The sequence below is a fragment of the Bacillus sp. 3a genome (assembly GCF_017161885.1).
Classification (GTDB): Bacteria; Bacillota; Bacilli; order Bacillales; family Bacillaceae; genus Bacillus; species Bacillus safensis.
On record NZ_CP067376.1, the window covers coordinates 3,222,210 to 3,337,552 of the forward strand.

Consider the following 115,343-nt stretch of genomic DNA (forward strand, 5'->3'; position numbering starts at 1 on the left):
ATGACTTGATCTGCTTCAAATGGAGGCAGCTGCCCGCCATCTTCACCATACACTTTATAGCCATTATATTCTGGTGGATTATGACTTGCTGTCACGACGATTCCAGCAAATGCATGCAGTTCACGAACCGCAAAGGAGAGCTCTGGTGTCGGACGCAATTCATCAAATACGTACGTTTGAATGCCTTGTGAAGCAAGTGTTTTGGCTGCTTCCATCGCAAATTCAGGCGATTTATGGCGTGAATCATATGCAATCGCGACGCCTCTATTTTTTGCATCCTCTCCATGTTTCGCAATATACGCAGCAAGACCTGCTGATGCTTTACGAACAGTGTACACATTCATTCGGTTCGTGCCTGCACCAATCTCACCGCGCATTCCTCCAGTGCCGAACTCAAGGTTTTTGTAGAAACAGTCTTCAAGTGCCTGGTGGTCATCTTGATGCGTCTCCAGCCATTCCTTTAGTTCAGTATCCAGGTGCTTCTCATTGATCCATCGCTCATAATTCGTCTTCCAACTCATGGTCGTCCTCCCCAGCTCTTATCATCAATAAAATAACATCTACTGTTATTTTATATGGAATCATCCTTTATGTCATGCTATATCATTAGCAGTTGGAAAAAATGTTGCACAAATAAAAAAAGCCGATGCATGATCGGCTTTTCTTTTTATTCAGCATCAAGCGGTACGACTGCTTCATGGAATAGTTGATCTAATTCTGTTTGATGTTTCTGTTTTGCTGCTTCATCCCAGCCAAAACGCTCTGCCATGTAGTCAACAACAGGCTGTGCGTATTTTTTTGCCCAATTGATATTAAATAATAGGCTTCCTGTTCTTCTTAAGAAGAAATCGACAGGTGTTACAGCTAGTTCTTCTTCGATCGCATAGACAAGCTCTGCCAGCACATATGCTGGAATGTTTCGTTTGTCTGCTTCCCCTTGAAGCTGCTCTACTCGTTTGTAGACACTGCTGACGTTTGAACCATATTTTTCAGCTAGTTTTTGTGCAATCGGTTCTGTTAAACCAACAGATGCGCCTTCTGCTGTTTTCGCTTGAACAAAGGCTGCCATGTTTTTAGATCCGCCTACATGGCCGCCTGAGATTGGCATATGCTTTGTTTTACATGGTCCGTAATCTTTGCCCGTTTCCTGTTTCAATCCATCACGTACTAGATCGACAATATGCTCAGCCATTTTACGGTAGCCTGTTAATTTACCGCCAGCAATGGTGATTAAGCCTGAAGATGATGTCCACACTTCATCTTTACGAGAAATTTCTGAAGGATCTTTGCCCTCTTCATGAATGAGCGGACGAAGACCGGCCCAGTTGGATTCTACATCTTTTTCTGTAATATTGAGGTCAGGGAACATGTACTGAATCGCTTGGATGACATAGTCACGATCGGCTTTTGTCATACGCGGGTGCTCCAGCTGTTTTTTGTACACTGTATCTGTTGTTCCAACGTACGTTTTGCCTTCTCTTGGAATGGCAAAGACCATACGTTTATCAGGCGTGTCAAAGTAAATCGCTTGTTTTAATGGGAAGACCGATTGGTCAAATACTAAGTGAATTCCTTTTGTATGCTGTAAGTGTTTTCCTTCTTTTGAATGGTCCTTGTCTCTCAGCTGATCTACCCATGGACCTGTCGCGTTGACGATCTTCTTCGCATACACATCGTATGTTTTCTGCGTCATGACATCTTCAATGACAACACCAACCACTTTGCCTTTATCATAAATAAATTCTTTTACTTTCGCATAGTTGACCGCTTCCGCTCCGAATTTCACAGCCTCTTTCATGACTTCAATTGTGAGGCGTGCATCATCTGTACGGTATTCAACATAGTAGCCGCCGCCTTTTAAGCCGTCCTTTTTGACAAGCGGTTCTTTTTCAAGTGTTTCTTTCGCACTTAGCATGCTTCTGCGTTCGCTATGCTTTACGCCAGCTAAAAAGTCATACACTCTCAGTCCAATAGAGGTTGAAAACTTACCAAATGTCCCGCCTTTATGCATCGGAAGAAGCATCCATTCTGGCGTTGTCACATGAGGACCATTTTCGTATACAATGGCACGCTCTTTACCGACCTCTGCGACCATTTTCACTTCAAATTGTTTTAAATAACGAAGTCCGCCGTGCACTAGTTTCGTTGAGCGGCTGGACGTACCTGCTGCGAAATCCTGCATTTCTGCAAGACCGACACGCATTCCGCGTGAAGCCGCGTCAAGTGCTGTACCAGCGCCTGTTATACCCCCACCAATGATAAACACATCATATGGTTTTTTTGTCATTTCCTGCAGCATTTGTTCTCTTTCTAAGCTAGAAAAAGTCATCTCTTGTTCCTCCCATGTTGTACGGTAAAGAAAAAGAGACCGCAAACACCCAAAGCGTATTTCTACACTTCGGTGCCTGCGGTCTCTCCAGTTCTCCAACCGTTCTATTAACTTACTTGAAGTATACCATACTTTTGGTTTATTTGAAAGCTTGAGCTGCTTTTACAGCCTTTTTCCACCCGCTGTATAACGAGTCACGGCTGTCCTCTTCCATTTTAGGGTCAAAGCGCTTGTCAAGGTTCCATTGTTTTGCAATGTCTGAACGGTCGTTCCAGAAGCCAACTGCTATTCCCGCAAGATAGGCCGCACCGAGTGCCGTCGTTTCATTAATTTCTGGACGCTCTACTGGTACATCCAGCAAATCACTTTGGAAGCCCATTAAGAAATCATTCTTTACAGCTCCGCCATCCACACGCAAAGTTTTTAATGAGATGTTTGAATCCTTTTCCATCGCATCTAAAACATCCTTCGTTTGATATGCAAGTGATTCTAACGTTGCACGGACAAAGTGCTCTTTAGAAGTACCGCGTGTTAATCCGAATACAGCGCCTCTGACATCACTGTCCCAGTATGGTGTGCCTAGACCAACGAATGCTGGAACGACATATACGCCATCTGTTGACTCAACGCGCTCCGCATAGGCTTCGCTGTCTTTTGAGTCTTTAAACATTCTCAGTCCGTCGCGCAGCCACTGAATCGCTGAACCAGCTACGAAAATACTTCCTTCTAAAGCATATTCAACTTTACCGTCAATGCCCCATGCAATCGTCGTTAATAAACCATGATCCGACTTAATTGCTTTTTCCCCTGTATTCATCAACATGAAACATCCTGTGCCATACGTGTTCTTCGCCATTCCTTCTTCAAAGCAAGCCTGACCGAATAGTGCAGACTGCTGGTCTCCCGCCGCTCCTGCAATCGGGATATTTCTGCCGAAGAAGTGATAGTCTGTTGTTTCACCATAGATGTGTGAAGATGGTTTCACCTCTGGAAGCATAGAAGCAGGTACGCCAAGGATATCAAGTAGTTCTTCATCCCATTTCAGATCGTAAATGTTGAACATTAACGTTCTTGACGCGTTGGAGTAATCTGTGACGTGTGATTGACCACCTGTCATCTTCCAAATGAGCCATGTATCAATTGTGCCAAACAGCAAGTCGCCATTTTCTGCTTTCTCACGAGCACCTTCTACATTGTCTAAAATCCATTTTACTTTTGTCCCTGAGAAATAAGCATCAATGAGAAGACCTGTTTTATTTCTAAACGTTTCATTGTGTCCTTGCGCTTTTAACTCTTCACAAATGCCAGACGTTTGTCTAGACTGCCAAACAATTGCATTATAAACGGGTGCGCCTGTATGTTTATCCCAAACAACAGCTGTCTCACGCTGGTTCGTAATTCCGATACCGGCGATTTGATCTGCTTCAATGCCTGATTCAATTAAAGCAGTTGAAATGACGGATAGAACAGAGCTCCAAATTTCATTTGCATTGTGTTCTACCCAGCCTGGGTTCGGAAAATATTGATTAAATTCCTTCTGAGCTGTATGTGCAATTTTGCCTTCTTGATCAAATAAGATCGCTCTTGAGCTTGTTGTCCCTTGATCTAAAGCGAGAATATATTTTTCTTTTGCCATGGTGTTTTCCTCCCCTTACATACTTTCATTTACAGCATTTGTTTGATTTTTCGTAGAGACATAGAGTCCTAACAATACCACAACTAAAATAACGCTTACAATCCAAAAGGCTGGTGTGATGTTCGCTTTAAAAGCTGCATTGTAGAAAACACCGCCAAATGCGCCGCCTAAAATTGGACCAACGACTGGCACCCAAGCATACTTCCAATTCGATGGACCTTTACCTGGAATCGGCAGAATCGCATGTGCAATTCTCGGACCTAAATCACGTGCAGGATTAATTGCATAACCAGTGGTTCCACCTAAAGAAAGACCAATTGCGACAATTAAGAATCCAACAATCAGCGGATTGATTCCGTCTGCGAATTTATTTGCACCAATCGCTAAGATTCCTAGAACCAATACAAATGTACCGATGACTTCACTAAGTACGTTTGCAAAAGTATGCGGAATCGCAGGACCAGTTGAGAATACACCCAGCTTTGCACCTGGATCGTCTGTTGCTTTCCAGTGCGGTAAGTAATGTAAAAAGACAATAATAGCTCCTATTAATGCGCCAAGCATTTGGCCGGCAATATACATTGGTACATCAGCCCACGGAAAACTTCCTTCTAGCGCAAGCCCAATTGTTAGTGCTGGATTCAAATGTGCTCCGCTGATTCCACCTGTTGCATAAGCTGCTATGGCTACTGCAAATCCCCATCCGAAAGCGATTACAATCCAGCCGGACTGATATGCGAGCGATTTCTTCAAATTGACTGCCGCACATACACCGCCTCCAAAAATAATGAGAAGCATTGTACCTACGACTTCACCCCAAAATGGTGTCATGAAAATTCCTCCTCTGGTTCAGTTGCCATCCCCTATGAATGTGTAAAAAAAGATAAAGAAAAAAGATCCACAACAAACATACTTTACATCAGGGTCATTTGTCACCTAGTAAAGCGCTGTTGTGGATCTCCGTTTCTCCATCACATGATATTAACTTAGTGCTATAGTATCAGAGGATGAAAACGTTGTCAATCAATTTTCACATTTTATCTTTTTCACTTTTGGAACGCTTTCCAAAGGGCTGTATTCGATGTTGTCACAGCTGTAGCTCCTGCTTCAAGCGCTCTTTCTACATCTTCTTTTGTACGGATAAACCCGCCTGCAAATATTGGAATCCCAGCTCGCTCGCGCACTTCTGTAATTAAATCCGGTACGACCCCTGGCAATACTTCAATAAAATCTGGGCGGTGTTTTCCTACGAACTCCATACTTTTTTCCATCGCACTTGTATCAAGTAAAAACATTCGCTGAATGGCATACACCTTTTTTTGCTTGGCTTTTACTATGACAGAAGACCTAGTAGAAATAATTCCTGCCGGCTTCATTTCCTGACAAATAAATTCCGTTCCATACTCATCATGTTTGATCCCATGAATGAGATCGACATGGACAAACATTTTTTTATGATGGGCATTTGCCTCATTCATGATGCCCTTTAGCCGGCCTAAATGCACATCAAGTAAGACCCCATATGTAAATGGACTTTTTAAAAATTCCTCAAATTGCTTCATATTGCGAACAGCAGGTAGAATGGGTTGATCATGAAAACTCATATGCCGTCTCCTTCTAAAGTGTATTGGTTCAGTCTTCTCCTAACAGTAATAGAATCTCTTCTATTTTTCAATACACCTAGTGTATCCAATGCTGATTTTACCTAGCAGCATCTTAACGTATGTGCTCTTCCCATAGAAAAAAGCAGAGAAAGCTCTCTGCTATAACTGTGCCATGCTTTCTTTTAGCGTGTTGATAATAAATGAAGCGTCTTCAGCTGTTATATTTAGCGGCGGTGCAAGCTGGGCAACGTTATTATAGCCGGCAACCGTATCACCATTTTTCCCGATGATCAGTCCGCGTTTTTTACATTCTGCAATCAATTGACCGACAACCTGTGGATCAGCCGGTTTTTTAGACTGTTGATCCTGAACAAGTTCAATACCAAACAGCAGGCCCTTCCCTCTGACATCGCCGACAAATGGATGCTCTTTTAACTCTTGCAAACGTTCAAGCATGTCTTGCCCCAGCGTGTCAGACCGTTCTACTAATTTCTCGTTTTCCATGATCTCTAGGTTGGCAAGGGCAACCGCACAGGAAGCAGGATGACCGCCAAATGTATTTACATGGCGCAGCCTGTCATACGTATCTTCCCCTGCGTACGCTTCATAAATTTCTCGTTTCACGCACGTTGCAGAAAGAGGTAAATAGCCGCTTGTGATCCCTTTTGCCATTGTGATGATGTCCGGCTTTACATCTTCATGCATAAAACCAAACCGCTTCCCTGTCCGGCCAAAGCCGCAGATGACTTCATCCACAATGAGAAGCGCTCCATGATCCTCACAGATGTCTTTGACCTTCTTCAAATACCCTTTTGGCGGCATTAAGATACCGCCGCCTGTAATAATCGGTTCCATAATGACCCCAGCAATGGTCTCACTTAGTTCCCACGTCATGGCTTGATCGATTGCCGCTGCACTTGCCAAAGTCTCTTGATCCTCAGGATGACGATACATATCAGGCGGTGCGACATGGATAAAGCCTTGACCTAATGGTTCATATTTATATTTACGCTGCGCCTGCCCCGTTGCAGCAAGAGCTGCTGCGGTATTACCGTGATACGACCGATACCTGGAGATGAACTTTGTTCTTGTGCTCTCTCCTTTTTGCGCATGATATTGTTTGGCGATCTTAAATGCGGCTTCATTGGCTTCAGAACCGCTGTTAGAAAAGAAGATGACATAGTCCCCGCCAAGCCATTCATTTAGCTTTTCAGCCAGCTGAATCGCTGGCACATGGCTTTGCGTCAGCGGATAGTAAGGCATTGTATTTAGCTGCTCATATGCCGCTTCTGCAAGCTCTTTTCTGCCATAACCGGCATTTACACACCAAAGACCTGACATCCCGTCTAAATAGCGATTCCCATGAATATCAGTCACCCATGCGCCTTCTGCCTTGTGAATGACCATGCTTTTATTTTCCTTGTTTGTCCCTTTCATATGATGCCAGATCAACTGATCATCTTTCGCCTGAAGATTTTGAGCCTGCTCATGTATTTTCATCTTCCCGACCCCCATGTATCCGTTTTCATCATTAAAGAAGCTTAAACCGGTTCAGCAGCACATTGCCCCTCTATTCATTATATGGCTGAAAAGGGAGGCATATGAAACTGAAACTAGGCCGCCCGTAAGAGAGAACCAACCATTACTTTCATTATAAAAAAGGGGCCGGGCCCATTACATTAGACAGATCGTCAACTGATTGAAAAGAACGGTAAGACACTCTACTCGGATGCTTAGCAAATCTAACATACTTCGTTAACGGTCATTTCCTTGCAGGAATTCATATGCAAGAATCGCAAATTCAAGCGCCTGTCGTTTCGGTGCCTGCATCATATCCTCGCCAAGCAATGCTTGCAGTTTATCTAGTCTATGATAAAGCGTCTGCCTGACAATATAGAGCTGGCTTGCAGTTTCCTTTTTAGAACCGTTTGTCTGTAAAAAGATATTCAGCGTTTGATAAAGTCTTCCGCTATTTTGCTTATCATATAAAATGACAGGCTCCAAATACTCTTTCACCATACATTCAAGCAGTCCGCTTTCCTTCATGACAGGCATGAGACGGAGCATATGCAAATCTTGATAAAATGGGCTTTCCACACGCTGGGGCATCACTTTCTTTAAATGCAGCACTTCTTTGGCTGCTTGAAAGCTTTTTCTCATATGCTGAAACTGTTCACAATATGGACCGATGCCAAAATTGATCACAGTTCCGCGGGGCTGCTCGCGCTCATACAATTGTTTGATATCACTCGCAGCCCTCTCTGCACGCTCTTTCCAATCCTCCTTCTTTCTCGTGTTCAATAAAATAAACAAGGTTTGTCCTTGATGCTCATAAGGAATCAAATGGAAACCCGCTCGCTGAAAGATAGAGCGGCACGATACGAGAAAATATAGATTTCCTGCGATTTCTTCGATTTGATGATGCTTTTGAAAGAGCATCACCACACAGCCGGTTGGCTTTTTCAATCCTTCTGTTTCTTCAAGATGCTCTAAAATATCTCTTTCTGTATGCTCTTCTTGGAACCATTTTTGCAGCCATTCGTTCTCTTTTGTCTTCTTCAGCTCTTCTGTATAAAGCTCTCTTAGCGTTTGCTGGGCCAGAGCATTTGCCCCTTTATCCATTACGAGCAGTTCGAATTCTGAGAGTGTGTTTGTTTGATGAATGAGCACAAGGTCTGCAAATGTCTGCTTGAGTGCAAGCACTTCTTTTTTGGTCACTTCGTATCCTTTTGGCAAGGAAGCAAACTGTAAATAATTCATGACCATCTCTTCGGTTTGTTTGGAGGAATCACATAAAATAATCGGCTCCCCCTGAACAGGAATGAGTAAAAGAATGCCCCTTACGTGCTGATACACTTGATCCAAAATATCCATCTGCGGATGGGGAGTCAGCAAAAGCTCATTCAGCTTTGATGATAGTGCTTCTAGATCAGCCATCATTTGATACTGGCGTTCAATCATCATCGTATGGAGATGCTGTGTGATGTTGACGAATTTCACTTCTTTTGTAAACAAAATCAGCGGAAAATCTCTTTCTTCTGCATACGCAATCAGTTCTTCCGGCACATCGAATCTGAGCGGAACAAATTCAATACATAAGCCTGCCGCACCAGAATCGATCAGCTGTTTTAAAAATGCTTGAAACACATCCAATTGATCATGAAAGCCTGCGGCTGTTGTTAGGATAAGCTCTCCCCCATTTAACAAATCTTCTACAGCAGGCACTTCTAGCACATGGACCCATTTGACCTGCCGAAACAATCCCTTTTCTCCTGCTAACACTTTTGCATGGGCAAAATACTTTGTTTTCAACACATCACTCACTTGAAAATGAACATCTGCATTCATTGATATGTCCCCCTTTGTTTTGCCGCCTATCCCCTATCCCAGAGGGTGCATAGATAAAATCCATAATAAAACTGGTAATGTCACGATGCTTAAAACGGTACTGAGAAATGTCGTGCTTGAGACAAACTCAGGCTTCGTTCGAAATTGTACAGCCATGAGCGTGGTATTTGCTGCTGTCGGCATGGCTGCAACTAAGATCATAATTTGTTTCACTAGATCATCTACCGGTAAAATGAGTGTAAAGCCAAATGCGATGAGTGGTGAAATAAACAGCTTCAGCAATACAGCATAAGAAATATTGCGATAATCCACTTGCTTAAAAGAAATGACGGCGAGCTGCATGCCTAAAATAAGCATAATCGTCGGTATGGCGGCATCTCCCACAAGCTGGACACCCGTCATTACCTCTTTAGGTAGTGTAAGATCCATCAGCTGAAATAATAGACCGAGGAGTGCCCCATATGCAACCGGCATACGCAGCACTTTTTTCAGCACGACCTTCCCATCCCCTGCATCCTCTCCGCCCTTTGCTGCATAATACATACCGATCGTACTCATAACAAGCTGCTGCAGCACCATTAAGACGATGGCAATATCTAAACCTGCTGCTCCGAAGACAAGCAGGACAACAGGCGTGCCGTAATTCCCATTGTTCATAAATGCTGACGACAGAATCATGGCACAATACATTTCCTTCGAATAACCATAAATACGAGATAAAATAAAGACACATAAAACAAGTGAAAGACAAAGTCCGACGACAAAAATAGATAGGTACACATAGTCCATCGACACTTTGTTTTGATAAAAGGTTTCAAACGCAAGAAATGGTGACATTAAATATAAAGACATTGATGAGAGCGTATGTATGTCAAAACCAATGGCCTTCTGCCCAATATACCCGATAAGGAAAATACCGAACACTGGCAGTAAGACAAGTAAAAACTCCATGCTGCACCTACTTTTCTCTAGATGAATTCCTATTCTTCCTCATAATCATACCACTGTTAAACAATAAAAAAGAAGCACCCTATGAAAGGCCGCTTCTCTCCTCATCCAAATAGAACACTTCCCACAAATGACCATCAAGATCCTGAAAGCTCCAACCGTACATGAACCCATGATCCTGCTTTTCCTTAAACGGTGATCCGCCTGCTGCCATCGCCTGCTCCACCAGCTCATCGACCTCTTTTCGTGAATCAACCCGCATAGAGACAATAACCTCTGATCCCTGCCTTGCATCCACCAATTGTTTTTCTGAGATGGTTTGAAAATGCTTATGGGTTAACAGCATAACCGTAATGGTGTCACCAATGACCAAACAAGCTGCCTGATCATTCGTCAGCTGCTCTTGAAAGTCAAAACCCAGCTGCTCAAAAAAAGCCTTTGATTCCTTGACATGCTTTACCGGTAAATTGATATACAAATGTTTAGCTTGTCGTCCCATGTTCCTCTCCTTTTTGAACACATGATCTCGTTTCAGTATATTCAGATTTTGCTCAGGCATCCCTTTATCGCATGAAAAAATAAGCTCTCCATCTTATTTAAGCAAAAAATGATGATGAATCTTGAACAGGTAGCAGCGCTCGTGCTGCTACTATGTCTCTTAATCAAAAAAAGCGCCTTGTGATAGGCGCTTCCTTTCATTATTTCTTATATTCAATATGGTACACGTCTCTTCTTCGGTCTTTGAGCTGACGTACCGTTCCATCTTGCCGCTGTCTTCTTAAAATTTCTAAATCGACATCGCCAACGACAACCATTTCTATATTCGGATTACATTCTCCTACAATCCCATCTCTTGCAAATTCAAAGTCAGATGGGGCAAAAATTGCTGACTGTGCATATTGGACATCCATATTTTCGGTTTGCGGAAGGTTTCCGACAGTTCCTGAGATTACGGTATAAATCTGGTTTTCAACCGCTCTAGCCTGAGCACAGTAACGCACTCTTAAATAGCCTTGGCGGTCTTCTGTACAGAACGGAGTAAAAATAATTTTCGCTCCTTTATCAGCTGCAATCCGAGCAAGCTCAGGAAATTCAATATCGTAGCAAATTTGGATCGCAATTTTACCACAGTCTGTATCAAATACCCGAACCTGATCACCTGCTGAAATCCCCCACCATTTTCTTTCATTCGGTGTGATATGGAGCTTATATTGCTTTTCAATTGTTCCATCACGTCTAAATAAATAAGCGATATTGTAGATTTTCCCTTCCTCTTCAACGAAATGGGATCCGCCAATGATGTTAATGTTGTACTTCACAGAAAGGTCTGTGAACAAATTAATGTAGTCCTCGGTATATTCTGTGATCCTTTGCACTGCAAGACTTGGGGAGCGCTCCTCTAAGTAAGACATGAGCTGCGTTGTAAAAATTTCTGGGAATACGGCAAAGTCAGCTGACGCATCTGATGCGACATCAACATAATACTCCACCTGATTCATGAATTCCTCGAAGGAATGAATTTGTTTCATCGCATATTGAATGACGCAAATACGAACTGGGAATGCCGATTTATAATATCTCTTCGATTGCGGACGATAATCGACGTTGTTCCATTCCATTAACGTGGCATATGTGCTCGATGCTTTATCATCCGGCAAGTAATTCGGATTGATCCGCATGAGGCTGAATTCATTTAACAGCTGAAAAGATAAAACAGGATCATAAATTTGGTGAAGCATGACCTGCTCCACATATTGACGAGGCGTCATTTCCTCTTGGTATTTATGATAATTCGGGATGCGTCCGCCAATGATGATGCTTTTTAAATTTAATCTTCTCGCTAAGTCTTTTCTTGCTTCATATAAACGATGGCCAATTTTCATGCGGCGGTATTCAGGACTAACCATCACTTCAATTCCATACATATTCATCCCATCTGGATTATGGTTAGTGATGTACCCATCATCTGTGATGTCCTGCCAAGTATGACGGTCATCGTATTCATCAAAGTTAATTAATAAACTTGAACAAGAGCCAATGATTTCTCCCTCAAATTCAGCACAAAACTGACCTTCTGGGAAATGCTCAAGATGGCTTTCAAGGTGCTCTCGTTTCCAAGGGTCCATGCCCGGAAAGCATACCTCCTGCAAGGCGATGATTCGGTCAATATCTTCTTCCCGGATATTACGAATCACCATTCTTTTTTCAAATCGCGTTAAATCGAGTTTTTCTGCCATGATGTTTTTGCCCCCTTACTGATCCTCTTTTTCAAGCTGATGGAATAGCTGGAGCAATTCGATTTCAGCCATGGATTCTAATCTGACATCATATTCTTCAAACTGCAGCGTGCTCGTCACTTTGTTTGGGACGATGACGCATTTCATGCCTGCGCGTTTGGCAGCAATTGATCCATTCACTGAATCCTCAAATGCCACACAATCCTTTGGCTCTACACCTAAGCAGCTTGCGGTTTGCAAATAAAGCTCTGGATTTGGTTTGACTTCTTCCACATCATCTGACGTGCGAATACATTCAAAGTAATCGAAAAGACCAATTTGCTTCAGGTGATCAGACACCCATTTATAGTCTGAGCTGGAAGCAAGTCCAATCTTAATTCCAAGCTCCTTCGCTGCCTGTAAATAAGCTTCTACACCAGGTCGTGCTGATTCATCCTTCATTCTCTTTTGAAAACGAGAACGCCGGTCCGCTGTGAGTGCCTCATGATCGAGCGTCTTTCCTAGCTGCTTTTCTAAGTATTCAAAAGGCTTAAAGCCTGCCTGCGTCCCGATGACGTTGCCCCATACAGAAAGAGGCAGCTCCGACTCATGCTCTGCAAACATTTCTTGTAAAACTTCATATTCATGTGTTTCTGTATCTAAAATTAATCCGTCAAAATCAAATATAATCGCCTTTACCAACGAGGCCACTCCTTTTTTTACGAAAGTCTTTAATATGATACTCAATGCTATCATATCGTGAATAAAATTGACTTTCAAAGATGAATGTCTGCTAAAATAATTATGTATAAAAGGAGCCTGTACCATTTTGTCAGGCTCCTACCCGTGTTCGGTTTATTCTGCAAGAGATCCAAGCGCTCCGATTCGTGGAGAAATAGGCAATGTTGAAAAAGAGCGGGTTTGGTATTACAGATCTAAAGGTTTCTCCGTTCCCTTAAAAATAGTATGTGCGGCAGCCTTGTAAGTTAACAAGGAAGTTCACACCAACTTTTACGCATTTTGAAGACGGCGGCTGGCAAAATCGTCTAAATCAAACGGAAAAGAAAAGCCGCATGCATTGACCTGCTCACGGTTTCGCTCGAATAGCTCACGATCACGCTTTGTAATATGGCGTTTAGGTTTGACAATAATGGTATGTAATAGCTGAAGTCCCGATAAAATACGAAAAGCATCGTCCATCGTTCCGTTATAAACCCCTTCAACAAAGGTCAGCGGGCGTTCTTGTTGACGCGCAGCTGGGTTTTCACCGACAGCATGGGATAGAAGATCTTCAACATCCTTTGATATTTCTTCAATTGCCTGCTCTTGCAGGTCTGTAGCAGCTTTCATTATTCTCACGTGACATCTACCTCTCTGTCGTTATTTCTCCATTCAGAATAGCACAGAAAAAAAGGCGTTCGCCAAGGTAAGTGTTTCCTATATATACCCAAAGAGAGGAACGAATATCATGAACATTAACGGACACACGCTCTCGCTAAAAGCAGGTGAGCAGGATCATGACACTTCACTGAGTCAGTTTTTAAAAACAGCCGTGTCGGCCTCAAAACCGATTATCCATTTTTGGATGGAGCATCAAAAAATACGTTTAAATCAAAAGCCTGCCCATCACGCGGCAAAAGTCAGTACAGGCGATCACATCCTGATCGATTTATTTGAAACGGAAGAAAGTGATGTGACGCCTGAATATGGTGAATTAGAGGTGCTCTTTGAGGACGAGCACTTATTGATTGTGCAAAAGCCCGCTGGACGACCAACGCACCCGAATGAAAAGGGACAAACGGGCACACTGGCAAACCTTGTGGCCTTTCATTTTCAAGCAAATGGCGAGGAAAAGCGAGTGAGACATATTCACAGACTAGATCAAGACACAAGCGGCACGGTCATTTTTGCCAAACACAGATTAGCTCATGCTGTGCTTGATCAAATGCTTTCTAAAAAAACGATCAGCCGAACCTACATCGCTATCGCAGAAGGACTTTTCAAGAAAAAGAAAGGCACTATCGAGGCAGCGATCGGCCGTGACAAGCATCATGCCGTCAGACGAAGAATCTCTCCTACTGGTCAAAGTGCTGTCACTCACTTTCAGGTCATGGACATCAATAAACGCCTGCAAATGACAGCCGTCAAGCTGCAACTTGAGACGGGAAGAACACATCAAATTCGAGTCCATCTTAGCAGTCTTGGGCACCCTTTAGCCGGAGATACACTTTATGGCGGAGCTCGCCATCATATCAACAGATGCGCTCTCCATGCCAAACAAGTAGACATGACACATCCTTTTACAGGTGAGCAACTGAGCATAGAAGCACCGCTTCCATTAGATATGGCTCAGCTCATGGACGAGATCATCCATTAAAAAAAGAGCCTGCTGTTTGATGCAGGCTCTTTTTCTTTATACAGATGCTCTTTTTGCATAAATAATGTACCGCTCTGGTGCATTGCCGACGAAATGAAATGGATAGCATGTCGTTAACACGAGCTCTTCCTTTTTATTCTGCAAAGTAATAATGGATGTATCATGCTGATCCACGATTTTCGTATGTGTGATTTCATAAACAAACTCACCATACGGCACAGTGATTTTCAGCTGATCGCCAATATTCAATTCACCTGTTCGGCGAAATACCGTGTCACGATGGCCAGATAGGACGATTTGTCCCTTTTGATCAGGGTAATAACTGCCTTTGTAATGCCCGACTCCTTTGGCAAGATCATCCGCATCTGTCCCTTCGACAATGGGAAGGTCTGCTTTTAATTTCGGAATCGTCAGGATGCCAGAGGCTTTCCCCACTTCAGGAGAAAACTGCTTTTTTGACATCCTTTGATCGTCCGCTACCGCTTTCTTCGCGTCTTCTAATGATTGTGCTGTTTGAAGGTGCGTAGAGGCGATTTGCCAAATTCCCCAGCCTAGCAAGACAATTCCTGCTGTCATCACAGTAAGTGCAAGCCACTTTTTCATGCTTAAACTCCTTTACCTGTTACATTTCTCTTAGATGATACGCTCTTTAGCTTGCTGCTTTTTCTTCTTGTTTTGCTTTTTGAATGCGTCCCTCTTTTTGATACACAATGGAAGCCCCTTCAAAGCTCTTCACAAAAGCGACAGTGGCTTCTAAATCCTCTGGACCTGTTTCAGGATTTTTCCCAAGCCTTCCTATCGGTGCATATTTACTGCCAGTGGCAGTTGCCATAAAGTTATTCACGGTGAGTGTATATGTTTGATCGAGCGCAACGGCTGATCCATCTGGCAGCTTTAAGTCGACTACTTTATATGTTACCGGATCATAGGAATATGAAAAGCCCGAAATGCTATAATCTGGTCCAAATTGAGGAGAAATTTGCGCTTCAATGATCTCAGCCAAGTCTTTCCCCTTAATCTCAAGTTTAACTAATACGTTGCCGAAAGGCTGAATATTAAACAGATCTCCCCACGTAATCGGCCCTTTTTCAAGGTTTTGTCTGATGCCGCCGCCATTCATCATGGCAAAATCACTTTTCATAGAATACCTCATGCCATCAGCAATCAAATTACCGAGCGGCGTGTCTCCATCATTTGAATAGCCGCCTTCCATTTTGATACCAGCTTCTCCAACTACCTCACTAATAATCGGCTCAACTTCTTTCCCGTAATGAGCTAGGATGCCGGCTGCTTCCTTGTCCTTTTCAATACCAGATTGGTCTACGTACTGGATATTTGCACTCTTTTTGACAATATCTTTCGTTTTGCGGTCAAGTGTTACATTGACCTCACCAATGGCCTTCCCATATTCAAAGGCTTGAACAATTAATTTCCCATTGACCTCTCCGTTTACCACTTCGTGATTATGCCCTGCAAAGATGACATCAATTTCATCATCGCCTTCTTTGGCAAGTTTCGCACTTTCTCCAGTGATGGTATCTCCATTTTGCGAGGCCGTCATATGAGCTAAGACCGCAATGGCTTTGATCCCTTTTTGTTTTAGTTCCTTAGCAGCTTCATTTACGGCTTTAACTTCATCTGTAAACTGAATGTCTTTAATCCCTTCTGGCATGACCATTCCTGCGGCTGACTTTGTTACAACACCGATAAATGCTACAGGGATTCCTTCGACATCCATGATTTCATAAGCAGGTAAAAGTGGTTTGCCTGTATCCTTGTATTCACAGTTTGCACAAACGAGCGGAAAATTCTGCCCGTCATATCCCTTTGTGCCTTTAGGATGATCTCCGCCATTTATGATACGTAATAGCTCGTCCACCCCTTCATCAAATTCATGGTTGCCGACCGTACCAACATCAAAGCCAATGTTCTCCATAAGTTCAACTGTTGGTTCATCTTGCAGAAGAGACGATATTGGAGAGCTGCCGCCAATCATATCTCCAGCATGGACTGTAATCGTATTTTTGTTTGCTGCTTGTTTTTGTTTCATATAAGCCGCCACATAATCCATCCGTCCGTACGTCCCTTTATTGCCATCACCTTTTAGATCCAGTTCGTATTGTTGATCAATTTTTCCGTGTAAATCATTCATGCTTAAAATGGTTAACGGGACTTCCACAGCTTCCTCTGCCGGCTGATAGCCAGCCTGTTCTGCTTCTTCTTTTGAAGCAAAAAAGATGCGTTTATCTACAGCGATTTCTTTCCAGCTGTCAGGCGATACGTACGTTTTCGCTGATGAATCACCGACGTAGCGTGTCAGTCCTTTTTTCTGTTCACGTGCCCTAAATTCAAACGGCTGTTCCAGCAGCGGGTCCGCTTCGTTCCATATGCCCAGCCCTTTTTCTTTTGCCTCTTTGACAGCTTTTTGGAACATCTGATAGTCCTTTTCATCTCCAACCGGCCAGATGAAATACGTAGGGGCATATCCTTTTTTCACAAGCTCTAAATTCGTATTAACCCCTTTTTTGGTTTTCACTTGAGCTAAAAGACGTCCATAGGCGTCCTTCGCTTCAGGACCAATCTTTAATGTGACTTTATCTCCGCTTGAAAGAAGCGTATTTAAATAGTCCGCCGCCTTTTGTCCAAAACGCAGCTGGTTTTGATCTAATTCATTTTTTGGCTTATGGTACGTTTCCGGCGTGTCCATATTCACAAAACGCACCTTTGTTGTACCAAGCACAGGCTTCTTTAAATGAATCGTATCTCCATCTACCACCCGGTCAACCGTTGCCTCGTATTCTTTCTTCATTTTTGGCGGCTTTGGCTGGCGTTTCAGCAGACTGATATCACCTTTGTGTCTTGGAAGCACCTGCAGCGTATCATATCTGCTTAACACTCCTGTAAACTCATACCATTTCCCTGTCTTTACTTCATCAATGGCACTTGTATCCACCATCACTCTAAGGATGGTGCTGTGATATTTTTTATCAATGATCACTACATTGTATCCACCACCAGCCGGCTGCTCTGGTTTTGATTCAACATAGCCTTTGACCTTCACAAGTTTTCCTTCATGTTTACGTGCCTGATCCGTTTCTAGTTGTTTCACGGAGACTCGCTTCGGTTTTGGCAAAGTTTGATTCACACCATCGATCTTCAGACGGTCTCGATCCGGCACAATTTCAATCAGTCCTTTATAAGACGTGATCTTCCCCGTTACTGTCACCTTCATGCCTGCTTTTAGTTCTGGGAAATTGCTTTGCTGTGCTGAATAAATATTGATTCCAGCTGATTTGTCTTGAATGTACGTTGACAGTTTCCCATTGCCTATAGCCGATTGGTCTGCTGTCACAATTCCACTCACTGTCACCGTCTCTCCAATCAGCTGACGGGCTTTTTTGATTTTCATTGGCTTCTTTTGGTTCCAAACCGTTTCCTTCTTTTCAGACGCAATGGCTTGTTCTGCTGTGATCATGCCAGGCATTAAGGATTGCAGACTAAAGATCACTAAAACCAGACAGCAGATCATTCGAATGGATCGAACACGTTTCATTAGACCCTCCCCTTCCGAGCTTTATCTCTCATAGTGTACTAAGTAATTATTGATGGTAGATGGATTTCTTGTAAATCTTATGTCTGTCAGCTCATTGGAAACGTAATAATCACTCGTGTCCCCTCAAAGCTTTTGCTTTCAAAACGAATGCTGCCGCCATGGCTTTCAATGATTTTAATCGTCATCATTAAACCAAGGCCAGTCCCTTTTTCTTTCGTTGTATAAAAAGGTTCACCTAGTTTCCCTATTTCGTCTTCTGGTATGCCCTTTCCCTGGTCTTCAAAAATCAGCATCATCTGATTATGTTCCAATACGGATGTGACTTGAATGACACCTGTCACACCATCCATCGCTTCAATACCGTTTTTAAGAATGTTTAAGAAAACTTGTTTCAGCTCATTCGGTATACCTTGAATGTTTGGCAGCGACGGAGATAAATTCTTCTGAATAGACACGCCTTTTAAAACCGCCTGTGATTCAACGACCATGATCACTTCTTCGAGCAGAAGATTGACATGTACCGGCTCAAATTTCACCGATTTGCTTCTAGAGAGCACAAGGAATTCATTAATAATCGCTTCAAGCCGATTAAATTCAGACATCATGACATCTGCATAATCCTTCTGATATTTCTTACTTTGAATCATCAGCTGTAAAAATCCCTTTAACGACGTCAGCGGGTTCCGTATCTCATGGGCGATGCCGGCTGCAAGCTGACCAACTGCGGACAGCATCTCTGACTTCATCAGCATTTTCTCTGACTGCTTTTGATTGGTAATGTCCTCTGAAATCCGCATCACGGTTGACTGCATTTTGTCAGGATCATCAATTCGGTGTAAAGAGACCCTCTCCCATCGTTCACGGCCTGATAAATCCTGAAAGAACAGCTCACCAGTCCAGCTGCCTTCTTTTAAACAAACGTCCCATTGCTTTTCTAAATCATCACATTGACACAGCGAATGATAGACAGAAAAAATATCTTTGCCGATCAGGTCATATTCATGCTGTTGTACAAACTGGCAAAAGCGCTGATTCACGCATTGGATGACCCCTTCCTCAGTTGCAACAACAATATGGATATGGCTATTATCCAGTGCTGTTACCGCTAGATGGAGTGACTGTTTGATTTTTGTCATTTCCGTCATTTTAATCCACGTCATCACCGCTCCCTCATGATCTTGATCAAAGATAGGTGTGATGTGAACAGTGAATTGTTCTCCTTCATTCGTCTCAATTTCTCGTTCGATGACGCGCCTGTCCAAGATAACCGATTGTATGTCATGATAGAGCGTTTCCTGCGTAAGCTTCTTAGCCATCGCCTGAAAGGATTGCTGTTGCCTTATTTGAGCTGAAGTAAATAAAGAGGCGGCTGTAGGAGTGTAATAGCGAATATTCATGTCCCGGTCCACAAACAACGTCGCAAGCTGAGGCTTAACAGAAGGTCTATACAGTTCTTCCCTTGTTACCCTTAAGTTGTTTATGATATTAATAAAATGTTCATGTTTTTTCTCAAGCTCCGCTATTTGCGTGTTTTTCACTTTTAATTGAGCCCTTGCCTCCTGCTCTTTTTGTTTAATTTCATTGAGTTCATTTTCTAAATCGACAATACGCTGTTGATAAACTGAATTCTGATCTGGCATCCCTTTTTCCCTGCTGTTCTCTTGAATTTTCCCTCTCTCATTCATTCGAATGAGAATGACGTATACCCCTTTAAAACGGTGATCAAAACTCTTTACAATAAAATCCGCATACTGCTTTTTTCCTTTTTCCGAAATGAGAACATGCTGAAACACAACCTCTGTCTCGTCCGTCCATACCTTTTGAAAGGTTTGACTCAACATCTCTTTCAAATAATCAGGTGTGACATATTCACATGATTGATCTGACACTTCTGTACGGTCTAAGAAGGAATAGGCCCCATTTGACATCGCCAGAATTTTGTCACAATCATTGATCACCATGCATGCGTCATATTCTTCGCTCACTTCTTCCATATATTGAGCAGCTCGCTTTTTTAACTCGGCATTACGAGCGTCATATACCCAAGGGACACGAGATGCAGGAACATTTGAATAGGTGTAAATGTTCCACTTCTCATTGAATAATTGAAACAATCGAGGAATATTGGGAACAGTTTCATTTGGCCCTAAGATTAACACCCCTTGATCTTTTAAAGCATATTGGAATCGGGATAATACTCGTTTTTGTACTTCTGACTCAAAGTACATCAGAACATTTCGGCAACTGATAAAATCGAGGTGGATAAAAGGTGAATCAATCAATAAATTGTGAGGAGCAAAAACAATATGTTTTCTAAGCGACTGCTTCACAATAAAAGCGTCACCTTTTGTTTCGAAATATTGCGCCCGCCATTTTTCCGGTATGCTTGCCATAGACTCTCTCGAGTAAAGACCTTTACTAGCTATTTGAATGGCTTTTCGGTTGATATCTGTCGCAAAGACTTGAAGTTCAATGGACACATTTCTTCGCTTCATTTCTTCTAAAAATAAAATCGTAAAAGAATAGGCTTCTTCCCCTGTGGAACATCCCGCAATCCAAATTCGGCAGCGAGATTTCCCGTTGTTCATCGAATGGTCAATGATTGACGGGATCACCTTCTGTTCACATACTCGAAAAGCCTCCATATCTCTAAAGAAAGCAGTCGTGCCGCTTAGGAGCTGGGCATGCAGGCGGTCAAGCTCATCTGGTTCTCTTTCTAATAGACGATCGTACTCTGTTAATAATGACATCGGTTCGTTTGCAGTGCGCATGCGTTTTTGAATAACAGAAAGCAGCCTTTTCTTTTCATAGGTTGAAAAGGCAATCCCTTTATACATTTCAAGACGTTCAATGATTCTTAGTAAAGCTGGATCCGCCTCATCCACATGCGGGACATTGATGATATTGGCCATATAAGCTGCAAGGGTGGATGGATTTTTGAATGTGTGATGATACATGCTGTCAAAACCACTCTCTACCTCACTGCATGATAAGGCTGTACCGCCTTGCTCAACCAACCGAAGCAATCCACTCCCCACGCAATGACCTTTTTGAAAAAAGATCGCAAACGCCTCTTCCTTTTGAACACTGGCAAGTGACTTAAAAAGCGAGTCGACAGAACATGCCTTGTTTGTTGGCAGCTGCTCTGATACATGAAGCCGATGATCTTCTGTTAACGTCACAGCCGCATGCTGCGGACAAAAATAGATGGTCTTCTTCATGACTTTCTCACCATGTTTAATCGTTTTTGCCCGGTAGCCAATCGGTAAAACAAGTGCTTCTAAATCTGTTATACAATCGCCTGTCACATGATTTTGCACAACAATAAAAGAGGCATTTAATTCAGGTGGCAACGATTGAAAAAAAGCCTCAAGATGATGCTGTTCAAACGGCGAAACACCGATGCCGATCACTGGTGCCTGCACATGTTCGTCTTCTATCAAACGATTAATGATTTTGTCCTGCATCTGGTACCCCCATGTTCATTCGTCTGATACTTTTTTTCGACAAAAAGAAAGAAAACCCTCTAATTGTAAATAATGTTTTTTGCATGAAAACGAGAAAACATCCTCACATTAAAACAGATTGTATAAACAAAAGGAGGAATCTCAATGCAAAACGATCAGCAGCCAATGTTTCAAGGAAACGCTCAGCAGCCTGAACTCAACCATGGCGGGCATGAATTATTCGATTTACATGAAATTTTAGCCGGCACGATTAATATTTTGGATCAATATATGATCCTGCGGCAATTTATTCAAGATCCTGCATTATCCGACATCCTGGATCGACAATATCAATTCGTTTTATCCCAGTACAATGTCACTGTAGATTGTTTTTCTACAGGCCAAAAGCCTAGTGAAGAAACCGCTACTTATATGATGAAAGAACACACACAAGTGACATACGGAATCAAACCTTCTCAACCGAAGAAGCCGAATCAGTCCTTACAGGATGTAAAAGACTTAGGCATCACAGGACATATGCTCAGCCTAGTCAAATCACACGCTGGATTACTTTCTATGTCCGCATTAGAAGTTACAAACCCTGTTGTCAGACGTGTGCTAGCTGCGCAGATTCCAAACTTTATCGAAATGGCCTATGAAATTTTCTTGTATCAAAACAAGCATGGCTACTATCAAGTTCCTCAGCTTTCCAAACAAGACATGACAGCCATGACATCAGCTTTTGCACCGCTTCAGGGGCAGGTTCAAATGCCTCCTAGCAAGGCTGATCAACAAAAACCGCTTCATTAAAAAAACGGCTGACCCCTTCTCTGGTCAGCCGTTTTTTCTTTGGTACATCACTTTAAATTGTTCTTCAAAATCTGTGAGCCTCTCCCCCGTCGCCTGTTCAAAGCCGCTAGCAAATTGGCCCGTTTTCGCAGTTTCCTCCATGATCTCATGTATGACATCTCGTCCGTAAAGCTGCACCAGCTCATAGATCATATAATAGCTTTGTAAATAGACATCTGTCTCATACGTTACCCGGGAGTTCTGCCAGTCTTGATCAGAATGAAGAGATTGAAATGGAATCACGTCGAAGCGTTCAGACGTAGCATTTAACACGTCATAGGCCGTCCACTCTGCTGTTCCTTCGTGGAACCAAAGCGGAAAAATGCCTGGAGATACTTCATATGAATGGACCTTTTCATAGAAAACAAAATGAGCATACTCATGAATAAAAAGCGTATTGAAAAAGTATAAAGGCAGAGTCTCTTTCTTCAATAATGCTTCCCGTTTATCTGGATATAACCCAATCATTTGATCATGATCAGAGTAAAATCCGGTTATATGCTTAATTCCAGCCATTTGTTCGATCGTCTCTTTATCATCAAAATAAATAACGTCTAAAGGTCTGTCAGCTTCAAACTGAAACACTGACGCTGTTCTCTTCTCTGCCTGTTTCATGGCCTCTATGGTCAGATCAACAAAAGCATCCTCTTCCTCTGCATAGTAGATTCGAATATGTTCATAGACTTGCTTATTGAGTCCCTCCGTGATAACCGTTTTAGGAGAAGACTGCTCCAAATATTGTCCTGTCAGCTGAAACGCAACATAAATCAAGTACGCGGTGAAAGCATAAAAAATCAGACCTGCTGCAATCATCCCGCTTACAAGTTTTTTATGAATCAATGACGGCCTTGCTTTCATTTGCTCCCCACCTGAATTCATCCTGCACCCTCTTTCTCTCTCTATGAAGAAACAAAGATCAACAAGAGGTGATATATTTTTTACTTTATGCAGTCAGGTGCGCGAGGTGCGGTTCCAAACAAAAAAGCCGCATATGACATACGGCTTTTGTCGTAGCTATTTTGATTCAGGGAAGACACGTCTAACCGTTTCAGTAAATTCATCGAAAAATCCTGAAATTGGCTCTCCGCTTTTAATACGTTTTCCATAACCTTGCATACGATCGACAAAGTCTGGATTAGCAGATACATACACGTTGTCGATTTGTTGATCCGTTGATTTGACTTTGTCTGAAATTTTCTTTTTCAGATCGTCCGTCACATCACCGCTTTTATTGCCTTCAAGTACAACGGCAACAAATGCATTTTTTCCTGTGACAAGTACGTTCGCTGTTTTCACTTCAGACATATTGGCTACGAGCTCTGACGCCTTATCTGACACTTTGACCTTCTGAGGTGTTTGAACATCTGGCTGATCCTGCCTCATGTTGTCATTCTTATATGTGACATTTTCATACTGCCGTTTCATTGTTCCTCTACGCTCATCGCCTTGGTTGTTCATTCCACACCCAGCGGTGATTAATGTTGGCACGAGCAGTAAAGATAGCATCCATTTCTTATTCATCAATTATTCCCTCCTTTTGCTCATAGGTTTTTCATTCAGACGGCTTTTTATGCACATATCCTCTCTTTCCGCAAAATGAATTCATAATTCAGCTGTGATTGGTCATCCTAAACTTGATGAAAGATCATCACGATCAAATGGAGGGATTCGTTTGTTTAAAAAAAGAAAAGGTATGAGCACTGGCGCAATGATCGCAGTATCAACAGCTATCATTGCATTATTCTCCCCGGTTTTACGAAGAAGGCTGAAAAGCATGACACAAATGAATATGTCTTCAATGATGAAAGGCGCAAACCATCAGCACCAAGATTCATCTCGTCATGAGTCCCGCTCACATAAGGAATCAAAAGGAACAGGTGAAGTTGGCCAAATGATCAAACAGGCATTCACAGCTGTCCAGCCAAATCAAACGAACCAGCACCAATCACCATCAAGAACTCATCAGCCAAGAGAGTCTTATGCGCAATCTCTACACATTGATGAAAGTGTGATGAATGTGATGGATGATGAATCGATCCAGCAAGTCATCAATGACATCGAGCACAAATAATAAAACAGGAGCCTTCATAAAAAGAGGCTCCTGTTTATTCTCCTAAAAAATGTTCTTTGACCATAAGACAAAAGGAAGGTAGAAATGTGATTTCGATTGTTGTGATGAAGTCGTCATGATGCTCTAATATCAGCAACAGCTCCTTTTCTTCCTTCCGATCTTTTTTAATCTCTACATGCTGCACTGTTTTAAAATCATATATTCCTAAAACGGATTCGGTCTTTTTTCGAACGACGTTTAAGCTAAACTCCTTCATAGCAAGCGACATGTTCACAACAAATCGCTCCTCTTGATTCTCGAACCGAAAAGTCAATTCTTGATATTCAACCGGCATTTCTTTTTCAAATCCGGCATCTGGCATTTTTTCAAAAAAAGAAAGCCAGTCCGTTTGATCTGGAAAGCGTTTTCCTCGCATTTTCTTCAATTCCTCATCATTAAAATTTTTATTAATTATCTGTTTTCCCCTTTTCTTTTGCAACAAATTTTAGTAATTTTAAAAAGGTGATTCTATTTGCTAAGAGACCTCTTTATTAATTTAACAATTCTTGTTACTTTCCATTACTTATTTATACTTGTGTTTAAAGAGAATTTTCTAAAGAAAGAAGATACCTTGCTCAGACAAATATGCAAAGGCATGCTTTCTGGGTTACTCGGTGTCCTTTTAATGTTCTTCTCTATTAAAACAGGACCAGCGATCATCGATTTAAGACATATTCCCCTTATTTTAACGGCCTTTTATGGAGGCATCGCCCAAACAATGATTGCAGCTTTTGTTGTGATCATTGGCCGATTATTAATTGAAGCCAATATCGCTTCTTCCATCAATATTTTTTCCATGATGTTTATCGCAGCCGCTTCCTTTTTGATTGCAGAGCGTCATATGAATCATGTTGTGAAAATGCTGTTATCCATTACGATTGGTAATGTGGTTGCCACAAGCCTGTTCATCTTGATCGTGCATGAGACATCATTTCAGCTGCATTCTACTTATTGGATTTTCTCATATATTGCTGGATTGTTTAACTTTTATGTCATTGAGCATCAAACAAAAGCATATCAGCTGTTAAATTTGTATAAATTCCAAGCTCATTATGACTTTTTAACAGGTGTTTTAAATAAACGGAAGTTCGATGAGGTATTAAGTGATGCTTTTACTAAGAAGTTGAAGCAGCCTATCCATCAAATGTCCCTTATTTACCTAGACATCGATTACTTCAAAACCATCAATGATCAATATGGGCATCATGAGGGAGATATTGTTTTAAAAGAAATCGGTACAAGACTGATTAAAAACACAAGAAGCTCTGATTATATTGGTCGGATTGGCGGTGAAGAATTCGCTGTCCTTCTACCAAATTGTACAATTGAAAAAACATGGCAGATTGCAGAACGCTTGCGAAAAAAAATAGCCGATCAGCCGATTTATTTAAAAAACGGTCTGTCCATTCACACTACGGTATCAATTGGATGTGCTTATTCTCATGGAACTGGTGCAGACATCAAGCAATTACCGATTATAGCTGATCAGGAGCTCTATAAAGCGAAGGAGTCCGGCCGAAATCAAGTGAGCTTTTCAGAGAGAAAAAAAGACCTTTTGACATAGGCATTTTCCTCAATTTGTTAGCACTAATTATTTTTAAAAAAGTTTTCGTATAACAGTTGTTTTTTCCCGCAAACACTGGTAAAGTAAAGGTAATTATTTTTGTTCGTATCATCTTTAAGAAGAAAGTTTTGAAAGAGTTTTCGTCTTTGAAGTTTGTGTAAGAGCAAGAATAGTGAATTTAAGCGTTAAGATCGCTTTAGGAGGAAATTTCATGTTAGAAGGTAAAGTAAAATGGTTCAACTCTGAAAAAGGTTTCGGATTCATCGAAGTAGAAGGTCAAGACGATGTATTCGTTCACTTCTCTGCTATCCAAGGCGAAGGCTTCAAAACTTTAGAAGAAGGTCAATCAGTTTCTTTCGAAATCGTTGAAGGTAACCGTGGACCACAAGCTGCTAACGTTAACAAAGCGTAATTTAAGAGCATCTGCTCTTTTAGCACTTTATAGAGTGAAGGAAAACCGCTCGGCTTCTGCCGGCGGTTTTTTTGTGCCATAAAAAAAGAGAACCTGATGAGAGGTTCTCTTTTTTATTTGTCCTTCTGCTTTAGCTTCTGCAAAGCAGAACGATACATATCATCATTCATTTTTGTCTCTGGTTCTTCTTCTTTGACAGGTGGTTCTGGCTGCTTAAACTTTTGAAGCGCCTGTCTATAGAAATCGTCGCCAGACGCAGCATCATCCGTTTGAGAAGGCTCTGACGCTTTTTTTTCAACTTCAGGCTCTACATGTCTCGCCACAGCTTCTGGCTCGCTATGCGGCACGTCAGGCTGATTGGAGACATCTTCTTTGATCTCTTCCTTATCGGCTGATGCGTGTCTGACATTGAACGCTACTAATCCAATAATGACTAGAACAGCAGCTACTAACGCTACAATAATCGTCGCCAAAAGAACCCTCTCCTTATCGCTTAAATGATGCAGTGACTGATGCTACACGTCTTCCTAGTGCTTTTCCAAGTTCAATGCCTTCAGTCGAAATCAATTCATCTGAATCGATCGGACATGTCACACCAGCTCCATAGTAAGAGCCGTATAAAGCATTCTCTGGAACATTTCCAGGAAGGCCGACAACAAGCATTCCTTGGTGGAACATTGGTGTGATCAAATTATGCATTGTCATTTCTAAACCGCCGTGTGTTGTAGCAGTTGTACAGAAAACAGCACCGACTTTATCGATTAGTTTTCCTTCTGCCCATAAGTAGCCGAGACGGTCAATCCATGTCTTTAACCCAGAACTAATGGTACCAAAGTGACCAGGGCAGCCCCAAATGATCGCATCCATTTGATCAAGCTTGCGAATATCCGCATCTTTCACGTGATCAATGAATACTTCAGCTTGCTCTGTTTCACCCGCGCCTGCTGCAATCGCTTCTGCAAGTGCTTTTGTATGGTCACCTTCACTATCGTATACAACATAAATTTTCATGTACGGTCCCTCCACACTTATCTTGCATCTTGGTTTGCTTCCTTAGGTGCTGGAAGCAGTGATATTTCTTGTTTCTTATGCTGCTGTTCTTTTCGCTTTTTATCCTTACGAACATCTCGCAGGAACAAGCTGAGAATGACACCAGCCGCACAGAATAATGTCACCCACATATAAGCATCATTGATACCCATCACGTTTGAATCGATCTGTGCTTTCGTAAAGAGCTGGGTGGATACATATTTTTGAGCAGCTTCTGCTGTCATACCCATATGATGCATCACATTCGATACAGCCGCCTGGAATGAATTCATAAAGAACGGGTCCGCTGTATTTGTTTGATCCGCCATATTGGAATAATGGAATGTCGTCCGATTCGTATAAATCGTTGTGATCAAACTCGTACCGATGGAACCGCTAATTTGTCTTAATGTATTAGACATCGCTGTACCATGGCTGTTTAAGTGCTGCGGTAATTGGTTCATCCCTGCTGTCATAACTGGCATCATCAAGAGTGACATACCAAATGCACGTACTGCATACATGAGCACTATGTGACTATAGGAAGTATCAATGGTCAGCTTTGTAAACTCATATGTCGTGACAACGGTAATGAGCATCCCCACAATGGCAAGCGGACGAGGTCCAAATTTATCAAACAAGATTCCTGAAATCGGGGACATAATGAGCATCGCAAGTGCCCCTGGAAGCATTAATAGCCCAGATTGCAATGCCGTAAACCCAACGAGGTTTTGCAGATAAATCGGAAGTAAGAACATCCCCGTATATAAGGCAACCGTAATAATGACGTTAATGACACTTGATAATGAGAAAATGCTGTATTTAAATACGCGGAAATCAAGCATCGGATTATCAACTTTCAACTGTTGGAAAATAAAGAGAATGATCGCAATCGCACCAATAATAATCGTAGATAAGACGATCGGATCTGTCCAACCATCACTTCCTGCTTCACTCACTCCGTATAGAAGGGAAGCAAAACCGACGATTGAAAGAATTGCACCAAGACTGTCCAGCTTGATTTTTTTAGGCTCTACAATATTTTTAAACATAAAGAAAGCCGCGATAATGACAATCGCACCGATTGGCACAAGTCCATAAAACATAATACGCCAAGAATAATGTTCAATAATGTAACCAGATAATGTTGGTCCTACTGCAGGAGCAAACATCATCGCAAGACCGAAAATCCCCATTCCTTTCCCTCTGTTTTCCGGAGGGAAAATAAAAAGGATTGTTGTCATGACGAGCGGCTGTAAAATACCGCCGCCGACAGCCTGAATCAAACGGCCGATGAGCATCGTTGAAAAGTTTGGCGCAATGCCGCAAATAAATGTACCTAGTGTAAACGAGATCATAGCCACTAGGAATAAGCTGCGCTGTCCAAAACGTGTGATTAAAAACGCAGACAACGGAATCAGCACACCGTTGACAAGCATGTAGCCTGTTGTCAGCCACTGAATCGTCGTTGCACTCACATTAAATTCTGTCATTAAATGAGGCATGGCTACGTTCAAAAGCGTTTGGTTTAAAATCGCTACGAACAAACCGGCCATTAAAATGATCAGTAAAGACAAGGAGCCTGTTCCCTGTTTTGTCGCTGCAGGTTGATTTGCCATCTCAGACAACCTCCTTTCATTTTTTGATATCAATCATCATTAAGATGAAATTTTGACAGAAGCATTCATACCTGGAAGTACTTTGTCTGATGGGTTTTTAATTGAAATTTTCACTGCTACTTTTTGCGTTACTTTTGTATAGTTGCCACTTGAATTAGTTGCTGGCAGCATATTGAATGTTGAGTTTGTCGCATAACCAATTTGTTCAACAGTTCCTTCAAATGTTGTATCAGGATCTCCATCTACAACGATGTCGACTTTGTCGCCTTTTTCAATGTTTTTAATATCTGTTTCTTTAATATTTGCTGTAATGTAAAGCTTGCTTAAATCAATTGTTTCACCAAGAACTGTACCAGGCTGCACTTGTTGATTGTTTTGTACTTCTTTTTTGACTAATGTGCCATCAGCCACTGCTTTAATGTTTGTTTTTGTTTGTCCTTCAACTTTTGCAACTGTGCTGTCTTTTTCTACTTCGTCACCTTCGTTGATATCCCAGCCTTTGATTTGTCCAGCTGCTGGTGCTGTAATTTGGTACATGTCACCTGTCACTTTTGCCTCGTCTGTTTTAACAAAGTTTGTGCTTTCGTAGTAGTAATAAGCACCTCCGGCAATAATGGCAAGAATCACAATAAGGCCAATAATGTTCGTTAGCAATAAACGCCCTCTGTTCATGTTTTGTTTCTCCTTTCATGTATAAAAATATAGTGTCATCTGCTTTAGCAAACTTAGAATGCCCATCATCTGACAGAATATGAAACAAGCTCAACAATCTGTCCTTTTCCCTTCATCTACTCCCGCCCCTATCATGGTGTGCAGCCCATTTATACTTATTGTTCACTTATGAGCAAAGAGCAGAAAAAGAAGAAAAGACGATCGGCATCTTTTTTGAAAAACTTATATTTAACAAGATTAAATATTAATAAATGAAAATTGAAATGTCAAAGAGAAAGTTTTACTTTTTTTTTTGGCGATCCTTTCCTTCTCCACACAAAAAACCTTTCAGCCCTTATGCTGAAAGGTTTTTTCAAATGTGCTGGTTATGAAAGAACTTCTTCCTGCTGAAAAAATTTTTTTAGTGCGAGAAAAACGTCTGATTTTTGCTTCAAAATATAATGCTTAAATTTCTCATCCTGAATGTGCTTATATGCTGACATTAACGTAGAATGCCGGTTGTATTGATTGACTTCACCATAGCAGAATAAATTGGCTTTTTTCATGATTTCAGAAACAAGTTTCACACACCGGGCGTTGTCTGAGGTCAAATTGTCACCATCAGAAAAATGAAAAGGATAAATATTATATCGCGACGGCGGGTATCGTTCGTCTATGAGCTCTAGTGCCTTTCGATAGACAGACGAGCAAATGGTCCCCCCGCTCTCACCCCGTGAGAAGAAATGTTCTTCGTCTACCACCTTCGCCTCTGTATGGTGGGCAATAAATTCAATATCGACTGTCTCATACTTTGTCCGTAAGAATCGTGTCATCCAAAAGAAAAAACTTCTCGCCATATATTTTTCCCAAAGTCCCATACTTCCGCTCGTATCCATCATCGCCAAAACGACGGCTTTCGACTCTGGTTTGGTCACTTCATTCCACGTTTTATACTTGATATCCTCTGGGTAGATTGGATAAAAGGAAGGACTGCCTGTCATCGCATTTCGTTTAAATGCCGACAGCATTGTTCGTTTTTTGTGGATATTTCCTGTTAACCCGGTTTTGCGAATATCGTTAAACTCAATTTGTTCAACAATGATGTCGTCAAGCTCCTTTTGCTTGAGGTTTGGCAGTTCTAGTTCACGAAACAGTGCTTCCTCGAGATCCATTAATGAGACTTCTGCTTCGTAATAATCCTCACCAGCTTGATCTCCAGCGCCCTGCCCCTTTCCTTGGCCCTGCTTACTGTCTGAGCCGTCGCGTGCAACAACATCGCCAATCTCACTGTCTCCATCGCCTTGACCCACATGCTTATTTTTGTCGTAGTTATACCGAATTTTATATTCATCTAATGAGCGAATCGGAATTTTGACAACATCTTTTCCATTCGACATGATGATGCTTTCTTCTGTGACAAGATCCGGCAAATTGTTTTTAATCGCCTCTTTGACTTTTTTCTGATGACGCTGCTGGTCGTCATAGCCTTTTCGATGGAGGGACCAGTCTTCCTGAGACACAATAAACTGACTTTTTTCTTGCCGGGACATCCATCCCCCTCCTCACCTATTTGCACAATTCTTCTAACCATCGATTCCTTTATCGTATGCTACTCGTCATCCAAGTTGACGTTCATTTTTAAAAAAGACATTACCGGTGCTGATGCGCCAATAATGCCTCCTTCATTTATTAACGATTCAGAAGACTGCCTACATATTTTAAAAGTTCATTTGCACTTGTTGAATTATAGCCATGCTCATCAATCAATCTAGCCACTACTTCATTGACCTTCTTCAGCTGCTGTTCATCCGGTGTCTTCGTCGATGTCGTGATTTTCACCACATCTTTTAGATCAGCAAACAGCTTCTTCTGAATGGCCTCCCGCAATCTCTCATGCGAATTATAATCAAAGCGTTTTCCCTTTCTCGCATAGGCCGAAATACGAATCAGAATTTCTTCTCTAAATGCTTTTTTGGCGTTTTCAGAAATACCGATCTGCTCTTCAATTGAACGCATGAGCTTTTCATCAGGATTCATTTCTTCACCCGTTAACGGATCACGCAGCTTGTTTTTATTGCAGTATGCCTCGACATTATCTAAGTAATTATCCATCAGCGTTTTCGCAGACTCCTCATAGGAATACACAAAGGCCTTTTGCACTTCCTTCTTCGCAATATCATCATACTCTTTTCGCGCGACTGAAATGAAATTCAAATAACGCTCCCGGTCCTCGCTGGAGATAGACGGATGCTGATCAAGCCCTTCTTTTAAGGAGCGAAGAACATCCAGTGCATTGATCGATTCCATATTCTTTCGAATAATGGTAGATGAAATTCGGTTAATCACATACCGCGGATCAATTCCGCTCATCCCTTCGTCATGAAATTCCTTTTTCATCTCATCAATGTCGACTGATTGGAAGCCTTCGACACTTTCTCCGTCATACAGACGCATTTTTTTCACCAAATCAATATCAGAACGCTTCGGCTCTTTCAATCTCGTCAAAATGGAGAACATTGCTGCTACCTTCAGCGTATGCGGGGCAATATGCACATCTGAGACATCACTTTCTGAAATCATTTTATGATAAATGCGTTCTTCTTCTGTAACCTTTAAGTTATAAGGAATTGGCATCACAATAATTCTTGAATGCAAAGCCTCGTTCTTTTTATTTGAAATAAACGACCGGTACTCGGTTTCATTTGTATGGGCGACGATCAATTCATCTGCACTAATTAAGGCGAATCTTCCTGCCTTAAAGTTCCCTTCCTGCGTTAATGACAGGAGGTGCCAGAGAAATTTCTCATCACACTTTAACATCTCCTGAAACTCCATCATCCCTCGGTTTGCTTTATTGAGTTCTCCATCAAAGCGGTAGGCGCGGGGGTCTGACTCTGATCCAAATTCAGCAATGGTTGAAAAATCGATGCTGCCTGTTAAATCGGCAATGTCCTGAGATTTCGGATCAGACGGACTAAAGGTACCAATGCCGGTCCGTTTATCTTCAGAGAAGAAGATCCGCTCGACCCTTACATCCTCAATTCTGCCGCCATATTCCTCTTCCAGTCTCATCATGTTCAGAGGCGACAAATTCCCCTGCACACGAATCCCATATTCTCTATAGAAATCCTCCCGCAGATTTTGCGGAATGAGATGAAGCGGATCTTCATGCATAGGGCAGCCTTTGATCGCATAAACTGCGCCATGATCTGTTAATGAATATTCTTCAAGTCCTCTTTTCAATCTAGTGACAAGCGTCGATTTCCCCCCGCTTACTGGTCCCATCAGTAATAAAATACGCTTCCTGACGTCTAGCCGCTTTGCAGCAGGGTGAAAATATTCCTCTACTAATCTTTCGAGTGATTCCTCTAAGCCAAACAGCTCCTGATCAAAAAATTTGTAGGTTCTGACCCCATTCTCCTCTTCAATCCCGCTGTCTTTAATCATATGATAAACGCGAGAATGAGCAGATTGAGCGACAAGTGGATTTTCCTTAATAATGTCTAAATAATCGCTGAATGTGCCTTCCCATTTGAGACGCTGCTCTTCTTCTCTGTGCTGTTCGATTTTCTTTAAAATATCCATATGAACCTCCTCTTTCAAGATTGAAGCTAGAAATCAGATACTGTTTTACAATCTATGCGGAGGCGTCCTATTACATGCTTTCGTTCTTCAAAATGACGAATTGGCAAACTGAATTGACAACCATCCGCAAGACCCTTCATAATAAAGGAAAAATAGGAGAAAAATGATTTTCTTCTCCTGCTTTTCAAGGTGAACTTCACATCATATGAAACAGGCAGCGAACGGAACAAAGGGATAAGGGGGAGCTTATATGAGAACGGTCATTATGATGGGCGTCATCATTACGTTTTTAGTATCCATTTTCACTGCTGGCTACGAAGGCAAGCCTGGTAAATGAAAAAAAGGATGTTCCATTTGCGGAACATCCTTTTCATTTTCAACATGTCAAAAAAAGTGATTTCACATAAAAAAGCCGAGTTCAGTATCTCGGCTTTTATCATGATCTTATGTGAGATCGCGATATTGCTGCTGGCGAAGTGCCTCATATACAAGAATGGCTGCCGTATTCGACAGATTCAGAGAACGAACATGCTCTGTCATCGGTAAACGAAGACAACGGTCCATATTTTGTTCAATCAAATCTTTCGGCAATCCACTTGTCTCTCTTCCAAACACAAAGAAATAGTCTTCATCCAGCTGAGAGTAATCAAATGTTGTGTGCGGCTTTTGGCCAAATTTAGTGATATAGAAAAATTGCCCCTTCGGATGTGCCTCAAACAATTCATCAAGTGAATCATGATAGACCACATTGGCATATTTCCAATAATCGAGTCCTGCACGCTTCAGCATTTTGTCATCTGTCGAAAAACCAAGCGGACGAATCAGATGAAGGGTTGTATTTGTTGCTGCACATGTACGCGCAATATTTCCAGTATTAGCTGGAATCTCTGGTTGATATAAAACGACATGAAGTCCCAAAAAAGTTCACCTCTAATTTTCTTTTCCGCTCAACATTATACCACTAACTATCCTTCGCGGCATCGTCCAAAATGTGAAAAAACATATATCGAATAGCAGGTGTATAGGCAGTCGAATCCTCATATGACCAATAGCGCATGCGGGAGTCATACGTCTGTGCATTCACAAGAGGCATTCCGCCTTTGTCATGATCAACGACAATGGTTGTATGATTATACCTTCCATCACCTTCAAAATCATAGCAAATGACATCACCAATTTGAAGCTCGTGCGCTTCTTTGAGTTTCTTTGCTCTCAAACCCGCTTTTGAATTCGCTAAATAATTTTTCATCGAATGAGCCACCGTCCAGCTATAGCTCCACGTATGCGGACGCACCCACCAGCCAGACCCGCGGTTCGGATACCCTCTCGTTGGCGCATTCCCTGCTTTCAAACATTGTGAAATAAAATTTGTACAGTTATCTTCAAAGTTTTTATAGGCTGGATTCCGTTTATTCCAATATGTCTCCGCATACTTCACGGCAGCCCGCCGGTCATAATGAAAGGCTCTCCCAAATTGATCTTCGGTCTGAAAGCGCTCATCCATATGCTCTTCGCTTTGCCGCTCTTCTAACATCATCCGATCTTTAACAAGCATGTTGTTATAAAGAAATGCTTCTCTTTTTTCCACCTGTTCCTCTAAATAAAAAGAATCGTCTACATCCTTGCATACATATGTGAGATGAGCAAGGTACTGCACATGCTGAGCCCCATCATCTTGAATGGCTGAATCGAGAAGTTTTGTTTTTGCTTTTGCCTTCACAATCTCAACCTGTCTTCTAGCAAAAAGCTCTTTTTTCCGCTCTACTGCTTCCACATCAGACATAAGCTGCGGCTGTTTGATTGCACGGTCATTGATTAAATACGCCAGCCTGTCTTCTAAAGTTTTCTCTAATAATTGTTTCACACAGACACCACCAAACATTTTTTAAAATCTTTGTTTGGTTCATTCTATGTTCACAGGGATGTTATTTAGTATTTAAAGGTGTCTGCAGGAGCTCAATCCCTTTCACAATCTCCTCTTTCGCTTCTTCATCACTTTCCCGCTCAAGGGCCTTTTCCAGCTCTGGGAGCTGCTGATCATCGCCAATTTTGCCAATTGCCCAAGCAGCCGTTCCCCGAATGACCGGTCTTGGATCCTTGTGCATCAACTCAACTAACACTGGTAAGGCAGATGTATCTTTAAAATGAGCGAGTGCCAAAATTGCATTCCGCTGAATGGGCTTTTTCCCCCGCCATGAACCTGAAACATGACCGTATTTTTCCTTAAACTCACGATTGCTGATCGTCAGAAGCGGCTTTAACAGCGGCTTCGCAATTTCAGGGTCCGGCTCCATTTCAGGATGCAGATGAAAGTCTTTTCCTTTATTGATCGGGCAGACAGTTTGACATGTATCACACCCGTACAATCGATTCCCTATTTTCGAACGAAATTCGTCAGGTAAAAAGCCTTTTGTCTGCGTTAAAAATGAAATACACCGCTGAGAATTCAGCTGCCCTGGATTCACCAGCGCACCCGTTGGACACGAATCCACACATTTATTACAAGTTCCGCACTGATCTTCAATTTTCTCATCCGGTTCAAATGGGACATTTGTGATCATTTCAGCCAAATAAACATAAGATCCAAACTCTGGCGTGATAATCATACAGTTTTTTGCACTAAAACCAATGCCAGCACGTTCCGCTACAGCACGATCAGACAATTCTCCTGTATCCACCATTGATTTTGTCCGTATATCAACATGTTTGCTTCGCAAAAATTCTTCGAGCATATCAAGCTTTTTTTTCAGCACAACATGATAATCCGTTCCCCATGAAGCCCGGCAAAAAATCCCCCTTCTCGCATCCTTTGTACTTCGAGGAGCATCTTTCATTTTGGAAGGATACGCGAGCGCTATTGCAACAATTGATTTGGCCTTCGGAAGCAGCAAAGAAGGGTTTGTCCTTTTTTCAATATCAGGCTCTTCAAAGCCTGACAAATACCCTAACGATTCATGTAAGATGAGGCGGTCCTTTAATGAATCAAATGTGTCGGCACTTGCAAATCGAATTTTATCGACACCAATTTCTTTCGCATATTGAATCAATTCTTCTTTTAATTCTCCAACATGAATCACCTTGCAAACCTCCTTTCTTTGTTTCTTCTGTTGTTTTCAGTATAATACGAGTGTATCATGACCGATTGGAGTGAGTCACTGTGAAGATACATATGGAAATTTCTCATCCTCAAAACCCGTCTATCCATGTTGGACAGATTAAATATTCGCATATCGAAGTGGGTACATCACCTCAAATGTTAAAAGGCCGCTTACGCCTGTTTCAAGAATCTTTATTTTTTGAATATGAAGATAAAGTTTTAGAAGAAGTACCAGCCATCAAAGAATGGACGGATATTTTAAAAGACGTTCCTTTCCTTCCACTTCTTTCTGACATCCAAAAGGAACAATTTATTGACTCGACCAATTCCGTACAGGATTTGTCGATATTTTTCTCACTAAAATATTTCTTACCTATCCTGACTTTAGATGCCGATCGCATCAAAGGACCGCTTTCACTGGCAAAACATGAGGCTGGTCACATCGAATGGCAGGACAGCGCAGGACTGAATGGATTATTTTCTCAAGCAAGTAAAGCACAAATTTCTCAAGACACAAAGAACATTCTTCAAATCATCCTTTTCCCGCCATCTATTTCCCGGGAAAAGAGTGAAGCTCTTATTCAATCCTTGACGAAGATGTTTGTACAAATACATGGCGGAGAAAGCAAATATGAACTCATTGAAAAAGCACTGTAGCTTGACAGTGCTTTTTCACATTATACTGACATAATAAAAAACGCAACACTTCGTTTATCTAAGAAACGAAATACTGCGTTATAAACAAAATTATGTATTGGAGCGGGTGATGAGAATCGAACTCACGACATCAGCTTGGAAGGCTGAGGTTTTACCACTAAACTACACCCGCATCAATCTTTTAAAAGCAACGTCATCGCGTTGACTTTTATTATGTTACAACTTTCTTAACAATTCGTCAAGAGAATATGAAGATTTTTCGTCAAAAAACTTCATATTCTCCGTATATATTACGATAGTTATTTATCTAGCTGGATATAAAATAAGTATGCATGTGACTTATTTTTCAGCGCTTGCTTTGGATTCTTCTGAATTTCCTCAAGCATTGGTGAATTTCCATCCTTCCCCATTGCCGCTGTATACGCAATCAGTGCCTTTCCTCCAGAAGCAACTTTGACAGTTTCAGATTGTGCAGAAAATACATAGTCACTTACTTTGAACGGAAAGCTTGATGTCGCTTTCGTCATTCCATCATTCTTTTTATTTGACCAAATACTAAATTGTGATTCATATGTATCTTTCTCATGATGTAATTGAAGAAGTACGTTCACCGTTTGGTCAGTTCCATCCTGGTGTAAAGTAAAGGTAGCAGATGATGCTTCCTTATTCACTAATCGTCCATTTTTGTAATGACTCCTGATAAACGTAATACTCTTATTATTCTTCGTTAATCCTTTCAGTGTCAGAGCCACCTTTTCATTAGTCGTTGCTGCTTCTAGTAAGTTTTTTTCTTTTTTTGAGAGTTTCATTTGTTCGATGGTTACTTGGTTTTTAGTGGCAGGCTCTGTTTTTATTGTCGAAACCGTCTTTTCGGTTGTCGTGGTTTCTTCGGCTTTCTCGCCGCATCCTGCTAATAGAAAAACTGTGAATAAAAGAATGCTCCATTTTTTAACCATTGTGATCCCCTTTGATGTTTTTTATTTCTTATTATACTAAAATTTGGTCGTAACACAAAAAAAGGTTAGGAGAATCCTCCTAACCTTTTGCTTTTTTCTGTTTCATGGCTGATAGGAATGCCACAATGAGAAAACTCACAGCAAAAATCACCATCATATAAATAAAAAAGTTTGGCTTGATCTGAAAAGTAAATGCGGAAGAGCCTTCCATCTCAAAAGCGAGACTGTTAAATAATAAAGCATCATTCGTTTTTGATTGAAATAAATGATAGAACAGTACACCGATTGTCAGCATCGGAAAGCCTAAGAATCCTAGAAAACTACCAACTATCGCGCCTTGTTTTATCGCCTGTACGTTCATGATCGTTGCCCTCCCATTCCCCCAAGCAATAGCTGCTTCATAATGGACTTACCATCCCCCATAAACGGAAGAAGATAGAGTAATTGAATAAAATACGTGATTGAAAAGATGAAAAAAGCTGTCGAAACCGGGTTTTCTTTTAGAAATAAAATGGTGACAATAATGCCTGCTGCGCCAATCACACCGGGAACAAGCGGTCCAAGCAGCGTAATCCATACCTGCTTTTTCTGAAATGGATCTAATACGGGCCTTACAAACTTCACTGACATCATGTCACTCGCAAAAAAGCCTTGAGGACCATCCCGTCCTGCAAATTTTCGATGCGCATAGCCATGTGCCGCCTCATGTAAGGCGGTTCCGGTAATTAACCCGAAGTAAATAATCGTAAAATAAATCGCAATGGCTGCAATCGACGGATCAGGAATGAATAAAAAAGCGATCCCTGCCATGACCATGAAAAGCATCCAGAAAAAGATGATTTTACGTGTCACCATGAGCAAAGCCGTCCCAAAAATGTGAAGGAACGAGTGACCAGTACAATCAAATCGTTCCTTCATTTTGACTTGATACTGCTTGAAAAATTGGCAGCACGCTGTCACAATCCGATATGGTGAATGATAATGAATAGACAGCAAGTGATGCTGATTCAATCCCGTCATCAGCTGATAAAAATCACGAGCAATCACCGACTCATCGACCTGAAACAAATCGGCGAGCTCTGCGGTAATACTCGCTTCTGTTCTTTTACCGTCCACTTTCGTTAACATATGATAGGCACTTTCATTGATCGGGAGGGTGCTTCCATACTGCGTATCCGTGAGATGCCTCTTTTGTAAGGTCACATACGGCGCTAGTGCCGGTACCCGCTCAATCTTTAGCTTATTGTTAAGAAGTTGAATCATGTGAATACCTCCATGAAAAACCTTTGTATATGGCAAAGATGAGCAGACCCTCAAATGCAGCCACAAGCAGCCATTGAAGCGTTTGACTCGACGCCCCTACAACATAGTTTCCAATAAAAACAATCGGAATCATGAGTAAAATAAGCGCTCCAAATGAAAAAATGCCTGTATAGGGATTGTTTCGATCAAGAGGAAGTAAAATACCTACCACATAAAAGAGCGCAGTCGCATTGCATAACACAGCGGCACCAATCAATGCGTGCCAAATCTGATCAGGAAGCGTCAGCGTTGTCAGCATGAATAAAACAATTTGCAGTACACCTACGAGCAGAAGGCCGATAAACTTATACAAAGCCACTTCCCACGATCTCAGACCAAATGTTTTATACATGCCCAGCATTCGTTTATCATTGCCAAATGAATTGAAGGCTGTTAATCCAGCAAGAGCGCAAAGAACAAAAAATGCTTCCTCTTCAAAGCGGAATCCAAACTGATAACGAACGAATGAGATCACAATAAGAAGAATAAGAAAGTTTAAAATGTTTTCTTCATTCCGTACCTGTGACTTCATTTCCTTCACAATAAGCGACCACTTCTTTGAAGAAGAGAATGGCAGCTTGTGTAAAAAGGTTAACGCTTTTTTCTCTGCCATAATCGGCATCATCGCAAGAGAAAGAAATGCGCCGCCTGCCGATAAGAGGATGAGCAGAATCAAGATGGCATAATTTACCCCTTCAGGAGGCATTCCTTGTGTGGCTAAGAAAAACGGTGCTGTCAAATACATCAAATGATAATCAAACTGAATATATGATTGCTGAATTCGGCTAATATCAAAGTGCGTCAATCCATACGTGACAACCAGTGCCAATAAAACAAAGATCGCTGCAAATTTTTGCAACGGTAATCTTAATTTCAAAACGAGCAAATAAGTGATATTGTAAATAAACTGCAGCAGCATTAAGACAAAAAGCGACTGCAAAAGCACCATCAAAAAGAAAGTGAAAATAAAGAAAATACCTATTCCCTGGGCAATAAAATTAGGTAAAAGCAGGATGCCGATAAAAAATAAAACAAGCCCTGCCACCACTATCACCATCGGAATGAAGTATCCAAAACTTTTCTGAAAGGTAGAGAGCGGGAACCAGCTCAGCTGCATAGAAAACCGGTCTTGTTCAGGTGTTCTGACCTTGATCAAAACGAATAACAAGCTTGTAAAAATAGAAGCATTGATCGCCATTGACACGACAAGTAATCCAAGTGAACGTTCATCTCCATTTAAGAAAGCCTTCATAAAGACACCTGTAAAGCTGTATCCGATAATGGCTCCCATTGTGACGGCAAACAAAAAGAATAAGACCACAATGATTCGCTTCGTTTGAGTATCAAAGAGCTTATACATCTCCTGCTGCCACATTTTAAGCATCATTTTAGAAATGATTAATGATTTCATCAAAATGTGCACCCCTATCACTTAACATTGAAGCTTTCAGAAACACCTGTTCCAGTGTGCTTGATTGATACTTCTCCTTTAAGGCTGAGACCGTCCCTTCATCCATTTTATTTCCTTTAGAAATAATGGCGATTTTGTGGCACAGCTCTTCCGCTGAAAGCATATCATGCGTTGAAAGCAAGATCGCACCATGGTGCTCGGCATACCGCTTCATCAGTTTCTTTGTGTTTATAACCGCTTCAATATCAAGTCCTCTAAAGGGCTCATCCATGATCACCAATTGACTATCAAGCATAAATGCAGCAATCAGCTGTGTCTTTTTTTTCATCCCATGTGAATAGGTTTCAATCGGTCTTGATAAAGCCGAGTCCATATCAAACAGTTCAATTAGTTGATTTCTTCTGTGAATTGTTTTACATTCATACATAGAAGAAACAAACTCTAAATATTCAGCACCAGTCAATGCTTCAGGGAGCAGCAGGTCATCTGGAACATAGGCTACTTGTTTTTTAAAGGATGGTTCATCATTAGTGACGTCCTGCAAATGAATCCTTCCTTCTGTATGCTTAATAATGCCGAGTATACAGTTAATCATCGTTGTTTTACCCGAACCATTCGGTCCAGCAACAGCAACGATTTGATGAGGGTCGATCTTTAAATGAAAATCATTGACAGCAGTCACGTTATTTTTATACGTCTTGGTTAAATTCTCGATCGTAAACATATAACCTCCAAGTGTCTGCATATTCTTTAAAAACAGATCAGGCTAAACCGCCCGCCACAGACGGTTTAGCCCTGGTGTCTTATCTAAGAAGTAAAAAGATGAATCCTAAGTATAGCTACTTACATTCAATTTTGACTTTTAAGCCACTTTCCCACTGAACGGCTCCTGTAAAGCTACCCTTGCCGTTTGCGATACACCAAACTGCTGCTCCTAGAACGACTGTTGCTCCCAATCCAAGAAGAACAGCAACAAATACTAAGAACCAAGCTTGGTCCATAATAGCAGGTTCCATAGTGGAATAGTCAACTTGCGGCGCTGCATAAGTCATACTTTTCACCTCCCAGCTTATGATGATCGTATCATAGGCGTCACACTCCAAACATCTACAGAACATCCCATTTTTGACCGAACATACATTTGATTAAAATGTGACTTTTTATTCAATTATTCCCTTTCATCTGTTTAAACCCTCTCTTATTTACTAGATTTTGACACCCCATAAGAACCACAAAACCCATTTAATGTCATTTGCACCATCTTTTTTCTTCTTTTTTTCAAATAGTCCATATTTATCATCAATCATATTTATTCTTTCTTTTTTGTGAGATAGAAAGAATTCCCCCAATATATCAGATAAAAAAGTCCTGATTATATGTCGTAATAACGCCAATTATGAAAAATTTACTGATCATTCTGATAAAAGAGTGGGCATATTTCCCTTCTTTTCTTGACTCTATAAATGTGTATATACAAGAAAAGCGATTGGGAAAAAAGCCCTTACTTTGTTCAGCAGTACACAACATAAGACTCCCGCTATTCTATGAAAAAAAGCAAAGCAGCCCATCGCAGACTGCTTTGCTTTTTCATATTTAAGAGGAACTAGCAGCAGAGGCTGCATCTGGGAAATGATTGTTCCCAATGATTTCACCAGCTGGCACAGAGAGTCCTGTAGCCCCTGATCTCTTGAATGGAAGGAGTGGGAAAACAAGCTCTGCTAAATAATAAGCTTCTTCTAGATGCGGGTAGCCAGAAAAGATAAATGTATCAATGCCTAGAGACTCATATTCTAGGATACGTTCTGCTACTGTTTGCGGGTCTCCGACGAGTGCTGTTCCTGCACCGCCGCGTACTAAACCAATGCCTGCCCAAAGATTTGGGCTGATTTCAAGTTGGTCTTTCCTCCCTTGGTGCAATTCCACCATTCGTCTTTGACCTACTGAGTCCATCCTCTGTAACACTTTTTGCGCCTCATCAATTGTTTTTTGATCCAAATGACGAATCAGATGTTCCGCTGCCTGCCATGCCTCCTCTTCGGTATCTCTCACAATCACATGAAGACGAATGCCAAACTTCACCGTTCTTCCTTCCTTTTCAGCCTGTTTCTTCACTTGTGCAATTTTCTCTTTTACTTGTGCAGGCGGTTCGCCCCAAGTTAAATAGACATCTGTATGCTTGGCGGCTGCTTGAATTCCTGCTGATGATGATCCGCCAAAAAAGACTGGTGGATGGGGTGTTTGAGCTGGTGGGAATAACAGATGGCCATTCTCCGCTTGTAGATGTTTGCCATGAAATTGTACATTTTCTCCTTTCAATAACCGCTTCCAAATTGTCAAAAATTCTTCTGTTGCCTCATAGCGTTCATCATGAGAAATGAACAGCCCATCCCCTTCAAGCTCCTCTTTACTTCCCCCTGCTACCACATTAATCAGCAGTCTCCCGCCTGAAAGACGATCTAATGTAGAAGTCATTCTAGCAGCAACAGACGGCTGCATCAGCCCTGGTCTAAGAGCCACGAGGAACTTTAAATGAGTGGTTTCTGCAGCTAAAGCAGCTGCCGTCAGCCATGGATCTTCACATGATCTCCCAGTAGGCAGTAAGACCCCTGTATAACCAAGCTGATCAGCTGCTTGAGCAATCTGTTTAAAATATGGATAGTCTGCCTGTCTTGCCCCTTTTGCTGATCCTAAATAACGGCCGTCTCCATGCGTTGGAATAAACCATAAAATATTCATACCATCGCCCCCTCTTATTATTCACCTTGATAACTAGTGCGCCACTTGAGCAGACGCTTTTCTAACAGACGTACAAATGAATCTGTCAGCTTACCAACTACTGCAAAGATGATAATTCCTACAAACACTTTATCCGTTTGAGAGAATTGCCTTGCATCCATAATCATATAGCCTACGCCGCTGCTTGAACCCATCAACTCAGCTACCACTAAACCAAGCCAAGCAATTCCTAATGACAGTCTCACACCCAGAAGAATATGAGGAAGAGCAGCCGGTAAAATCAGCTTTGTGATGCTTTGATACACATTAAACTCTAAGGCGCGAGCCACATCAAACAGCTTATTGTCTACACTGCGAATACCTAGAAAAGTATTAATATAAATCGGAAAAAAAGCCCCAAGTGCAATCAATAAAATTTTCGCCGTTTCATCAAAGCCAAACCAGAGGATGAATAAAGGAGTGACCGCTAAATGTGGAACGGTTCTCAGCATTTGCAACGTCGGATCTACATACTGCTCTGTTTTTTTAGAAAACCCTACGCATACGCCCAGCAAAAGACCTAAACCTCCCCCAAGTAAAAATCCACATATCGCTCGATAAAGACTGATGTAAAGATGACCAAACAGTTCACCAGAACGAAATAAATCTCGAAAAGATTCTGCAATCAAGACAGGCGCAGGAAGTACAGTGGAAGAAACGATTTGAGAACCAGCTATGATCTGCCAAACTGCAATAAGTAGGAGAGGTAATACCAATCCCTTTAACTTATATAAAGAAGAAGCTTTTCTCCTTTTTTTCTTTGACCGCTCAATTTTAGATGCTAAAGCCGGGTTCGAAATAGCTTTCATTTATTCATCTCCTCTTTTAGCATTTTTTCAATAAACGAATTATCTACAACCTGATTGACATCAATTTTCCGCTGGATCGCTTTTGTTTGATATTGAAAATCAGCGGTATGCTGCTGAGCATTAATGATCTTCTTCGAAATGGGCTTATTAAGTGGTTCCGTATTGTTTAATACTTGTGTGACGACCTTCTTATCTAAATTTTTTAAACGCGCATATAGCGTAACAGCCCCTTCTGGATGTGCTTTTTGCCACTTCACTGCATGGTCATATACCTTTAAGAATTTCACTACTAGTTCAGGATGCTGATCAGCAAACTGAGTTCGAACAAGTGTGAAACCTGGAGAATATAAATCGGTCGCTTCCCCATTCACCAGCAGCTTTGCTCCTTTCTTTATCGTTTCAAGTGATAAGAACGGCTCCCAGATCGACCAAGCATCAACGGACCCATTTTCAAATGCTGATATCGCTTCATCTGGCTGAAGCTGAATAATCTGAACATCCTTCGCAGATAAACCTGCCTGATCTAATACTTTGTATAAAAAGTCAAAGCCACTGCTCCCTTTAGCGACAGCGATTTTTTTCCCTTTTAAGTCTTCTACTTTTTGAATCTCACTGTTCTTATTCACTAAAATACCGTTCGCTTTCAGCCCATCCTGAGATAAACCAATTTCCTTAAAATCAATACCGGCTGCCTGACCTGCTATGACAGGTGAGTTTCCAACTTGCGAGAAATCTAATTGATTTGCAGCAAGTCCTTCAAATTGGGGAGGACCACTTTGAAACTCCACCCACTTTACCTTCACTCCTTCTTTTTCAAATGATTGTTCAAACCAACCTTTTTCCTTTGCTAAAAGCAGCGGACTCAAACTTTGCTGAATCCCAATCCGAATTTCTTTCACCTTGTTTTCCGATCCGTCTGCTGCTTGATCACACCCTGCTAAAACAAGGAGAAGACTCAAAAAGATAACGATCATTTGTTTCTTTTTCATGCAATTTGCCCTCCCTAAATCCCTGATCCATCGGTTAGTAACAATTCATCTGTTTTCTCAAATTCTGAAAGCACCTTTTGTCTTAAATGTTGAAAAGCGGTTGACGTTCTATCACGCGGAAACGGTAGATTTACAGGAAGAATCTTATGGATTCGGCCAGGTCTCGCTTGCATTAGCACAATTTCATTTCCTAAATAAATCGATTCATCAATATCATGAGTTACGAGCATCATCGTTGTTTTTTTCTCCTGCCAAATGTCCAGCAGCACATCCTGCAAGTGTTTTCGTGTGAATGCATCCAGCGCACCAAATGGTTCATCAAGCAATAAGATCTCCGGATCACGAAGAAGTGCTCTCGCAATGGCAACCCGTTGCGACATTCCTCCGGAGAGCTCATGTGGATAAGCGTGTGCAAATCCTTTTAAACGAACAATTTCAATCAGTTCATCCACTTTGCGGCGGACATCCTGTTGTTTTAAATTGAAATTGGCCGCTATGTTTTCTTCGACCGTCAGCCATGGAAACAGGCGGTGTTCCTGAAAGATAAAGCCCTGTTTCATTCCAGGTTCTGTGATCCGTCTGTCTCCTATCAAAATTTGCCCATGATACGCTGTGTCGAGCCCGCTTATGATTTTTAGCAATGTACTTTTCCCGCATCCACTTGGACCTATCACTGTTACAATTTCCCCGGGAATGATGTTCAATCTTAAGTCTTCAAGTACCCGAATGGACTGTTTGTCTTTCCAAAAGGATTTATCCACAATATCAATTGAAATCGTCATTGAAACCTTCACTCCTCTTGCGATCAGATAAATACACAGAAAGGCCCTTATCCCAAAAAAGAGATAAGAGCCTTCGCGTTGTCCGATCAGCTAATCATATTGATTTGTTAGCACCATCCTAAATCATATTAATCCCATAAATCAACTCAAATTTATAAAATGGTTATTTTGTCCTTGTATGCTTTTCATCGATCCGATCGTAAATCGCTTCTATTCGTTCCTTGCTGCTGTAAATCTCATATTTGTTCCGCTCAATCAAGATGTCTAGTGTGAGATCCATGTGTTTTCTGTACTTTTTTCGTTTTTTCTTTTTTTCCATCTTCATCATCCTTTCTTATTCAAATAAAAAAAGGCTCTTCACTCATGCTTGAGTGATAGAGCCTTCGGTTGACCGATCAGCCATTCTTGTTTGTGTTTTCAGTATGCTCATGTTAATACATACTATTCCTACCTGTCAACTATATTTATTGTTTTTTCAGATTTATCTAAAAAATGATTGACCAAGCAAGGAACAAGATTTATAGTCTTATTAAATATTTCTTATCAAAACAGTTGGTTTTATCTAACAAAAGGAGGATACACCCATGTCAGAAGAACGTCCATTTCGTTTAGAAACAAAAGCCATTCACGCAGGTCAGGAACTTGATTCAGCGACCTATTCAAGAGCCGTTCCTATTTACCAAACAAGCTCCTTTGGTTTTAGAGATAGTGAGCATGCAGCGAATTTATTCGGTCTTCAGGAACCGGGAAATATTTATTCACGTATTATGAATCCTACAAATGACGTATTTGAAAAGCGTATCGCTGAGCTTGAAGGTGGAATTGGTGCACTTGCTGTTTCTTCTGGGCAAGCAGCGACGACTTATTCTATTTTAAACATTGCAGGAGCCGGAGATGAAATCGTTTCCTCAAGCAGTCTTTATGGCGGCACCTACAATTTATTTGCCCATACACTCAAAAAACTTGGAATTACAGTAAAATTCGTCGATTCATCCAACCTTGAAGAACTCGAAGCGGCGATCACAGACAAAACAAAGGCAGTGTATGCAGAGAGCATTGGAAATCCAAAAGGCGACATTTTACATATTGAAGCCATCTCAGCCATTGCACACAAGCATCATATCCCGCTTATTGTGGACAATACGCTCGCCAGCCCTTATTTATTAAGACCTATCGAGTTTGGTGCAGACATTGTCGTCCACTCAGCAACCAAATTTATTGGCGGTCACGGTACATCAATTGGCGGTGTCATCGTTGATAGCGGCCGATTCCCTTGGGCTGACAGCGATAAGTTCAAAGGACTGACTGAACCAGATCCAAGCTATCACGGTCTGACATATACAGAAGCGATTGGAGAAGCGGCTTATATCACAAAAGCACGAGTACAGCTCTTACGTGATTTAGGGGCAGCTCTGTCGCCATTCAACTCATTTTTACTTCTGCAAGGCTTAGAAACATTACATCTTCGTCTTGAGCGGCATAGTGAAAATGCCTTGAAAACAGCACAATTCTTACAGGATCACCCTCTTGTCGATTGGGTAAGCTATCCGGGCCTTGAAAGTCACGAATCCTATGAGCTTGCTCAAACCTATTTACCAAAAGGACAAGGCGCAATCCTCACATTCGGTATTAAAGGTGGACGCGAAGCAGGTAAAAGGCTCATTGATTCTGTGAAGCTTTTCTCCCATCTCGCAAACGTGGGCGATTCTAAATCCCTCATTATTCACCCTGCCAGCACAACGCATCAGCAATTAAGCGAAGCAGAACAAAAAGCGACAGGTGTCACACCAGAGCTCATTCGTTTATCTGTTGGAACAGAAGCGATTGAAGATATTCTTGCAGATCTTGAACAGACGATTACAAAAAGTCAGTCTGAATGACATAGAAAAAAGCACACGGCTGTGTGCTTTTTTATTGTTTATTAATGATTGAGTAGTCGAATGTCTTGGAAAGGATAAAATACAAATGAGGTAGTTCCTTGAATATCACGCTTTGTAAAAAGACCTAAGCCGTTGCGGCTGTCCATTGAATTTTGGCGATTGTCCCCCATGACAAAGTACTTTCCTTTTGGAACAGTCAGAGGGCCAAAATCAGGTGTCAGCAAAGTGCCATCTGCCGCTGCTTTCTTTTTGTTTGATGCTAAGTAAGGCTCCGCCACTTTTTTTCCATTAACATATAGCTGATCATTTTTCATTTCAATTTTATCACCAGGTAAACCAATCAAGCGTTTGACATAATGCGTGCTGCGGTCTTCCCCATCAAGAACAATGATCTGTCCCCGTTTATAATCACCGAAATAATCAACCGTTTTATTCACAAACACCCGCTCTGTATCATGTAATGTCGGATACATGGAAGATCCTTTGACAATGTATGGCGCGAATAAAAAGTTCCGAATGATAAAAACAGCAATAAATGCGATTAAGATGGCTTTGATCCAGCCCCATAATTCTGATTTCTTTTTTTGTGTTTTTGTATTTGTTGTCATAAGCTCCTCCTGAATTCCCCAAGGACGAAATGTGTGTCACCAGCTGCCAGCCGGCGTCACGCTTGTTTCTCCCTAAATATAAACATATTTTGCCAACAAATCAAGCGAAGAGAGAGAAAAAGGCAAGCACCTTTCTGTGCTTGCCCAAAACTCAGTTAGTTAGCAGAAGAATCCGCTTCTTTTTCTTTTGATTTACCATAGAAATAATCAGATGGATTCACTGGTTTGAAATCAGATAACTTATGGAATCGAAGAAGATCCCTATAGAGCACTTTATCTGAAAGACTTAACTGATTATCAACACGGGCTTTAATCGCCTCTGTCTTTTTATTTTGTTTCACCACTTTACCCGTTTTCGTATCATAAACGGTATTATCGACAAGTGTGTATTTCGGTGTCACATAGTTTCCATTACGGAAGGCAACAGTCTCATCATGCTTTTTTGAGAATAAGTCTGTTCCAAAATTCACGAATTCATTTGAATCGATACCTTGTAAGTGAAGAAGTGTTGGCATAACATCGACTTCACCACCATACGTATGGTTCACGCCGCCCTTCTTACCAGGAATACGAATCATGAGCGGAACACGCTGGTTTTGTGCATTTTGATAAGGAGTGATTTCTTTCCCTTGAATTTCACTCATTGCACGGTTATGGTTCTCAGAAATACCGTTATGGTCACCATATAATAAAATGACTGAGTCTTTATACATACCTGATTTTTTCAAGTCTTTGAAGAATTGCTCTAATGACTCATCTAAATATCTTGCTGTTTGGAAATAGTTATCGACTGTTTTATCGCCAGTTGTTGCCTTAGCGATTGTCGCATCTTTTTCATCTAAATTAAATGGATAGTGATTTGTCAGTGTCATTAAATGTGCATAAAATGGCTTTTTCATTGATTCTAGCATTGGAATTGATTCTTTGAAGAACGGTTTATCCTTCAGACCCATATTCACAAGGTTTTCTTCATCCATGTTGTAATAGGAAGCATCAAAGAATTGATCAATTCCCATATGTTTATAAATCGTGTCACGGTTCCAGAAAGATTTATAGTCCCCGTGAAGTACTGCACTCGTATAGCCTGCTTTTTGATCTAGGATGGCAGGTAGTGATTGGAAGGTATTTTCACCCTTTGTCACAAATGCTGCTCCCTCTGGCAAGCCAAACATACTATTATCCATCATCAGCTCAGCATCTGATGTCTTCCCTTGACCAGTCTGATGGAAGAAGTTATCGAAATACGTAAAATCATCTTTCCCATGAGCCAGTTTGTTTAAGAATGGAGTCACTTCTTCTCCATTTAATTTGTAGTCAATTAAGAAAGACTGGAAGCTTTCTAAATGAATTTTAATAATGTTTTTGCCTTTTGCTTTACCAAAATACTCTGCATTTGGCTTCGCATAGTGAGATGACGTATAGTTCACAACATCTGTTAAATCTTCACTGCTTGCATTGGCTACCTGTGTTGCGTTTTGTGCTGCTTGTACCCCGTCATAAATCGTATAGTTATAAACACCTAAGTATTTGACAACATACTTATGATCAAAGGTTCTCGTTAATAATTCTGGACGATCCTTTTCAGCCAGATGAAGGTTTACAAAGAACAGTCCAATACCTGCAGCTACAATCAGCAGTGCAAACGTCTTTTTCATTTGGAACTTCTTCACTTCTGGTCTCCAAATGACAATCGCAATCAAGATGATAATATCAAGGAAGTATAAAAGGTCATGCGGCTTAATGCTTGCTAGCACACCGCCAGTCATGCCTCCCCCAAGATTTCCTGCCTGCTTCATTGTTGAGAAAGTCAAAAAGTCATCAAAGAAACGGTAATACGCTACATTTGCATATAAAAGTGCGGTCATAATAAAATCAATAACAATTAAAACAATGGCAGATTTACGCCCCTTCAAAAAGAGAGCAAGTCCAAAAAACACGATGGCTGAACTAAATGGATTCAATAAGAGAAGCCCCTCTTGAAAAGAACCTTTTACTCCTAAATTAAAGTCCATTTTGTAGGCTGTGTACGATTTAGCCCAGAATAAAAGGACAGCCAAAACAAAAAAGCTATATTTGTTTGCAAATATTTTTTTCATAAAACCTCTTCTTTCTTATCATCGTTCTGATATAAATGAAATCATAAAAAATTTACATTCATTTTGCAAATGTAAATCTTCTTCGCCAAGCATGCCGATGCTCTGTCTCCGCCGGATACATGCGCTCCTTTAATATAACGAATGAGAGGCATCATAAGTTTCAAAAAAAATACGAGTAAATAAAAGGAAAAATATCCATTTACATTAAATTTACGCACACTTCATGTTTTAGTGGATGAAGAAGGTTTTGTAAATCACTCAGTATTACTTTACTTTTTTCATCTATTCGTGTCAAAGTAATTATAAAGAAAAGGAAGAATCACCTAGGCTTTTCGACTCATTTACCCAAATTTATACAAAATTCGATCCTTGCTTCTTTTATTGTGACTCAACCTCCATTAATCCATGTACCTCCCTAAAAAACAGTTTTAAACAAAAAAAGCTTGATTTCCCCTACTGATGTGCGGTGTGATAAAGAGGTAGAACTTGATCACAACACTTATATGTTCATGACAAAAAAATCAGGCTGGAGGACATCACATGAAGATTAACAAACAAATCAACACTTTTGAAGAGAGATTTTCAGAAGATGTAGTCACTATCATTGCTGTTACAGGACCTTCTGGCGTAGGGGCAGGAAAAGCAGGACAGGAACCTCTTTGGACCGCTTCTATTCCACTAATTGCTTGGAAAGAAAACGGTCATATCATAACCGAAAATGTAAGACTTTGCTGGTTAACAGATGACGAGGGATTAAGGGAAAAACAGGCACAATTACATAAAGAATCAATCGTTACACTTCAGGTTCGAAAAGGCGAAGGTGAATTCATGCTTGTATCTTTGATCAATACAGATACACAGGATCAAGCGCTTCAAGAAATTTTAGAAGAAGCCCAAAAGCCTGTGTATTATCATGATGACATACTTGGCACCTTTGAGTTAGTAAAAGGACTAGACTTATTTGAAAAGACGATCCAATGGAGCAATGAAGAGTGCCTTCTCTACTTCAACCTCGAAGAAGATGAAAAAATAAAGGACTCTCTTCGAACAGCAAACCAACTTATGCAAGAGCAAGCCAAATGGGATTCTTCTATTAAATCATTTGCCGCGAATCAGCTGATAGATCTAGCAAAGGATTGGCAGGAACAAGACGAATCAGCTGAAAAGCAAGAAGAACTCACACTGAATCAATTTATAAGCCGCATTTCACTTGAAAGCTTGCATGTTTACCCTAAGGGAGAGTTTGAAGTCTACTATCATGACGGTGATTTATTTTGGGGTCATGTCATTATTGTCACAGGAAATATAAATGGCACATTTCATGATGCACACATTGCAGGCTAAAGGCTGGAGGAATAACCCATGGAAATCAAAGCTTTTCAAGAATTAAATCTAATCGGGAAAAAGCCAGCCATCGCCAAAATTGGCGGCTTCCGTCCTGATCCAGCTGTACACAGCTGGTTTGCAGGTCATTTTTTCATCGATCCTCATCAAGGCTGGCCGACAGATCAAGATGGAGCCATGATTCCGATTTTACAAATTTATTTACCAGAAGTGCCAGGAGGAATGAACGGCTTCAATGAATGTAAGCTGATTCAAATTTTTCTTAATCGGAAAACACTTCCGATTGATATCACCAAAAACGGTGAAGGCTGGAAGCTCATTGAATATTCATCAATCGAAGGTTTAGAAGTAGCTGAAACTCCTGAAGAAGTGAGAGGGCTCAAAGCCTTTCAAATCCAATGGAACGAAAGTGAGCAAAGGGACTTCCCTTGCTGGGAAGAAGCATGGTCATATGTGGATCTAACAGAAGTAAACGAAAGTGAAGAAGCGACAGACCACTTCTTTAATCAATACACAAATTATTCGTTCACAAAAATCGGTGGATATGGGGCGTATATTCAATCCCCGCCCCATCAACAACAAGGCGAATTCATGCTGCAAATCGCCTCAGAAGAAAAACCTCGTTTCATGATTGGTGATAACGGCACGATGTATTTCTATTATGACAAAGAATCAAAAGAATGGTTTATGCACTGGGATTGTTTTTAACGTTTATTGAATGAAACCTTGCCTTCTCCTAAGCGTAATGAATCATATGAAAGGAGGAAGCAAAATGGGATTCATTTTAGACATCTTTTCACTTACTATGTATATCCCTTTTCTACAAGTGGATGAAGAGGATATCTCGAGGAACGCAGCACATCTCAAAAAATATAGCTGGTTTCAAGCACTATTACATGATCAAACTTGCAGAGAGCTCATCATTTATGATCCCGATGTTCGACGTGTCATAGGCAGGTTTAAAACGGAGAAACTCCATAAGAAGCGCTACAACTTAAGATGCGAACGTAAATTACTACAAGCATTACAGCATGCAATGTAAACTGACAACAAGAGCCACACTTTTCTGTGGCTCTTGTTTTATCAATTGAATCGTTCCTTTTGAAGAAAACATTTGACGCCTGGACAACTCTCCCCGTATATTATGTATAAATCCATCTTTTTCAAAGAAAAGGGGGCCTCACATGCGCTTGTTTAAGAACTGGAGAAAAAAGCAGCCTGTACAGCAAATCACTTCAGAAAAGCAAGAAGACAGCATCCCAATCGACTTCTCCACACTTCCCTTTGGCACAGACACCGTCGATGATTTTTTGTTCAATCTAGACCTGACCTCCAAGCTCACAGATCCCTATAAAGAAACAGATACGAACAAGCTTACCTAGACCTTCGTAAATCCTCATCCAATACTGGATGATTTTTTTATACTCAATGAAAGGTGTATCCAATGAAAACATTTTATATCGTCAGACACTGCCAAGCAGATGGACAATCTAAAGATGCAGCTTTAACACCACAAGGCATCACTCAATCTCATGAACTGGCACAGTTTTTTTCCAGCATTCATCTCAATCAAATTATCTCAAGTCCTTATAAACGAGCGATCCAAACTACTGAGCCTCTTGCTCATGCAAAACAGCTCGAGATAAAAATCGATCAGCGCCTCTCTGAACGTGTATTAAGCAGCAAACCAATAGACGATTGGTATGAGAAACTAAAGCTCAGTTTTACAGACTTACATATGACCTGTGAAGGCGGAGAATCGAGCCAAGAAGCCATGAATCGTATTGTAGAAGCACTCCACGAACAAATAAAATTAGAAACAGATCATACCCTATTCGTCACACATGGCAATATCATGAGCCTGCTTCTTAAACATGCCGATCCAACGCTTGGATTCGAGGAGTGGAAGAAACTAAGCAATCCAGATGTCTATATCCTGAAATATTTTAGTCCAGATCATATAGAAGCAAAGCGAATATGGCAATAAAAAACGGCAGAGTTCATTCTGCCGTTTTCTCATCTATTGCTGATAATAAAAGGACTCTACCCACTCATACGGTTTCTTACGCTCCGCACACCATTTCATAAAGCCTCTTGTCTCCGTCTGCTGAAACGTCATCCAGTCCGTTAAAAGTTGGCCATAATAGACGGCTTGTTTTTGAACATTGGTTCGAATTCTTTTATCTTGAATCAGCATCATAACACGTTCAATCCCTTGAATTCTCTCTTGATCCTTCTCATAGGTGCTTAAATAAAGATCTTCATGTATATGATGAAACGAATACCACAAGGCCGATAAATAGGTTTCGCAAATTTGAACAATCACACGCTGTTCCTTGCTGCCCCCAAGCTCTAGTGCCTTCAATAAATGAGGCAGCCCTTCTCCCTGATGCACAAACAAACCTTGCCAGCGATACGGTCTCACATCCAATGGATCAACATTCTCCCACGTTTGAAAAACAGGCTGGATCACCCCATTTACCAGCGGATACACAAGCAGATGATGACCATCCTCAAACCGTTCAATCCACTCAAACAGCCAAGCAGCAAATTCCCGCTGTACTTCAAAATCGTTCTCTTTCATCTCTTCAATAAAGGCCTGAAGAACGTTTAGCGCATCTTTACGCAGGCCCTGTTCTTTTCTCACACAGTACTGTCTAAAAAGAGGATAATCATTTACTCCCTCGTCTTGAATGATAGCCTGTAATATCGTCTTCGTTTGCATAATCACAACGCCGCCTCTTTACATCCATTCTTTTCCATGTTCATGAATAAATTGAATGTCTTTTTGATAATGTTCAAGATGTCCTTCTTGAATCATGTTTTGAAAAGCGATATCCCCCACACTCGCTTTTCGTTTCATATACTGACATAATCCTTCTAAACGCAGCAGCACCATCTCCACATAATCTTCTGCTATTTCCTCACCATAAGCTTCAAAAAACAGTTTGACTCTATGTTTTATATGGTCTGCATGTTCTGATGAATGATAGTTCACGATGTCTCCTGTTTTGGTGCGAAAAAACCTACTGATAGGTACACATGTATACAGAGTATATGCGATATCCCAAAGTCTTGGACCAGGAGCAGCTACATCAAAATCAATGATACCCACTGGTTTTTCGTTATTGAAAATGATATTGTACATAGCAAAATCATTATGGCATACAACCTCTATGTTGTCAGGCGTATTGTCCATCCGTTCCCAATCGTCTGAAATGGGAAAATCACAAACAGCATCATGATACAGTCTAAGCATTCTCGCTATTTCTTTTAAGGCTTGGTGAGAGCACATGTATTCTTTTAAGGGATCATGGCCGGCTACGCCTTCAATGAAGGACAATATCTCTCTACCTTGTTCATCAACCCCTAAAAACTTTGGAGCATAGGAGAAATTCTTTTTTTCTAAATGCTGTAGCAGCTTTCGTATATTGATATTGTCTGACTTTACTTCTCGACGAACCGTATCTCCCGAACGATATACGTTCGAGACATTTCCACCTGTCAATAACTCCTCATGATCATTTTGTTTTTTCATAAATTCTCCCCTTAAACTGGGTCACCATGTTGATGTCAGCTAAAGATGTGTATGTACCCACAAATATTCATTTAGTTACACAAAGGTAGTACAACTGTTTTATGTGAATGTGCTGCTCCATTTTGTTTCCTTACATGGTTAAATGTATCTTATCAAATGTTGCAAATCATCTAAAGATTATTCTGCCAAAAGAAGTACATACTCATTATTTTCTAATAGGTTCCTATTTTTTATCTAAATAACTCATTTAAACCACAAAAAAACGTTTTACCACGAGGGTGAAACGTTAGGTTCATGGTAAAACCAATCATGAAACTTTTAATAGATACCGGTGGCCGGGGTCGAACCGGCACTCCGTGATAAATTATTCCAAAAAGGCAAGGTATACCTTCTTAAAGTAAAGCACACGTTAATGAATTAAGAATTAAAGCTCTTCCTGATATATTTCTGATTTTATCGGCTTTAAATTCAAAGGTATTTTAAACTCATGAATACTTTCAATATGATGAAAAAAATGCTCGATATCGTCATAATCCATTGACCATTCTTCTACCACCTTTAACTTTTTTAACTCGCTTGTTAGTTTAAATAAAAATTCACAGTGTAGTTGTTCCATGTGAGAATAATCATCTTTTTCATAAACTGTAAACTGACGTACAAAGTCAAAATGAAATAGTTCCTCTCCTGTAAAATCATAGACACCACACTGAAATAAAATTTCTTTATCTTCTTCGCCCTCAACTGTCTCCTTTGAAAAAGCCTTAAATGTTTCCCAAACCTTTTTTATATCATCGGTATCTTCACCAATGCTATCTTTAAAATAACGTTCAGCATTTTTAACCGTAATCATTACAACACCTCTTATGTACAATTTATATCCAATCCTTCTTCAATTATCCTGCCTCTTTAGTTTAATCATAAGGTAACCATCAATAAAGTAAAAGTAATCTCCTTAATATGTTCCTCTGTCATATCGTAAGGCTTTAATTCAGCAATACTTATTCCTTTTGCTGTTAGGGAATTAAGAAACGCCTTAAAAATTTATTACTCACAGTCCTAAACAAATAATTCAATAGCTTCCCGAAATGATTCAACATAAGACTTAGTTTCCTTTTCTAAAATTGCCAATTCACCTTGGTCTAAAATATTTTTACGTCTTGCCATTTAGCTAGGTCCCCTTTCAGCAGTGAACACGATTTGAAGTAATTTTGCGTGTGAAAAATCAGCTAAAAAACAAATAAAAAACGCCCTCCTACAATTTGTAGAAAGACGTTTTAAACGTTGATATTCCTTAATTCTTCTGTGATTGACGATAATAAAGAATATCTAAAACTAGATACCGGTGGCCGGGGTCGAACCGGCACTCCGTGAGGAACACGATTTTGAGTCGTGCGCGTCTGCCAATTCCGCCACACCGGCATGATTATAAAAGAGCGCATCTTATATTAAAAAACAATGGTGCCGAGGGCCGGACTTGAACCGGCACGGTAGTCACCTACCGCAGGATTTTAAGTCCTGTGTGTCTGCCAATTCCACCACCCCGGCAGTCTTTTCAAAAAGGCGACACCCGGATTTGAACCGGGGATAAAGGTTTTGCAGACCTCTGCCTTACCACTTGGCTATGCCGCCATTATTGGAGCGGAAGACGGGATTCGAACCCGCGACCCCCACCTTGGCAAGGTGGTGTTCTACCACTGAACTACTTCCGCACATCAACTGGGCTAGCTGGATTCGAACCAACGCATGACGGAGTCAAAGTCCGTTGCCTTACCGCTTGGCTATAGCCCAATAATAAAATGGGGCGATTGATGGGAATCGAACCCACGAGTGCCAGAGCCACAATCTGGTGCGTTAACCACTTCGCCACAACCGCCATAGATGTAATGAATTATAAAGTATAATTGGCAGGGGCAGTAGGAATCGAACCCACACCGGAGGTTTTGGAGACCTCTGTTCTACCGTTAAACTATGCCCCTATGAAAAAAATGGTGGAGGGGGGCGGATTCGAACCGCCGAACCCGGAGGGAGCGGATTTACAGTCCGCCGCGTTTAGCCACTTCGCTACCCCTCCACTTTTGAAAAACAGTGCCGGCAAGAGGACTTGAACCCCCAACCTACTGATTACAAGTCAGTTGCTCTACCAATTGAGCTACACCGGCAAATAGTGGTGGCTCGGGACGGAATCGAACCGCCGACACACGGATTTTCAGTCCGTTGCTCTACCAACTGAGCTACCGAGCCAAGTATTCTTTTGAAAAATGGCGGTCCGGACGGGACTCGAACCCGCGACCTCCTGCGTGACAGGCAGGCATTCTAACCAACTGAACTACCGGACCATTTTGGTTGCGGGGGCAGGATTTGAACCTGCGACCTTCGGGTTATGAGCCCGACGAGCTACCGAACTGCTCCACCCCGCGACGATATAAAAGATATGGTGGAGGATGACGGGCTCGAACCGCCGACCCTCTGCTTGTAAGGCAGATGCTCTCCCAGCTGAGCTAATCCTCCGAATAAAAAATGCTGGTGTATCTATAAAAATGGTGACCCGTACGGGATTCGAACCCGTGTTACCGCCGTGAAAGGGCGGTGTCTTAACCGCTTGACCAACGGGCCCTTTATTATGTAAATTGTGGCGGAGAGCAAGGGATTCGAACCCTTGAGACGGGGTTACCGCCTACACGATTTCCAATCGTGCTCCTTCGGCCACTCGGACAGCTCTCCAAATTGGCTCCGCAGGTAGGATTCGAACCTACGACCGATCGGTTAACAGCCGATAGCTCTACCACTGAGCTACTGCGGAATGAAGAAAGCCTGGCGATGTCCTACTCTCACAGGGGGAAACCCCCAACTACCATCGGCGCTGAAGAGCTTAACTTCCGTGTTCGGTATGGGAACGGGTGTGACCTCTTCGCCATCATCACCAGACCTATGATTGAGAGAATGTTCTCTCAAAACTAGATAACAATGTTCATGCTTCACAATAGAATATAGGTTAAGTCCTCGATCTATTAGTATCTGTCAGCTCCACGTGTCACCACGCTTCCACCTCAGACCTATCAACCTGATCATCTTTCAGGGATCTTACTTCCTTGCGGAATGGGAAATCTCATCTTGAGGGGGGCTTCATGCTTAGATGCTTTCAGCACTTATCCCGTCCGCACATAGCTACCCAGCGATGCCCTTGGCAGAACAACTGGTACACCAGCGGTGCGTCCATCCCGGTCCTCTCGTACTAAGGACAGCTCCTCTCAAATTTCCTGCGCCCGCGACGGATAGGGACCGAACTGTCTCACGACGTTCTGAACCCAGCTCGCGTACCGCTTTAATGGGCGAACAGCCCAACCCTTGGGACCGACTACAGCCCCAGGATGCGATGAGCCGACATCGAGGTGCCAAACCTCCCCGTCGATGTGGACTCTTGGGGGAGATAAGCCTGTTATCCCCGGGGTAGCTTTTATCCGTTGAGCGATGGCCCTTCCATGCGGAACCACCGGATCACTAAGCCCGACTTTCGTCCCTGCTCGACTTGTAGGTCTCGCAGTCAAGCTCCCTTGTGCCTTTACACTCTGCGAATGATTTCCAACCATTCTGAGGGAACCTTTGGGCGCCTCCGTTACATTTTAGGAGGCGACCGCCCCAGTCAAACTGCCCACCTGACACTGTCTCCCTGCCCGATAAGGGCAGCGGGTTAGAAGGTCAATACAGCCAGGGTAGTATCCCACCGATGCCTCCACCGAAGCTAGCGCTCCGGTTTCCAAGGCTCCTACCTATCCTGTACAAGCTGTACCAACATTCAATATCAGGCTGCAGTAAAGCTCCACGGGGTCTTTCCGTCCTGTCGCGGGTAACCTGCATCTTCACAGGTACTATAATTTCACCGAGTCTCTCGTTGAGACAGTGCCCAGATCGTTGCGCCTTTCGTGCGGGTCGGAACTTACCCGACAAGGAATTTCGCTACCTTAGGACCGTTATAGTTACGGCCGCCGTTTACTGGGGCTTCAATTCGCACCTTCGCTTACGCTAAGCGCTCCTCTTAACCTTCCAGCACCGGGCAGGCGTCAGCCCCTATACTTCGCCTTACGGCTTCGCAGAGACCTGTGTTTTTGCTAAACAGTCGCCTGGGCCTATTCACTGCGGCTTCTCGGGGCTTTAACACCCTAAGAAGCACCCCTTCTCCCGAAGTTACGGGGTCATTTTGCCGAGTTCCTTAACGAGAGTTCTCTCGATCACCTTAGGATTCTCTCCTCGCCTACCTGTGTCGGTTTGCGGTACGGGCACCTCTCACCTCGCTAGAGGCTTTTCTTGGCAGTGTGGAATCAGGAACTTCGCTACTAAATTTCGCTCGCCATCACAGCTCAGCCTTTACGGGAAACGGATTTGCCTATTTCCCAGCCTAACTGCTTGGACGCGGATATCCAATACCGCGCTTACCCTATCCTCCTGCGTCCCCCCATTGCTCAAATGGTGAGGAGGTGGTACAGGAATATCAACCTGTTGTCCATCGCCTACGCCTTTCGGCCTCGGCTTAGGTCCCGACTAACCCTGAGCGGACGAGCCTTCCTCAGGAAACCTTAGGCATTCGGTGGACGGGATTCTCACCCGTCTTTCGCTACTCATACCGGCATTCTCACTTCTAAGCGCTCCACCAGTCCTTCCGGTCTGGCTTCACAGCCCTTAGAACGCTCTCCTACCACTGTTCGTAAGAACAGTCCGCAGCTTCGGTGATACGTTTAGCCCCGGTACATTTTCGGCGCAGAGTCACTCGACCAGTGAGCTATTACGCACTCTTTAAATGGTGGCTGCTTCTAAGCCAACATCCTGGTTGTCTAAGCAACTCCACATCCTTTTCCACTTAACGTATACTTTGGGACCTTAGCTGGCGGTCTGGGCTGTTTCCCTTTCGACTACGGATCTTATCACTCGCAGTCTGACTCCCAAGGATAAGTCATCGGCATTCGGAGTTTGACTGAATTCGGTAACCCGGTAGGGGCCCCTAGTCCAATCAGTGCTCTACCTCCGAGACTCTTACCTTGAGGCTAGCCCTAAAGCTATTTCGGAGAGAACCAGCTATCTCCAGGTTCGATTGGCATTTCACCCCTACCCACACCTCATCCCCGCACTTTTCAACGTGCGTGGGTTCGGGCCTCCATTCAGTGTTACCTGAACTTCACCCTGGACATGGGTAGATCACCTGGTTTCGGGTCTACGACCACGTACTCATGCGCCCTATTCAGACTCGCTTTCGCTGCGGCTCCGCATCTTCTGCTTAACCTTGCACGGGATCGTAACTCGCCGGTTCATTCTACAAAAGGCACGCCATCACCCGTTAACGGGCTCTGACTACTTGTAGGCACACGGTTTCAGGATCTATTTCACTCCCCTTCCGGGGTGCTTTTCACCTTTCCCTCACGGTACTGGTTCACTATCGGTCACTAGGGAGTATTTAGCCTTGGGAGATGGTCCTCCCGGATTCCGACGGAATTTCACGTGTTCCGCCGTACTCAGGATCCACTCTGGAGAGAATAACATTTCAGTTACAGGGCTGTTACCTTCTTTGGCGGGCCTTTCCAGACCTCTTCGCTTATATCATTCCTTTGTAACTCCGTATAGAGTGTCCTACAACCCCAAGAGGCAAGCCTCTTGGTTTGGGCTGTTCCCGTTTCGCTCGCCGCTACTCAGGGAATCGCATTTGCTTTCTCTTCCTCCGGGTACTTAGATGTTTCAGTTCCCCGGGTATGCCTTCTCATACTCTATGTATTCAAGTATGGATACTACTCCATTACGAGCAGTGGGTTTCCCCATTCGGAAATCTCCGGATCAAAGCTTGCTTACAGCTCCCCGAAGCATATCGGTGTTCGTCCCGTCCTTCATCGGCTCCTAGTGCCAAGGCATCCACCGTGCGCCCTTTCTAACTTAACCATTTCTTACTTTAGAAAGAATCACTATGTGTGATGAACTTTGCATTGCATTCAATGTGAATGTATTACTTATTGTTATCTAGTTTTCAAAGAACAATCCTGTCTCGCTAGAGACATGTTTTGAAGGAATGATCCTTCAAAACTAAACAAGACGAAAACGTACGCTGCTCCATATATCCTTAGAAAGGAGGTGATCCAGCCGCACCTTCCGATACGGCTACCTTGTTACGACTTCACCCCAATCATCTGCCCCACCTTCGGCGGCTGGCTCCATAAAGGTTACCTCACCGACTTCGGGTGTTGCAAACTCTCGTGGTGTGACGGGCGGTGTGTACAAGGCCCGGGAACGTATTCACCGCGGCATGCTGATCCGCGATTACTAGCGATTCCAGCTTCACGCAGTCGAGTTGCAGACTGCGATCCGAACTGAGAACAGATTTATGGGATTGGCTAAACCTTGCGGTCTTGCAGCCCTTTGTTCTGTCCATTGTAGCACGTGTGTAGCCCAGGTCATAAGGGGCATGATGATTTGACGTCATCCCCACCTTCCTCCGGTTTGTCACCGGCAGTCACCTTAGAGTGCCCAACTGAATGCTGGCAACTAAGATCAAGGGTTGCGCTCGTTGCGGGACTTAACCCAACATCTCACGACACGAGCTGACGACAACCATGCACCACCTGTCACTCTGTCCCCGAAGGGAAAGCCCTATCTCTAGGGTTGTCAGAGGATGTCAAGACCTGGTAAGGTTCTTCGCGTTGCTTCGAATTAAACCACATGCTCCACCGCTTGTGCGGGCCCCCGTCAATTCCTTTGAGTTTCAGTCTTGCGACCGTACTCCCCAGGCGGAGTGCTTAATGCGTTAGCTGCAGCACTAAGGGGCGGAAACCCCCTAACACTTAGCACTCATCGTTTACGGCGTGGACTACCAGGGTATCTAATCCTGTTCGCTCCCCACGCTTTCGCTCCTCAGCGTCAGTTACAGACCAGAGAGTCGCCTTCGCCACTGGTGTTCCTCCACATCTCTACGCATTTCACCGCTACACGTGGAATTCCACTCTCCTCTTCTGCACTCAAGTTTCCCAGTTTCCAATGACCCTCCCCGGTTGAGCCGGGGGCTTTCACATCAGACTTAAGAAACCGCCTGCGAGCCCTTTACGCCCAATAATTCCGGACAACGCTTGCCACCTACGTATTACCGCGGCTGCTGGCACGTAGTTAGCCGTGGCTTTCTGGTTAGGTACCGTCAAGGTGCGAGCAGTTACTCTCGCACTTGTTCTTCCCTAACAACAGAGCTTTACGATCCGAAAACCTTCATCACTCACGCGGCGTTGCTCCGTCAGACTTTCGTCCATTGCGGAAGATTCCCTACTGCTGCCTCCCGTAGGAGTCTGGGCCGTGTCTCAGTCCCAGTGTGGCCGATCACCCTCTCAGGTCGGCTACGCATCGTCGCCTTGGTGAGCCATTACCCCACCAACTAGCTAATGCGCCGCGGGTCCATCTGTAAGTGACAGCCGAAACCGTCTTTCATCCTTGAACCATGCGGTTCAAGGAACTATCCGGTATTAGCTCCGGTTTCCCGGAGTTATCCCAGTCTTACAGGCAGGTTACCCACGTGTTACTCACCCGTCCGCCGCTAACATCCGGGAGCAAGCTCCCTTCTGTCCGCTCGACTTGCATGTATTAGGCACGCCGCCAGCGTTCGTCCTGAGCCAGGATCAAACTCTCCGAGGTATGCAGGATGCATATCACACATGCGTTGCTACACGATGTAGCGAACTTAGCATGTGATCACTTCCTGCCTCGCCAGTTTGACTGACTACCTATGAAGTATCATAGGATTTTTTATAAAAACTCGAATTAACAGGTACGTTTTGTCTTGTTTAGTTTTCAAAGATCATGTTCGTTATCGCTCAGAGGCGACTTTCTTAATATAACATTTGAGCACCGTGTGCGTCAAGCGTTTTTTAGAATTTCTTTTTGTCAGCTTTTCTTTCAAAGCAACTCAGTTGCTCGTTAGCGACGTTTAATAATATACCATCATAATATTCATGCGTCAATATCTTTTTTCACAAAATATCCTCGATGATAGATTTTTTGTCCCTTTGTCTCAATCGGCTCCACTTGAACAATTCCTTTTTCCACAAAGAAATCAATCATAACGCTAAGGTCAGGCGTGAAATACTTTAGATCAGGGTGTTTAAGAAGCTCACCAAAAAGCCATATATCCTTCTGTTCCATGACATGACGCAAATGAGCGGCACCAATTTCTGCTTTTGAATGGATCAAAAAATCATTTGCTAAAAATAAAAGTTCCAAACGTTTATGCAGGCTTTCATGGCTTTCAATCAGTTCTGAATAAAGTTTGTATACTTCCGGCTCCATATGACGCACTTGGTTCCAAACGGTCACTTCTGGGTGGAAGCCTTTATCAATTACTTCAATACGTGCTAAGTGATGCAGGGCATGCACAATGGAATTATATGCATCAAGGAATTGATTTGACTCAAAAAATGCTTTTCCTTCTATATATCTGCGAATGAGCTTGCCATATTCTAAACCGATTTTGAGTTTGCGGTTTGAAAACGGGAATGTACTTAGTTCATCAATTAAGTTGAAGATATATTCATTTCGATCAAACAGGACTTTGCCATTCAAAATCCAATCGATGATTCGGCGGTTAGTACCGAGGGTAATCCATTCCTTCAGTTGATCATCTGTGACAACGTTTAAAGAAGCTGTTTGGTGATCGGATTCATAGTGCTTGATAAATAACGGCTCTTCCGCTTCTTTTACGATGACTAAAAGTGCTGCATCAAAGTTATCCGTCTCAGAAGATACTTTATGTCTTCTTTCTACTATAATCACAGCTAATGTGTCTGGATGGCTTGCTCTCTCTTGATAAATAGGACGGAGAAGATTTTCCATAGTGATTCCTCCAATACTCGGGTGTAAAGTTCTTCTCTAATGCTATGTATTTCTCCTCATAGAATCAAAATTCCTTCAATACATGAAAAAAGATCATTGAATCATTATAAGCAATTTATTCACAAAACTCTATAACTAATTCAAACGGAAAGGTAAAATGTGCTATATTGGAGATAAGGGGGACTAGGGATGGCGAAATACTCCAGTAAGATTAATAAAATCAGAACATTTGCACTTAGTTTGGTTTTTGTTGGCTTTCTGATCATGTATATCGGTGTGTTCTTCAAGGAATCGATCTGGCTGTCGACTTTCTTTATGCTGCTTGGCGTCTTATCGATTGGATTAAGTACAGCCGTTTACTTTTGGATTGGTATGCTTTCTACGAAGGCAGTACGTGTCGTTTGTCCAGGCTGTGAGAAGGAAACAAAAGTGCTTGGGCGGGTGGACATGTGCATGCATTGCAGAGAGCCGCTTACACTTGATCCAGCATTAGAAGGTAAAGAGTTTGATGAATCCTACAATCGAAAAAAGTCATAAAAATAAGCTGACCATTTAACCGGTCAGCTTTTTTCATTAATGATTTTCTTTTTTCGCACATTCTTGACAAGTTCCATAGATCTCCAAGCGATGATGACTGACTTTAAAGCCTGTCACATGGGATGCAAGCTGTTCAACTTCATCAAGGCCAGGATAGTGAAAGTCCACGATTTTTCCGCAGTTTTCACAAATCGCATGGTAGTGGTCAGATGTCGCAAAATCAAATCGGCTTGAGGAATCACCATACGTTAATTCCTTTACTAATCCAGATTCCCGGAAGACTCGTAAATTGTTGTAAACCGTTGCGACACTCATGTTTGGAAATTTTCCTTCAAGTGCTTTATATATATCGTCCGCGGTTGGGTGAGTCATAGAATTTACGAGAAACTCCAAGATGGCATGGCGCTGCGGAGTAATTCGAACACCGGTTTCTTTTAGAGCATCTAAAGCGTCTTTTAGTTCGTGAGCAGCCATTTCATCATGCACCTCTCTTCAAAAATATTCTTATATTATAATCTTTATAAATAGTGTACCCCCAGAGCCGAAACTTTGTCAATTACAATCCTCTTTTTTACCTATTCTTCTTTACAAAAAAGACCGGCATGACTGCCGATCTCATCCTGTGAGGATATTAAGCGTGAGCTTTCAATTCCTCAAGCGCTTCCTCTACGTGGTCTTTCACCTTTACTTTTCGCCATTCTTTCACAAGCGTGCCTTCTTTATTAATCAGAAACGTTGAACGCTCGATTCCCATATATTCTTTGCCAAAGTTCTTTTTCAGCTTCCATACCCCAAAGGCTTCAGACAATTTCTGTTCATCGTCTACAAGAAGCAGAAACGGCAAATCATGTTTTTCTTTAAACTTTTGGTGCTTGTCCTGACTGTCTGGGCTTACGCCGATAATGACAGCATCTAATTCTGCAAAGCTTTGATGGCGGTCGCGGAAATCACATGCTTCTGTTGTACAGCCTGGTGTCATATCTTTTGGATAGAAATAAAGGACAATATGTTTTCCTTTAAAATCAGAAAGCTTTACTTTCTCCCCGTTGTCACCGGTTAATTCAATGTCAGGTACTTGCTGTCCTACTTCGATTGTCATGACACAATCCCTCCAACCTATTTTTTAATTAGCCTATCCAATTTTGAGAGGATATTCAACTAAGGACGCTTGCATCGGCATGTTAAAATAATGTTAGACGACGTGATACGTTGAGATAGGAGGCTATTTATGAAATTCACAGAATCAGAAAAATTACATCAAGAGGCGCTGGAGCACATTGTTGGAGGTGTCAACAGCCCGTCTCGTTCATATAAGGCAGTAGGCGGCGGTTCACCCGTTGCGATGGAAAGAGGAGAAGGCGCTTATTTTTGGGATGTTGACGGAAACCGCTATATTGACTATCTAGCAGCATACGGTCCAATTATTACAGGACATGCCCACCCGCATATTACAAAAGCCATCACGAAAGCGGCTGAAACAGGTGTCCTTTACGGAACACCAACGAAGCATGAAGTCACTTTTGCTAAAATGCTGAAGGAAGCCATGCCTGCTTTGGACAAAGTTCGTTTTGTCAATTCAGGTACAGAAGCGGTGATGACAACGATTCGCGTGGCTCGCGCATATACAGGCAGAACAAAAATCATTAAGTTTGCCGGATGCTATCACGGCCACTCTGATCTTGTGCTTGTGGCAGCAGGCTCTGGTCCTTCCACTTTAGGAACACCTGATTCTGCGGGCGTACCAAAAAGTATCGCCAACGAAGTCATTACCGTTCCATTTAATGATATTGACAGCTATAAAGAAGCATTAGATCGCTGGGGTGATGAAGTAGCAGCTGTCCTTGTCGAGCCAATTGTCGGGAACTTCGGCATCGTAGAGCCTAAGGACGGTTTCTTGCAGCAGGTCAATGACCTCACACATGAAAAAGGCGCACTGGTCATTTATGATGAAGTCATTACCGCTTTCCGCTTTATGTATGGCGGTGCACAGGACTTGCTTCAAGTAAAACCGGACCTTACTGCATTAGGAAAAATTATTGGCGGCGGACTTCCTATCGGCGCTTACGGCGGTAAAAAAGAAATTATGGAACAAGTTGCCCCGCTTGGACCAGCCTATCAAGCTGGCACAATGGCAGGAAATCCTGCATCCATTCTTTCAGGTATTGCCTGCTTGGAAGTGTTAAAAGAAGACGGTGTTTACGAGCGTCTTGATCAGCTTGGCGCTATGTTAGAAGAAGGCATTTTAGCCCATGCCAAAAAGCATCAAGTAGATATTACAGTGAATCGCTTAAAAGGAGCGCTCACAATTTATTTCACAACAGAAACGATTGTGAACTACGAGCAGGCTGAAAATACGGATGGCGAAATGTTTGCCCGTTTCTTCAAATTAATGCTCGCCCAAGGCATTAACCTCGCTCCTTCTAAATATGAAGCTTGGTTCTTAACGATCGCACATACTGAAAAAGATATTTCTGAGACGCTAAAAGCAGTAGATCATGCATTTGCACAGCTAAAACAATCATAATGAAGTCCAAAAACAGGCGTAAAAACATGCGCCTGTTTTTTTATTGACCAACTCTTGTTTGTCAAAAGCGTGCGAATCTGTTACATTTCTTCTCAATACCTTCTTTAGATGTTTTCATGAACTTTCAAAAATCACTTGAATATTTCGGAAGACCGCTGTATATTACTTAGTTGTTTCATCAAAATATGAATGATAAATGACGAGTGATCATCTATTATCGAAAAGAAAGGAATGCAGGGACAAAACCAATGAAACTTGGAGCCCGTATTTTAAAAACTGGTATTGCCATTGTACTCGCGCTTTACCTGGCAACATGGCTTGGGTTGCCAACGCCCGTCTTCGCGGGAATTGCAGCTGTATTTGCTATCCAGCCATCAATTTATCGATCTTTTTTAACCATTGTTGATCAAGTGCAAGCCAATATTATTGGAGCAGCGCTTGCCATTACGTTCGGTCTGCTTTTTGGCACAGGACCAGTCATTATCGGTTTAACCGCCGTCATGGTCATCGCCATTAATTTAAAGCTGAAGATTGAACACACAATTCCAATTGCACTTGTAACAGTCATCGCGATTTTAGAAAGTGCAGGGGATCATTTCCTTTCCTTTGCCTTAATTCGAACAGCTACTGTGGTGTTAGGGGTTCTCTCTTCATTTTTAGTGAATTTAATCTTCCTGCCGCCAAAGTATGAAACAAAGCTTGTTCATCACATTATGGAAAATACGGAGGAGATTTTAAAATGGATTCGTCTGACCTCCAGACAGTCTACTGATCATTCCACATTAAAGGATGACATCGATCAAATAAAAGAACGCATGATCAAATTAGATCATATTTACTTGTTATACAAAGAGGAACGAAGCTATTTAAAGAAAACCACCTATGTCAAATCAAGAAAGCTTGTTTTGTTCAGGCAGGCCATTATGACTTCAAATCGTGCTCTGTATTTGCTGAAGAAGCTTCATAAATTAGAAAATGAGATTCATTTGATGCCAGAGCATTTCAGGGAAAGCTTAACGGATGAAATTGATTATTTACTGTATTGGCATGAGCGCACCTTGATGAAATTCGTCGGAAAAATGAAACCGCAGGACGATGAATTTCAAAATGAATGCTCTCTTCGCCTTGAGACGTTAACGAAATCATTTATTCAGCATCAGCAAAACCAAGAAAATGACTTACTCGATTACAACATGCTGAATGTCATGTCCAGCATCATCGAATACCGTGATGAATTAGAACATTTAGATACATTGATTACAAGCTTCCAGACGTATCACCCAAAAGATAGTGAAATTGAGACAGAAGAAAAAGAAGCATAAATAGAAAAGACCGATTCCTAGAATCGGTCTTAAATTGTTAACAAAGAGCTAAAATGATCTTGATTTTAGCTCTTTGTCTTCTTTTCAGCGTGACCTGAAAACCTTTGCAGTCTAGGAAGAACGAGTACCGGAGCGGAGCGAATTGAGTATTCGTGAGCACCGGCACGCAGGACTGACACCGAATGCGAGGGTTTGCCCGCGCGCTGAGACCGATTCTGAGAATCGGTCTTATTTTATTTTCTTCATTTTAGGATCTAGTGTATCTCTTAATCCATCCCCCATCAGGTTAAAGCCTAAAACAGTCAGCATGATCGCTATTCCTGGGAAGAATAATGTCCAAGGGGCTTGAACGAGATAAGGTCTCGCGTCGGCGAGCATTTTCCCCCATTCTGGACTTGGCGCCTGTGCACCTAACCCTAAAAAGCCTAAAGCGGCTGCCTCAATAATTGCCGTTCCGATCGCAAGCGTTGCCTGTACGATGACTGGCACCATACTATTTGGCAGAATGTGACGCAGTACGATGCGGCCGTGTGACATCCCCACCGCCTTTGCTGCCAGCACGTATTCTTCTTGTTTAATACTCAGCACTTTTGAACGAACGAGCCGTCCAAAGGTTGGGACATTGATAATCGCAATGGCAATAAGGGCATTTTGTAAGGAGGGGCCTAGAATGGAGACAATAGCAATCGCTAATAGAATGCTAGGAAAAGCAAGTAAAATATCAAACAATCTGGAGATCACAGCATCTAGCACTCTTCCACCATAGCCTGCTATCAATCCAAGCAGTGTGCCTAAAATGACAGACCCGAGGACCGAGAAGAAACCGACCCATAAGGAAATCCGTGCTCCATGCACAACTCTTGAAAAGATATCTCTGCCGAAATCATCCGTGCCAAACCAGTGTGCAGCTGAAGGGGCACTAAATCGCTCACCGAGTGATTGTTCATTGATTCCATAAGGGGCAATGATCGGTGCAAAGATTGCTAGGATCAGAAATAAAAAGACAATCACACTGCCAATGACCGCCAGCTTATGCTGAAAGAACTGCTTCATTGATTCAAGAATCAATGATTGAGAGCGTTCATCTTTTGGCTGAGGTGGTTCAAGTTCTTTTTGTGCTTCCATCTTGTCACTCTCCCTCCCTAATATTTAATCCTTGGATCAATGACCGCATACAAGATGTCCACAATGAAATTGATCAGGACAAATATAAGCGCAACGACAAGAATACCTGTTTGAATGACTGGGTAATCACGATAACTGATGGCGTCATATATATACCGTCCGATTCCCGGCCAAGCAAAAATGGTTTCTGTTAAAATCGCTCCACCAAGCAAGAGGCCAGTCTGAAGACCAATAATCGTCAAGATCGGAATGAGCGCATTTTTCAGGCCATGCTGATAAATGATAAAAAATGAACGTACTCCTTTTGCTTTTGCTGTTCGAATAAAGTCGGAATGAAGCACTTCCAGCATACTTGCCCTTGTAATTCTCGCAATAATCGCAGCAGGAATTGTTGCGAGGGCTGTACTTGGTAAGATCAAATGCTTGATGCTGTCAGCGAATTGATCAAACCGGCCTTGTAAAAGCGTGTCCAGTGTATGAATATACGTAATCGATTCGACTGGATTCCTTACGTCTTCTCGGCCCGTTGTCGGCAAAATACCTAATTCGATCGAGAACAGCCACTGCCCCATTAAGCCTAACCAGAAAATTGGCATGGACACTCCGATGAGTGCAATAAACATCGCGGCATAATCAAAGAAGGAATGCTTAAACCAAGCACTGATGATTCCGGCATTCACTCCCACAACAATCGCCAGCACCATGGCAAAAAAGGTCAATTCTAACGTCGCAAATAAGTAGGGCTTCATTTCCTGGGCAATAGCCGCTCCTGTTCGAATAGAAGTCCCTAAATCCCCTTTTAAAAGGCCAAGCATATAATGACCGTATTGAACGTACCATGGCTGATCTAAACCGAGCTGGATCGTTAATTGTTCTACAGCCTCTTTCGTTGCCCGCTGTCCTAAGATGACCTGCGCTGGATTTCCAGGTATAAAACGAATAATTGAAAACACGACCAATGTCATTCCGATCAGTACTGGGATGAGCATTCCTGCCCGCTTCATACAATAAGCAAACAAACAGCTTTCACCGCCTTTTTCTTTGTTTGAATAAGGGAGATACATGATCTCCCTTATTTGCTTATTCGAAATACACGTCAGTTAAAGCTTCTGAACCAGTTGGATGCGGCTGATAGCCTTTTAAATCATTAGAAGCGGCAAGCATTGGAATCGAATGCACCAATGGAATCCAAGGCGCTTCGTCATGAATGATTTCCTGCGCTTTTTTATACAGCTCATTTCGTTTCTTTTGATCTGTGTCTGTTTGCGCTTCAATGAGGATGTCATGCATTTTATCGTTTTCGAAGAATGTATAGTTGTTACCGCCAATGCTGTCTTTGTCCAGCAGTGTGTAAATGAAATTATCAGGATCGCCATTGTCCCCTGTCCAGCCTAATAAGAACACATCTGCTTCCCCTTTACTTGCTTTATCTAAATAGGTCGCCCAGTCATATGTGACAATTTCTGCATTGACGCCGACCTTTTCAAAATTTGACTGAATGACTTCCGCCACCTTCATCCCATCTGGCATGTATGGACGTGGTACAGGCATCGCCCAAAGCTTGATGCGAAAGCCGTCAGGAAAGCCCGCTTCTTTTAATAGTTCTTTCGCTTTTTCTGGATCATACGGATATGGCTCAATGTCATCATTGTAGCCTTCTAAAGCTGGCGGCAATGGATTTTTTGCTGGCTCAGCAAGTCCGCCATAAAATGACTCAATAATCGATTCTTTATCGACCGCATAATTGAGTGCCTGACGAACCAGCTTGTTATCAAGCGGCTTTCTTGTGACGGTCAGTCCGATATAGCCTACGTTCATCGATGGTCTTTCAATGAGTTGGAGTGCTTTGTCGGTTTTAATGCCATCTAAATCTGACGGATTCACGCCATCCATTAAGTCGATCTCACCTGTTTTAAGGGCATTTAAACGAGCAGAGTTTTCTGGAATGGAGCGGAAGATGATTTGATTCAGCTTTGGTTTATCCTTCTGCCAATAATCCTCGTTTTTTTCTAACACGATACGGTCGTTTTGCTTCCACTCTTTAAACTTGAATGGTCCTGTCCCAACTGGATTTTCTCTAAATGAATCGCCGCTTTTTTCAACTGCGGCTGGACTGGCGATGCCAAATGGTGACATGGCAATATTTTTGAGGAATGTCGCCTGCGGGCGCTTTAGCTGAAATTCAATTTCATGCTCGCCTTTGACGATGATGTCTTTAATGACATGCCCTTTATCTTTTTTATAGCCGCCAAACATACCATAGTAAGGGAACTTTTCTGCGTCTCCATTCATCCAGCGGTCAAAGTTGAATTTCACTGCTTCTGCGTTAAAGTCTGTACCATCGTGGAATTTCACACCTTTTCTTAAGTAGAACGTGTATGATTTTCCGTCCTTTGCAACATCCCATTCTGTTGCGAGGCCAGGATGGATGGTCGTGTCTTTCTCACCGTAATTCAAAAGCTTTTCAAATATATTCTCTGTGACCTTAAAGGTTTCGCCTTCTGTTGTTGTGATTGGATCTAGTGAAGTGGAATCTCCCCCTCTGCCAAATACGAGGGTATCTTTTGTTGCCTTTTCTTCTGATGTCGGTGAAGACGAGCATCCCCCTAAAAAGAGCGCCAGTGCCAGCACAAAAATGAAACTACTGAATAACCATGTCTTCTTCATTGTGTTCCTCCTTTTGATATAAATAACACGCGGCCGCGTGCCCCGGTGCCTCCTCATACAAAGCAGGAACTGCTTTCAGGCATTTCTCCCATCTTTTTGGACACCTTTTGTAGAAAGGACAGCCGCCGCGTTCCGTCATTGTGGTTTCTTCTGCTGCCACATCTTGCGCCTCTAGTACGTGATCCATATGTGGAATGGATTTCAGAAGCAGCGACGTATAGGGATGAAGCGGGCTGTGAAACACATCTTCGGCAGGCCCCATCTCCACAATGCGCCCAGCATACATGACGGCGATCCGGTCACTCATATATCTGACAACCCCAAGGTCGTGAGAAATAAACAGATACGTCAGAGAAAGCGTCTTTTGCAATTCAAGCATCAAATTCAAAATTTGCGCTTGAACGGATACATCTAAAGCCGAAACTGGTTCATCGGCAATGACAAGACTTGGGTGCGTAATAAGTGCTCTAGCAATACCGATACGCTGCCTTTGTCCGCCGCTGAATTGGTGCGCATAACGTTCCCCGTAGGAAGGATCAAATCCAACAATGTGCAGCATCTCTTTAACCCGTTTCCGTCTTTCTGCTTTCGTCCCATGATGATGAACAATCAGCGGTTCCTCTAAAATATCTTTGATTTTCATTCTCGGATTTAAAGAAGCATATGGATCTTGAAAGATCATTTGAATATCTTTTCTTAAGGAACGCATGTCTCGTTCTTTTAGAAGGGTGATCTCCTGCCCTTTTAATTGAATAGAGCCTGACGTCGGTTCAGTCAATCTCATTAGGCTTTTGCCAAGTGTTGATTTACCGCAGCCTGATTCACCAACAATGCCAAGCGTTTCTCCTTCCTTCACGTGAAAGGACACTTGATTTAATGCCAAAGTCGATTGTTTATGTTTAGAAAAAAAAGCGGCTGTGTCATACCGTTTTGTCAGCTGATTCACTTGCAAGAGTGGGTGACTCAGTGTCTTCTCCTCCTTCCATTAGAAAACATGCCACGCGGTGATTCTGTTCAATGGATTGTAAGGCTGGATCTTTTTCAAGACATTGCGCCATTTGATATGGGCAGCGTGGTGCAAATTGACAGCCGGACCGGATGGCCCCTGGCTTTGGCACATGACCTGCAATAGAGATGAGTTTTTCTTTTTTCTCTTTAAACGATGGGACTGAGGCGAAAAGACCTTTCGTGTAGGGATGCAGAGGTTTTTGAAAAATACGGTCAACGGTTCCTTCTTCTACAATTCGACCGGCATACATAATCATGACTCGCTGGCATATTTGCCGCACCACGCCTAGATCATGGGTAATAAATAAAATAGCAGTATCCAATTCTTCGTTCAGTTTTTTGAGCAGACGAAGGATTTGCGCTTGGATGGTTACATCAAGTGCAGTTGTCGGTTCATCAGCGATCATGAGCTTTGGGTGACAAAGCATTGCCATCGCAATCATGACTCGCTGGCGCATACCGCCTGATAATTCGTGTGGATATTTTTTAAGTAACGATTCCGCTTGCTTCAACCCAACTGTTTCAAGAAGATCAACTGCCTTCGCTTTTGCTTCTTTCTGACCGATTGCTTGATGTGTGAAAAGGGCTTCCGTCATTTGTTTGCCGATGGTCATTAATGGGTTCAGAGAGGTCATGGGCTCTTGGAAAATCATCGAAATGTCATTTCCTCTTATCTCTCGCCACTCTTTCTCTGAAAGTGACAGCAGATTTTGCCCTTCGAAATGAACCTCACCCGTTGTTTCGGTTTGCTGATTCAATCCCATTAATGACATGCTTGTAATACTTTTCCCGCAGCCAGATTCGCCCACAATTCCTAACGTTTCCCCTTTTTGAATCGAGAACGATATGTGATGGACGATGGGCACTTTTTGCTTTTTCTGCTGAAACGCAATGGACAGCTGTTTGACATCTAGCAGCACGTCTTGTTCTTTCACATATTCACCACCCCGTCATACTTTTTAAAATTGTATTGAGACAAGCTGGGAAATATGTCATGTTTTTGACAAGCATAAAAAAGCCTATCCGCTAGAATCGGATAGGCTTCTACTAATTTAATGTTTGAATGGTAAATAAATGACGATAGTGGCTGTCTTGATTCATTAATTCTTCGTGTGTTCCCTTTTCCACTATTTCGCCTTGTTCCATGACCACAATTTGGTCAGCATGTGTAATGGTTGATAATCGGTGTGCGACAATAAAAGTTGTGCGATCCTTCGCCAGCTTTTGCATCGCTTCTTGAATGTAATGCTCACTTTCTAAATCAAGTGCGGACGTCGCTTCGTCTAAAATCAAAAGCGGTGGATTTTTTAGAAATACCCTTGCAATGGAAATCCGCTGTTTTTGTCCGCCTGACAGCTTCACGCCCCGTTCTCCTACTTTCGTGTCATATCCTTCAGGAAGAGACATAATAAAATCATGGGCGTTTGCCGCTTTTGCAGCCGACACGATTTTTTCAAAAGATGCTTCAGGGTCACCAACCGCAATATTTTCTTTAATCGTGTCACTGAATAGGAATGTATCCTGCAGCACCATTCCGACTTGATTTCGAAGGCTTCTTGCTTTGTACTCTTTGATATCAATGCCGTCAATTTCAAGTGACCCGTTTGTGACATCATAAAACCTTGGAATTAAGCTGACGAGTGTCGACTTTCCTCCACCGCTCATTCCTACAAGGGCAACTGTTTGTCCTTTTTCTACTTTCAAGGAGATATTGTGCAGAATCTCTTCCTGCGTGTGTTCATAACGAAACGACACATTTTTAAACTCTACCTCTCCTTTTAAATGATTGGCTTCTTTTGCATTCGGCCGGTCTGTGACCTCATATGGCTCATCAATAAACTCAAAGATCCGATCCATTGATGCAACGGACTGAGTTAACGTCGTGGATGAGTTAATGAGACGTCGAATCGGATTGTACATCCGGTCAATATAGCCGACAAAGGCGATCATGGTCCCAATCGAAAGCGACCCGTTAATTACGGTGTAGCCAGCAAATGCAATGATTAACAGCGGTGCAATGTCAGTGATGGTATTGACGACAGCAAATGTTTTTGCATTCCAATTCGTATGGTTGATTGCTTTGTTTAAGAAATTTTTGTTTTCATCATGAAAATTCTCTTGTTCATATTCTTCAATCGCAAAGCTTCGAATGACCGGCATTCCTTGTACTCGCTCATGCAGGTGCCCTTGCACTTCAGCCAGCGCCTGTGACCGCTCTTTTGTCAGCTTACGAAGCCGTCCGTAAAAATACTTTACTGCAAACGCGTATAGCGGAAAAATAATGACAGACACGATGGTGAGCTTCAGATCCAGTGTACACATAATAGCGATCACGATCAGTACAGTCATCATATCCAGCCAAATGTTCATGAGCCCTGTGATGACAAATTCCTTTGTCTGCTCCACATCGTTGATCACTCTTGAAATAATTTCTCCTGTTCTCGTGTTGGCATAATAACGAAGACTTAGCTTTTGAATATGCGAGAACAGCTTCTCCCGAATATCAAACAAAACCTTACTGCCTGTCCACTGAGCGTAGTATTGTCTATAGTATTCAACAGGCGGCCTCAACACTAAAAATAATACGAGCATGATTCCCATTATGATCAGTAGAGTTGATGTCTTTTCTTCAGCTGACCCCGAGCCTTGAATGACATCATCAATGACATATTTTAAAAGCAGAGGCAAGGTTAAGGGAATCGAGAACTTAATCATTCCGATGACCATTGTCAATGCAATCTGTTTTTTATACGGTGTTACAAAAGCCATGTAGCGTTTAATGACCCCCATGTAAATCTCCTTCCCAATCTATCAGTGCCTCTTATCCGTACGCAGTCAAAAACCTGTTAGCCTAAAAAGCCAAACAGGTTTTTCGATGCTCTTGCTTATTTTGTATAATGTAAAAAACGTTCATACCACATATCCACAAATTCAGGAGCAAACGGACCTTTCCGCTGGTGAATCCAATGCAGTAATGTATTCAGATGCTCTCTTAAGATACTATCGATTTCTTTTGGATAATTCATCTGCCTCTTATGATCTGCATATTCGTCCTCATCCAAAATATTGTACGTCATGTCTGGAAAGACTTTGACGTCTAAATCGTAATCAATATACTTAATTGCCTCATCATCTGTCGCAAAAGGAGAGCTGATGTTGCAGTAATAATATACCCCATCATCTCTAAGCATCCCAATTACATTAAACCATTGTTTTGCATGGAAATAGCAAATAGCCGGTTCTCTCGTCATCCAAGTACGGCCGTCGGATTCAGTCACCATTGTACGGTCGTTTGCACCAATGATACACAATTCCGTTGCTTTCAGAATGGTGGTTTCATTCCAAATCCTGTGGATCAAGCCATTATGTTTATAGCTTTGAATTTGGATGGTTTCTCCTTCCTTGGGATAGCCCATATTTTCTCCCCTACTTTCTATAACAAACAAACCTAACAGTCCAAAGACCTAATTTCCCAACTAAACATGTCTCTATTATATTATACCGTTACATCATTAAAAAATGAAATGAAAAAGCCATTCAAACCAATTGAACGGCACACTGACTTACATCGCGCTAGAACTCTTTTCCATCTGTTTATATGAGTTGATGACCTCTTCTGTCTGTTTTGTAAATAAGGTTTGCACTTTTTGCAGTTCCTCACGTTTCTGTTTGATCTGATCACAAAGCCTATGCCACTCTTCTTTTTTTTCATCCTGCAGCAATTGTTTTTCTGTTTCTAAGCATAGATCGAGTTCTCCCTGCACATCGAGCAGCTGATCCATGAGCTGCATTTGTTCTTTTACAAGCTGATCGAAATCAGACATCTAACTCCTCCCTTTTTATCGAATCCACTTTTTGTCTGTATACCATTTCTTGAAAGAAGAAGGAAATCCTTTGACTGTTTATGTAGAGGTTTTACAGGTTTTGTCGGATGGTGGTGAGAGGCAAAAAGAAAAGCACTTCATTCGTATATGAAGTGCTTTCCTTTGTTTCAGTGATTAGCTGTTTTGTTGTTTGTTTTGCTCAGCTTTTTGGTTGTATTTTTTTACGTGCTGTGCGTCAGTCTCGCTAGCAAATTCAGTGCCGTATTGACCACCTTGTGCAGCAGCTTGGTTTTGTTTCTTCACTTGTTGTGCGTTTGTTTTGTTTTGTTGTTGATCCATCATTATCACCTCCACGCACATTAATTTGTGCAGAAGGTGTACATCCTATTCATGATTTTTTTAAACAAGCAAAGAACGTCCGCCATCTACAATAATCGTCTGGCCTCTAATCATGTCTGCTTTGCCTGATACAAGGAATTCCACGCTGTCGACCATGTCTTTAATTTCCACCATTCGGCCGGCAGGTGTATTTTTCTTCGCATCTTCTAAAAGCTCTTCACGGTTCGGGAAGTGCTTAAGTGCATCGGTATCGATCGCGCCGCCTGATACAGCGTTGACGACGATATTTTTTTGTGAAAGCTCAACAGAAAGGTAACGTGTTAAAGCTTCTAGTGCTGCTTTTGATACGCCGACTACTGTGTAATTTTCAAGGTAGCGAATAGAGCCAAGAGAACTAATGCTGACGATATGTCCGCCGCCGTTTTTCTCCATTAGTTTCGCCGCTTCTTGTCCGCAGAATAACAAGGCTTTCGCATTGATATTCATTGTCCAGTCCCAATGATTTTCTTCAAGGTCCATAATTGGACGCTGAACACCTGATGCCGCATTGTTTACAAATACATCTAAACGGCCAAAGGTTTCGTCGATTTGCTGAAACATGTCTTTGATTTTCTCAGGCTGGCCTACATTGGCTTTAACAACCAATGTCTTGACACCCATCGCTTCAATTTCTTCCGCTGTTTCAAGTGCGGCTTTTTTGCTTCTCGCATAGTTAATGACAATGTCATATCCTTTTTCAGCGAGTCGGAGGGCTACTTCTTTCCCTACTCCTCTGCTGCTTCCTGTAATTAATGCACATTTACGTTGACTCATTATGGTTCATCTCCTGATTTGAATAGTTTTCGTTCATTCGCTTCACACTAATAGGAAAGTTCCTATTAGGAGGTTACATTCATGTATGTCGGACGCGATTTAAGCCAGCTTGGCATGATGTCCAAGGATCAATGGAAAGATACTGAGCTTGCTTACTTTCATCATGCTTTCCAACAAATTTTACCTTATTTGAACGAAGAAGGGCAATCTAAGTATCGAGAAATCATTTCTGAAATCGAAGACCGCGGGGGTCTGCACCGAAATGAAGCTGATTATACCCACGGGACAACGGTTAAATACGACTAGGTTGCTCAAGTGCCAGCTTCCAAATTTTTTGGTGTGAGACTGGCAAAGCATATGCCTCAAATTCTTCTGTTGTGACTTTTTTCAGCTTCGTGTCATCAGATACAGAGGTAACTCGTCCAAAGAAAACAGAAATATTCCAGATGAGGTGGGTAAATACATGCTGAATGGTGCCTTCTAAATCACCAAGCTCCGCTTGTACACCCGCCTCCTCTTTTAAGAAATCAATCAGCTGCTCTTTTTCCGTTTTTCTTCCCTTCATGGTTTCCATGTTAGGGAATTCCCATAAATTCGCAAGCAGGCCTGTACTTGGCCGCTTATGAATATATAGGTTGCCTGCGTCATCAAATAACACCGCTGCTGCCATTGATTTTGCAGTCGGCTTTTTCTTTTTGCTTTTCACTGGGAGCTCATGCTGAACGCCTTCCTCGAATGCCGAGCAATGCATGTTCACAGGGCAAATGAGGCAGGCTGGGGATGTTGGGGTGCAAATGAGCGCACCTAGCTCCATCAGCCCTTGATTAAATTCTGACGGCTTTTCCCGGGAAATGAGCTGATCGACCGCAAATTCGAAAATGTTTCTCGTTTTTGGTTTTGCAATATCATCCCATATGGACAAAATACGAGAAATGACCCTCATAACGTTGCCGTCTACCGCAGGATATGGCTTGTTATAGGCGATACTCAGCACTGCGCCACTCGTATACGGGCCTACACCTTTGAGCTTTGAAAATTGCTCTTTTGTATCAGGGACAATGCCACCATAGGATTCATATACTTCTTTCACAGCTGCCTGTAAATTACGCACTCTTGAGTAGTAGCCAAGACCTTCCCATGCTTTCATGACCTTTTCTTCGTCAGCTAAAGCGAGATCCTTCACCGTCGGGAACTGCTCCATAAACCGATTAAAATACGGAATGACCGTATCTACTCTCGTTTGCTGAAGCATCACTTCTGATACCCAGACGCGGTATGGATCTTGATTTTCACGCCATGGCAATGTTCGTTGTTCTTTTTCATACCAATCAATTAAATCATGCTGAAAGCCCGCAATATCTTTGCGGTCCAGCTTTTCTTGAATGTCTTTCATATCTATACTCCTTCTCATTGGACCGAGGGCTAACGTTCTGAATAGAACCTTATTTGTTGTATACTGTTTGTAGATACGTTAACATGTTACATTAAATCGGGATAAAGCAAAAGTGATTTTGCACATAGTCTTGATTGGAGACGTATACTTTGTATGATTGTTCCTAAGCATGACAACTAGGAGGTAATCAATTGGACACTGGTACTCATGTAGTAATGGGCATTTCTCTTGGGGGACTTGCACTTTTAGATCCAGCCGTCAGCGCAGATCCACACATGGCACACGCCGTGATGATCGCGACCATCGCCGGCTCCCAAGCACCAGACATTGATACTGTGCTAAAACTAAAAAATAATGCGGTTTATATAAGAAATCACCGAGGATTTACACATTCCATTCCGGCTGTACTGTTTTGGTCATTGCTAATTCCGGCTGTGATTTTCCCATTTGTGCCGGGGGCGAATATACTTCACCTTTGGTTATGGACACTATTAGCCGTTGTGCTTCATGTGTTTGTCGATATTTTCAATGCATACGGCACGCAGGCCATTCGTCCATTTTCGAAGAAATGGGTAGCACTTGGGATCATTAATACGTTTGATCCGTTTATCTTTTTTACACACCTTGTCGCTATTGTCGTTTGGGCGATTGGCGGTCATCCCGGCTATACGTTCATTACGCTGTATGCCGTGATTTTCTGTTACTATATCGTCAGGGTCATCATGCAGCTTCAGATTAAACGTCAGCTGCGTGCACGATTCGATGAAATTGAAGAGATTATCATTTCGCCTACAATGAAGTTCAGACAATGGCGCATTGCCGTGAAATGTAAATCCTCTTTCCATGTTGGGCGCAGCATGAATGGAGAAGTCGTCATTTTAGACACGTTTAACCGTGTGCCGGTCCCGGATACTGAAATTATGAAAATTGCCAAACAAGATGAAAACATTTCAGCCTTTCTCTCCTTCTCCCCTGTCTACCGGTGGGAAGTGGATAAATTTAAGGATCATTATGAGGTGCGGTTCATTGATTTGCGCTACCGAAGCAAAGGTCATTATCCTTTTGTCGCGATCTGCCATATCGACATGGACCACCAAATCAAAAATTCCTATACCGGCTGGATTTTCAGTGAGGAAAAACTGCAAAAAAAATTAAGACTCGGCTCTGTGTGAGCGAGTCTTTTTTTGTACTTCACTTTTACAACTTCGTCATATATTCCACAATAAACTCCCAAAATCCAGGTCCTTCTTGGTAAATCAGCCGGTCTATTTTTTCGATGAGTTTGATATAGAGTTCTTGTTCGAGGTCTTCTCTTTCTTGATATGCCGTGTTTTGTAGTTTCTTTTTGATCATGGGTGTGAAGGTTTCAATGAGTTCTTCCATTTCTCCATTGGTCATTTTGTCTTCGTGCACGGACATCTCCCCCTGTTTCTTCTTTTAGTTTGTTGAGTGCTTTTTTGTGAATGTTTGAGATGTTTTGTCTTGTTTCGCCTAACTGATCGGCTATTTCCTTCATCGTTTGGCCTTCGACATAGATTTGGGTTAGGACCATTTTTTGTTTGTCTGTGAGCTGCTGGTAGGCCTTGTACAATGTTTGATCTTGCAGATGCTCCCCTAGGTCTTGCTGGTTGAAGAGCACGGCTTCATACGTATCTGTTTGAACAGGGTCTTTCACTTCTTGCGTATCAGGATGATCGAGTATGAGCGGAAAACGCTGCTGCTTCTTTTTTACTCGTTTATCAAAGTCGACTGAAAAGATGCGTATCATTGTGGAGATATACTTGATGATGCGGATTTTCTGATAGAACTGTTTGAACTCGGAATCTAGTTTTTTGGCATTTTCCTCGTTTGGCTCTTCCATGACCTGCCGGAGCAGCTGCTCGTTTTTCGGATTGCTTAAAAACTGCTGAATGAGCGGGTGATCAATGATTTCGTTCCATTTTGCTTTCAATAACAGCCGATAATCCATGTGCATCCTCCCCTTTGTTCCCTCTACTAGCATTAAGTGGACAAAAGTTAAAAAAAGTAAACTTCGTGAAACGGGTCTAATGATTCATTTTATCCCCCTCTGCTTTCCTTTTTCTTCTTTCATACCACTTATATAGAAGACGAGCATCCGCTGGGAGGTGAGACAAATGGAGACCTTTTTTTCGGAGGAATGGCTGAAGCAGCTCGGTCAGGCTGGCTTCCCTGCCATTTTGACAGTGTACTTGCTGACACGCTTTGAACGAAAGTTTGATGAATTAAGCAAACTCATCCAACGATTAGTCGCTGCTCAAAAAAATGATGAATCAGATTGACATCTGCTTGATTCGTTTCACCTTATGAAAACGAGGGCGAAATGAAAGGCCTTTTGTCACCTCACACAATACGATGTTGAAAGGGGATTTTATCATGAGTGAAAAGCAAAATGGAATACCACAGCCGATTCGAGGAGAAAAAGGAGCAACGGTCAAAATTCCACGTAATCTCGAGCGGGACAGACAAAATCCAGATATGCTCACGCCGCCAGAAACCGATCATGGAACGGTCTCCAACCTGAAATATTCTTTTTCTGATACACACAATCGTTTAGAAAAAGGCGGCTACGCCCGTGAGGTAACAGTACGTGAACTGCCGATCTCTAAAAGTCTTGCATCTGTTAATATGCGGTTAAAGCCTGGTGCGATTCGTGAGCTTCACTGGCATAAGGAAGCGGAATGGGCGTACATGATTTATGGGGAAGCCCGGATTACATCGGTTGATGCAGAGGGGCGCAATTTTACAGAGGATGTGACTGAGGGTGATTTGTGGTACTTCCCTTCTGGCCTGCCGCACTCTATCCAAGCACTTGAACCGGGAGCTGAATTCTTGCTTGTGTTTGATGATGGGTCATTCTCAGAAAATAGTACGTTCCAAGTAACCGATTGGCTTGCCCACACGCCAGAGGAAGTCGTGCTCAAGAACTTCGGTATGACAAAAGAGCAGTTTGACAAGCTGCCAGAGAAAGAAAAGTATATTTTCCAAAAAGGAATTCCTGGTTCCCTTGAATGTGACAAGGTGAAAACAGAGCAAGGAGAAGTCCCGAATTCCTTTAAATATGAGCTGTTAAAACAGAAGCCGATTACATCAAGCGGCGGACAAGTGTGGATTGCGGACTCTACCAATTTCAAAGCATCTAAAACGATTGCATCCGCTCTTGTGAAAGTTGATCCAGGTGCCATTCGTGAGCTGCACTGGCATCCAAATACGGATGAATGGCAATATTTTATTTCTGGAAAAGCACGAATGACGGTATTTGCTTCTGATGGACATGCGAGAACCTTCAACTATCAGGCCGGAGACGTTGGATATGTCCCATTTGCGATGGGGCATTATGTAGAGAATACAGGCGACGAACCGCTTTATTTCTTAGAAATCTTTAAGAGCGATCATTATGCAGACATTTCACTTAATCAATGGCTTGCGGTCACACCGAAACAGCTTGTTCTTGATCATTTAGATCAAGGCGAAGACTTCTTAAAACTGCTTGATACTGAAAAACATCCTGTGATCGCTGCGCCTAAAAAAGAGGATTAACATATGACTTCCTGCAAAAAGGCTGTCCTTTTTGCAGGTATCTTCATGCAAAGGAGTGTTTGTTCACCTATGCAGCAATCTGTTCACGCTTTATGGCAAGGGCTGAAATGGCTCATGGCGGCGTCTGCTGTCTGTTACATATTTTTGTTGTTTTGTGTACTGTTCTTTCATTTAACGGGTGCTTTTTATCAATCGATTTTATCGATGCTTTTATTTATGGGCATCTATGTGGTACTTGGGATATCCTTTGAGCATGTGGAGCATGTGCTTGTGAGGGTTGTTAGAAAGTGCCGTTCCAAAAAACGCTCCATCGTTTTCTATGCCATTTCCATTCATCTCTTGTTTATTTGGGGTGCTGTCTATTTATCAGATGAATTGGTAGGCGGCATTTTACTGTCTACTTCTCAGGAAATTCTCTTTGCTCTCAATCTTTGGTTGTTTCATTTTTTATTTGATTATGCGACGTTTTCGTTTGAGAAAGAAGCTTAATGATTTGCTTCATATGATGGATATCGTGTTCGATCAGCCCTTGGAAGATAAAAAAACACCACTTATGATAAAAAGTGGTGTTTCTTGTGTTTTCTTCGTGCATATAGGATCGCAACGATCAAACTGACGAGTGAAATCAACGCGAGAATTCTGATATAAGGCGGATAGTAGGTTAGCACAATCTCATTTTTGCCTTTTTCTATTGGAAAACCGATAAAGGCGTAATTGGCTTGTTCAATATCGGTCTGCTTTCCGTTTACCGTGAGCTCCCAGCCTTTTTCATATGGTACTGGCAAGATCATATAATCATCGCCGCGTTTGTTATCATATGAAATCGTAAAGCGGTTGTTTTCGAGCTTTACCTGCTGGCTGCCATTATCCTGTTTTTCTTTTTCATATGCTTTTTCTAGAATGCGGTAAGGCTCTTGATACAGCTTTAGTTGATCGAGCTCATACGTCCCTTTTGGTACTCGAATGGAAAGGATTTTTTCTGCAGGGACTCGAATCGTCACTTCATTGACGCCTGTTTTGTAGATGGATGTATTGCTTTTTCGTGAGGTGACGTAGTTGTCAACGGATAACTGAAATCCTTCGTTCCGGTCTGTCCGCTTCACATAAAAGCTCACATACACATCCCCAGCGCGGGCCATATCATCTGGCAGCGTGATATTCAAACCGCCTGTTTCTCCGTATACATCAAGCACGCCATGTTCGTATACGGCTTGTTCCGTATGAATCTTTGTATCCTTGACTCGATCTGGCGCGTGCTCTATTTCAGCGTTTCCTTTTTTGTCTAAAATCACACCCTGCAGCATCGCATGCTCTCTATCAAGTGCTGAGGCATCCTTTAAAGATTCTTCTGAATAGATGGTGCTTGTTGTTCTTGCAAATGGCAGTGGCCGTGTATTTTCATACACTTTATAATGCTCGCTTTCCAATATTGGCTTAAAATAAGCTGGCGGTGAGTCAGGCATCGTATTGTCTCTCATATAATACTTTCCGTAGGTCAGGCTGTATAAATTCGCCCTGTCCCCCATTGTTGCATAACGGCTGACACTTTCTCGTCCCATATCGATCTGCAGGTCATTCCAGTAGAAATTGAGCAAATGCTGATTCAATATACTTGAATACGCACTCATGCCTTGAAAGCCTTCAAATAACGGGGTATTGTTGCGCACGCCATTCATCCAATCAATCCGAGCAAGCGGATCTTTTGAAGAGCGGCTTTGAATCTGCTGAATGAGCTTCATTTGCTCATGTCCAGCATATGCCTCACTATTCAGATACGTATCTGATACGCTCTTAATATTGCTTCTTTCAGATAAATAGCCCTGCTGATACACGCCTGCTGTCAGTAAGCTGAAAGCGATGAGCACAGCTGAAAAGAGACGAAGGTGCTGGCGTTTTTCCGCATGAATCATAAGGAAAAACAAGCTGATCACAAGCAGTCCTATGCCTGTAAATACAACAACATCCATATTTCCCTTTGCTCGTTCTGATAAGATGACTGCGAGAAGAAATACGATCCAAGCGCCTAAGACCGCACGCTTTTTCCACTTCCACTCGATTTGCGAGAAATGCTTGATGGTGATGGCTGCGACCGCTCCAACTGTAAAGGCAAGAATGTATTCAAACCTGTATTGCGGTGCTGAAAAACCATTAAACACGCTCGCCATCTTTGGGCTGTAGTGAAAAACAATGAGCAGAACGCTGATCGATGTAAACATGAAAAACCACCTGTTCCGGTAAAGCGGAACGAGGAACATACAAATGAGAAAGATGACAGGTAATAAATACACCCTGCTTGTAAACAGCAGATGATCATGCAGATCAAACCAAGGTATAGATTGATCATATGGCGGTCTTATGTTATTCAGAAATCCATAGACAGACGGGACAAAAAAGGCAGCACTGATTCCAAAGGATAACAGCGTAGAGACCGCCAGCGTCCAGAACACCTTCCACCCGTTCTCCTCACTTCGAAGCTTGATGATATATCTGAAGACAAGATAGATCGCTAAAAAGATAAAATGAATATAAGCAAAGTAAAAATTGTTGATGAGCATCAGGCTGCACGACGCAATAAACCAAGCCGGCTTACCCGTTTTGAAAATCCGTTCAACCCCAAGTACAAGCAGCGGGAGCCACATCATACTGTCGGTGAAAAACTCCCAAAACGTTTGATGCCGAAAATACACAATAGACAATCCGTAAATTGCGGCTCCTGTTAATGCGCTCAGCCTATGCTGAACCATTGAAAGAAGCACACGGTAAGCGATGAACAGAATGAGCGTCAGCTTCATCACACTCAGCCAAATGACGGCATTTGCCCAGAAATGGATGTCCGTTGACTGGATAAGATGAAGTGCATTCATCAGCCAGACGACAGCGACCGTGACCATAAAGACAGTCGACGTTGTGAAATAATAACCTAATTGCGTATATGTACCGCCGCCTAGACCGAATTGATAGGAATAAAAGAAGTTCCCTTTGACGTATTCATCGTAAAGCAGCTTTTTAAATGGGAGCATTTGTGAGATTCCGTCTCCATCTCCTGTCATGTACCGGCCTTGCGTATATTCATATAAGAAAAAGGAGTGTCCTAATAAAGCGAGAATGAGGCACATTCCTATCATTATCCATCTACGTTTCATCATCTAAATCCTTTCCACAAAAGATCCACTGTTCTTTGAAACAAAACAACCCAGCAAGCGATTCGTGCTTGCCGGTTATTTGACTCCACGTTATTTAAATAACTGTGTTAACACTCGGTCTTGTTCCTTTGAGCTTGTCTCTTGTTCCATCACATTTGATTCCTGGATTAAATAATGCGGCCTCTTTTTCGTTTCATAATAAATACGGCCAATATATTCTCCAATCACGCCTAGACTCAAAAGCTGGACACCTCCGAGGAACAGCACAGCCGATATCAAAGTAAAATAACCCGGCACCATAATGCCTGTTCTGACGATTTGAATAAAGGTGGCTACGATGTAAATCAATGAGAGAAATAAGATCAGTATGCCAGTATAAAAACAAATTCGCAGCGGGCGGTTGTTAAAAGAAATAACGCCATCTATGCCATAGTTAAATAATTTCTTCAGTGACCATTTTGTATCACCATGCTGTCTTTCTACATTTTCATAATAGATGACCTTTTCTTCAAACCCAATCCAGCAAAAAAGCCCTTTCGAAAAACGATTTCCCTCTTTCAGCTGGAGAAGTGCATCGATGGCTTGGCGTGAAATTAAACGGAAATCCCCGACGCCATCACGCAAGTCCACTTCTACTACCTTGTTCATCACCTTATAGTACATGGATGACAGGTAAGAGCGCAGCTTGCTGTCACCTTTACGATTCCGTTTGGCAATGACTTGATGATAGCCTTCTTCATACCCTCTGACAAAGTCCTGAATTAAATACGTCGGGTGCTGCAGATCGGCGTCCATAATAATCGCAGCGGCTCCTTTTGCATGTTCAAGACCTGCCAAAATAGCGGCTTCCTTTCCAAAGTTACGCGAAAAGGAAATATATTTAACCTTTGCACTTTTGCGAGAGAGCTCTCTCATGTATTGAAGCGTGTTGTCTTTGCTTCCATCATTCACAAAGATGATTTCAAAGTCATAATGAAAATCGCGAAACTCTTCCTCGAGTGCCTCAAAGATTCGTCTGATGTTTTCACCTTCATTGTAAGAAGGAATTATAACAGAGAGCAGTTCCCGTTCCATATCGCACCTTCTCTTCACTTTTTTCACATAGTCTGATATGTTCATTATTCCTTTTTTGTCAGAAAACGAAACCCTTTTTTATTATCCATAAATTACATGTCTCTTCAATCGTTTCATTATATCAGAGTTTTATTTCCAGTGATTTTCGGCAGGATGAATTTAATGTAATTTTAAGTTTAATCATTGTAAAAAGCCTGTAATTTCGATCACAGACTGGGTATTGTTTCATAAAGTTATTTGTTCATTTGTATATTTTCCTTATTATTGAAAAAGATGAATGGAAGTAAAAGGGCAACCTTTTAGTGAAGCAGCCCTCGATTGTTTTGTTGCAGATGCTCGTTTGCCTTTGATTGTTTATTTTGAAATAAATGCAGCTGCGCGCCGTAGCTCTCGATCCACTCTTGGACAATTCGTTCTGTTGTTTCTTGTCCTTTATACTTGCGGCCAGCCTTTGCATAAGTCGTTTCAAAATCACTCCAAAGCAGCTCTACCCATGTACGTGCTTCGTCATATGTCAGCATATTGTTTTTTTCCATAAGTTGTTCTGTTAATCGCTCAAAGTATTGTTCCATGCCTGTTCCTCCTTTATCTAGCAGAATGTGCCTTTTTAAAAAAACTTCTTTTTTCATATACTACCCTTACGTCTTCAAAAGACGCAAATGATTTGTATTGTTTGGAGGGAATCGATATGCGTAATAAAGCAAAAGGCTTTCCAAATCAGGTAAATCACAAGTTTGAAGGCGAACCAGGCGCTACAGATGCTTATGCGTCTAAACGGCCGAATGGTGAAACGAATACACGTCCACAGGAACGTATGAGGGCATCAGGGAAACGCTAATTTTTCCAAAGGGAGTGCTTGAGATATGAGTTCAAATGGGAAATCGTATATGGCAGACTTTGTTCAATTAAGGACAACCGCTTACCCTCAACCATGGGCAAATGCAAAACATTCTGCCTCTCAGGTCAACGGAGAAACGCAGCAAACGCAGCACGACATCGTACTTCAGAACAACGTCCGTAAACAGCGTTCTAAGTAAAGAAAAGGACTGATCACTTGGGATCAGTCCTTTTGCGTCAGCATTGAAATCGGCAGGGCATCTTCCTTATTTGGAGCCGATACTCTGTATCCCCACGCAAAAACGCCATTTAGATATTCTACATAAAACTCTTCTTCTGTGTCTTTGATTTGATAAGTTGTTTTCGTTTGAATCGAGGCTGGATCTAATAAATAGGCTTTCGCCATATCGATTTTCCGTTCTAAAACTGCGTATTCATTCACAATGCCAAGCTGCTCAGCCTTTCGTGCTTTTTCAGAAAGGGCGGCAATCTCCTGCTTCAATTCGTATTCTGTCATCTCACTATAGCGTTTTTCCATCTGTCATTCCCCTTTGTCTAAAACGTGATCAATTGTATCAAGATCAAAGCCTTTTCTGAATAAAAATTGCTTTACTTTCATCTTCTTTTCAAATGATCCGTCATACCCTACCTTGCGTTTTGCCTTCTCCAGCATATAAAGGAGGGCTTCTTCTTCCTTTTCCTCTTCTTGTCCATCATAGGCTTCTTGAAGGGCTTTATCAATGATCTCAAACGAAAATCCCTTTCGCTGCAGCTGCAGCTTGATGCGCTGCTCGATCTCTTTTGCAGAACGATTTTTTTCTTTTTTGACAAGCTTGAGAACCTGCTTTACAGCTTCCTCCAGCTGTAAGTCATCAGGGTATTGCGATAGCGCCTGTTCAATCGTGTCATCGTCTATCCCCTTGAGCTTCAATTCTTTTTTTAGGACGGACGGTCCTTTGCTGTTCGTTTTCCGGTGGGTGCTGACATAGGCTTCTGCAAATTCAAGATCATTTACATACTTATAATGCTTTAATTTGTGTATAATTTCACTAATAGCAGGTGCAGGGATTTCTTTTTTCGTTAAATAATCGGTGACTTCTTTCACTGATCTCATGCGGTAGGATAAATAATCAACGGCCTGCTGAAATCCTTTTTTCACTGAATCACCGAATTGAATTTCAATGATATCTGCTTCGTCCAGTTCTTTTCCTTTTTTCAAATCGTGCTGGACGAGCACATCTAAATCAACGCTAAAGGCGTACTTTTCATCAAGAAAGATGTTGACCCGCTCGGTATTGTTTTTCTGAGCAGAAATTTTTGTAATATAGGGCATCCTGTGATCACTCCTTTTCCAAAACAGTCAGGATGTTTCTTCTGATTCAAAATCGTGAAAGATATAGGTATGTATATGAGAGGAGAGATGTCAATTGAATATCGCCATTACCGGAGGAACCGGTTTTATCGGCCAGCATGTCACAAAAGTGCTCGCTGCTGAGGGACATCATCTATATATTTTAACAAGAAATCCAAAGGAATCCGAACAAAATCATTTACATTATGTGCAGTGGCTGACTGAAGGTGCTGCACCTGAGCATGAATTGCCTGCCATCGATGTATGGATTAACCTTGCTGGAAAATCCATTTTTACACGCTGGACAGACAAGGCAAAAGAAGGCATCCTCTCCAGCCGTCTCAAATCAACACAAGAGGTAAGACGCATTATAGAAGCGCAGGAATCAAAGCCATCTGTACTGATTCAAGCAAGTGCTGTCGGGATTTATGGCACTTCTCAAACAGGAGATTTTACGGAGGAATCACATCCTGCAGATACTGATTTCTTAAGTCATACATCAAAACTTTGGGAAGCTGAGGCGCAAAAAATTGAAGCACTCGGCATTCGTACAGTCTACACCCGCTTTGGCGTCGTGTTAGGCGAAAAAGGGACACTGCCACTGATGACACTTCCTTACAAGCTGTTTGCCGGCGGGACAATCGGCTCTGGCTCGCAATGGGTTTCATGGATTCATGTTGAGGATGTGGCACATCTCATTGCTTATGCGATTCATAATGACGACCTCTCAGGCCCGCTCAATGTGACATCACCGAATCCTGTTCAAATGAAACAGCTTGGACAAACCATTGCTTCTGCCCTTCTCCGCCCCCATTGGTTGAAGGTGCCATCTTTTGTGATCAAAACGGCCCTTGGTGAAATGTCATTACTTGTTTTAGAAGGTCAGCGTGCTCTGCCAAAAAAAGCACTGCTCTCTTCTTATGACTTTTTGCACCCTGAACTAAAAGAAGCAATTTTGCATTCTAAGGAATAAATGTTGTCAAAAACACCCATCCTATTAGAAATGATATGAGGGGGCGATTTTGATGAAGAAAAAAGAACACCAGCCAACTTCGAAGCTGAAGAAAACCCAGGAAGTCCTGTATCAGCAGGAATTCAAAAAAGCGGAAAGAGCAGCAGAAAAAAGAAACAAATAAGACGGATATTCCCCTCCAACAAGCACATAACTAAAGTGATCTTGTAAAGGAGGGAAAGGCTTTGAAAAAAGACCAACGCAAAAAATCCAACCACGAGCTCGCGGCACAAGAGACGGATGGCGAATATGTTGAATTTTCCAAAGAACTTGCAGATCCGAATGACGTAAAAGCAATGGCACGTATGAAAGCGGCCGATCAGCGCGCCAAAAAACAATAAGTAAAAAAGCAGACCTTATTCAGCGGTCTGCTTTTCTTTTATTTGATTTCAGTAAGAAGACTTGAAGCTTTCTGGCGTGATTTTTCCTCAGGCACCTCTTCTGGATAACCTATATGAAGGATCGCAGCAAACCGTTCGTTTTCCTTTAATCCCATGTCTTGTTGAAAGCCTTTGTCGTATAAAATACGTCCGCTCTTCCAAACCATACCGATTCCTTGATCCCACGCAAGCAGCTGAAGATTTTGAATAAGTGCGCTGACGGCGGCAAAATCATCATTTCTCACGACAGGGTTCTCGTCTTCTTTTAGCACAACAAGTAAAAGCGCTGGAACCTTAGAAAAGTATTCTCTGTATTGATTGATTTTTTCTTCTTTTGCATCTGGGTTGTTGCGCTGAAAGAAAGCAATAAAACGCTCTACAAAAGTCGCTTTCGCTTCATCCGTCACCGCATATAAAAAGCGCCACGGCTCCGTGATTTTATGGTTCGGTGCATAGACTGCATCCTCTAATAGCGGCTGAAGCTGCTCAATCGTCACCGGTATGTCTTTGAATTTTCGAATCGATCGTCTATATCTGACAGCGTCTCGAACTGTTAACGCTTCTGTTTGTTGTTTCGTTTCTGGCATATATGTCATCCTTTCAATCAACTTAATTGAAATTGATTCTCATTCACATTATAAACGTCATCGCATGCAGTTGCAAATCAAGTATCCCTCCTCCCCGTCTGCTAAATAGTTGTTTGACTTTTTCAAGTAATGTTACAATCATATTACGTTTTAAACAAATTTTGAGAAAAAAGCCAAGATGATGAAATGATTTTCAAGTATTCCCATTTTGTCTGATCTGGTTTTTTTGTCAAAAGGCTTTCAACCATGATTGGAAGGGAGGCTTCTGGATGGAATGAAAATCAATATTGGACAAATCATTAAACTCTACCGTTATAAACAAAATATGACCCAATCTGAATTGGCAGAAGGAATTTGTTCTGTCTCTCATTTAAGTAAAATTGAAAATGGCTCAAAGGAGGCCAATCAAGATACGATCAATTTGCTGCTTGAACGGCTTGGCATCAGCCAAGAAAAGCTGTCACAAAAGGCGCGTCATCTGCTGTCACTTTTGGATGAGTTTCAAATGAATATGTATTTCTATGCTCTCGATCAGGCTGAACAAAATGCAGAAATGATCATTCAGCACGAGGAGCAGTTCTTTTCGCTCGATTTAGGTATTCAGTATCATTTGTCCTTATTTCAATTTTATTTATTAACGGATAAACAGCCGCTTGCCTTAAAAACACACCGCGTGCTCAAAAAATTCGAAAAAACCTTTATTGAAACGGAAAAAGAAATTTTTGAATATCTTGACGGCATTCATCAAATTAAAATTGGTCAGCTTGAAGATGGGCTCAAAAAGCTTGAAAGCTGCTTTTCCTACGCTTCAGTCGAACAAAGTGATTTGTATTATCACTATGCAAAAGCACTTGGAAACATGGGACAGCTGGGTGATGCGCTTGAAGCGACACATCAAGCAATGGATTTATATAGACAAAAGAACAATTTCAAGCGGATTATTCACTGTACACTCATTCACGGCGTGATCTCACTTGAACTAAAAGCCTATCAAACTGCGAAGAAATATATAAAGGAAGTGATTTTGCACACGTCCCTTCATCCTGATGCCTATATTAAAATGTCCGCTTATTTTTATTACGGGGTGCTCTTAAAACGTGAAGGTGATTTCTCTTCAGCTGTGCCTTATTTACTAGATTCACTCAATTACTTTAATCAAGAACAGATAGAAGATCGTTACTGTGAAACGCTATATGAAATTGCGACACTATACGCTGAATATGACCGCAAAAAAGCACTTCCCTACATACACGAGCTGTTAAAACAGCCTCGTATTCAGCCAAACTGTTTATATATGATCAAAATCTATAAATTGATGATTGAGGAAAACCCACTTGATTTGAAAACCTATTTGGTCGAAGCAGCCCTTCCTTACTTTGAACACAATGAGCTGCACAGTGAATATTTGTTTGCTCTTAGGACCTTACTTACCTATGCAGGTGCTGAGCTTGATGAGCAGGCCTATAAGTCCTATACAAAGAAATTGCTCGATCATTTAACAGTATATCTTCCCTATTACAAAAAAGCATGACCTTCTGCCGATCGAAGGTCATGCTTTTTCTATTTATTAAATGGTCTCTTGTTGATCTGTGTCATGATGGTTCACCCGTTTGACAGAATGAATATACCGTCTTTTTGCAAAGAAATCGTACGCATGCTGTCCAAAGCCAAGCCAGATGCTGAGCACGATGAATGGGACCGTTCCCCATAAAGCAGGGATATGGCAGGCCATACGCAGCCAAGTATAAATCCCTGAATTCTTTTGATTTTTGGCTAGGGAAATAGACACAATTCGTTTTTCCGCCTTCTCTTCACTGATTTTATTCAGCCTGAGCAGCTGCGAGTGTCTAAAGGATTCAAAGTGAATCCGATTTTTCCAATCGAGTGATCTTAACACATCAATCGTTTTTGCACATGCAGGGCTTTGTCCGTCATAAAACACAAGCAGCCTCAGTGATTTAATGGAACGCTGTTCTCTTTTTTTCGATTCAGCGAGCTTCTTTTTTTCTTGATCGAGATAAATGATTTTTTTCATAAATTGATCGCCTGTCCTTTTCCGTCATTTTTTTAGTTCGTTCAAAGGAGATTACAACTAGATTACTATAGTTGCTGGGCCTCTTGTATTGGGAAAAAGCCAACCGTTGTGCGTTATATGAGCCTTTGGATAAGGGCAAAATCATTGATTTCATAGCATATATGAGGTTTTTCAACTAAAAGTGGTTGGGAAAATCGTGGTGCTTTGCGGTTTTCTGCGGTATTTGATAGAATTCTGCGGTTTTCTACATCTTTATGCGGTGGTTTTGTAGGTAAAACGCAAAAACAAGATAAAAAAAGACTACTTCCCATTGCGGCGAAGTAGTCTTTTGGTTTATATTTTTGCCAAAACTTCTACTATTTCTTTCTCAATATCTTTCCATAAGTAGCGGTCTGTCGTATAGTGATGTGCGGCTTCTTTCGCAAATACTTGAAAAGCTTCTTCATAATCAGGTGCATCTTTGTCCGGTTTTTTCTCGTCGACAAAGCGCTGCGCCTCTGCTGAGCGAGGTCCCCATTTGCCCACTTCATTCCCGTCCTGATCAATGATGACGATAATCGGAATCGATCTTGCGGTCCCGTTCGTTAAATACTGATCCATCAGGTCTAGATGCTCATCTCGAATGAAATAGCGCGCATCAATGAGTGCTTCATTTGCAATACGCATGAAAATTGGAACATTGACCATCGCATCTCCGCACCAGTCCGCTGTGATGACAAGTGCTCTGAGCTTTTTCTTTTGCAGTTTTTGAAGCAGCTCTTTTTCTTTTTGATGAATTGCATACTGGTTGTACACCGTGAGCAGATTTTCCCGGTTTTTCTCCATGTTGTGTACATATGTACGTTCAGCTAATCCCTTTGTAAACCATTCATTTAATGTCATATGAACATCCCCCTTACCCTTCAACTTTACCACTTTTGCTATTCTTTTGTCTAAAAAAACCTTCACCTAGTGAAAGGTAAAGGTCTTTTGGTTTATGGACGGCGCTTTCGATTTGGGTCCATCCCGATCAGCTTGGTGACAAGTACCATTGTGACAGGCAGTGACGTATTCTTTTTATACGCTAAATATTTCCCGCGCCATTCAGGCTTATATTTCTGTTTAAATGACCGTAAACCACTGAAGCTGTACATGTATCTGACATTGTTGAAAATAACACTCGCCAAACGCTCCGTGAGAAAGGACTGATGGAACGTCCCCACATTCGATAAAGGTGCCATTCCCATGTTAAACGATTTGTAGCCTCTTTCTTTCGCCCATTGAAACAGGTGGATAAACAGCGCATCCATCATCCCGTTCGGTGCATCATGCATATGACGCATTAAATCGATGGAAATCTCCCCTTCTTGATACATCGGCATCAATGATACAAAGGAAATGATCTGCCCTTGTTCATCCTTTAGAATCGCAATCGGTGCTTTTTGAAGATAGTCTTCTTGAAAATAACCGAGCGAAAATCCTTTTTCTTTTTTCTTTCCGAGCCAGCTGTCAGAGATCTGTTTTAAGGTTGAGATCAACTCATTTGAAAAGGGAGGTTCCAGCATTTCAAAGGTGTAGCCTTCTCGTTCAAATTTATTCGCCACAGCTCGTAAATTTGATTTTTTCTTACCTGACAGAGTAAACGTTTCTAAATCGACCATGGCTTCTTCCCCAAGCTTAAAGAAGTGAAAGCCTAAGTCATGATAAAGAGCCATCCCTTCTCGTTCTACTTGATAAAAAGCGACGCGGTAGCCGGCTTTTTCTGTCTCCTGTAAAAACTCTTCAAGTACAAGCGGATAAGACGCCTCACGTCCAGATGGATCTCCAAGCACAATGACGCAGCGGCCAATTCGTCCAAACTGAAGCATCGCTTCTCCATCACTTGAGAAAAATAGTTTTTTGTCGCCTAAAAAGCCAAGATGACTGAGGGCATTTCCGCCCTTTTCTTCTAAAAACGTTTTTAGTTTTTCCTCATCTGCTTTTTCTCCAATCGGAAATGCTTTCTTATTAAAAATCAATTTACTAATGAAGAAGAAAAGCGGGACACCGATGAGAGCAATCATGCTTGTCATCGTGATATGCCGTTCATTATGCACCAAGTAATCCTTACTCAAGAAATGTCCGATTTTTGTCCAAATAAAGTTGCCAATCACATTATAATTAAACAGCACGAATAAATAACCAGCGGCAGCCGTCACAAACTGATACAAGGAATAAGGTGCCTGCTGCTTTACAAATTGATTTCGAAGAGAGAAAAACACAGCCATGATGACTGGCAAAATAAAGATCAGACTGAGATTAAACCCCTTTAACAAAGTAAACACAAAACCGCCTGCTAAAGAGATCATTGTCAGCACGTATGATCTTTTCGTTCTTTTATACACTTCAATGGACAAAATCATCAGAATGATTCCGAACATTAAAGAAAGACCATTAAATCCTGATAACAAAAAGCGCGGAATGCTGGTAATCACACCTAATCGGTCGACTGGAAGCACAACAGATGCCATGATAAGCAAGCCGCTTCCAAAGGTTAAAATCGATAAAGATCCGTATAATAAACGGATTAATAAAGCACGGTGCAAAACAATTAAAACGTTCGTCGTTTCAATTGCAGGTGCCATTTTCGGATTGCCTTCAAGACGTCTAAGCGTCGTTCCCGTTAAATCGTAAGCAGCTAGACAAAGCCCTAAGATAAACGGGAAAATCGAGTACACGAAGCGGTACAAGACGAGCGCCGTCAGCACCATCTCTTTATCAAAACCAATGTATTGCATGCTCAGTAAAAAGATAAGGTCAAACGAACCAAATCCGCCCGGAACCATACTGATTAAACCGCCGATTGACGCAATCGCAAATACACCTAAGACTATTCGGACATCGATATTCATCCCCATAGAGACGACAGCCATGTACATGACAAGTCCAGCTGCCAGCCATTCTAAAAACGATGCCCCGATATAAGCGTAAATTGGATGCTTTAGTCCATTTTCACCGCTCTCGATCGAGCTTTTTCGAATGGATGCCATGACGATATAAATCGGTACAATACAGGCAAAGATAATGACAAATGCCCATAGCCACGGCTCCTGGCTGATAATACTTTCAACTGGAAGCACCCTGACCAAGATCAAATCACTGAAAATAGATAAGCCCAAAAGGACAGAGGAAGTCAAAAGGGCAATGCCTTTCAGCAATTTTTTCGTATCTGTTATGTACTCCTTATAGAGAAGCGTTCTAAGCCCTGCTCCTGATAGACCGCCAAATCCAAGAACACTGTTAAAGGAGTTCGCAATCCAGGAAATGCGTATCGTTTTCCAGCCGCTGATGGGCATATCAAGGCTTTTTCGTAAAATAAAATCATATAAGGACATCGATAAAACCGCGACAAGTCCAAGAAAGACAAGAATAAACAAGTCCATTCGGTTCAAGCTGTCAATAATATAAAACGTCTTTTTAATGGAAAGTCCGCTCAGCTCCTGCTTCGCGACAAAAATCAAGACAAGGATAATGACGATCGGAAAAAGCATTTTTAAGATCGTCATACCCGTTTTTTTGTTCCACATGTTTTTCCCAACTTTCTAGGTTGCTTCATTATTTCAACTGAACATTATTATACAACAAATACCACTTGATTCATGCAGTTTAACATTCAAAAGCTTGACGAACCTTTCAATTAGAAGTAAAAATCAGTAATATAAAGAAAAAGAGCCGCTTAAAGGAAGTGAACAAGCGTGGAATATAATATTCATGACACCACCGTATTAAAAGAAGAGATTCTATCTCCAGAAGAAAAAAAGACATGGATTCTTTATATGAAAGTGCTCACAGCTGCAGGTCTTGGAGATGTTTCTGAATGGATGAAGCTTGATATGAGTATGCCTCAAATGAAGGTGCTCATGCTGCTCAATAACCATGGCTCTCTCAAAGTATCCGAAATCGCTGAAAAAATGGGCGCTTCTTTGTCCAATATGACAGGTCTGCTTGACCGGTTAGAACAGTCTAACTTTGTCGTGCGAAAGCACTCTGAGCGTGACCGGAGAATCATTGTCGTCGAACTGACAGAGGAAGCGAAAAATATTTTCAGAAGTATTTATCAAAAAGGACACGAAAAAATCAAAAATTCCCTGCAGCGGCTCAATGACGAGGAAAAAGAAAAAGTCAATGAAGGCCTTGCTATCTTAGAAAAAGCACTGCGTCCTGAACGCGGCTAACAAAAGAAAAGGAAAAAAGACGGTCACTTGAGCTCCGTCTTTTTTGTTTCTTCTACTTGTCGATCTGGGGTGAAAAGCTTTTTACGAATCACTTCCCTGTCATCCCATAAAAGATAGGCTAAGCCAATGATGAGGAAAAAAATGCTGATCCACGTACCGCCAGGGAGCAGCTGTTCAAGTTCCTCAATCGTTCTTTCTGAGCCTAAGCTGTTACTATAGCGTATCTCAAAAAGAACATATTTCGCTATATAAAACAATGCCGCCATACAGATAAACATGGCGCCGACAATTCTTCTTCCAGACATGCATTTACTCCTTTAATTCCACTGATTTCTTTTGATTAATTCCGTGATATGGGCAAGGTGATGCTTTGAATGCCAGACGTACATTCCTGTTGCATCATATAAGGACACCGTTTGTTGATCGGCAGGGTGATAATAAGAAGCGTTGAAGTCTTCCTCTGACATTCCCCGCAGTAAAGTGACCCACCTGCGATGCAGACTGCTAATCAAAGGCAGAGATAAACTAATGGGAGCCTTGCTGTCAGGAAGTGAGGCAAATCCCTCCTGATCATATGGACGTATGTCCGGTGTATCTTCTGTGAGAGCAAGTTTGAATCGTAAGTATGCATTCAGATGGCTGTCTGCTACGTGGTGAATGAGCTGACGAACAGTCCATCCTCCCGGCCGATAAGGTGTATCAAGCTGAGCATCTGTCAGCGGTGCGGTCACCGCTTCATACTCTTCGGGGATTGTAGCCAGCTGATCCATCCATGCTTCAAGCTGTGCTTTCGTTTTTGTTTCAACCGGTTCATATAAGCCAATTGGATATTGTAATGACGTCATACGCTCTCTCCTCTCTCAAATCCTTCAAGCACAAATTTTCCAATCATCTTTCCTTGCTCAAGCGTTTGATGTGCCTGCTTTAAGTTAGAAGCATTGATCGGACTGAGAACCTTTGTTAAGGTATGCGTTATTTTTCCCTGCTCAAATAACTCACCCGCCTCTGTCAAAAGCTCATGCTGTTTGATCATGTCCGCTGTTTCATACATAGGGCGTGTGAACATGAATTCCCATACAAATGCCGCACTTTTATTTTTGAGTAATTGAATGTCTAGGTTGTGCTGGTTTTCGACAATGGTACAGATCGTGCCTTGCGGTTTTATCGCTTCTGCCATGCCTTTGAAATGTCCATCTGTATCATTTAAGCATAAAATAAAATCCACTTCGCCAATTCCTTTTTCCTCGAGCTGCGCTAAAAGCGGCTGATGATGATCAATGATATGATCGGCACCTAATGACAGACACCACTCTTTTGTTTCTGGTCTTGATGCGGTAGCGATCACAGTTGCCTTCGCTAATTTGGCTAGTTGAATGGCGATAGACCCAACACCGCCTGCACCACCAATGATCAGCAAGGTTGAACCTTCAGCATTCCGATTCATATGCATCCGGTCAAATAAAGCCTCATAAGCCGTAATTGTTGTAAGGGGCATCGCGGCGGCTTCTGCAAAGGATAGATTGGCAGGCTTTTTCGCCACAATACGTTCATCCACAAGCTGATATTCACTATTCGATCCTTGACGCGTAATATCTCCCGCGTAGTATACGTGATCACCTGGCTGAAACAATGTACACGCTTCGCCCACTTCTACAACCGTACCGCTTGCATCATAGCCTAGAATTTTCAGTTTTTCTTCCTTCTGATCCTTCGGTGATCTCACCTTTGTATCAACTGGATTCACGGACACAGCCTCTATCTTCACCAGTACATCTCTGCCAGACGCCTTAGGCTTTTCGACCTCCTGATCCATCAGGCTTTGCTCATGCTCAATCGGCAAATACTCCAATAGTCCAACTGCTTTCACTCGCTCGCACTCCCTTTCTCTATTCTTTCTTTCCACATTTTATCATAATTTTCTGATGTTTATGGCTGGATCAACCGAGTGATGGCACATTTATAACCTTTTCAGGGCCTTTCGCTCCCTCGCCATATATGAAGGACGTGCCTTTTGCAAAGAAGGAACATAAGTGAACCAGCTGTTGGATTTAAAAAATAGCTGAACGTAGTAAAACTGGCCGTGCTGAAGAAAAACGATGATCAATAGAAAAAGAGTGAATGACAGTGTAGATAGACCCGCCCTTCCTTGTATCCATTCATTGATCAATAGAATGACAAAACTGAGGATGAGGAGCTGTTCAACTCTTTGCACGAGCTGGCTAAAGACATGCCTGCGTTTTGATAGATCACCAGACTGGTGCTTTCTAATCTTTCTCGATTTGTAGAGCCAAATGATACTTTCTGTAAGGTTATGAATCATAAAAAGAGAGATGAGGGCCATCAATAAAGGTGACGGGGTATAAAGGACTTGTGCAACGAACGGAAACACTAAAAAATAACAGGCAATCAATGCGTGTCTGACTGATAAGAGAAATAGGTCTTTTTCTATGGATGTTTTCATGTGTTTCACCTCCATATGTACTACGTTTCATTTGCCGAAATGTTCCCCTTCGCTCCTCTCCATTCAATTGAGGTAGAACGCATTCTTTCCACATGTCATAATAGGGTGTAAATTGGAGAAATTGGAGTGTCCGTATATGATGGTGACGATTGTTCTTTTTTTATTAGCAGGTTTAGCAGAAATTGGCGGTGGCTATTTGGTGTGGCTTTGGCTGCGTGAAGCAAAACCTGTCAGCTTCGGGATTGCCGGCAGCCTCATCTTGGTTGTATATGGCATCATTCCAACCTTTCAGCAGTTCCCGACTTTCGGACGGGTTTATGCTGCCTATGGCGGTGTTTTTGTCATTCTTGCTGTGTTTTGGGGCTGGTGGGTCGATCGAAAAACACCTGATCTATATGACTGGATGGGTGCTTTGATCTGTTTGGCTGGAGTCAGTGTGATGTTATTTGCGCCTCGCAATTAATGGACCCATATAAAAAGTGCTGCCACATACGGGCAGCACTTTGCTATGTTATTTGAATGCTTCAACGAGCTCCAGCTGTTTGTAATTCTTTGTTTTTCTCTTTAAAGCGTTCATTATGAGAGGAAACGTATGCCACTTTTTCAGCTTCTGGTTCGATGTACAGCTTTGCGCTATTCAGTGCATTGACTCCATCAACAAACGTGCCGGCAATTAAGCGAACCTTGCTTTTATGTGTACACAAGTCGCCTACCGCATAGACGCCCGGTAAATTGGTTTCCATTTTTTCATTGACCTCGATCAGTCCCCATTCACCTTGCTTAAGGCCCCATTCTGATAGCACACTTAGATCGCCTTTCATTCCGTGATTGACAATCACAGCATCTGTTTCGATTCGTTCTTTTTCACCTGTCTCTATGTTTTGAATGGTGACCGCAGCAATTTTGTCGCCTTGACCATGCAGCTCTGTTAGTTCATGCGGGGTTAAAATTCGTTTGCAAGTTGCCTTCATGTTGGCGACGTTTTTCTCATGTCCGCCAAACATGTCACGGCGATGCACGACGGTGACACTTTCAGCAATCGGTGCAAGGGCATTGGCCCAGTCAACCGCTGAGTCGCCGCCTCCAGAAATCACAACCCGCTTCCCTGCAAATGTCTTGAGCTCCTGGACAGTGTAATAAAGGTTTGTCACTTCATAGCGGTCTGCATGCTCGATTTCAAGTTTCCGCTGAACTGGAATGCCATGACCCATCGCTAATATGAGGGTCTTTGTCAAATGACGATCACCATTTTCAGCCGTCAGTATGATGTGATTATGTTCATCTCGCTCAAATGACGTGATTTTTTGATTCAGTGCAATCTCTGGTTCAAATGTTTTCGCCTGTGTTTCCAGCTGCTGTATCAGCTGTTCTCCTCTTGTTGGCGGCAAACCGCCGACATCCCAAATGACCTTTTCAGGATAGAGAAGGATTTTTCCGCCAAGGCTTTCGTTGTACTCAAGTACCTTCGTCTTTAAGTCCCGCATCCCACTATAAAAGGCGGTGTACATGCCTGCTGGCCCGCCGCCAATAATGGTGACGTCAAACAATTCAAGCTGCTCTGTCATTTGAGTCCCTCCAGTTTTCCATCGAATGATCTATTTATCAGTGATATTGATTCTCATTATCATATGTATCTATTGTAGTCTACTCTAGTGAGGGGAATCAATAGCTTTCTGCAAAAAAGAACAGGACGAGCGCTCACTCGTCCTGTCATCCATCATACAATGGTTAAACCAAGGTCTTTTAATTCAAGAGAAACAAGTCTTGCAATCGCATCTGCGCCTTCTTTTGTAAAGTGCGTGCGATCCTCAATTCCTGTTGACAGCATAAAATAAGAGGTCGTTTTCTCTATGCCGGAAATTTGATAAAACTGAAGGCTTGCGGTATTTAAATCGACGAGAAGAACTTCTTCTTCATCGGCTAATTCTTTCATAGCGGCACAGTAATCAGGAAAATCATTGATAAATTCTCCGTCTTTTTCATGAAAACGGCCGACTGGCGTTAATAAAAGTGGTGTTGCCCCTTTTGCTCTTGCTCCATGAATATATTGAGACAGGTAGTTTTTATACGTTGTGAAAGGATCTGTATGCCGCTCAGGCTTTTCCTTGGAAGCATCATTGTGCCCCATTTGCGTGAAAAGCCAGTCTCCTGGCTGAATGTCAGCCAATATGTCATCAAGGCGTCCTTCTTCAATGAATGTTTTTGAGCTTCTTCCACCAATGGCACGATTCTCGACGTTCACCCCTTGCGCTGTATAGCGGTGTAAAAACTCTCCCCATCCTCCTTGAACAGGACGATCTGGATAAGATGAAACGGTCGAATCACCAGCTAAATAGATGGTTGTCATGTTCATACGCCTCCTTTTTCATTGAGCCACTTCACCCGAGCGATACGGGCATCCTAGTGGCTGCTGAAAAGATATGAAACAATCAGCTATTTCAATTATTCTCTTTTTAAAGATCAAAACCCTGCTTACCGGTAGATGTGAATGTGTTAAATATGCGGCGGAAGTTCTACTTTTGATTCCACTGCTTGATGTAACGCCTGAAGCATGTAGCCAATTCCTTTATATGGAGCAAGCGGATAATTTGCTTTTTGATGAGGCTGTAATAAAGGATCGAGCACTTTTCGATATTTCTTTCCGCCTAGTACCACCAGTTCATCATATGCGAAAAGATTTTTTTGATGAAATTGCTGGCTCAGTTCTTCTCGTGTGATCTGCTTAGCATGCGGTGTACCAAAAGCCACATCATAATTTTCATGTATGATATCATCTGCCTTTAAGAACCCGTGCTTTGCTGATAAGATCATCCAGTCTGAAAAGAACGTTTGAGCATAGCTTTTCGTACGCTGATGCAGGGGACTTAAATAGACATGGTTCGCTGGCTGGCTCCCTGCTTCTGGATCGACATCCCAAATTTTCTTCGCGCCACATGGAATAATACAAACTCGCTTCACTCAGGTTTTCTCCTTCCTTTTTCGATAAATCTGATACACGATACAGCCTAGCGCTGTGCCAAGTGTATTTAAGAGAATATCATCAATATCGCTGCTTCTTGTAATAATACCAGATTGCGAGAACATCCATTGGAGCAATTCGATCATGGTTGACAGGAGAAAGCCCCCAAGAACCGCCTTTTGCCAGCGCAAGGTTCGAAAGGTTTGATATAGAAAAAAACCGAGTGGAACAAATAACAATATGTTCCCTGCTAAATTTAGAAAGACAAGATTGGGATAGCCATGATGGTACGCGTGAAGATTTTGATAAATGGACTGCAAAGGTATGAGGTTGACACTCACCTGATCCCTTGGGGCGGAAAAACGATTTGGAAAGACCGTCAAATATAATAAAACATTCGTATAAATAAACAGAATGGCTAAGACCAATTCTGTCCGCAAATAGATAAAACGATTGTGCTTTTTTGCCTGTCTGTATCTCATATGTAAATAGAGCGGGACGAGCAGGAGAAAATAAGCAATGGAAAACATAGCACTGGATGTCATACAGAGAGCTGCCCCTTTCTCACATGATGATGCTTGACCATATTTACAGCTTATTCAGGCTTGCCCGCATCTATTCATCACTTATTCTCACATTCAATGAAGAGAAAACCATATTGACAAATCGTCATTTCCCCGCTAAAATGAATGACATTCAGTCATTTAAGGTCGGTGATGATATGTCGAAACGAGAAAAGATTATGCTTGCTGCCATTGATGCGTTTAAAGAAAAAGGCATTGAAAAGACGACCATTTCGGATATTGTGAAAGCAGCAGGAGTAGCGCAAGGAACGTTTTATTTATATTTTCCTTCAAAGCTTTCCGTCATGCCTGCAATCGCAGAACATCTCATCGCACAGATGGTGCCTGCAATCGAAAAGGAATTCACTCAGCATGCAGATGTCCTCGATCAAGCAGATGCACTTGTTGAATTCATTTTTGCTTTTACAAGGCAATACCGTGATGTCCTTGCCCTCACCTACTCAGGCTTAGCCGCCACCGAGCATTTAAAGGAATGGGAAGATATTTATGAGCCGATTTACAAATGGGTCGCTGCTTTTCTAGAAAAAGCAAAGCAGGACAAAAGGGTCCGTGCGAATTTGAACTGTCAATATGCAGCCAAATTTATTATCGGTTTACTCGAATCGTCTGCTGAGCAAATGTACTTGTTTACGGAAACAGATACAGAAGAGGTTCTGATTCAAAAGCGAGAGGTGAAGCAATTTCTTCTTTACGCGCTTGGCATAGAGACACCTTAACTTAGTACAGCACTCGCTGTACGCTCTTTTTTGGTTTTAAAATGACGAATCGTCATTTTTAAGTTTTAGGAGGAAATACGATGAAAAAAAGCTGGATGTATGTTGCACTCACTTGTTTATTCGAATTACTTTGGGTGTTTGGTTTAAATAGAGCAGATGCTCTGTGGGAATGGGCGATCATTATCTGCCTGATCCCAGTTGATTTTTACTTTTTAATGAAAGCCTGCGAAAAGCTGCCGACAGGAACCGTGTACGCCGTGTTTGCCGGAGTTGGAACGATTGGTACGTCTTTGATGGATTATGCGCTGTTCGGCGGTTCGTTTTCATTTGAAAAACTCTTATTTATGGGCATTTTGATTCTCGGGATTATTGGGCTGAAAGTGTCTGATGGAGATGCACATGAGCAGAAAGGAGAAGCGGTATAACATGGGCTGGTTTTTTGTACTGTTGGCCTCTGCCTGCGAAATCGGCGGAACCATTGGCCTCAATATGTTTAGTAAGAAAAAGCAAATCACGACAGGCATTTTATTTGTCGGCGGGTTTGCCTTATCCTTTTTGTTTTTATACGCCTCGTTCTCTTCCGTTCAAGTATCCGTTGCCTATACGGTCTGGATTGGTCTTGGAACGGCGGGCTCTGTCTTGTTTAATATGATTTTATTTAAAGAGCCGAAAAACATGATTCGTATACTCAGCTTGCTGCTGATTGTGATTGGTGTGGTTGGGCTGAAGTTATTTGCGTAATTGAATCACAAGAAAGAAAAAGTTTATGATGGTATTAGCCATACAAAAAGCAATGGAATTGATTTTCCATTGCTTTTTAAGTTAATTTATAAATTTTTCTTGGTACGCTTTAAATTGTTCTTCGTATTTTTGCAACTTTGCCCCATCAACTTTTGAATTTAATTTCGGTTTTCGCTTTCCAATCACCATCACATCTTTATCTACAATAGGACTTGATAAAAAGATGTATGGTGCAAAACGATCACACTTCGTATTTGGGAGGGTTACGGATAACCTGGCATATTCTTCTGTCGGGAATTGGTTCGAAATTTCAAGTTCCTTGAGTCCCTCTAATTCCGATATCGGCTCCAAAGACTCGTCCTTCACTTTTATATTTGATAAGCACAGATATGTTAAATTCTTGAGGTATCTTAAAGGTTGAAGAGTATGTATATTTAATGTATTCCAAATCCCGCCTGACAATTGTAGAAATTCTAAACCAGTGTTTTTTTGCAAAGGGGCTATGTCATTCAACTTTGAAAAATCTGTTATGGATAAAGATTTTAAAAACGTGTTTTTTGATAAATCCCATAAACTTTGTGCCTTTGTATTCCATTCAAGTGCCAATACCTCAACATCTTTAAGAGAACTGATGATTGATAAATCTTCTACTCTCAGTTCATGCACAAAGAGCATTTTGGGATTAACTAAGCTTAAGATCGTATTGAATTCCTTTTGGTTCACTTTGTAAATCCACAATTTCGTCAGGTTAGAAAAAGATTTCAACCTTTCAATATTTTTTGTTTTTCCTGTGATTAACAACTCAGTGGAATTTTCATCTACATCGGCTAAATCATGAACAACTTCTGGTCGTGCATCATTACGAAAAATATATTGGGGGTCTTCTTTTCGCATGCTTTTACCTCCATACCTATAATTAAGGAATAATCTAAATAAATTTTATCAGTATTTTGGAGTCAACACATGATTATCTTTAGCACTTTCTGATATTCCTTCTGAAGAAAAAGGGAAAGGATAAAAACTAGATGATCTTCTTTGGTCGCCAATCGTTTAAATTTAGACCATTTTATCAGTCTCCACTAAATCCTCGATGTCCAATTGCTCGATGATTACGCCTGTTTTCAATGCATTCTTATGCTAATTTTTGTACGAATTGAAATAATAAAAGAACTCCAATTCATATACGAATTAGAGTCCTCATTTATGACTGATTTCATTTTTCTAACTTAAAACCGAACCCGTTAATCAAAGCCTTTTCCTTTTATCGTTTAATGGGTATCTTGCTGCTCTATCAAGAGATCCATTGCGTAAATCGATTCGCCTTTCTCATCCAATAAAAAGTACACAATCAAAGGCTCTCCAAAAGCTGCTGTCTGCTGCGTGAACAAAACACATGTGAATTTTTCAATACCTATTGGAAGCTTTCTTTTTAATAAAGGGTGAAGAATAGGTGAAGCCCGAATTGTATCTACATCAACATCCCAACGTTCGTTTTTTAAAGTTGGATATTGCTCAGATAACAATTGGTGTAACATATCGGTCGTGAGCGCTGCTTTTCCATTGCATCCATCATTTATTATGTTGATGTTATACATCCGATGGCTGCTCACCCTTTGAAGCGTTGATTCGTATTCCTTTTAAGACAAATCGTTTCTGACCATCAAGTGTACAAGTGATCAATGTCAGTTCATTTTTCCCACGATCCTTTAGTACATCCACATCCGTCGGTTCAATCGTAGCTGAGCTGACAATTTTATATTCGTATGTTTCAGCTTGATGATGTAAGACAACTTTTTCTCCTTTAGGTACCTCTGGCAGCTGCCGGAAAAGCCGGTCACCTCTATACCCTCTATGCCCTGCAATCGTGAAATTACCTTCACCTGGCATTTGATGAGATTTAATTTGAGTCAGTGCTATACCTAAATTTTCTTTTGTTGTAACAGGAAGCACTTTTTCGTTTAAATCAATTGACGGGATCTCTAGCTCCATCACATCTCGCAGGTCTTCTTCTGACACAGTTAAATGTGGAATAGACGAAAGGGCATCACTGTCATTTTCTTTAATCATTTTTAATGCCTGTTCCATTGCTGCTGTCTCTTGAGAAGTTCGCCACTCATATAGAAAAGGAACGGAGATGAGCATCAGCCCCGTGACCATCAAAAAGCTGCCTAATAAGGTTCTTTTTTTCATCAATACACTCGTTCCTTCCTTTTACTGAATGGTTCTTCTTCTAACAACAAGAAGAACAGTTCCAGAAGCTACTAGTAAAATCCCTGCATACATCAAATAACGAAGCCATTCTTCACCAGTCTTTGGCAGCTCACCGTTTGAGTCATGAGGCGGATGCTGATCCCCTTTATCTGAGGCTGGAGGATTCGTGTGACCCTCTTCATTCTTCACTGGTGCATTTTTCACAATCATTGTCTTGATCTCCACTTCGCCCATTTGAATTGTAAAAGCGAGCGGTTTCTTTAAAGCTACATAACCATCTGGAGCTTTCGTCTCTGTGAGTAGATACTCTCCAGGTTTAAGCCCTTTGACAATGGCTTCTCCGTCTTTTCCTGTTGTCACAGATTTTATGGTTTTCCCAGCTTTTGTACGAATGTCAAAGGATGCCCCTTTTAAGGTTCTATCTGTCTGCTGGTCTACCTTTATGATACGCAGACTTCCTAAGATCAAGTGGTTCTTCGCTGTTAATTGAAGCGGCTTCTGCTGATTTTTCTCAATCGTAAACAGGATCGGCTGATGATCCAATTGATAGCCATGAGGTGCTTTCGTTTCAACGAATTGATATTCTCCCGGTTTTAGATCGTTGATGTGAAGCTTTCCTTTTTGGTCCGTTACAAGTGATTTCTTCAACGTTTTTCCTTCTTTACTCAGAAGAGCAAATTCTGCATTTTCCAGCGTGTGTCCCTCATCATCCACTTTGGTCAGTTCCACTGCTCCCGGCGTCAGCTTGTTAATCATTTCTACTTTGGCTGGTTTGTCTTGACCTAAACGAATCTTAAATGAGACAGGTGTCTGATCCAGTTCATAGCCGGCAATGCTTGCTGTTTCGACAAAATGATAGGTTCCTGGCTTCAGCTGATCGACTGTTAGTTGACCATTTTTGTCTGTCTTTAAGTCTTTCTTTATACGTTGATCGTGCTCATCAAGCAGATCGAAGGTCACTCCATTGAGTAACTGACCATCTTCTCCTTTTTTCTGAAGCTGCACAGCACTTGTCGTCCGAATATTTTCTTTTGTCACTTTCACCAGTTGTTTTGGATTGAAATCAATCTTAAAGTCTACTGGTTCTGCATCCAGTTTATGTCCAAAAGGAGCCTTCGTTTCAACCAATTGGTAAGCGCCTGGTTTCAAATCGTTGACAGTGATGATGCCTTTCTCGTTGGTTGTTAAACCTGACATCAATTCTTTTCCATCGTCATTGAAAAGGGTAAATTCTGCGCCTTTCAACCTTTCTTTTTCTTCCCCTATTTTTGTGAGTTCTACAGAACCTTTCTTGAGCTGATTGATTGCCTCCACTTGAATCAATTCTTTTTGACCTAATTTAACTTCAAAGACAAGTGGTTTCGTACTCAATTCATAGCCTTCAAGACTCTTTCTTTCAACAAATTGATAGGTTCCAGGTTTTAAACCTGTGAAGGTGATCATTCCATCCTGATTGGTTGTAATCCCTTCTCCTCCTGCCACTATCTTTCCTTTGGCATCAGATAGGTCAAAGACAACTCCTTCTAATGATTTCCCATCTTCGCCTTTTTTGTGCAGCAGCACTCCGCCTGTTTTGCGGTTATTTTCTTTTGTCACACTGACCAGCTTCTCAGGGTTAAATGGAATAGCAAAAGTGACAGGTGTTTCGTCAAGCTCATGACCGAATGGCGCCTTCGTTTCAACAAACTGATAGGTTCCAGGTTTCAGATCGTTGACGATGATCTTCCCGTTCTGATCAGTGACGAGACCTGTTTTTATCTCTTTTCCATTTGCATCTACAAGCTTAAATTCTGCTCCTTCAAGCACATCATCCTTCTCACCGAGCTTCGTGAGCTGGACAGCTCCAGTTTTAAGATCATTGATCACTTTGATCTCTGCTGGTGTTTTTTGTGCAACTTCGATGGTAAAAGGATATGGTTTATTATTCTTTTGGTAACCATCAACACTCTCTGTCTCCACGAGCTGATATTTGCCCGGTTTGAGATTATCGACCAAAAGCTTCCCATCTTCATCTGTTGTTAAATCTTTACGCACAACTTTGTCATTTTGATCCAAGACTTCAAATCGAACACCTTGAAGCTTCTTGCCATCTTCCCCTTCTTTTAACACTTCTAATGCACTTGTTTCATATAGGTTCTTTTGCGAAATGACGACTGGTTCCTTTGGATCAAGTGGTACTTCAAATTTGATTGGCGTTTCATCTAATACATAACCATCGGGTGCTTTTGTTTCAACGAGCTGATACGTACCCGGTCTTAGTTCGTTTATCGTGATCTTGCCATTTTCTCCTGTGACAAGCGAATCTTTTAACTCATGCCCGTCTTGATCTAAGAGCTTGAACTGTGCACCTTCTAGTCGCTCTCCGCCTTCACCTATTTTGCTCAATTCTGCTGAGCCTTTGATGATGTCATTTACTGCGGTGACAGTCGTTGTTTCTGTTTGATTTTCTTTAATGGTGAACGGCCATTTTTGCTGATTTAATTGATAGCCTTTCGGTGCGTTTGTCTCAACAAAATAATAGGAACCTGGCTCAAGATGTTTGAAAAGGATTTCTCCTTTTTCGTCCGTTTTCAAATCGGTTTGGACGGTCTCTCCAGATTCATTTTTCAGTTCAAATTCTGCATTCTCTAATGCTGCACCCGTCTCTTTGTCTTTTTTCGTTAACTTGACATGCTGGCGGATTTCTTGGTTCTGCACCGTCATGCTATTTCCTGTTTTCGCTTGATCTCCAGATTCGTAAGGCTGATCAATCGTTACATGGATTGGATCCTTCGTCTTAATATAACCATCAGGTGCTTTCTCTTCTGTCACGATATATTCACCATACAGAAGACGATCAAATCGAAGAGCTCCTTCTTCATCTGTTGTCTTTGTACCAATGACGATGCCGCTCGCAGCATCTGTCAGAGAGAAGCTTGCTCCTTTTAGCGCTTTTCCACTACTCGCATCTACCTTTTTAATGGTTAAAGCACCAATCGATCCTGTGCCATCTCCCATGCCAGCGGTGCGTTTCACCACAATTGAGGCTTCAGATTCCTTTTTGATTTCTTTTACATTTTCACCTCTAAACGTTACTTCGTTTTGAAGTGTACTTCCCACTTTATCTAAAATGAGAGATTGGTATTCTAAAATATATGGTCTTGTGATTTCTTCTTTAAATTTAATTTGAAAAGAATCTGGGTCGAATTCAAGGTCTAGTTCATAATCCTTCCCTTTTTCCAGCTCTTCTCCTTTTGTCACTTGCCCCTTTTCATCTACTGTCGTCGAATAGAGATGAAATGAGTTTTCTATTATGGCTTGGTTACTGCTTGGATGGTCTATAATCGTCGCATCTTGAACTGTTGATTGACCAAAGTTGATATTCAGTTTCCAATCAATGACTTTTCCTTGCTGATTTCCTGATTTGCTCGTGTATTTCCCCCCATTTGGAATGGACACCACAGCATTCACATCTGATTCTTTTGTCTGTCCATCATAAAGGGTCGCTTTATTTTCGTAGGTTTTCTGTACTAAATCCATTCCTTCAACACTTGTTTGATACGTGATTTTGTATGGGGAATCAATGGCTTTTTTGAAAGTCACTTCGAAGCCTGTTTCTCCCTTTTCATTTTCAAGGAATTTGATGTCATAATGTTCTTTCGCTAATACCTCTTTTTCTTCCGCACCATTTTCCCCGCCTTGTAAATCAAGCGAATAGACGGTGATTGAATCTTTAAGCAAACGCTGGTTTCCTTGAATGAAATCCTCGATTCTCGCCTCTTCTAAATGTTTCAAGTTATAGTTCACACCGATATTCCATGTGATCTCTTTTTTCTTTGCATCATAAGTTCCGTTCTTAAAACCATTTGACTGCGTGTATGTGTCAGGGGTGAAGACAGATTGATTTTCCTTCGTCAAATCCTTGCCATCTTCATTTACCCATTCGAGCTTTACATGATTACGCAAGTTCTTTTGATCTTTATCTGCTCTTTTTTCATAATCAAAAGACGTTGTATATGTGACGGTATGTTCTGTCTTTATTTCTTTCGTAAATTGAATATCAAATCCATTTGCATGTTCAACGATTTGATAATCTGTGCCTTCTTCAAGCACTGTATTACCTGTCGTCACTTTTAAACTATCTTTTTGCAGCGTCAATCCTTCGTTTGTAAACGTATCTTTTAATATCACATTGTTCATCGTTTGTTGATCTTTGTTGAAGGTGATACGCCATGGAATGGTCTTGGTCTTGTAATTCGGTGTTCCATGATTTTTCGTTAGGATTTGCTGGTCAATTCTTTGCTTCCCTTGTTTGCTCTCTTTGCCAGCTGTTACCGTATTGATAATCTCTTCAGCTTCAAAAATCCGCTCGGTTGCTTTTGTTTGATAGGTGATGAGATAAGCTGATTGAATATCTTGATTGAATTGCAAGGTAAACCCGTTTTGTTCATCCTTTTTTTGAGGTTGAACCACGTAATTTTCAAACGCTTTTGTTCCAGCTTCGTTGCCATTTTGATCAATTGTGACTTCTTTGACTTGAATGGAATCAGATATCAGCGCCTGTGTGCCGTTAAAGAAGTCTTCTAACAAAGCGTCCTTTTCAGCAATTTTTTTTTCGTTATAGTTATAACGAATTTCCCATGTAATTGTTTGTGTGACTGGGTCGTATTGCGCGGCTTTTTTATTTAAAGGACTGCCTCTTGTCACATTCACTGTTCCTTCTGCTGAACTGATCACTTTATCACCAGAAACAAGGGATGCTTTATTACGAAATGCAGATTGATCCTGATTTGTAATATCCGTTTCATACATTAAACGGTAAGCTAGATGCACGTCATCTTTAAATTCAATCGTGAAATCTTGACCATCTGCTGTTTGGCCGATTGTGTAGTGGTTTTCGTCAAGCAGCTGACCAATCGATGTTTCCCCATTTAGCTTTGTATCAATACGATAAAGCTTGATTGAATCTTTTTTCAATGCCTGACCTTCTTGAATCGGATCTAACAGTTTCGCTTGTTTCACATCTTCTAAATCCATATTAAAATCTACTGTCCATTGAATGGTTTCAGCATTGTAAGAACGATTTGGTTCTCCCTTTTTAGAGACGTTTGGGCCATTTGGAATGTATTGAATCGGGATTGATATTTTATCCTTTCCTTCAATCGGGGTAATGACCACTTCTTTTTCTTCAGTAATGACAGTTTTTTTATCTAATTGCGTCCACACTTGAAGTGTTCCATGAATATTTGAATATTGTTTAATAAAATCAGTGAACTCGATGGAGGCATTTCCGCTTTCATCTACAGAAAAATAACCAATGGTTGCCTGATTAAATTTCATCTCAAGACGATCGATTTTTTCATAAATCACTAATTCCTCTGGAACCTTGAAATGGAATTCATCCCCGCCATTATAGCTATGACCGTTCGGAATGGCCCACTCATAGTTAATGGAAATCAGCGAGTTAATATCAGGCTTTTCAACTGAATTTCCTTCCTGATCTTCAAATATTAATTTCGCATCAGTGAGGAGATTTTCTTGTATCTGCATTTGTTTTGAAACACTTTGCAGCCCTGCACGCTTAGACACGCTCACTTTGTTTTTTAGTAATTCATCTTCATCGTTTTGTTTCGTTTGAGCGGCTTCTTGATTGTTAGAAGCTTTATCTTTCTCAGATGAGATTGAGTCATCTTTTGGAAGGCTTTCTTCACCCTCATTTTGCTTTGTTTTCTCTTCTTGCTGAGTTATACTGGTGACATCGATGTCAATTGATCCTTCTAAATTTGGATCGATCTCAACATCTTCTTTAAATTTCACCGTCACTTCATTTTGTTTTGAAACGGTATACTCGCCAACAGGTATGTCACCCACAGTAATGGGTTCCTTCTGCTCCTTCTCTACCTGGATGGCTGAAGGAAGAGTGAGAACATACGGATATTGTTTTTTTAGATCAATTCCTTTTATAGACCAATGCACAGTGGCCTTTCTTACTTGCTGATCTTCCATGCTTGATAACTTATTGCCTTCGCTATCAGCAAATTCAATATCCCCATAAATGTTTTCTTGAATTTCTTTTGCTTGTGCCCCTGCTAAAGGCAAGACTCCTAATATACTAGACTGTATGACTAGCACTGTAATGAGTGCCAGCGACAATATTCTTTTCAATACATCCACCCTTTTCTAAAATTAATTTTCAACAACGATAAAAAAATCATTAGTATACTGTCAGATCAATCACTCCGCTTCTGATCAATATTTTCTAAAAATGGCACCTTAAGACCCTATGAATAAAATGAGTTGATCAATCATGAGCTTGAAAGGTCATCATGAGTAGTGGATTGAGTAACTGGATTGGGGTCTATAGAAATGGGGAATAGTGAGAGGATCGTGAAAAGATTAAATGTGAATTTTTATATTTATACTGGAATGAACAATAAATGATGTGTACATGCATATATAAGCATGTATTCACATATGGTTCGTTCATATGAAACAAGCATGTATCATATCGTATGTAAGGTGCGTCAGTTCAGCATTATATAAATCGCCTTCCTTTCTACTCCCTTTCATATGGTAATCAAAAAGCTGCTGCGTTTTATTCTTACATTTACCGTTTCATCAGCAAAAAAATAAACTTAAATATCTAAAATGATCCATTTTTATAGGATTCATGGCTTACTTATCACCTTTTAAAAGAAATATATGGAGAATCAGGGAATAACATTTGTTTTCGTCTAATTTTTTTCTCTTTTATCATGAAAAGTGAAGACAAAACGATTTAGCCTAAACATTAAAATCATTTTATGCCTATTTAGAAAATCAAATGTTCTTTAAGTGAACTTCATCATATAGAGGCAAGCCAAGGAAAGGAGTTAGTTGTTTAATGGAGCTCATTGATAATAAATCAAAGAGATGGATAAAAATTTTAAAACTGCTTGTATCAAAAGATAAGTGGTGGAGCCTTCAAGAGATATCGAATGAAAATATCGGCTCGGTTCGTGCGATTCAAAGCGATTTAGAACAAATGAAGTCGTTCCAAACAGAGAACGGAGAGCCGTTAATCCACATAAAGCCAAGACAAGGCATATCCATTTGTTATACACAGACGATACGAGTCGACTACTATATCAAAGAAATTCTAAAAGATACGATTGAAATTCGATTGATTGACGGCGTTTTCTTTGAACAAAACAGGTCTTTCTATGAATGGATGGACACGCTGAATATCAGTAGATCCACATTGTATAACACCATTCATAAAATCAATTCGCTTCTTATCTCGTATGACATTGAGTTACGACCAGATAGTATGCAGTTCCATGGAAATGAGAAGGAGATTCGTCAATTTTTTGTGGAATTTTTGTTTGAAGTGTATGGAAGCAGGCTTTGGCCATTCGAAGATATTCAAAAGCAAGATGCAGTTGATTTTTTACAAAAGCTATTTCAGGTGCTCGAAGTCAATCTTCCTGATGTGGCTATAGATAAATTTTGCCTATGGCTCGCCGTTTCCATACACCGAGTGAGGAAAAATTTTACCATACGACGCAATTATAGGTACTCAATGGATCAGGAAAAACAAACATCTACAGCTAAAGGTATCTATAAA

At 41.7% G+C, this 115,343-nt stretch carries 111 protein-coding genes, 17 tRNA genes, 3 rRNA genes and 1 pseudogene (2 of these 132 cut by a window edge); 32 read left to right on the forward strand and 100 right to left on the reverse strand.

Going from position 1 to position 115,343, the window contains the following annotated elements:
- From JJ692_RS16420 to JJ692_RS16475, 12 genes are all read right to left on the reverse strand, one after another.
- Positions 1-521, reverse strand: the 5' end (the start) of a protein-coding gene (locus tag JJ692_RS16420) for a phospho-sugar mutase (protein ID WP_103132141.1). Its footprint begins 1,225 nt before the window's first position; only the first 521 of its 1,746 coding nucleotides appear in the window; the start codon lies at positions 519-521; its stop codon lies off the left edge, out of view.
- A 146-nt stretch (positions 522-667) separates the two neighbouring features.
- Positions 668-2,329 (reverse strand): glycerol-3-phosphate dehydrogenase, encoded by a 1,662-nt coding sequence (gene glpD / locus JJ692_RS16425; RefSeq protein ID WP_024426602.1) that lies wholly within the window; start codon positions 2,327-2,329, stop codon positions 668-670.
- 139 nt (positions 2,330-2,468) lie between these two features.
- Positions 2,469-3,965, reverse strand: coding sequence for a glycerol kinase GlpK (gene glpK / locus JJ692_RS16430; protein ID WP_041089582.1), 1,497 nt, complete (start codon positions 3,963-3,965; stop codon positions 2,469-2,471).
- Positions 3,966-3,980: 15 nt separating this feature from the next.
- Positions 3,981-4,796 (reverse strand): MIP/aquaporin family protein, encoded by an 816-nt coding sequence (locus tag JJ692_RS16435; protein WP_024425303.1) that lies wholly within the window; start codon positions 4,794-4,796, stop codon positions 3,981-3,983.
- A gap of 215 nt (positions 4,797-5,011) precedes the next feature.
- Positions 5,012-5,569, reverse strand: coding sequence for a glycerol-3-phosphate responsive antiterminator (locus JJ692_RS16440; RefSeq protein ID WP_024425304.1), 558 nt, complete (start codon positions 5,567-5,569; stop codon positions 5,012-5,014).
- Between the two features lie 159 nt (positions 5,570-5,728).
- Complete coding sequence (locus tag JJ692_RS16445) at positions 5,729-7,069, reverse strand: aspartate aminotransferase family protein (RefSeq protein ID WP_206533965.1); 1,341 nt, start codon at positions 7,067-7,069, stop codon at positions 5,729-5,731.
- 255 nt (positions 7,070-7,324) lie between these two features.
- A complete protein-coding gene (locus JJ692_RS16450; protein WP_024425306.1) occupies positions 7,325-8,917 on the reverse strand; it encodes a PucR family transcriptional regulator in 1,593 nt (530 codons plus the stop codon).
- Between the two features lie 33 nt (positions 8,918-8,950).
- Positions 8,951-9,868: an AEC family transporter gene (locus JJ692_RS16455; RefSeq protein ID WP_024425307.1), complete on the reverse strand. Its 918-nt coding sequence runs from the start codon at positions 9,866-9,868 to the stop codon at positions 8,951-8,953.
- A 79-nt stretch (positions 9,869-9,947) separates the two neighbouring features.
- Complete coding sequence (locus JJ692_RS16460) at positions 9,948-10,364, reverse strand: VOC family protein (RefSeq protein ID WP_024425308.1); 417 nt, start codon at positions 10,362-10,364, stop codon at positions 9,948-9,950.
- A gap of 199 nt (positions 10,365-10,563) precedes the next feature.
- Positions 10,564-12,102 (reverse strand): bifunctional GNAT family N-acetyltransferase/carbon-nitrogen hydrolase family protein, encoded by a 1,539-nt coding sequence (locus JJ692_RS16465; RefSeq protein WP_012009394.1) that lies wholly within the window; start codon positions 12,100-12,102, stop codon positions 10,564-10,566.
- Positions 12,103-12,117: 15 nt separating this feature from the next.
- A complete protein-coding gene (locus tag JJ692_RS16470) occupies positions 12,118-12,783 on the reverse strand; it encodes an HAD family hydrolase (RefSeq protein ID WP_024425309.1) in 666 nt (221 codons plus the stop codon).
- Between the two features lie 309 nt (positions 12,784-13,092).
- The gene (locus tag JJ692_RS16475; RefSeq protein ID WP_024425310.1) at positions 13,093-13,440 is read right to left on the reverse strand and encodes a DUF5365 family protein; all 348 of its coding nucleotides are present in this window, start codon (positions 13,438-13,440) and stop codon (positions 13,093-13,095) included.
- Between the two features lie 109 nt (positions 13,441-13,549).
- On the opposite strand from JJ692_RS16475, the gene JJ692_RS16480 reads away from it, so the two are divergent.
- The gene (locus JJ692_RS16480; protein ID WP_151039206.1) at positions 13,550-14,458 is read left to right on the forward strand and encodes an RluA family pseudouridine synthase; all 909 of its coding nucleotides are present in this window, start codon (positions 13,550-13,552) and stop codon (positions 14,456-14,458) included.
- A gap of 36 nt (positions 14,459-14,494) precedes the next feature.
- Here the strand turns inward: JJ692_RS16480 and JJ692_RS16485 are convergent, their stop codons facing one another.
- The 3 genes from JJ692_RS16485 to JJ692_RS16495 form a co-directional block, all read right to left on the reverse strand.
- Positions 14,495-15,061 (reverse strand): class D sortase, encoded by a 567-nt coding sequence (locus tag JJ692_RS16485; RefSeq protein ID WP_024425312.1) that lies wholly within the window; start codon positions 15,059-15,061, stop codon positions 14,495-14,497.
- Between the two features lie 46 nt (positions 15,062-15,107).
- Entirely contained in the window at positions 15,108-18,011 is a 2,904-nt protein-coding gene (locus JJ692_RS16490) for a 5'-nucleotidase C-terminal domain-containing protein (protein WP_206533966.1), read from the reverse strand.
- Positions 18,012-18,097: 86 nt separating this feature from the next.
- On the reverse strand, positions 18,098-21,478 hold the full coding sequence (locus tag JJ692_RS16495; protein ID WP_206533967.1) for a CheR family methyltransferase: 3,381 nt from the start codon (positions 21,476-21,478) through the stop codon (positions 18,098-18,100).
- Positions 21,479-21,622: 144 nt separating this feature from the next.
- On the opposite strand from JJ692_RS16495, the gene JJ692_RS16500 reads away from it, so the two are divergent.
- The gene (locus tag JJ692_RS16500) at positions 21,623-22,267 is read left to right on the forward strand and encodes a spore coat protein (protein WP_151039200.1); all 645 of its coding nucleotides are present in this window, start codon (positions 21,623-21,625) and stop codon (positions 22,265-22,267) included.
- 24 nt (positions 22,268-22,291) lie between these two features.
- On the opposite strand, the gene JJ692_RS16505 is transcribed toward JJ692_RS16500, so the two are convergent.
- Entirely contained in the window at positions 22,292-23,164 is an 873-nt protein-coding gene (locus tag JJ692_RS16505; RefSeq protein WP_133744064.1) for a hypothetical protein, read from the reverse strand.
- 156 nt (positions 23,165-23,320) lie between these two features.
- Positions 23,321-23,827 (reverse strand): YhcN/YlaJ family sporulation lipoprotein, encoded by a 507-nt coding sequence (locus tag JJ692_RS16510; protein WP_034623898.1) that lies wholly within the window; start codon positions 23,825-23,827, stop codon positions 23,321-23,323.
- Positions 23,828-23,978: 151 nt separating this feature from the next.
- Between JJ692_RS16510 and JJ692_RS16515 the strand changes: the two genes are divergently transcribed.
- Complete coding sequence (locus JJ692_RS16515; RefSeq protein ID WP_024426613.1) at positions 23,979-24,377, forward strand: hypothetical protein; 399 nt, start codon at positions 23,979-23,981, stop codon at positions 24,375-24,377.
- Between the two features lie 34 nt (positions 24,378-24,411).
- Here JJ692_RS16515 and JJ692_RS16520 read toward each other — a convergent pair whose 3' ends face one another.
- Positions 24,412-24,792: a hypothetical protein gene (locus JJ692_RS16520; RefSeq protein ID WP_073204466.1), complete on the reverse strand. Its 381-nt coding sequence runs from the start codon at positions 24,790-24,792 to the stop codon at positions 24,412-24,414.
- Positions 24,793-24,888: 96 nt separating this feature from the next.
- Between JJ692_RS16520 and JJ692_RS16525 the strand changes: the two genes are divergently transcribed.
- Both JJ692_RS16525 and cspB read left to right on the forward strand, forming a co-directional pair.
- The gene (locus JJ692_RS16525; protein ID WP_024425320.1) at positions 24,889-25,980 is read left to right on the forward strand and encodes a GGDEF domain-containing protein; all 1,092 of its coding nucleotides are present in this window, start codon (positions 24,889-24,891) and stop codon (positions 25,978-25,980) included.
- 211 nt (positions 25,981-26,191) lie between these two features.
- Complete coding sequence (cspB, locus tag JJ692_RS16530) at positions 26,192-26,392, forward strand: cold shock-like protein CspB (protein ID WP_008349061.1); 201 nt, start codon at positions 26,192-26,194, stop codon at positions 26,390-26,392.
- A 113-nt stretch (positions 26,393-26,505) separates the two neighbouring features.
- On the opposite strand, the gene JJ692_RS16535 is transcribed toward cspB, so the two are convergent.
- The 9 genes from JJ692_RS16535 to queG all read right to left on the reverse strand — a co-directional run bounded on the left by JJ692_RS16535 (position 26,506) and on the right by queG (position 36,350).
- Positions 26,506-26,865 (reverse strand): hypothetical protein, encoded by a 360-nt coding sequence (locus JJ692_RS16535; RefSeq protein WP_024425321.1) that lies wholly within the window; start codon positions 26,863-26,865, stop codon positions 26,506-26,508.
- 13 nt (positions 26,866-26,878) lie between these two features.
- On the reverse strand, positions 26,879-27,403 hold the full coding sequence (locus tag JJ692_RS16540) for an NAD(P)H-dependent oxidoreductase (RefSeq protein WP_024425322.1): 525 nt from the start codon (positions 27,401-27,403) through the stop codon (positions 26,879-26,881).
- Positions 27,404-27,420: 17 nt separating this feature from the next.
- Positions 27,421-29,040: a DHA2 family efflux MFS transporter permease subunit gene (locus tag JJ692_RS16545; RefSeq protein ID WP_024425323.1), complete on the reverse strand. Its 1,620-nt coding sequence runs from the start codon at positions 29,038-29,040 to the stop codon at positions 27,421-27,423.
- A 39-nt stretch (positions 29,041-29,079) separates the two neighbouring features.
- Positions 29,080-29,712: a biotin/lipoyl-containing protein gene (locus JJ692_RS16550; protein WP_024425324.1), complete on the reverse strand. Its 633-nt coding sequence runs from the start codon at positions 29,710-29,712 to the stop codon at positions 29,080-29,082.
- Positions 29,713-30,077: 365 nt separating this feature from the next.
- Positions 30,078-31,241, reverse strand: a complete 1,164-nt coding sequence (gene yhbH / locus JJ692_RS16555; RefSeq protein WP_024425325.1) for a sporulation protein YhbH — start codon at positions 31,239-31,241, stop codon at positions 30,078-30,080.
- Between the two features lie 139 nt (positions 31,242-31,380).
- Complete coding sequence (locus JJ692_RS16560; RefSeq protein WP_024425326.1) at positions 31,381-33,276, reverse strand: PrkA family serine protein kinase; 1,896 nt, start codon at positions 33,274-33,276, stop codon at positions 31,381-31,383.
- A gap of 444 nt (positions 33,277-33,720) precedes the next feature.
- A complete protein-coding gene (gene trmL, locus JJ692_RS16565; protein ID WP_024425327.1) occupies positions 33,721-34,194 on the reverse strand; it encodes a tRNA (uridine(34)/cytosine(34)/5-carboxymethylaminomethyluridine(34)-2'-O)-methyltransferase TrmL in 474 nt (157 codons plus the stop codon).
- A gap of 43 nt (positions 34,195-34,237) precedes the next feature.
- On the reverse strand, positions 34,238-35,140 hold the full coding sequence (locus JJ692_RS16570) for an amidase domain-containing protein (protein ID WP_024425328.1): 903 nt from the start codon (positions 35,138-35,140) through the stop codon (positions 34,238-34,240).
- 61 nt (positions 35,141-35,201) lie between these two features.
- On the reverse strand, positions 35,202-36,350 hold the full coding sequence (gene queG, locus JJ692_RS16575; RefSeq protein WP_024425329.1) for a tRNA epoxyqueuosine(34) reductase QueG: 1,149 nt from the start codon (positions 36,348-36,350) through the stop codon (positions 35,202-35,204).
- Between the two features lie 83 nt (positions 36,351-36,433).
- Between queG and JJ692_RS16580 the strand changes: the two genes are divergently transcribed.
- Positions 36,434-37,030, forward strand: a complete 597-nt coding sequence (locus tag JJ692_RS16580; protein WP_241257974.1) for a hypothetical protein — start codon at positions 36,434-36,436, stop codon at positions 37,028-37,030.
- 98 nt (positions 37,031-37,128) lie between these two features.
- Here JJ692_RS16580 and JJ692_RS16585 read toward each other — a convergent pair.
- The 12 genes from JJ692_RS16585 to JJ692_RS16640 form a co-directional block, all read right to left on the reverse strand.
- Positions 37,129-37,202 (reverse strand) — tRNA-Gly (locus JJ692_RS16585).
- Positions 37,203-37,329: 127 nt separating this feature from the next.
- A complete protein-coding gene (locus tag JJ692_RS16590) occupies positions 37,330-37,986 on the reverse strand; it encodes a hypothetical protein (RefSeq protein ID WP_206533968.1) in 657 nt (218 codons plus the stop codon).
- 79 nt (positions 37,987-38,065) lie between these two features.
- Entirely contained in the window at positions 38,066-38,347 is a 282-nt protein-coding gene (locus tag JJ692_RS16595) for a hypothetical protein (RefSeq protein ID WP_044333670.1), read from the reverse strand.
- Positions 38,344-39,249, reverse strand: a complete 906-nt coding sequence (locus JJ692_RS16600; protein WP_044333672.1) for a PqqD family protein — start codon at positions 39,247-39,249, stop codon at positions 38,344-38,346. Before JJ692_RS16600 ends, JJ692_RS16595 begins: the two co-directional genes overlap by 4 nt.
- Positions 39,233-40,699, reverse strand: coding sequence for a hypothetical protein (locus JJ692_RS16605; RefSeq protein WP_206533969.1), 1,467 nt, complete (start codon positions 40,697-40,699; stop codon positions 39,233-39,235). Before JJ692_RS16605 ends, JJ692_RS16600 begins: the two co-directional genes overlap by 17 nt.
- Positions 40,677-41,423 (reverse strand): ABC transporter ATP-binding protein, encoded by a 747-nt coding sequence (locus JJ692_RS16610; RefSeq protein WP_151862926.1) that lies wholly within the window; start codon positions 41,421-41,423, stop codon positions 40,677-40,679. The genes JJ692_RS16605 and JJ692_RS16610 overlap by 23 nt, the downstream gene beginning before the upstream one ends.
- 115 nt (positions 41,424-41,538) lie before the next feature.
- Entirely contained in the window at positions 41,539-41,751 is a 213-nt protein-coding gene (locus JJ692_RS16615; protein ID WP_024425336.1) for a hypothetical protein, read from the reverse strand.
- 541 nt (positions 41,752-42,292) lie between these two features.
- The gene (ssuD, locus tag JJ692_RS16620; protein ID WP_151862925.1) at positions 42,293-43,435 is read right to left on the reverse strand and encodes an FMNH2-dependent alkanesulfonate monooxygenase; all 1,143 of its coding nucleotides are present in this window, start codon (positions 43,433-43,435) and stop codon (positions 42,293-42,295) included.
- Positions 43,436-43,452: 17 nt separating this feature from the next.
- Positions 43,453-44,283, reverse strand: coding sequence for an ABC transporter permease (locus tag JJ692_RS16625; protein WP_206533970.1), 831 nt, complete (start codon positions 44,281-44,283; stop codon positions 43,453-43,455).
- Entirely contained in the window at positions 44,280-45,257 is a 978-nt protein-coding gene (locus JJ692_RS16630; protein ID WP_376706580.1) for an aliphatic sulfonate ABC transporter substrate-binding protein, read from the reverse strand. Before JJ692_RS16630 ends, JJ692_RS16625 begins: the two co-directional genes overlap by 4 nt.
- Before the next feature lie 29 nt (positions 45,258-45,286).
- On the reverse strand, positions 45,287-46,054 hold the full coding sequence (locus tag JJ692_RS16635; protein WP_044333683.1) for an ABC transporter ATP-binding protein: 768 nt from the start codon (positions 46,052-46,054) through the stop codon (positions 45,287-45,289).
- Positions 46,055-46,217: 163 nt separating this feature from the next.
- Entirely contained in the window at positions 46,218-46,373 is a 156-nt protein-coding gene (locus tag JJ692_RS16640; RefSeq protein WP_029706872.1) for an FbpB family small basic protein, read from the reverse strand.
- Between the two features lie 265 nt (positions 46,374-46,638).
- Here JJ692_RS16640 and JJ692_RS16645 point away from each other — a divergent pair, with 265 nt between their 5' ends.
- Positions 46,639-47,934: a homocysteine synthase gene (locus JJ692_RS16645; protein WP_206533971.1), complete on the forward strand. Its 1,296-nt coding sequence runs from the start codon at positions 46,639-46,641 to the stop codon at positions 47,932-47,934.
- 41 nt (positions 47,935-47,975) lie between these two features.
- Here JJ692_RS16645 and lepB read toward each other — a convergent pair whose 3' ends face one another.
- Positions 47,976-48,542: a signal peptidase I gene (lepB, locus tag JJ692_RS16650; RefSeq protein WP_024425343.1), complete on the reverse strand. Its 567-nt coding sequence runs from the start codon at positions 48,540-48,542 to the stop codon at positions 47,976-47,978.
- Between the two features lie 155 nt (positions 48,543-48,697).
- Positions 48,698-50,638 (reverse strand): lipoteichoic acid synthase, encoded by a 1,941-nt coding sequence (ltaS, locus tag JJ692_RS16655; protein ID WP_024425344.1) that lies wholly within the window; start codon positions 50,636-50,638, stop codon positions 48,698-48,700.
- Between the two features lie 540 nt (positions 50,639-51,178).
- On the opposite strand from ltaS, the gene JJ692_RS16660 reads away from it, so the two are divergent.
- The 5 genes from JJ692_RS16660 to JJ692_RS16680 all read left to right on the forward strand — a co-directional run bounded on the left by JJ692_RS16660 (position 51,179) and on the right by JJ692_RS16680 (position 53,969).
- Entirely contained in the window at positions 51,179-51,982 is an 804-nt protein-coding gene (locus JJ692_RS16660) for a DUF2262 domain-containing protein (RefSeq protein ID WP_024425345.1), read from the forward strand.
- 18 nt (positions 51,983-52,000) lie between these two features.
- Positions 52,001-52,690, forward strand: coding sequence for a DUF1963 domain-containing protein (locus JJ692_RS16665; protein WP_024425346.1), 690 nt, complete (start codon positions 52,001-52,003; stop codon positions 52,688-52,690).
- A 64-nt stretch (positions 52,691-52,754) separates the two neighbouring features.
- A complete protein-coding gene (locus tag JJ692_RS16670) occupies positions 52,755-53,024 on the forward strand; it encodes a hypothetical protein (RefSeq protein ID WP_206533972.1) in 270 nt (89 codons plus the stop codon).
- A 142-nt stretch (positions 53,025-53,166) separates the two neighbouring features.
- Positions 53,167-53,364 (forward strand): hypothetical protein, encoded by a 198-nt coding sequence (locus JJ692_RS16675; RefSeq protein WP_034624048.1) that lies wholly within the window; start codon positions 53,167-53,169, stop codon positions 53,362-53,364.
- A 62-nt stretch (positions 53,365-53,426) separates the two neighbouring features.
- Positions 53,427-53,969: a histidine phosphatase family protein gene (locus JJ692_RS16680; protein WP_206533973.1), complete on the forward strand. Its 543-nt coding sequence runs from the start codon at positions 53,427-53,429 to the stop codon at positions 53,967-53,969.
- A 33-nt stretch (positions 53,970-54,002) separates the two neighbouring features.
- Here JJ692_RS16680 and JJ692_RS16685 read toward each other — a convergent pair whose 3' ends face one another.
- From JJ692_RS16685 to JJ692_RS16795, 23 genes are all read right to left on the reverse strand, one after another.
- Entirely contained in the window at positions 54,003-54,707 is a 705-nt protein-coding gene (locus JJ692_RS16685) for a hypothetical protein (protein ID WP_024425350.1), read from the reverse strand.
- Positions 54,708-54,725: 18 nt separating this feature from the next.
- The gene (locus JJ692_RS16690) at positions 54,726-55,520 is read right to left on the reverse strand and encodes a phosphotransferase (RefSeq protein ID WP_206533974.1); all 795 of its coding nucleotides are present in this window, start codon (positions 55,518-55,520) and stop codon (positions 54,726-54,728) included.
- A gap of 424 nt (positions 55,521-55,944) precedes the next feature.
- A complete protein-coding gene (locus JJ692_RS16695) occupies positions 55,945-56,370 on the reverse strand; it encodes a hypothetical protein (RefSeq protein ID WP_206533975.1) in 426 nt (141 codons plus the stop codon).
- Between the two features lie 487 nt (positions 56,371-56,857).
- A tRNA-Leu gene (locus JJ692_RS16700) sits at positions 56,858-56,939 on the reverse strand.
- A gap of 37 nt (positions 56,940-56,976) precedes the next feature.
- Positions 56,977-57,065: transfer RNA gene (locus JJ692_RS16705), tRNA-Leu, on the reverse strand.
- A gap of 13 nt (positions 57,066-57,078) precedes the next feature.
- Positions 57,079-57,149 (reverse strand) — tRNA-Cys (locus JJ692_RS16710).
- Positions 57,150-57,154: 5 nt separating this feature from the next.
- A tRNA-Gly gene (locus tag JJ692_RS16715) sits at positions 57,155-57,229 on the reverse strand.
- 7 nt (positions 57,230-57,236) lie between these two features.
- Positions 57,237-57,308, reverse strand: a tRNA-Gln gene (locus tag JJ692_RS16720).
- Between the two features lie 9 nt (positions 57,309-57,317).
- Positions 57,318-57,393: transfer RNA gene (locus tag JJ692_RS16725), tRNA-His, on the reverse strand.
- Between the two features lie 29 nt (positions 57,394-57,422).
- A tRNA-Trp gene (locus JJ692_RS16730) sits at positions 57,423-57,496 on the reverse strand.
- Positions 57,497-57,506: 10 nt separating this feature from the next.
- A tRNA-Tyr gene (locus JJ692_RS16735) sits at positions 57,507-57,591 on the reverse strand.
- A 15-nt stretch (positions 57,592-57,606) separates the two neighbouring features.
- A tRNA-Thr gene (locus tag JJ692_RS16740) sits at positions 57,607-57,679 on the reverse strand.
- 6 nt (positions 57,680-57,685) lie between these two features.
- A tRNA-Phe gene (locus tag JJ692_RS16745) sits at positions 57,686-57,761 on the reverse strand.
- 18 nt (positions 57,762-57,779) lie between these two features.
- Positions 57,780-57,856, reverse strand: a tRNA-Asp gene (locus JJ692_RS16750).
- 4 nt (positions 57,857-57,860) lie between these two features.
- Positions 57,861-57,937 (reverse strand) — tRNA-Met (locus tag JJ692_RS16755).
- 15 nt (positions 57,938-57,952) lie between these two features.
- Positions 57,953-58,028: transfer RNA gene (locus JJ692_RS16760), tRNA-Val, on the reverse strand.
- Between the two features lie 30 nt (positions 58,029-58,058).
- A tRNA-Glu gene (locus tag JJ692_RS16765) sits at positions 58,059-58,133 on the reverse strand.
- A 17-nt stretch (positions 58,134-58,150) separates the two neighbouring features.
- Positions 58,151-58,241 (reverse strand) — tRNA-Ser (locus tag JJ692_RS16770).
- 4 nt (positions 58,242-58,245) lie between these two features.
- Positions 58,246-58,320: transfer RNA gene (locus JJ692_RS16775), tRNA-Asn, on the reverse strand.
- Positions 58,321-58,329: 9 nt separating this feature from the next.
- Positions 58,330-58,445, reverse strand: a 5S ribosomal RNA gene (gene rrf / locus JJ692_RS16780).
- A 63-nt stretch (positions 58,446-58,508) separates the two neighbouring features.
- Positions 58,509-61,439: ribosomal RNA gene (locus tag JJ692_RS16785) — 23S ribosomal RNA — on the reverse strand.
- Between the two features lie 182 nt (positions 61,440-61,621).
- Positions 61,622-63,170, reverse strand: a 16S ribosomal RNA gene (locus JJ692_RS16790).
- Together the 16S, 23S and 5S rRNA genes with 16 tRNA genes alongside form the textbook arrangement of a ribosomal RNA operon.
- 315 nt (positions 63,171-63,485) lie before the next feature.
- Positions 63,486-64,364 carry a nucleotidyltransferase-like protein gene (locus tag JJ692_RS16795; protein WP_151863193.1) on the reverse strand — a complete coding sequence of 293 codons (879 nt, stop codon included), beginning with the start codon at positions 64,362-64,364 and terminating at the stop codon, positions 63,486-63,488.
- A gap of 189 nt (positions 64,365-64,553) precedes the next feature.
- Between JJ692_RS16795 and JJ692_RS16800 the strand changes: the two genes are divergently transcribed.
- Positions 64,554-64,901 (forward strand): YgzB family protein, encoded by a 348-nt coding sequence (locus JJ692_RS16800; protein WP_024425201.1) that lies wholly within the window; start codon positions 64,554-64,556, stop codon positions 64,899-64,901.
- Between the two features lie 36 nt (positions 64,902-64,937).
- Here the strand turns inward: JJ692_RS16800 and perR are convergent, their stop codons facing one another.
- Both perR and bcp read right to left on the reverse strand, forming a co-directional pair.
- A complete protein-coding gene (perR, locus tag JJ692_RS16805; protein WP_012009347.1) occupies positions 64,938-65,375 on the reverse strand; it encodes a peroxide-responsive transcriptional repressor PerR in 438 nt (145 codons plus the stop codon).
- A gap of 157 nt (positions 65,376-65,532) precedes the next feature.
- A complete protein-coding gene (gene bcp / locus JJ692_RS16810; RefSeq protein ID WP_024425791.1) occupies positions 65,533-66,000 on the reverse strand; it encodes a thioredoxin-dependent thiol peroxidase in 468 nt (155 codons plus the stop codon).
- Between the two features lie 129 nt (positions 66,001-66,129).
- On the opposite strand from bcp, the gene JJ692_RS16815 reads away from it, so the two are divergent.
- Complete coding sequence (locus JJ692_RS16815; protein WP_024425792.1) at positions 66,130-67,425, forward strand: glutamate-1-semialdehyde 2,1-aminomutase; 1,296 nt, start codon at positions 66,130-66,132, stop codon at positions 67,423-67,425.
- Between the two features lie 248 nt (positions 67,426-67,673).
- On the forward strand, positions 67,674-68,747 hold the full coding sequence (locus tag JJ692_RS16820; RefSeq protein ID WP_024425203.1) for an FUSC family protein: 1,074 nt from the start codon (positions 67,674-67,676) through the stop codon (positions 68,745-68,747).
- A gap of 228 nt (positions 68,748-68,975) precedes the next feature.
- Here the strand turns inward: JJ692_RS16820 and JJ692_RS16825 are convergent, their stop codons facing one another.
- From JJ692_RS16825 to fabL, 10 genes and pseudogenes are all read right to left on the reverse strand, one after another.
- A complete protein-coding gene (locus JJ692_RS16825; protein WP_024425204.1) occupies positions 68,976-69,872 on the reverse strand; it encodes an ABC transporter permease in 897 nt (298 codons plus the stop codon).
- A gap of 17 nt (positions 69,873-69,889) precedes the next feature.
- Positions 69,890-70,891, reverse strand: coding sequence for an ABC transporter permease (locus JJ692_RS16830; protein WP_024425205.1), 1,002 nt, complete (start codon positions 70,889-70,891; stop codon positions 69,890-69,892).
- A 61-nt stretch (positions 70,892-70,952) separates the two neighbouring features.
- On the reverse strand, positions 70,953-72,539 hold the full coding sequence (locus tag JJ692_RS16835) for an ABC transporter substrate-binding protein (protein ID WP_103132706.1): 1,587 nt from the start codon (positions 72,537-72,539) through the stop codon (positions 70,953-70,955).
- Positions 72,514-73,491, reverse strand: a complete 978-nt coding sequence (locus JJ692_RS16840; RefSeq protein ID WP_103132707.1) for an ABC transporter ATP-binding protein — start codon at positions 73,489-73,491, stop codon at positions 72,514-72,516. The genes JJ692_RS16835 and JJ692_RS16840 overlap by 26 nt, the downstream gene beginning before the upstream one ends.
- Entirely contained in the window at positions 73,460-74,482 is a 1,023-nt protein-coding gene (locus tag JJ692_RS16845; protein WP_044334438.1) for an ABC transporter ATP-binding protein, read from the reverse strand. The genes JJ692_RS16840 and JJ692_RS16845 overlap by 32 nt, the downstream gene beginning before the upstream one ends.
- Before the next feature lie 112 nt (positions 74,483-74,594).
- Positions 74,595-76,337: an ABC transporter ATP-binding protein gene (locus JJ692_RS16850; RefSeq protein WP_025093468.1), complete on the reverse strand. Its 1,743-nt coding sequence runs from the start codon at positions 76,335-76,337 to the stop codon at positions 74,595-74,597.
- 95 nt (positions 76,338-76,432) lie between these two features.
- The gene (ntdP, locus tag JJ692_RS16855) at positions 76,433-76,963 is read right to left on the reverse strand and encodes a nucleoside tri-diphosphate phosphatase (RefSeq protein WP_024425209.1); all 531 of its coding nucleotides are present in this window, start codon (positions 76,961-76,963) and stop codon (positions 76,433-76,435) included.
- A 147-nt stretch (positions 76,964-77,110) separates the two neighbouring features.
- Positions 77,111-77,371 carry a YgaB family protein gene (locus JJ692_RS16860; protein WP_044334441.1) on the reverse strand — a complete coding sequence of 87 codons (261 nt, stop codon included), beginning with the start codon at positions 77,369-77,371 and terminating at the stop codon, positions 77,111-77,113.
- Between the two features lie 174 nt (positions 77,372-77,545).
- Positions 77,546-77,695: pseudogene (locus tag JJ692_RS16865) on the reverse strand (gamma-type small acid-soluble spore protein); the annotation flags it as partial.
- Between the two features lie 75 nt (positions 77,696-77,770).
- Positions 77,771-78,523, reverse strand: a complete 753-nt coding sequence (fabL, locus tag JJ692_RS16870) for an enoyl-[acyl-carrier-protein] reductase FabL (RefSeq protein WP_024425211.1) — start codon at positions 78,521-78,523, stop codon at positions 77,771-77,773.
- An 81-nt stretch (positions 78,524-78,604) separates the two neighbouring features.
- Here fabL and JJ692_RS16875 point away from each other — a divergent pair, with 81 nt between their 5' ends.
- The gene (locus tag JJ692_RS16875; RefSeq protein WP_003217808.1) at positions 78,605-78,829 is read left to right on the forward strand and encodes a hypothetical protein; all 225 of its coding nucleotides are present in this window, start codon (positions 78,605-78,607) and stop codon (positions 78,827-78,829) included.
- Here JJ692_RS16875 and mutY read toward each other — a convergent pair.
- Positions 78,816-79,916, reverse strand: coding sequence for an A/G-specific adenine glycosylase (mutY, locus tag JJ692_RS16880; RefSeq protein ID WP_206533976.1), 1,101 nt, complete (start codon positions 79,914-79,916; stop codon positions 78,816-78,818). The two genes, JJ692_RS16875 and mutY, sit on opposite strands and share 14 nt — an antisense overlap.
- Before the next feature lie 191 nt (positions 79,917-80,107).
- Here mutY and JJ692_RS16885 point away from each other — a divergent pair, with 191 nt between their 5' ends.
- On the forward strand, positions 80,108-81,088 hold the full coding sequence (locus JJ692_RS16885; RefSeq protein WP_206533977.1) for a metal-dependent hydrolase: 981 nt from the start codon (positions 80,108-80,110) through the stop codon (positions 81,086-81,088).
- 25 nt (positions 81,089-81,113) lie between these two features.
- On the opposite strand, the gene rsoA is transcribed toward JJ692_RS16885, so the two are convergent.
- Both rsoA and JJ692_RS16895 read right to left on the reverse strand, forming a co-directional pair.
- The gene (gene rsoA / locus JJ692_RS16890; protein WP_029707333.1) at positions 81,114-81,335 is read right to left on the reverse strand and encodes a sigma-O factor regulator RsoA; all 222 of its coding nucleotides are present in this window, start codon (positions 81,333-81,335) and stop codon (positions 81,114-81,116) included.
- A complete protein-coding gene (locus JJ692_RS16895; protein WP_206533978.1) occupies positions 81,283-81,885 on the reverse strand; it encodes a sigma-70 family RNA polymerase sigma factor in 603 nt (200 codons plus the stop codon). Before JJ692_RS16895 ends, rsoA begins: the two co-directional genes overlap by 53 nt.
- A 166-nt stretch (positions 81,886-82,051) precedes the next feature.
- Between JJ692_RS16895 and JJ692_RS16900 the strand changes: the two genes are divergently transcribed.
- The 3 genes from JJ692_RS16900 to JJ692_RS16910 all read left to right on the forward strand — a co-directional run bounded on the left by JJ692_RS16900 (position 82,052) and on the right by JJ692_RS16910 (position 83,963).
- Complete coding sequence (locus tag JJ692_RS16900) at positions 82,052-82,216, forward strand: YvrJ family protein (RefSeq protein WP_073204399.1); 165 nt, start codon at positions 82,052-82,054, stop codon at positions 82,214-82,216.
- 94 nt (positions 82,217-82,310) lie between these two features.
- On the forward strand, positions 82,311-83,474 hold the full coding sequence (locus tag JJ692_RS16905; RefSeq protein WP_172881334.1) for an oxalate decarboxylase family bicupin: 1,164 nt from the start codon (positions 82,311-82,313) through the stop codon (positions 83,472-83,474).
- 3 nt (positions 83,475-83,477) lie between these two features.
- Positions 83,478-83,963 (forward strand): regulatory YrvL family protein, encoded by a 486-nt coding sequence (locus JJ692_RS16910; RefSeq protein ID WP_241257975.1) that lies wholly within the window; start codon positions 83,478-83,480, stop codon positions 83,961-83,963.
- A 62-nt stretch (positions 83,964-84,025) separates the two neighbouring features.
- Here JJ692_RS16910 and JJ692_RS16915 read toward each other — a convergent pair whose 3' ends face one another.
- From JJ692_RS16915 to JJ692_RS16925, 3 genes are all read right to left on the reverse strand, one after another.
- The gene (locus JJ692_RS16915; RefSeq protein ID WP_206533979.1) at positions 84,026-86,620 is read right to left on the reverse strand and encodes a YfhO family protein; all 2,595 of its coding nucleotides are present in this window, start codon (positions 86,618-86,620) and stop codon (positions 84,026-84,028) included.
- Between the two features lie 87 nt (positions 86,621-86,707).
- Positions 86,708-87,691 carry a glycosyltransferase family 2 protein gene (locus JJ692_RS16920; protein WP_024425218.1) on the reverse strand — a complete coding sequence of 328 codons (984 nt, stop codon included), beginning with the start codon at positions 87,689-87,691 and terminating at the stop codon, positions 86,708-86,710.
- Positions 87,692-87,990: 299 nt separating this feature from the next.
- On the reverse strand, positions 87,991-88,263 hold the full coding sequence (locus tag JJ692_RS16925) for a YfhJ family protein (protein ID WP_024425219.1): 273 nt from the start codon (positions 88,261-88,263) through the stop codon (positions 87,991-87,993).
- A gap of 116 nt (positions 88,264-88,379) precedes the next feature.
- Between JJ692_RS16925 and JJ692_RS16930 the strand changes: the two genes are divergently transcribed.
- Positions 88,380-88,529: a small, acid-soluble spore protein K gene (locus tag JJ692_RS16930; RefSeq protein ID WP_003217849.1), complete on the forward strand. Its 150-nt coding sequence runs from the start codon at positions 88,380-88,382 to the stop codon at positions 88,527-88,529.
- 25 nt (positions 88,530-88,554) lie between these two features.
- Positions 88,555-88,728 carry a YpzG family protein gene (locus tag JJ692_RS16935; protein ID WP_008360604.1) on the forward strand — a complete coding sequence of 58 codons (174 nt, stop codon included), beginning with the start codon at positions 88,555-88,557 and terminating at the stop codon, positions 88,726-88,728.
- Between the two features lie 23 nt (positions 88,729-88,751).
- Here JJ692_RS16935 and JJ692_RS16940 read toward each other — a convergent pair whose 3' ends face one another.
- Together JJ692_RS16940 and recX are read right to left on the reverse strand one after the other, a co-directional pair.
- Positions 88,752-89,066, reverse strand: a complete 315-nt coding sequence (locus tag JJ692_RS16940) for a YfhH family protein (protein WP_041087336.1) — start codon at positions 89,064-89,066, stop codon at positions 88,752-88,754.
- A gap of 3 nt (positions 89,067-89,069) precedes the next feature.
- Positions 89,070-89,861 carry a recombination regulator RecX gene (recX, locus tag JJ692_RS16945; RefSeq protein ID WP_024425808.1) on the reverse strand — a complete coding sequence of 264 codons (792 nt, stop codon included), beginning with the start codon at positions 89,859-89,861 and terminating at the stop codon, positions 89,070-89,072.
- 94 nt (positions 89,862-89,955) lie between these two features.
- Between recX and JJ692_RS16950 the strand changes: the two genes are divergently transcribed.
- The 3 genes from JJ692_RS16950 to JJ692_RS16960 all read left to right on the forward strand — a co-directional run bounded on the left by JJ692_RS16950 (position 89,956) and on the right by JJ692_RS16960 (position 91,232).
- Complete coding sequence (locus JJ692_RS16950) at positions 89,956-90,852, forward strand: TIGR01777 family oxidoreductase (RefSeq protein ID WP_206533980.1); 897 nt, start codon at positions 89,956-89,958, stop codon at positions 90,850-90,852.
- Between the two features lie 52 nt (positions 90,853-90,904).
- The gene (locus JJ692_RS16955) at positions 90,905-91,015 is read left to right on the forward strand and encodes a YfhE family protein (RefSeq protein WP_017358836.1); all 111 of its coding nucleotides are present in this window, start codon (positions 90,905-90,907) and stop codon (positions 91,013-91,015) included.
- Between the two features lie 61 nt (positions 91,016-91,076).
- On the forward strand, positions 91,077-91,232 hold the full coding sequence (locus JJ692_RS16960; protein WP_206533981.1) for a YfhD family protein: 156 nt from the start codon (positions 91,077-91,079) through the stop codon (positions 91,230-91,232).
- A 38-nt stretch (positions 91,233-91,270) separates the two neighbouring features.
- Here JJ692_RS16960 and JJ692_RS16965 read toward each other — a convergent pair whose 3' ends face one another.
- A complete protein-coding gene (locus JJ692_RS16965; protein WP_044334458.1) occupies positions 91,271-91,858 on the reverse strand; it encodes a nitroreductase family protein in 588 nt (195 codons plus the stop codon).
- A 274-nt stretch (positions 91,859-92,132) separates the two neighbouring features.
- Here JJ692_RS16965 and JJ692_RS16970 point away from each other — a divergent pair, with 274 nt between their 5' ends.
- Entirely contained in the window at positions 92,133-93,389 is a 1,257-nt protein-coding gene (locus JJ692_RS16970) for a transcriptional regulator (RefSeq protein ID WP_024425225.1), read from the forward strand.
- A gap of 36 nt (positions 93,390-93,425) precedes the next feature.
- Here the strand turns inward: JJ692_RS16970 and JJ692_RS16975 are convergent, their stop codons facing one another.
- The 3 genes from JJ692_RS16975 to mprF all read right to left on the reverse strand — a co-directional run bounded on the left by JJ692_RS16975 (position 93,426) and on the right by mprF (position 97,438).
- Positions 93,426-93,893: a thiol-disulfide oxidoreductase DCC family protein gene (locus JJ692_RS16975; protein ID WP_024425226.1), complete on the reverse strand. Its 468-nt coding sequence runs from the start codon at positions 93,891-93,893 to the stop codon at positions 93,426-93,428.
- A 333-nt stretch (positions 93,894-94,226) separates the two neighbouring features.
- Positions 94,227-94,775 (reverse strand): thioredoxin family protein, encoded by a 549-nt coding sequence (locus tag JJ692_RS16980; RefSeq protein ID WP_024425227.1) that lies wholly within the window; start codon positions 94,773-94,775, stop codon positions 94,227-94,229.
- 92 nt (positions 94,776-94,867) lie between these two features.
- Positions 94,868-97,438, reverse strand: coding sequence for a bifunctional lysylphosphatidylglycerol flippase/synthetase MprF (gene mprF / locus JJ692_RS16985; RefSeq protein ID WP_206533982.1), 2,571 nt, complete (start codon positions 97,436-97,438; stop codon positions 94,868-94,870).
- Positions 97,439-97,606: 168 nt separating this feature from the next.
- On the opposite strand from mprF, the gene JJ692_RS16990 reads away from it, so the two are divergent.
- The gene (locus tag JJ692_RS16990) at positions 97,607-98,086 is read left to right on the forward strand and encodes a MarR family transcriptional regulator (protein WP_044334463.1); all 480 of its coding nucleotides are present in this window, start codon (positions 97,607-97,609) and stop codon (positions 98,084-98,086) included.
- Positions 98,087-98,109: 23 nt separating this feature from the next.
- On the opposite strand, the gene JJ692_RS16995 is transcribed toward JJ692_RS16990, so the two are convergent.
- The 4 genes from JJ692_RS16995 to JJ692_RS17010 all read right to left on the reverse strand — a co-directional run bounded on the left by JJ692_RS16995 (position 98,110) and on the right by JJ692_RS17010 (position 100,547).
- Positions 98,110-98,391: a hypothetical protein gene (locus tag JJ692_RS16995; RefSeq protein WP_073204386.1), complete on the reverse strand. Its 282-nt coding sequence runs from the start codon at positions 98,389-98,391 to the stop codon at positions 98,110-98,112.
- Between the two features lie 12 nt (positions 98,392-98,403).
- The gene (locus JJ692_RS17000; protein ID WP_151040199.1) at positions 98,404-98,931 is read right to left on the reverse strand and encodes a YfiT family bacillithiol transferase; all 528 of its coding nucleotides are present in this window, start codon (positions 98,929-98,931) and stop codon (positions 98,404-98,406) included.
- Entirely contained in the window at positions 98,928-99,953 is a 1,026-nt protein-coding gene (locus JJ692_RS17005; protein ID WP_206533983.1) for a zinc-binding alcohol dehydrogenase family protein, read from the reverse strand. The genes JJ692_RS17000 and JJ692_RS17005 overlap by 4 nt, the downstream gene beginning before the upstream one ends.
- A 90-nt stretch (positions 99,954-100,043) precedes the next feature.
- Positions 100,044-100,547 (reverse strand): hypothetical protein, encoded by a 504-nt coding sequence (locus JJ692_RS17010; RefSeq protein ID WP_206533984.1) that lies wholly within the window; start codon positions 100,545-100,547, stop codon positions 100,044-100,046.
- A gap of 136 nt (positions 100,548-100,683) precedes the next feature.
- Here JJ692_RS17010 and JJ692_RS17015 point away from each other — a divergent pair, with 136 nt between their 5' ends.
- The gene (locus tag JJ692_RS17015; RefSeq protein ID WP_103132717.1) at positions 100,684-101,010 is read left to right on the forward strand and encodes a YnfA family protein; all 327 of its coding nucleotides are present in this window, start codon (positions 100,684-100,686) and stop codon (positions 101,008-101,010) included.
- 61 nt (positions 101,011-101,071) lie between these two features.
- On the opposite strand, the gene JJ692_RS17020 is transcribed toward JJ692_RS17015, so the two are convergent.
- From JJ692_RS17020 to JJ692_RS17035, 4 genes are all read right to left on the reverse strand, one after another.
- A complete protein-coding gene (locus JJ692_RS17020) occupies positions 101,072-102,112 on the reverse strand; it encodes an NAD(P)/FAD-dependent oxidoreductase (protein ID WP_073204376.1) in 1,041 nt (346 codons plus the stop codon).
- 152 nt (positions 102,113-102,264) lie between these two features.
- Positions 102,265-102,894 carry a rhamnogalacturonan acetylesterase gene (locus JJ692_RS17025; RefSeq protein ID WP_206533985.1) on the reverse strand — a complete coding sequence of 210 codons (630 nt, stop codon included), beginning with the start codon at positions 102,892-102,894 and terminating at the stop codon, positions 102,265-102,267.
- A gap of 146 nt (positions 102,895-103,040) precedes the next feature.
- Positions 103,041-103,505, reverse strand: a complete 465-nt coding sequence (locus JJ692_RS17030; RefSeq protein ID WP_206533986.1) for a DUF6884 domain-containing protein — start codon at positions 103,503-103,505, stop codon at positions 103,041-103,043.
- Positions 103,506-104,051: a VanZ family protein gene (locus JJ692_RS17035; RefSeq protein WP_206533987.1), complete on the reverse strand. Its 546-nt coding sequence runs from the start codon at positions 104,049-104,051 to the stop codon at positions 103,506-103,508.
- 176 nt (positions 104,052-104,227) lie between these two features.
- Between JJ692_RS17035 and JJ692_RS17040 the strand changes: the two genes are divergently transcribed.
- From JJ692_RS17040 to JJ692_RS17050, 3 genes are all read left to right on the forward strand, one after another.
- Positions 104,228-104,806 (forward strand): TetR/AcrR family transcriptional regulator, encoded by a 579-nt coding sequence (locus JJ692_RS17040; protein ID WP_025093485.1) that lies wholly within the window; start codon positions 104,228-104,230, stop codon positions 104,804-104,806.
- An 80-nt stretch (positions 104,807-104,886) separates the two neighbouring features.
- Positions 104,887-105,231 carry a DMT family transporter gene (locus JJ692_RS17045; RefSeq protein WP_047202046.1) on the forward strand — a complete coding sequence of 115 codons (345 nt, stop codon included), beginning with the start codon at positions 104,887-104,889 and terminating at the stop codon, positions 105,229-105,231.
- A gap of 1 nt (position 105,232) precedes the next feature.
- Positions 105,233-105,547, forward strand: a complete 315-nt coding sequence (locus JJ692_RS17050) for a DMT family transporter (RefSeq protein WP_003217878.1) — start codon at positions 105,233-105,235, stop codon at positions 105,545-105,547.
- 81 nt (positions 105,548-105,628) lie between these two features.
- Here the strand turns inward: JJ692_RS17050 and JJ692_RS17055 are convergent, their stop codons facing one another.
- The 4 genes from JJ692_RS17055 to JJ692_RS17070 form a co-directional block, all read right to left on the reverse strand.
- The gene (locus JJ692_RS17055; protein WP_206533988.1) at positions 105,629-106,441 is read right to left on the reverse strand and encodes a leucine-rich repeat domain-containing protein; all 813 of its coding nucleotides are present in this window, start codon (positions 106,439-106,441) and stop codon (positions 105,629-105,631) included.
- A 374-nt stretch (positions 106,442-106,815) separates the two neighbouring features.
- Entirely contained in the window at positions 106,816-107,142 is a 327-nt protein-coding gene (locus JJ692_RS17060; protein ID WP_073204360.1) for a hypothetical protein, read from the reverse strand.
- Positions 107,135-107,737, reverse strand: a complete 603-nt coding sequence (locus JJ692_RS17065) for a class D sortase (protein WP_073204357.1) — start codon at positions 107,735-107,737, stop codon at positions 107,135-107,137. The genes JJ692_RS17060 and JJ692_RS17065 overlap by 8 nt, the downstream gene beginning before the upstream one ends.
- Positions 107,738-107,758: 21 nt before the next feature.
- Positions 107,759-113,902 carry a SpaA isopeptide-forming pilin-related protein gene (locus JJ692_RS17070; protein ID WP_073204354.1) on the reverse strand — a complete coding sequence of 2,048 codons (6,144 nt, stop codon included), beginning with the start codon at positions 113,900-113,902 and terminating at the stop codon, positions 107,759-107,761.
- 718 nt (positions 113,903-114,620) lie between these two features.
- On the opposite strand from JJ692_RS17070, the gene JJ692_RS17075 reads away from it, so the two are divergent.
- Positions 114,621-115,343: the beginning of an AcpB/EbpR/MafR family transcriptional regulator gene (locus JJ692_RS17075; protein WP_056767742.1), read on the forward strand. The gene runs 786 nt beyond the window's last position; the window shows 723 of its 1,509 coding nt (coding positions 1-723); the start codon lies at positions 114,621-114,623; the stop codon falls past the right edge of the window.

Excerpts from the sequence above, each read along its gene's own strand:
- glpD (WP_024426602.1), bottom strand. The coding sequence starts at position 2,329 with ATGACTTTTTCTAGCTTAGAAAGAGAACAAATGCTGCAGGAAATGACA.
- glpK (WP_041089582.1), bottom strand. The coding sequence starts at position 3,965 with ATGGCAAAAGAAAAATATATTCTCGCTTTAGATCAAGGGACAACAAGC.
- JJ692_RS16435 (WP_024425303.1), bottom strand. The coding sequence starts at position 4,796 with ATGACACCATTTTGGGGTGAAGTCGTAGGTACAATGCTTCTCATTATT.
- JJ692_RS16440 (WP_024425304.1), bottom strand. The coding sequence starts at position 5,569 with ATGAGTTTTCATGATCAACCCATTCTACCTGCTGTTCGCAATATGAAG.
- JJ692_RS16445 (WP_206533965.1), bottom strand. The coding sequence starts at position 7,069 with ATGAAAATACATGAGCAGGCTCAAAATCTTCAGGCGAAAGATGATCAG.
- JJ692_RS16450 (WP_024425306.1), bottom strand. The coding sequence starts at position 8,917 with ATGAATGCAGATGTTCATTTTCAAGTGAGTGATGTGTTGAAAACAAAG.
- JJ692_RS16455 (WP_024425307.1), bottom strand. The coding sequence starts at position 9,868 with ATGGAGTTTTTACTTGTCTTACTGCCAGTGTTCGGTATTTTCCTTATC.
- JJ692_RS16460 (WP_024425308.1), bottom strand. The coding sequence starts at position 10,364 with ATGGGACGACAAGCTAAACATTTGTATATCAATTTACCGGTAAAGCAT.
- JJ692_RS16465 (WP_012009394.1), bottom strand. The coding sequence starts at position 12,102 with ATGGCAGAAAAACTCGATTTAACGCGATTTGAAAAAAGAATGGTGATT.
- JJ692_RS16480 (WP_151039206.1), top strand. The coding sequence starts at position 13,550 with ATGAACATTAACGGACACACGCTCTCGCTAAAAGCAGGTGAGCAGGAT.
- JJ692_RS16485 (WP_024425312.1), bottom strand. The coding sequence starts at position 15,061 with ATGAAAAAGTGGCTTGCACTTACTGTGATGACAGCAGGAATTGTCTTG.
- JJ692_RS16490 (WP_206533966.1), bottom strand. The coding sequence starts at position 18,011 with ATGAAACGTGTTCGATCCATTCGAATGATCTGCTGTCTGGTTTTAGTG.
- JJ692_RS16495 (WP_206533967.1), bottom strand. The coding sequence starts at position 21,478 with ATGCAGGACAAAATCATTAATCGTTTGATAGAAGACGAACATGTGCAG.
- JJ692_RS16500 (WP_151039200.1), top strand. The coding sequence starts at position 21,623 with ATGCAAAACGATCAGCAGCCAATGTTTCAAGGAAACGCTCAGCAGCCT.
- JJ692_RS16505 (WP_133744064.1), bottom strand. The coding sequence starts at position 23,164 with ATGAAAGCAAGGCCGTCATTGATTCATAAAAAACTTGTAAGCGGGATG.
- JJ692_RS16510 (WP_034623898.1), bottom strand. The coding sequence starts at position 23,827 with ATGAATAAGAAATGGATGCTATCTTTACTGCTCGTGCCAACATTAATC.
- JJ692_RS16520 (WP_073204466.1), bottom strand. The coding sequence starts at position 24,792 with ATGCGAGGAAAACGCTTTCCAGATCAAACGGACTGGCTTTCTTTTTTT.
- cspB (WP_008349061.1), top strand. The coding sequence starts at position 26,192 with ATGTTAGAAGGTAAAGTAAAATGGTTCAACTCTGAAAAAGGTTTCGGA.
- JJ692_RS16540 (WP_024425322.1), bottom strand. The coding sequence starts at position 27,403 with ATGAAAATTTATGTTGTATACGATAGTGAAGGTGACCATACAAAAGCA.
- JJ692_RS16545 (WP_024425323.1), bottom strand. The coding sequence starts at position 29,040 with ATGGCAAATCAACCTGCAGCGACAAAACAGGGAACAGGCTCCTTGTCT.
- JJ692_RS16550 (WP_024425324.1), bottom strand. The coding sequence starts at position 29,712 with ATGAACAGAGGGCGTTTATTGCTAACGAACATTATTGGCCTTATTGTG.
- yhbH (WP_024425325.1), bottom strand. The coding sequence starts at position 31,241 with ATGTCCCGGCAAGAAAAAAGTCAGTTTATTGTGTCTCAGGAAGACTGG.
- JJ692_RS16560 (WP_024425326.1), bottom strand. The coding sequence starts at position 33,276 with ATGGATATTTTAAAGAAAATCGAACAGCACAGAGAAGAAGAGCAGCGT.
- JJ692_RS16590 (WP_206533968.1), bottom strand. The coding sequence starts at position 37,986 with ATGGTTAAAAAATGGAGCATTCTTTTATTCACAGTTTTTCTATTAGCA.
- JJ692_RS16595 (WP_044333670.1), bottom strand. The coding sequence starts at position 38,347 with ATGAACGTACAGGCGATAAAACAAGGCGCGATAGTTGGTAGTTTTCTA.
- JJ692_RS16600 (WP_044333672.1), bottom strand. The coding sequence starts at position 39,249 with ATGATTCAACTTCTTAACAATAAGCTAAAGATTGAGCGGGTACCGGCA.
- JJ692_RS16605 (WP_206533969.1), bottom strand. The coding sequence starts at position 40,699 with ATGAAATCATTAATCATTTCTAAAATGATGCTTAAAATGTGGCAGCAG.
- JJ692_RS16610 (WP_151862926.1), bottom strand. The coding sequence starts at position 41,423 with ATGTTTACGATCGAGAATTTAACCAAGACGTATAAAAATAACGTGACT.
- JJ692_RS16615 (WP_024425336.1), bottom strand. The coding sequence starts at position 41,751 with ATGACTTATGCAGCGCCGCAAGTTGACTATTCCACTATGGAACCTGCT.
- ssuD (WP_151862925.1), bottom strand. The coding sequence starts at position 43,435 with ATGAATATTTTATGGTTTATTCCAACGCATGGAGACGGCCGTTATTTA.
- JJ692_RS16625 (WP_206533970.1), bottom strand. The coding sequence starts at position 44,283 with ATGAAAGCTATTTCGAACCCGGCTTTAGCATCTAAAATTGAGCGGTCA.
- JJ692_RS16630 (WP_376706580.1), bottom strand. The coding sequence starts at position 45,257 with ATGATCGTTATCTTTTTGAGTCTTCTCCTTGTTTTAGCAGGGTGTGAT.
- JJ692_RS16635 (WP_044333683.1), bottom strand. The coding sequence starts at position 46,054 with ATGACGATTTCAATTGATATTGTGGATAAATCCTTTTGGAAAGACAAA.
- JJ692_RS16640 (WP_029706872.1), bottom strand. The coding sequence starts at position 46,373 with ATGGAAAAAAAGAAAAAACGAAAAAAGTACAGAAAACACATGGATCTC.
- JJ692_RS16645 (WP_206533971.1), top strand. The coding sequence starts at position 46,639 with ATGTCAGAAGAACGTCCATTTCGTTTAGAAACAAAAGCCATTCACGCA.
- lepB (WP_024425343.1), bottom strand. The coding sequence starts at position 48,542 with ATGACAACAAATACAAAAACACAAAAAAAGAAATCAGAATTATGGGGC.
- ltaS (WP_024425344.1), bottom strand. The coding sequence starts at position 50,638 with ATGAAAAAAATATTTGCAAACAAATATAGCTTTTTTGTTTTGGCTGTC.
- JJ692_RS16660 (WP_024425345.1), top strand. The coding sequence starts at position 51,179 with ATGAAGATTAACAAACAAATCAACACTTTTGAAGAGAGATTTTCAGAA.
- JJ692_RS16665 (WP_024425346.1), top strand. The coding sequence starts at position 52,001 with ATGGAAATCAAAGCTTTTCAAGAATTAAATCTAATCGGGAAAAAGCCA.
- JJ692_RS16670 (WP_206533972.1), top strand. The coding sequence starts at position 52,755 with ATGGGATTCATTTTAGACATCTTTTCACTTACTATGTATATCCCTTTT.
- JJ692_RS16675 (WP_034624048.1), top strand. The coding sequence starts at position 53,167 with ATGCGCTTGTTTAAGAACTGGAGAAAAAAGCAGCCTGTACAGCAAATC.
- JJ692_RS16680 (WP_206533973.1), top strand. The coding sequence starts at position 53,427 with ATGAAAACATTTTATATCGTCAGACACTGCCAAGCAGATGGACAATCT.
- JJ692_RS16685 (WP_024425350.1), bottom strand. The coding sequence starts at position 54,707 with ATGCAAACGAAGACGATATTACAGGCTATCATTCAAGACGAGGGAGTA.
- JJ692_RS16690 (WP_206533974.1), bottom strand. The coding sequence starts at position 55,520 with ATGAAAAAACAAAATGATCATGAGGAGTTATTGACAGGTGGAAATGTC.
- JJ692_RS16695 (WP_206533975.1), bottom strand. The coding sequence starts at position 56,370 with ATGATTACGGTTAAAAATGCTGAACGTTATTTTAAAGATAGCATTGGT.
- JJ692_RS16795 (WP_151863193.1), bottom strand. The coding sequence starts at position 64,364 with ATGGAAAATCTTCTCCGTCCTATTTATCAAGAGAGAGCAAGCCATCCA.
- JJ692_RS16800 (WP_024425201.1), top strand. The coding sequence starts at position 64,554 with ATGGCGAAATACTCCAGTAAGATTAATAAAATCAGAACATTTGCACTT.
- perR (WP_012009347.1), bottom strand. The coding sequence starts at position 65,375 with ATGGCTGCTCACGAACTAAAAGACGCTTTAGATGCTCTAAAAGAAACC.
- bcp (WP_024425791.1), bottom strand. The coding sequence starts at position 66,000 with ATGACAATCGAAGTAGGACAGCAAGTACCTGACATTGAATTAACCGGT.
- JJ692_RS16815 (WP_024425792.1), top strand. The coding sequence starts at position 66,130 with ATGAAATTCACAGAATCAGAAAAATTACATCAAGAGGCGCTGGAGCAC.
- JJ692_RS16820 (WP_024425203.1), top strand. The coding sequence starts at position 67,674 with ATGAAACTTGGAGCCCGTATTTTAAAAACTGGTATTGCCATTGTACTC.
- JJ692_RS16825 (WP_024425204.1), bottom strand. The coding sequence starts at position 69,872 with ATGGAAGCACAAAAAGAACTTGAACCACCTCAGCCAAAAGATGAACGC.
- JJ692_RS16835 (WP_103132706.1), bottom strand. The coding sequence starts at position 72,539 with ATGAAGAAGACATGGTTATTCAGTAGTTTCATTTTTGTGCTGGCACTG.
- JJ692_RS16850 (WP_025093468.1), bottom strand. The coding sequence starts at position 76,337 with ATGGGGGTCATTAAACGCTACATGGCTTTTGTAACACCGTATAAAAAA.
- ntdP (WP_024425209.1), bottom strand. The coding sequence starts at position 76,963 with ATGGGCTATCCCAAGGAAGGAGAAACCATCCAAATTCAAAGCTATAAA.
- JJ692_RS16860 (WP_044334441.1), bottom strand. The coding sequence starts at position 77,371 with ATGTCTGATTTCGATCAGCTTGTAAAAGAACAAATGCAGCTCATGGAT.
- fabL (WP_024425211.1), bottom strand. The coding sequence starts at position 78,523 with ATGAGTCAACGTAAATGTGCATTAATTACAGGAAGCAGCAGAGGAGTA.
- JJ692_RS16875 (WP_003217808.1), top strand. The coding sequence starts at position 78,605 with ATGTATGTCGGACGCGATTTAAGCCAGCTTGGCATGATGTCCAAGGAT.
- mutY (WP_206533976.1), bottom strand. The coding sequence starts at position 79,916 with ATGAAAGACATTCAAGAAAAGCTGGACCGCAAAGATATTGCGGGCTTT.
- rsoA (WP_029707333.1), bottom strand. The coding sequence starts at position 81,335 with ATGTCCGTGCACGAAGACAAAATGACCAATGGAGAAATGGAAGAACTC.
- JJ692_RS16895 (WP_206533978.1), bottom strand. The coding sequence starts at position 81,885 with ATGGATTATCGGCTGTTATTGAAAGCAAAATGGAACGAAATCATTGAT.
- JJ692_RS16900 (WP_073204399.1), top strand. The coding sequence starts at position 82,052 with ATGGAGACCTTTTTTTCGGAGGAATGGCTGAAGCAGCTCGGTCAGGCT.
- JJ692_RS16905 (WP_172881334.1), top strand. The coding sequence starts at position 82,311 with ATGAGTGAAAAGCAAAATGGAATACCACAGCCGATTCGAGGAGAAAAA.
- JJ692_RS16910 (WP_241257975.1), top strand. The coding sequence starts at position 83,478 with ATGACTTCCTGCAAAAAGGCTGTCCTTTTTGCAGGTATCTTCATGCAA.
- JJ692_RS16915 (WP_206533979.1), bottom strand. The coding sequence starts at position 86,620 with ATGATGAAACGTAGATGGATAATGATAGGAATGTGCCTCATTCTCGCT.
- JJ692_RS16920 (WP_024425218.1), bottom strand. The coding sequence starts at position 87,691 with ATGGAACGGGAACTGCTCTCTGTTATAATTCCTTCTTACAATGAAGGT.
- JJ692_RS16925 (WP_024425219.1), bottom strand. The coding sequence starts at position 88,263 with ATGGAACAATACTTTGAGCGATTAACAGAACAACTTATGGAAAAAAAC.
- JJ692_RS16930 (WP_003217849.1), top strand. The coding sequence starts at position 88,380 with ATGCGTAATAAAGCAAAAGGCTTTCCAAATCAGGTAAATCACAAGTTT.
- JJ692_RS16935 (WP_008360604.1), top strand. The coding sequence starts at position 88,555 with ATGAGTTCAAATGGGAAATCGTATATGGCAGACTTTGTTCAATTAAGG.
- JJ692_RS16940 (WP_041087336.1), bottom strand. The coding sequence starts at position 89,066 with ATGGAAAAACGCTATAGTGAGATGACAGAATACGAATTGAAGCAGGAG.
- recX (WP_024425808.1), bottom strand. The coding sequence starts at position 89,861 with ATGCCCTATATTACAAAAATTTCTGCTCAGAAAAACAATACCGAGCGG.
- JJ692_RS16955 (WP_017358836.1), top strand. The coding sequence starts at position 90,905 with ATGAAGAAAAAAGAACACCAGCCAACTTCGAAGCTGAAGAAAACCCAG.
- JJ692_RS16965 (WP_044334458.1), bottom strand. The coding sequence starts at position 91,858 with ATGCCAGAAACGAAACAACAAACAGAAGCGTTAACAGTTCGAGACGCT.
- JJ692_RS16970 (WP_024425225.1), top strand. The coding sequence starts at position 92,133 with ATGAAAATCAATATTGGACAAATCATTAAACTCTACCGTTATAAACAA.
- JJ692_RS16975 (WP_024425226.1), bottom strand. The coding sequence starts at position 93,893 with ATGAAAAAAATCATTTATCTCGATCAAGAAAAAAAGAAGCTCGCTGAA.
- JJ692_RS16980 (WP_024425227.1), bottom strand. The coding sequence starts at position 94,775 with ATGACATTAAATGAATGGTTTACAAAGGGATTAGCTGAACGTACATAT.
- mprF (WP_206533982.1), bottom strand. The coding sequence starts at position 97,438 with ATGTGGAACAAAAAAACGGGTATGACGATCTTAAAAATGCTTTTTCCG.
- JJ692_RS16995 (WP_073204386.1), bottom strand. The coding sequence starts at position 98,391 with ATGTCTGGAAGAAGAATTGTCGGCGCCATGTTTATCTGTATGGCGGCA.
- JJ692_RS17000 (WP_151040199.1), bottom strand. The coding sequence starts at position 98,931 with ATGACGTCATTACAATATCCAATTGGCTTATATGAACCGGTTGAAACA.
- JJ692_RS17010 (WP_206533984.1), bottom strand. The coding sequence starts at position 100,547 with ATGAAAACATCCATAGAAAAAGACCTATTTCTCTTATCAGTCAGACAC.
- JJ692_RS17015 (WP_103132717.1), top strand. The coding sequence starts at position 100,684 with ATGATGGTGACGATTGTTCTTTTTTTATTAGCAGGTTTAGCAGAAATT.
- JJ692_RS17020 (WP_073204376.1), bottom strand. The coding sequence starts at position 102,112 with ATGACAGAGCAGCTTGAATTGTTTGACGTCACCATTATTGGCGGCGGG.
- JJ692_RS17025 (WP_206533985.1), bottom strand. The coding sequence starts at position 102,894 with ATGACAACCATCTATTTAGCTGGTGATTCGACCGTTTCATCTTATCCA.
- JJ692_RS17035 (WP_206533987.1), bottom strand. The coding sequence starts at position 104,051 with ATGACATCCAGTGCTATGTTTTCCATTGCTTATTTTCTCCTGCTCGTC.
- JJ692_RS17040 (WP_025093485.1), top strand. The coding sequence starts at position 104,228 with ATGTCGAAACGAGAAAAGATTATGCTTGCTGCCATTGATGCGTTTAAA.
- JJ692_RS17045 (WP_047202046.1), top strand. The coding sequence starts at position 104,887 with ATGAAAAAAAGCTGGATGTATGTTGCACTCACTTGTTTATTCGAATTA.
- JJ692_RS17050 (WP_003217878.1), top strand. The coding sequence starts at position 105,233 with ATGGGCTGGTTTTTTGTACTGTTGGCCTCTGCCTGCGAAATCGGCGGA.
- JJ692_RS17055 (WP_206533988.1), bottom strand. The coding sequence starts at position 106,441 with ATGCGAAAAGAAGACCCCCAATATATTTTTCGTAATGATGCACGACCA.
- JJ692_RS17060 (WP_073204360.1), bottom strand. The coding sequence starts at position 107,142 with ATGTATAACATCAACATAATAAATGATGGATGCAATGGAAAAGCAGCG.
- JJ692_RS17065 (WP_073204357.1), bottom strand. The coding sequence starts at position 107,737 with ATGAAAAAAAGAACCTTATTAGGCAGCTTTTTGATGGTCACGGGGCTG.